We start from the raw sequence: 114,496 nt of genomic DNA, 5'->3' as shown, positions 1-114,496 counted from the left end.
GGTCGAGGTCGCCTCGGTGCCGTTCCTCAAATTCGTCGCCAACAAGGGCCCGCGCGACGAGGCGGCAAACTACTCCTTCGTGCTGCGCGGCTATGTCCGGCATTGGCTGGCCAATGTCTGGAGCGAGTACGACCGCATCAAGCTGACCGACATCGTCGGCTCGACCAAGCCGGCGGCGCCGCGGCCCGCCGGGGAAAAATAGCAGCTCCGTGAATGATGGGGCTTTATCGCAAGCGCATTTGACCTGATATAGGTCGGATGCCCGCGACGCCCGTCTACATCGTCTGCTCCCCCCGGCCGCAGTCCGGGAAGACGCTGCTCGCGCGCGTGCTGAGCGAGTTCCTGCTGCTCAAGAACGGCCAGGTGCTCGCCTTCGACGTCACGCTCCGCGAGCCGTCGCTGCTCGACTTCCTGCCACAGATCACGGAAACCGCGACGATCGAGGACACCTACGGCAAGATCCAGCTGATGGATCGGGTGATCCTCAACGACGGCATCCCGAAGGTGATAGACCTCGGCTACTACTCGTTCGACGAGTTCTTCAAGATGTCCGAACAGATCGGCTTTTTGAAGGAGGCCGCGCGGCGCAACGTGGTCCCGATCGTGCTGTACTGCGCCGAGGGCGACCGGGTGTCGATGCGCGCCTATGACGCCCTGCGCCGGCAGATCCCGAAGCCCCAGCTGATCGTGGTCGAGAACGACCACGTCCTGCGCGAGGAGCTGCCCCAGCTGTACAGCCGCAGCAAGCATCTGAAGATCGCCGCTCTGCCCGCCTTCCTGAAGACCTATATCGAGCGTTACTCGTTCTCCTTCACCGGCTATCTGCGCCAGGAGCGCGACCCCTCGACCGAGCTCTATCAATGGATCCGGCGCAATTATTATGCGTTCCGCGAGATCGAGGTGGAGCTGGTGATGCAGCGCTCCTGACGCCCTGCTTCAGTGTCCATCGAACGCGATCAGCGAGCGCACCGGCACGTCGAGCGCGCGCAGCTTGGCGGCGCCGCCGAGATCCGGCAGGTCGATGATGAAGCAGGCGGCCACAACGGTGGCGCCGATCTGGCGCAGCAGCTTCACCGCGCCCTCGGCCGTGCCGCCGGTGGCGATGAGGTCGTCAACCAGGATGACCCGCTCGCCGGGCTGCACCGCGTCGACATGCATCTCCATCTCGTCGGTGCCGTATTCCAGCGCGTAGGACATGCTGACCGTCTTGTGCGGCAGCTTGCCTTTTTTCCTGATCGGCACGAAGCCGGCCGAAAGCTGGTGCGCGACCGCGCCGCCGAGGATGAAGCCGCGCGCCTCGATGCCCGCGACCTTGTCGATCTTCGAGCCGGCCCAGGGATGCACCAGCTCGTCGACCGCGCGGCGGAACGCGCGGGCGTCCGCCAGCAAGGTCGTGATGTCCCGGAACAGGATGCCGGGCTTGGGATAGTCCGGAATGGTGCGGACCGTGTTCTTGATGTCCAGATCGAACGTCATCGTGCTCTCATCCCACTCTATGTATTGCCGTCATTGCGAGCGAAGCGAAGCAATCCAGGGGCCGCAACAAAGGACTGGATTGCTTCGTCGCTTCGCTCCTCGCAATGAGGGCGTGATCAACTCCCCGGCTGATTGAGCCGGAACGCATTCTCCACGATCCTCAAGCCCACGGCATCGCCGAGCGACATCAGCGATTCCGGATGGAACTGCACGCCGCCGACCGGCAGCGTCTTGTGCTCGATCGCCATCGCCACCCCATCCTCGGTCGCCGCCGTCACCGTCAGCACCTCGGGCATGCTGTCGCGCTCGACGAACAGCGAATGGTAGCGGCCGATCACGATCTCGTTCGGCAGCCCCTGCATCAAGCGTCCGCCGCGCACCTGCACGCGCGACGGCCGGCCATGCGCGGGCTGGGCGAGCTGACCGAGCTGGCCGCCAAAATACTCGCCCATCGCCTGCACGCCCAGGCAGACGCCGAAGATCGGCAGCTTCTTGGCGAGCGCGGCGTCGATGGTCGTGGAGATCTTGAAGTCTTCCGGCCGGCCAGGGCCCGGCGACAGCACGATGAGATCCCAGCTGCGCTCGGCCAGCATGGTCAGCGCATGGACGTAACGCACCACGGTCACGTTGGCGCCGACCTGGCGGAAATAATCCGCAAGCATGTGCACGAACGAGTCGTCGTGATCGATCAGCAGCACGTTCTTGCCCGAGCCGGTGGCATCCGGCGCTGTCGAGGACAGCGGCTTCGGCGGATCGCCCCGCAGCGCCTGAAACAGCGCCGCCGCCTTGACCTGGCACTCGCGATCCTCGGCCGCCGGGTCGCTATCGAACAAACAGGTGGCGCCGACGCGAACCTCGGCGAGCCCGTCCTTCATGCGAATGGTCCGGATGGTCAGCCCGGTATTGATCGAGCCGTCGAAATTCACCGCGCCGATCGCGCCGGCGTACCAGCGCCGCGGCGAGCGCTCATGGTCCTCGACGAACTGCATCGCCCACAGTTTTGGCGCGCCGGTCACTGTGACCGCCCAGGCGTGAGTCAAAAACGCATCGAGCGCGTCAAAGCCCGGCCGCAGCATGCCCTCGACGTGATCGACGGTGTGGAACAGTTTCGAGTAGGTCTCGATCTGCCGGCGCGCCAGCACCTTGATGGTGCCGGGCACGCAAATGCGCGCCTTGTCGTTGCGGTCGACGTCGGTGCACATGTTGAGCTCGAACTCGTCCTTCTCGGAGTTCAGGAGCTGGCGGATCTGCTCGGCGTCGCCGATGGCGTCGCGGCCGCGCGCGATGGTGCCGGAGATCGGACAGGTCTCGACGCGGCGGCCGTCGGAGCGCACGAACATCTCCGGCGACGCGGAAACGAGGAATTCGCCATCGCCGAGATTCATCAGCGCGCCGTAGGGCGACGGGTTGATGCGGCAGAGCCGCTGGAACACCTCGGCCGGCGAACGCTCGCAGGGCTCGGCGAACAGCTGGCCGGGCACCGCCTCGAACAGGTCACCGCGGGCGAACGCCGCGCGGGCCTTGTCCACCGTCGCCTGGTATTCGCCCGGCGCGTGGTCGGCAAAACCCTGGCGGGGTTCCTTCAGATAGACGCTGGCGTCCGTGTCGCGCGGCAGGCCTGATGTCGACTGGCCGTTCCAGGAAAAATCGTAAGACAGAACCACGCCGCGACCAGTGGCGCGGTCGTAGGCCAGCAGGCGATCGGGCACGTAGAGCACGATATCGCGCTGGTCCTTCTCGCGCGGGCGCTTTTGGACGAGGTCCTCGATCTGGAACACGAGATCATAGGCGAAGGCGCCGAACAGGCCGAGCAGCGGATCGTCATTGGCTGCGAGCGTCGCGATCATCGCCCGCACCAGCGACATCACGCTGGCGCGCCGGGTGCGCTGGTCCTCCTCGACCGGCGCGGGCCCGCGGACGATATGGCCGGCGAGCCGCGCTGGCGAGGCTGCGGTGATGACGACGCAGGGCTCGCGCAGGGTGTCCTTCAGGAAGGCGATCAGGACCTCGCCGCGCTTGTTCAGGGCCTGCAGCGTGAAATCGGTCCCCTTCGTCTCCAGCACCAACGGCGGATCGGCGAAGCCGAGGTCGAAACTCTCGTAGCGGCCGGGCACGGTCGTGCCCGAGGACAGCACCACGCCGCGGCGGCGGTCCAGCAGGTCGATCAGGTCGTCGAGCCGGCTGGCGCCGCCGGAAAACTGCTCGACGGCGCGCGTGATCGCGAGCCCGCTCGAGGTGCGGTAGTCGCTGCGGGCCGGAAGGGCGAAAACGGTCCTGTTCATGGGGTCCTCTTGGGCGTCCTCTTACGGAATTTGCCGAGGAAACGCCACACAGGACCAACCGGAAGCCGCCGCTGCGTGGCGGCCCCTCTGCGATCGAATGTCAAATGAATCGCACCGGCCACCTTTTAAAAGGTGCGCCACCAGAGACGGGCTGGGCGGACGACAGTGCTCATCCCGCGGAAATGACCACGGGCGGCGGCCGGGGTCAAGGGCGGCGGGGACACAGGCGGCTGGGCGGGCGCAGCTTCGCTCGGCAACCCGCTGCCCCCAAACGAGGTTCGACCGATTTACACCGGCGTCAGGCCCGCGCAGGCGGGCATCGAGTATTCCAACAGCGCTGCGGCTCATGTCGATGGGCCGCGGCGTACTGGATCCCCGCCTTCGCGGGGATGACGGTTGAGCATGGAGAGGCATTCTCGCGACACACTGCCCGAGTCATGATCTTCAACGCCGCCCTCACCAAGTCGAGGGCGCAGGGAAGGCCGGGCATCGGCTGATGCCCGTGGCCCGCCTGCAGCAAAAAAGCAGGCGGCAGTCACCACAGGTCAGCCGGACGACCGGCCTTCCCTGCGCGATGGTTTGACGGATTATACGCATTCTCCCCGGGGACCGGGCTGTCTTGCCCCCGTGACCAGCGGATCATCATCACCACCGGCGTAGCCTCAGCGTCGGGAGGCCAGGACCATGCGACTTCACCGTGCGCGCCCGCCGTTCGTCCGCACGACATGAGCCATGCTGCGACGTGACGCGCCCACCGCATCTCCACCCCGCGTCTCGTGACGATCGCGATACGCCCCTCGTGCCGGGGTGGGATGCACGCATACAAGCACGAATTCTGAAAAATAGAAACAAAAATTTTTTGCGAAGGACTGAACAGGGCAAATCAGCTTGAGGCGACTGAGGAATTCGCCCCGATCCACACGCACTTTCCCTCGCGTCGCGAGCGGAGGCTACCCCGCGGGCCCTGGCAATCGCAACTCGCTGCGATGCATATCGAGCAAATCGCCACGACACTGCAGGCGCCCCGCTGCGACGAGTGCGCGGGCGCGCGCAAACAATTCGATATCACCGATCTGCATCCCGTCGATCCAGGTTTCGCAGAGTGCCTCGCCGATGATCCTTGCCGTCTTCGTCCATTCGGCGGTGGCGCAGGACACCAGCACGGGATCGAAATGCGTGATCGGGGCTGAGACGAACTCGCCATCGCGGAGGATCCGCAGCGGCGCGTTCTCCGCCTTGAGGCGCGCCCATTGTTCGCGGCAGGCCGCGCGCATGTCCGACGTCAGGTTCTGCCGAACATCCCAGAGATGATTGACGCTGACTGTCTCGGGCGCCAACTCGGCCAAGCTGAACACTCGGTGCCGATTGGGCGCGCCATGATCCCCTGCCCTCGCGACAGCGTCAGCGAGATCGACGATCTCGACCGGCTCATCGCCGAGCCGCCACAGGAATTCGAGGAAACCTGCATATTCCTGGGTCGACCGCCGCGTGAGCCAGGCGATCCTGTCGTGAGCGCATGACAGCGCCTCGTCCCAGAATGAGTTGGCCTGTCCGCCGACCTCATCCCAGCCTGACACTTCCAATTTCTGGTCCACCCAGGCGGTTCGCAACTCCGGATCGGGCGGATCGATCGGGCCGAAGCTCAGGTTATCGCCAAGTCCAATGACGCGGTCGTCGCGGCCGGCTTGCTGGAGCGCCGCGCGCAACGTGCCGGCGGCGGACATGTTGAAAACGACATGAAGGATCGAGCCGGACACCATGCATCCCCTGTCAGGTTCCGCCCCAGTACTCGCGGTCACGACTCTGCCTTGACGCCGCGACCGATCCGCTGCCGGCTTGGCCTCTCGCTAACCTCGCCTTGTTTTCCCTGTTCAAGACGTAACCGATGATCATCGCGAGCGGGTGTGTCACGAAGACGCTGAGGATGTGCCATCGGCTGTAGGTAAAGACAGCCGCGCTGACCTCGGTCAGCTTGCCATGGCTTGCGAGATAATAGTGTCCGCCTCCGCTCCTGCCGCTAATCGCATCGCCACCGAGGGCAATCGCGCCGACAACGAACGCGACAAAATTGAGAACGCAGAGAACACCTATCGCCTTCAGGAATCTAAACGCAAAATCGGACATCCAAGGGACACTCACGGGATGGATCTAGGACGGCATTCTCAGCAGCGCTCGAACATTGGTCACACCAGCACTGCCCTGCGTTCGCTCATTCGACGCTTCTCGGCCGCAGTGCGCTTTACGCCCCCGGCTTCACTAGCCCCAGCTCCTTGAACTTCAGCTCCGTCGCCGCCACCGCGTTCTCATAGACCTCGCCTCGCTCGACGAAATAGTTGAAATAGCCGGCCGGCGTCTCCGGCTGGATCTCGACCAGTTCGACGCTCTTGTATCTGGGGTCGGTGATGACGCCGGCCGCGATCAGGTCGTTGATGCGCTTCAGCGCGTCGACCTCGGCCTTGTAGCCGACCGAGAACCACATCTCGGTGGTCCAGTCCTGCACCTCGAACCAGTTCTGCGGCGCATGCCCTTGCCAGCCATTGGCGAGCGGGCGGACGGCGAAGATGCGGTCGAAGCCGTGCAGCTCGGAGATGATGCTGGCGCGGTGATAGGCGCCGTCCATCTGGCCGCCCGGCAGCTTGGTGAAGCCATACAGCGACAGCCATAGCGCGGCCTTGATCGCCTCCGGCGTGATCGGGCGGATCATGCGCTCGGCGGTGATGTCCGAGGCGTAGCGCAGGTCGCGCTTGGCGGCCGACTGCCGCGCCCGGACGGCATGGGCATTGCGGATCGATTTTTCCGACGGCAGCAGCGCCCGCGCGGCGTCGTTGCCGTAGAGGCTGCCGGTGCCGGTCTCGGGATCGTAGGTGTTGAACACGACGCCGATCGCGCTGCCGTTCAATGTTTCGGCGGCTTGCATGAAGTCGGCCTCGCTCCGCAGCGGGACGTATTGCTGCGCCGGCAGCAGCCGGTCGGCGAGCACGTTGAACGGCCCGTCGCGCCAGTCCGGCCAGGAGGCGATGCGCGCCAGCGCTTCCGCATAGGCCGGCCTGAACACGCCGGGATAGCCGAACAACACCGTGCGCAGCTGCGAGCCGGGATCACGGGCGAGGTCGGAGGAGATCAGCTGGTCACGCAGGTCAAGGCCCTGCAGCCAGGCCGACAACACCAGGACCTGACCCGAGGTGGCTGTGACCAGATCCGGCGTGACGCCCCAGGCCCGGGCGGTGTCGAGGAAGCCGGCGCCATGAGCGTTCAAGCCGCCCAGGCCGGCCAGCGCAAAGGCCACACGCACTGCGCTCTCCGTCAGCAGATCATCGGGAAAAAGACTACCTCAGATTGTTTTGGCAACGCAAACCAGCACGCGCGCTCCGGTTCGCAAGTTGAACGAAAGCGCGCGGAGTCGAACGTGATCTCATCGCGCATAGTCCCGCAAATCTGCGGTGATTCGCAGGCATAAGGCTGCTCCGACGTAGCCAGAATCTGCAGCCGGCAGCTGTGACGTGCGTCACAACCTCATGTTGCGCGCGTGCAGCCAACATTATTTACCTACCGCCAGTTGCCGTGATCCCAAAAAGTTACATAACTTGGCTGGGCTTGCGGGCAACACTGTTGTCTATCTGCAATAGTGTGGCAATGATTGGTTAACCATATTGAATTACCTTGGTTAACATGGCTCGCGGCAAACAGCCTCTTGTGTCGCATGCGCTCCCGAAGCAGCAGACGCTGCTCGATTGCTTCCTCGAGGCGCAGGCGAAAAGGACGAAGCGTCGTCGGCGCTCCGCCGACGCGGCGCCCTCGGTCGACGGCCCGGATCAGCCGGACGGACGGGCCGCCGATGATGCCGAGCCCCTGCCGGACGAAGCCGCCGAGAAGACCGCCCGCGCGGTGTGACGCCGCGCGGTGCGACGGCAAGGGCGACGAGCCGCTCCCCTCACCTCATCCGAGATGCTTGTGGAAGAACGCCGTGGCGCGGCCCCAGGCCAGCTCGGCGGCCGCACGATCATGGACGGTCAGGCGCTGCTCGTTCACGAAGGCATGCTCGGCGTCGTAGCGATACAGCTCGAGCGACTTGCCGGCCGCCTTCATCGCCGCCTCGAAGCCATCCACCAGCGCCGGCGTGCACCAATCGTCCTTATTGGCGAAGTGCGCCTGCAGCGGGATCTTGACGTCGGCGGGCTTCGCCGCCTGCTCCGGCGGAATGCCATAGAACACAACGCCGGCCGCGAGCTCGTCGATCTTGGTGGCGCCGATGATCGTCACGGCGCCGCCGAGGCAGAAGCCGGTCAGGCCGACCTTGGCGCCGTTGCGCGCCAGATATTGCGCGGCGCCGCGCACGGTCTGCGTCGTCGCATCCATGAAGTCGAGCGAGTTCATCTCGCGGCCCGCCGCGTCCGTGTCGTGATACGGCACCACCATGCCCTTGTAGAGGTCGGGCGCCAGGGCGTTGAAGCCGGCCAGCGCGAAGCGGTCGGCCATGCCCTTGATCTGGTCCTGCAGGCCCCACCATTCCTGAATGACGACGACGCCGGGCGCATCGGCCTTGGCCGCCTTGGCGAGATAGCCCTTGGCTTCCTGGCCGTCGGGCCGCTTGAAGCTGACGAGTGTGCCCATGATGATCCTCCGCAGTTTCTGATCGGGACTTGGGACTGCGGTTTAGCGCAAATACATCACAGGCGCGACTGGCCTGGCAGCATGGCGATCGCGTCGTGGGCGAACCCGCGCGCATCGAGATCAAGGCTTGGTGATAACTGCAGACGGCGGCTGATGCAGGCCGCTCGCCGTCAAGAGAAGAACGTGATCCTCTCGGTCAGGCTCATGCGGCGAATGGCCGTGAGCAGATCGGCGGCCGGCCGTCCGTGCCCAACCGCCGTGAACGGCGTCGGACCGAGCGAGGGGTGCAACCGTAATGACGGTTCGGCCGCGCTCTCGCCGTGCGTCGGCGCTGATAACGAGTGGCCGGCGGTCTCACGCGAGGCCGTCTCGGCCTGCGCGACGTCAACCGGATCCGGAACAGCTTCGATCCCGGGACCCGCCTGCGGACCGTCCCGGCCGGCGGCGGCCATGGCTGCCGCAACGGGCTCCACAATCGGTCCAGCGTCGGCGGCGAGCGAGGGCTCGAGACCGCCATCTTCGGCGAGCTCCCTGAGCCGGCGCCGGATCACTTCGAACGATGTCTCCATCGTATCAGGGATACTGATCTTCGAAAGCTGGCGACAGCTCTCCCGGATGGCCTCGACCTGGGCATCGATCGAGTCGCACGTTCGCGCCTCCGAGCCGATCTCCCGCCAACGCCAGGATATCTCTTCCAGGATCCGCACGCCCGAGCGGATGGGTGCGAGCCGCTCGTCGATGGCAAGCCTTGCCGCCGCGGCCGCGGCAACCTCCGCCGCCTCGTCGACGACGGCCATCAGTGCCGTGACCATCTCGTGGAGCCCGGGCGCGATCGCCGCCGGCTGCAGCGCAGCGACGACGCGCTCGAGCCGCGCCACCTCATCGAGTACCATGCGGGTATCGGAGTTGCGGTTGCGCTTGGCGTATTCGCCCAGAAACCAGCGGCCGCGCTCCGTCTCCATGAACGCCTCGCGGATCGCCTCGTAGTCACCCTCGTCGGGACGAGCCGCACGCGCCGAGATCGGCGACAACGCAAACGCTTCATGGGTCATGGACGACTCGTCTGAGGAAGACACCAGGAACTAACTGTCAAGCCACGATCATGATGCGCAATTCAGGCATTATCGTGGAGACGAGGCTTGTTTGTTCCGTACGACGCACATTCCGCCGACATCTATTAGTTCGGCAATTTCATCAGTCGACCTATCATTCCTGCCGGACAGATTTTCCGTGCATGAAAAAATTGCCGATGCACTTTCGATATTCAATCGAACGATAGCGACATATGCACGCATCCGACTACACGACGTCCCCAAATTTTCCGATCGGCCTTTTAAGGCAAGCATCGATTTACGGTCTTTCGCGAAGATAGTTAATTCATTTTGTGCCGACTATCGATCTCGCATGCCAGCTTCATCGCTCACCTGAAATTGGTCCACTTATCTATCACTTACGACGACAAATACGATCCACCGGACGAACTACTCATATCGCGGAGTCGACGCCCGAGACCGCCGGTCACACCGCTCGCACGCGCCACATGCGCGCGACCGGTCGCACTTCGGTCTCATTGTTTGCCACGATTATGTCCTGACCAAGCGTACACATGTTGGAGGTTACGATGAACGGTCCCGCAACCGCTCGATCGCCGGGATACGGCGTTTTCAGATGGATCATCGCAGGCGTACTCGCATGGCTGGGATCGCTGATGATCGCGCCCACGGCGCAAGCCGGCTATTATGGGGATGGCTATTATTACCGACCCAGCTCGTGCGGATATCGCTGCGGCTACAGCTACTCTCCCTATCGATGCTCGCCATGCGGATGCTATCGACGCTGCCATACCTCGCGGTCCGGCCTCATCTACGAGCGCCGCTATCGCTACGTCGAACGCGAATATGTCGAGCGGCGCTACGGCTCGCCGGTTCGCCACTACGGCTGCTCTTATTGCGGCTACCGACGCCATGGCGGTGACTATCCCTATCGCAGCTATCGCTCCTATCCCTGGGGCGATGGCGGAGTCGGACGCCGCTGGCCGACGCCCTACAGCTTCAACGACGAACCTGCGCGCTCCGGATATGAACCGGTGGCCGACCGGTACGACCCACCGCCGCGGCCTCCCGCGCCGGTCTGGGACGGGGGATCGGGCCCAGTCCCCTTCAGCGAGCAGGTTCCTTATGGCGCCTACGGCGCAGTAGACGTCTCGCGGCCACTGCCGCGAGGCCCGCTGGGAATGATCGAGTCCGGGGTGCTGGGCTTTCTCGGCAGTTTCGGCTCACCCTGAGCACGTCATGACCGCCGCCGCATCCCGCCGGCAATCAATCCATGACGGCACTACTTCGTGCCGGCAAGCATGACATAGGCGCCCACCGCGAACCAGAACGCGTAGTTGCTCACGATCGGTATCTCGATGAAGACGCTCAGAACGGCAAGAATGACCGTCAGCAACGACAGCACAAATACGAAGTTCACTGCGTGTCTCTCCTCACGCTGCGGCAAGATCCCAAAAACGCTCGCGCGATCGAGCACGACCAGCAATGCACACATGCCACTCGCGGCTGACGCGCAATGTTCGTGACACCTGGCCCGACACGCGTAGTCCCCCGCGCGCCGCGCGTTACGCCTCGCATTCTGCTGGCGCGGCGGCCTGACAGCCGCCCCGCGCCCTGGCGTCCGCGACTCGCCGTCGCACTTGCCCTTAAAAGGCCGCCTGATTCGGACATTTTTGCGGGGATTAGTTGGAGCGTTCAAGGCCGCGAGGCAGTTTCCATCGCGGACGGCCAGTTGCGGCCTGATTTGCCGGCAGTGGATGCTGACGCGCCAGGTGGCAGCCTGGACCCGGCCCGCTGCCGGTTCGCCAAGATGCGACAAACGGGAAGACAGGACTCCGTAGATCGTCATCAGCTCATGGAAATATCGATGCTGACAGGCGGCGCGAAGCCATCCGGAATTGCCTACTCTTCACAGGCGCACGAGAGTTGCAGACATGGTTAGAAGATCGGTTCGACGACGAACTCACGGCGATACACGACATTTGCATCGCGCCGTCGCGCAGCCCGCGACACGCGACGAAATCCGGACTTTCATTCAAACGATAGACCACCGCGATTGCCCGCCTCCATCATGGCAGCAGCACCACATCCGGAGCGCATCATGCGTCGCCATGTCGTGATACTGGTCGCAGCACTGGCGTGGCTCATCAGCCTCGAGAGGGCTGAGGCCAGGCTCGACATCCTCGTCGACAAGTCGACGCAGCGCATGCTCGTCATCCAGAACGGCTTCATCCGCTACATGTGGCCGGTGTCGACCGGCCGTGACGATCTCGCGACGCCGAGCGGCGTCTATACCCCGCAACGGATGGAACGCAACTGGTTCTCGAGCTCCTACTACAACTCGCCGATGCCCTATGCGATCTTCTTTCACAACGGCTACGCGATTCACGGCAGCTACGCGATCGATCGGCTGGGAGGGCCGGCGTCACATGGGTGCGTGCGGCTGCATCCGCATCATGCCGCGCGGCTGTTCGATCTCGTGTTACAGGAAGGTCCGGAGCACACGACCATCGAGGTCACCGACGCGCCGCGGCCGGACGATCCCACGCCGGGAGCCGAGCTCGCGGCGGGACAGGAGCCGTCGCCCCCTTTGGCGCGACCGGTGCGCTATCGAGAGTCGCCTGAGGGCCAGCCGCCGCCGCAGCCGCGCAGCAACAGGACGATGGCGGCGAGGACTCCACTTCCGCCGAGGGCCCCGCCGCCGGAGCGGCGCATGTCGACCAATATGGTGGCCCAGAACGCGCCGCCGGAACCGGCGCAACCGGCTCAAACGTCGTCGACTCTGTACGGCTTCAAAGTCCTGCCTGCGTCGTGCTGGTCGGGTGGTGCATCGCGATGGCGCTGGTGGACCTCGAGCCAAACCGCGTCCTGCAAATAGCCGCATGCGCGTCGCACAGCGATGATCGTCATCGCGGCCGACAGCCCTTGACGTTCGTTACGAGATCGAAGGTTCGTCGGCTGCGAATGCGGGCGTCATCGCAACATTTCTTCGAATGAGTCGCAGGTCGGCTTGGCCGAGCGGCGCAACCGCAACGCACCTAAACCGGCGTTGTGATGCAGCAGGACGACACCAGCGCCGAAAAGTTGCTCGTTGAGCTTGTTCCACGACGATTTCCTCGTGTGCGCCGCGGAACAGCCCCGTATGAGTACCGACGTCGACATTGATCAGACAAATTCCTCTTGGTTGCCGAACCGAGGCTTCTATAGTCCCGGGCTCCGTGACGGGGGACGACAAAAAGGGGGGCTAGTGATGAGCCAAGGTCATTCGCAGCAACAACGTGATCTCGAACAGGCGGTGATTACGGCCGCCTATTGCGGAGACGTCGACACGGTGATCGCGCAACTGGATCAGGGAGCTGCCTTGAACGCGCGCGACTGTGACGGCGACACCGCGCTCATCCTCGCCGCAGACCGCGGTCACATCGAGGTGGTCGAGGTGCTGCTCGCGCGCGGGGCTGACGTCAACGCAAGAAACCAGAGCGGCGAGACCGCGCTGCTGCGGGCAGCGGGCAATGGCCGGACTGCTGTGGTGAAGCATCTGCTCGAGCACAACGCCGACTGCAATGCAGGGGACATGGTCAAGTGTGCGCCGCTGATGCGGGCCGCGTATCGTGGCCACGTCGACGTCGTGAAGGCTTTGCTGGCCTGCCAGGTCGACCTGACGGCCCGCAACAAGTTCGGAAACACGGCGGCATCTCTTGCCGCTCGTAACGGTCATCGCGAGATCGAGGTCCTGCTGCAGCAGGCGCTCGACGGAGGTACCGTCGAGTTGTCGAGCCTGGGCTCTGCGCGAGCGCGCCGCTGACGGAGTCCTCGGACGCAGCACGGCTTGCTGGGGCGCCTCGGCCGATGACGCCGTAGGCGCCGTCGCGGCCTCGCCGCCGTGTCAGTGCTGCAAACCGCCCCAGAAGCAACCTCCCACGCCGCCGATGCAGGGTCCGGCCTGCCGCGAATCGCGCCGGATCGCCGCGGGGACCATGTCCTCGAAGGCGCGCGGACGGCGCTCGTCGCCGACACTCGGGCAGCGCCGGGACCAGGTCGATGACCCGTCCCGCGCCGCGCCGCACTCCGTCGCGAATCTCGATCGAGCCCCAATCCTCGCATCGCGCCGCGAGGATGAGGCGGGTGGAGAAGCGGGAGCCGCGGGCGCGGGCGGCGAAGGAGCGCGAGCCAGGTCGGCCGGCGCAGGTTCCGTGGGCGCGGGTATCGGCGATGGCGTGGCGGCAGAGGCCGGTGGCGGAGGCGCGGTCGCTGGCGACGACGCGGTCTGAGACGGGGTGACGGCGGGCGAGGCCGGCGGCGCCGGGCCTGCGCCGGACGATGCGCGCCGGGCAGCCGCACCATCGAACAAGCTCGAGACCTGCTGGCCCAGAGTCACGGCACCGCGATAGCCGTAGAACAGCACCAGCCCGAGCACGGCAACGGTGAGAAAGCGAATGGGATGCCGGAGCGGAAACGTGACAATGTCTAAAGCCAAAGTGAGCGCGGTCGGCGGGGTCCGCCCATCAGAATCCATCGCGGCTTCGGCGGACAACTGGGCGGTCCGCTGCCGCAACGCGCTGGCCTCGGCATCGTCCCCAGGTCGGAGTCCGCCACTGACTTCGAGGGCTTCGGCGATCTGAAGAAAGCTCTGGCCTTCCTTGCGGAGCACCCCCCACGTGGCGCGGAAGGCCGAATCCCCGAGGGTGCCCGGCTGATCCATGCGCTTGATCCGGCCGAGAACCGAAGGCGGCAGCAGCAGCCGGCGACGCTGGATCAGTTCCGCAAGCTTCGCGAAGCTCAGTCCGGACGCCTCAAGGATCTGCGCGGCGCGATCCTTGCCGGTCTGCGCCACGGTCGCATCTTCCGAGTCCATCTGGACCATCGCCTGCTTCAGCGAGGCCATGTCATCGATCATCGTCATCGATCAAACTCCCGACGACAGCGGGCATCGGTGCGGCGTCGGGCCGTCACACGCGAGACTTGCTCGAGGCTCAGACTAGCGGACATTGACCGCCGTTTCGAGGATGTCGCACGCACGCGAGCCTCATCGTCCGCCTCGGACCGCCGGCGCGCGCGGCAAAACCTGCCGTCCGCCGAGCGGCACGACACGGCAGACTCGGCGCAACAAAAAAGCCCCCGCAGGGGCTTTTCAGGATCGAAACGAGCTGCGCCGATCAGTGCGCGGCGGCCCAGACGCGCTTCTTGGTGAAGTACATCAGGCCGGCGAAGATGATCAGGAAGATGAAAACCTGGTAGCCGAGGCGCTTGCGGGCCTCCATGTGCGGCTCGGCGGTCCACATCAGGAAGGTCGCGACGTCGTGGGCGTACTGCTTCACGGTCGCCGGCGAGCCGTCCTCGAACGTCACCTGCCCGTCCGACAGCGGCGGCGGCATCTTGATCGCGTTGCCCGGGAAATACTTGTTGTAATAGGAGCCGTCCGGGATGGTCACGCCGTGCGGCGGAGTCTCTTCATAGCCCTGCAGCAGCGCGTTGACGTAGTTGGGGCCCTGCTCCTGGAACTGGGTGAAGAAGTCGATGAGGAACCAGGGGAAGCCGCGCTTGTAGGAGCGCGCCTTGGCAATCAGCGACAGGTCCGGTGGAGCCGCGCCACCATTCGCGGCGCGCGCGGCCTGCTCGTTCGGGAACGGCGCGGGGAAATAATCCGCCGGGCGGCCCGGGCGCTCGAACATCTCGCCCGAATCGTTCGGACCGTCCTTGATCTTGTACTCGGAGGCGAAAGCGGCCGCCTGGGCCGGCGAGTAGCCGGGCCCACCGGGCTCGGCAAGGTTGCGGAACGCCACATAATTGAGCGAGTGGCAGTTCGAGCAGACTTCCTTGTAGATCTTCAGGCCGCGCTGCACGGCACCACGATCGAACTTGCCGAACGGGCCGGCGAACGACCAGCTTTGCGACGGCGGGGTCAGCGTCCCCTCGTTCGCGCGAGCCTCGCCGGTGCCAACCGCGAACAGCGACACGACGGCAACCAGGGCGACCGCGGCGGTGGCGATCGCCTTGCCGGACTTGGCCAGCACGTCGTCGGCGATCGAGTTCGGCAGCGGACGCGGCCTCTCGATGCGTGCGAGCAGCGGCAGCACGATCAGGAAGTAGGCGAAGTACAGCACGGTCAGGATGCGGCCGAGCACGACATAAACGCCCTCCGGCGGCTGCGCGCCGAGATAGCCGAGGCCGACGCAGACGACGAAGAAGATCCAGAAGAACTGCTTGCCGAGCGGGCGGTACTTGTTCGAGCGGGTCTTGGCCGAGTCGAGCCAGGGCAGGAACACCAGCACAATGATCGCCGAGAACATCGCGATGACGCCGGCCAGCTTGTTCGGGACCGAGCGCAGAATCGCGTAGAACGGCAGGTAGTACCATTCGGGGACGATGTGCGCGGGCGTCACGGCGGGATTGGCCGGAATATAGTTGTCAGCGTCGCCGAGATAGTTCGGCATGTAGAAGATGAACCAGGAATAGAAGATCAGGAAGCAGGTGACGCCGAAGAAGTCCTTGATCGTCGCGTACGGCGTGAAGGGCACCATGTCCTTGTCGGTCTTCGGCTCGACGCCGGCCGGGTTGTTCTGACCGGCGACGTGGAGCGCCCAGACGTGCAGCACGACCACGCCGGCGATCAGGAACGGCAGCAGGTAGTGGAGCGCGAAGAAGCGGTTCAGCGTGGGGTTACCGACGGAGTAGCCGCCCCACAGCAGGGTCACGATGCTCTCGCCGAAATACGGCACGGCCGAGAACAGGTTGGTGATGACGGTGGCGCCCCAGAAGCTCATCTGGCCCCACGGCAGCACGTAGCCCATGAAGCCCGTGGCCATCATCAGGAGATAGATAATGACGCCGAGGATCCATAGTACCTCGCGCGGTGCCTTGTATGACCCGTAATAGAGGCCGCGGAACATGTGGATGTAGACGGCGAGGAAGAACATCGACGCGCCGCAGGCGTGCATGTTGCGCAGCAGCCAGCCGTAATTCACGTCGCGGACGATCAATTCGACCGACTTGAAGGCGAGATCGGCATGCGGCGTGTAGTGCATCGCCAGGATCACGCCGGTCACGATCTGGACGCCCAGCATCAGCGACAGGATGGCGCCGAACGTCCACCAGTAGTTCAGGTTCCGCGGCGTCGGATAGGCAACGAAGGACGAGTGGACCAGGCCGATGATGGGGAGTCGTTGCTCGAACCACTTCAAGGCGGGGTGGCTCGGCTGGTAGGTAGAAGGTCCACTCATGATGCGTTCCTGAAAGAATTATCTTGCACGATCGAGCTTGAGCTTGCGGACGTAACGTCCGCTCAGCCGATCTGGATCTTGGTGTCGGAAACGAACTGATAGGGCGGGACGGGCAGGTTCAGCGGCGCGGGTCCCTGGCGGACGCGGCCGGAGGCGTCGTATTGCGAGCCGTGGCAGGGGCAGAAGAAGCCGTCGTAATTGCCTTCATGCGCGATCGGGATGCAGCCGAGATGGGTGCAGATGCCGATCACCACCAGCCACTGCTCGTGACCGTCCTTGGTGCGGGACTGGTCGGTCGCCGGATCCGGCAGGCTCGATACTGGAACCGAGCGAACCTCCTCGACCTGCTTCTTGGTGCGGTGGGAGATGTAGATCGGCTTGCCGCGCCAGAACACCTTGATGTCCTGTCCTTCGGCGACCGGGGTGAGGTCGACCTCGATCGGCGCGCCGGCCGCGATGGTCGAGGCATCCGGATTCATCTGGGAGATGAAGGGCCACAGGGCGGCCACGCCACCGACCGCTGCGGTCGCGCCCGTAGCGACGAAAAGAAAATCCCGGCGTGTCGGATGATCCGCAGTAGACGCTGTCACGATTCCAACCCTTTCTTCGTTGCAGCCGGAGCAACGACCCGCTCGACGTGCCAGATCTCAGCGTGGGAGATCACGTGACCGGGAGGTGCCTGCCGGCGCCCGCGTCCCCCGCGGCGGCAGAAAACGACTCGTGCTACCGCCCCGGTAGGAACGCGCCGTCCAGAATCGTTCTATTGGCACCCTTGCGATACGAGCGCAAGCCCGCTATCGGCCCCGCAGCACGCCATGCACCAATTCCCGCCGGCTCAGCGGACTTTCGGCCTCATCCTTAAGACCAATTCCAAGCCCCGTTTCCTAAGACCTGTTCGCATGCAGATCGCGCTCTATCAGCCCGACATTCCGCAGAACACCGGAACGATTCTGCGCCTGTGCGCCTGTCTCGGCCTCGCCGCCCACATCATCGAGCCGGCGGGCTTTGCCGTCTCCGATCGGCAGTTCCGCCGTGCCGGCATGGACTATCTCGACCATCTCGACTGGCGGCGGCACGATTCCTGGAGCGCGTTCGAGGCGTGGCGGGCCACGCAAGGCTACCGCCTGCTGCTGCTCACCACCAAGGGCGCGACGTCCTACCTGGATATCAGTTACCGCCCGGACGACATCCTGCTGCTCGGGCGCGAGAGCGTCGGCGTGCCCGCGACGGTGGCAGACGCGGCCGATGCACGGCTGCGCATTCCGCTCAAGCCAGGCATGCGCTCGCTGAACGTGGCGATCGCATCGGCCATGGCCGCCGGAGAGGCGCTGCGCCAGGTTGGACATTTCGTCCAATTGCAATCTGCGGAAGGAGCGCGGGAGTGAGCTACGCGGTCAAGGAAATCTTCATGACCCTGCAGGGCGAAGGCGCCCAGGCGGGGCGTGCCGCCGTGTTCTGCCGCTTCGCCGGCTGCAATCTGTGGAGCGGACGCGAGGCCGATCGCGCCACCGCGACGTGCCGGTTCTGCGACACCGATTTCGTCGGTGTCGACGGCACGCTGGGCGGCCGTTATGAAACGGCGGCGGCCTTGGCCGAGGCCATCGCAGGGCAATGGACAGGCGGCGCGGCCGACCGCTATACGATCCTCACCGGCGGCGAGCCGCTGCTGCAGGTCGATGCCGACCTGATCGCGGCGCTCCATGCACAGGGCTTTGCCGTCGGCATCGAGACCAACGGCACGCTCATTCCGCCTGATGGCATCGACTGGATCTGCGTCAGTCCCAAAGCGGGGGCCGAACTGAAGCTGCGGCACGGCCATGAGCTGAAGCTGGTCTATCCGCAAGCGGGCACCGAGCCGGACAAGTTCGAAGGGCTCGCCTTCGAGCGGTTCTCGCTGCAGCCGATGGACGGGCCTGACGCGGCCGCCAACACGGCGCGCGCCATTCACTATTGCCAGCGTCGTCCGCAATGGCGGCTCAGCCTGCAGACGCACAAGATGATCGGCATCAGATAGGGATCGTTGACCAAGCGATGTGGGAATTGACCAAGTCGTTTACCTTCGAGGCCGCGCATGCGCTGGCGCATACGACGCTGGGCGAGGTGAGCCAGGAGATCCACGGCCACTCCTTCCGCGCCGAGGTGACGGTACGCGGCACGCCGGACCCCACGACCGGCATGGTGGTCGATTTCGGCCTGCTGACGCAGCGCCTGGGCGAGATCCAGGCCACGCTCGACCACAAGTTCCTGAACAGGATCGAGGCGATCGGGCTGCCGACCTTGGAAAACCTGTCGCGCTTCATCTATGAGCGCGTCCGCTCCATCGGCCACGTGACCAAGGTGGCCGTCCATCGCGACAGCTGCCGAGAGACCTGCACCTATTTCGGTCCGCACGACTGATCGAGTGTGGTAGGACGTCACCGGTAGAGACAACGACGCTGTCACCCATCGCCGTCATGGCGTCTTGACAAGGGGGGCGGCCAATTTGCCCCGGGGGACGCTATGACCACTGCCGCCATCGAGGATCGCAAGGCTCGCGCCCGTGCCTGGTTCGAGAGCCTGCGCGATCAGATCTGCGCGGCGTTCGAGCGGCTCGAGGAGGAGGCGCCGGCCGACCTGTATCCCCGGGCGTCCGCCCACTTCGTGCGCACGCCGTGGGAGCGCACCGACCATGGCGGCGGCCACGGCGGCGGCGGCGTCATGAGCATGATGCATGGCCGGCTGTTCGAAAAGGTCGGCGTGCACTGCTCGACCGTGCACGGCGAGTTCGCGCCCGAATTCCGCAGCCAGATCCCCGGCGCGTCGGAGGACCCGCGGTTCTGGGCTTCGGGCATCTCGCTGATCGCGCATCTGTGGTCGCCCCACGTGCCGGCGGTGCACATGAACACCCGCTTCGTCGTCACCACCAAGTCCTGGTTCGGCGGCGGCGCCGATCTCACCCCGGTGCTGGACCGACGGCGCAACCAGGAGGACCCGGATACGGTCGCCTTCCATGCCGCGATGAAGGGCGCCTGCGACGCGCATGCGGCTGTGGCGTCCTACGACAAGTACAAGCGCTGGTGCGACGAGTACTTCTACCTGCCGCATCGCAAGGAGCCGCGCGGCATCGGCGGCATCTTTTATGATCATCATGATTCCGGCAACTGGGACGCCGACCTCGCCTTCACCCAGGACGTCGGACGCGCCTTCCTGAAAGTCTATCCCGATCTGGTCCGGCGCAATTTCAGTGCGCCGTGGACGGAGGCCGATCGCGAGGAGCAGCTGATCCGCCGCGGCCGCTACGTCGAATTCAACCTGCTTTATGACCGCGGCACCACATTTGGGCTCAAAACCGGCGGCAATGTCGACAGCATTCTGTCCTCGATGCCCCCCGAGGTGAAATGGCCGTGAAACTCGTTGTCTTGAACCGCGTAGATTGAGTCATGACGGCCGCCCTGCCCCGCGCCATGCTGATCGACATGGATGACACCATCCTGTCGGCCTACGGCCGTCCAGAGATCGCCTGGAACATCGTCGCCACCGAGTTCGCCGACGAGCTCGCGCCGCATACGCCGCAGGACGTCGCCGCCGCGATCCTCGCCTCGGCCCGCAGCTTCTGGTCGGTCGCCGGGGCGGAGTGGCGGATGAAGCTGATCCAGGCGCGGCAGGAGGTGGTGAAGGGCGGCTTCGCGGCGTTGACCCGCGCCGGCCCTGCCCTGCCGGACGAGCTTGCGATCCGCATCGCCGACCACTTCACCCGGTATCGCGACGAGCAGATGTTCGTCTTCCCCGGCGCCCATGAGGCGATCGATGAATTCAAGGCGCGCGGCGTCAAGCTCGCGCTGGTCACCAATGGCGAGGCCGGACAGCAGCGCGCCAAGATCGAGCGCTTCGCGCTGGCGCACCGCTTCGACCACATCCAGATCGAGGGCGAGCACGGCTTCGGCAAGCCCGAGGAGCGCGCCTATTGGCACGCGATGGAGCGGCTCGGCGTCGGCCCGCAGGACACCTGGATGATCGGCGACAATCTGGAATGGGAGATCGAGGCGCCGCAGCGGCTCGGCATCTTCTCGATCTGGATCGACGTCCATGGCGATGGCCTGCCAGAAGGCACCCACGTCAAGCCCGACCGCATCATCCGCTCGCTGACCGAGCTGCTGCCAGGCTGACGCGGCGTCCCATCCGCCCCTGGCGCGGGCGAGTGGCGACCGGCCGCTCACCCATGCGGCGCTCATCGCCGATGATTGTTAGTCCGCGATTCACCGTGCGCAGACACTCCGCCTTAACCAGATTTCGCGCCAGGCTCCCTGTCCGGTGACCTACGGAACCGGCGTAATTGAATCGAAATTGATGGTCATTTCAATCATCGGCGGGCTTGTGGGGGAGTGCGCCGGTCCCTGAGCGCTGCTTCGACCGATGGGCAAGCCGTCAATCGACAGTGGACGTCATGACCCTCCGCCTTTCGCAGAAGTCGCTGAGCGTTTCGATCAAATCGTCACTTCTGACCTCGGTCTTCCTGCTGCTCGTCATCCTCGGCGGCATGTCGATCATGAGCAAGATGCGGCTGTCAGCGTTGCAGGAGACGATCGAGACCGTCGGTCGCGACAGGCTGCCGAAGATCAGGGCGCTCGGAGAGCTCAACGTCGGGGTCGCGCGGATACGCACCGCGGCCGTCCGCATGGCGCTGGCATCCACCACCGACCAACGAGCCGAGGTGGAGACGGTCATCACCCGTCGCGTCGACGATCTGAATCGCAAGATCGAGGCGTTCAGGGACACGATCGAACCGAACTCGCCGATGAAGCTGGTGTTCGATCAGTTCGCCGCCAAATGGGCGCAATACGTCAAGCAGCAGGCCAGGATTCTGGATCCCGAAATCGCCGCGGACCGCGCCACGGCGGCCAATATCGTCAACGTCGAGACGCCCTTGTACTTCCAGGCCGTGGTCGATGCGATCGATGACGGCATCAAGCTCGCCGACCAGGAGGCCGACCACGCCATCGACAACGCGACCGCCGACAGCCACCTGTTCTCGATCGTGCTGTGGAGCGTCAACGCGATCAGCATCCTGATCGGCTTCGCCACGCTGATTTTCGTGATCCGCGACGTGTCGACACCGATCCATCGCATCACCGAGAGCATGGAGCGCATCGCCAAGGGGCATCTTGCCACCGAGATCCCCTATGCCGAGCACGCCAACGAACTCGGAATGATGGCGCGGGCGCTGGCGGTGTTCCGCAAGAGCCTGGTCGAAAACGAACGGCTCAACGCCGCCACGCGCACGCTGTCAGAGCTGAGCGAATGGCTGCAATCGGCCAAGTCCGAGACTGAACTTTACGACATGATCTCCTCGGTGCTCGGGCGCCTGATGCCGGAATGCAAGGGCAGCCTCTACATCTACGCCAATTCGCGCGACGTGCTGGAAGTCGCCGCGCAATGGAACGGCGAGGCGCGCACCACGAGCATGCATCCGGAGGATTGCTGGAGCCTGCGCCGCGGCCACTTCTACGTCCACGGCACCAGCGAAATCGAATTCCATTGCGATCATGTCCACAAGGACATCAACGAGAATTACTGCTGCATTCCGATTCTGGCGCATGGCGATACGGTCGGCCTGCTGCACCTCGAATACACGTTCGACAGCAGCGAGACCGCGGAGGAAGCCAAAGCGCGCTTCGCCGATCGCGTCCGCCTCGGCCTCGCCTGTGCCGAGCATCTGTCGATCGCGATCGCCAACATGAAGCTACGCGAAGGGCTGCGTGACCAGTCTGTTCGCGACGTGCTGACAGGGCTGAACAATCGGCGCTATCTGCTGGAGACCGCGCGGCGTGAACTGCTGCGTGCGGCTCGCCACAAATCGCCGGTCAGCGTGGTGACGCTCGATGTTGATCACTTCAAGACGTTCAACGACAATCACGGTCACGACGCCGGCGACACCGTGCTGCGCCATGTCGGCGAGATCCTGCGAGCGACCTTTGCCGATGACGGCGTGCCCTGCCGCTTCGGCGGCGAGGAATTCGTCGTGCTGCTGCCGGGCGCCACGACCGAGGAAGGCGGGGTCCGCGCCGAGGAGTTGAGGGCGAGAATCGAGTCGATGAAGATCCGCTATGCCGACAGCTATCTGCCGCGGGTCACGATCTCGGCCGGCGTGGCGAGCTATCCCGACGCAGGCGGCAGCTTCATGGACATTCTGCGCGTGGCTGACGATGCGCTGTATCAGGCCAAGCAGAAGGGCCGCAACCGGGTCGAAGTCGCGGCAAGCGGCGAGATGTCGGCCATGATTGTCGAGGAGATGGCGGACAAGGCCGTCGCGACGCTCGAGACGATCGTCCCCCGCGGCGAGAGCAGGCCTGCATCCGATCTCGGCCGGGCGTCGGATCAGAAGGTGGCGTGACGGCGGACGGGCGCCACTGCCGCTTCGACATTCTCGCCGGCCTCAGCGGCGAGCCGCGCGTGCACGCCGGTCGGCGTCAACAGGTGACGCGATCGGATCATACGGCCGGCAGAAGATGCCGCAGCGCCGAGGCGATCATCACGCCGCCGCCGGTGATCACGGCGGCGTCGAGGATCGCGGCGTGGATGTGCACCGGCATGCGCGCGACGAAGGCCTTGGCGAGAAACGCGCCGGGCACGGCAATGGCGCCGATCAGAAGCGCGAAGGCCAGCACCTGCGCGGTGACCACGCCGGCGAGGCCGAACACCGAGATCTTGATCACGCCCGTCACGACCGAGATCATCGCATCGGTGGCGATGACCGCAGCACCTTCGAGCCCCGCCGCCATCAACAGCGACAGCAGGATCACGCCGGAGCCCGAGGTGCCGCCGACCAGCACGCCATAGCCGACCGCGCCGGCGGCGAGCCCGCCATGGCCGATTCTGACGTCGCGGTTGCGCAGGATCCGCCGCAGCGGAACGCTCATGATCAGCATGGTGCCGATGACGAAGGCCGCGCCGGCGTTTGTCAGCCGGGTGTAGCCGTAGGCACCCAGCGCGGTGGTGACCGCGGCGGCGCCGATCACGATGCAGGCGCGGGTGCGGTCGGCATGCTGAATGTAAGCCGCGACGCGGCTGAGATTGGTGAGGATCGCGGAGATCGCGATGATCGGCACCACCGGCTCGGCGCCGACCATCGGCACCAGCACGAGCGGCATCAGCGCGCCGGTGCCGTAGCCGGCGAGACCACCGATGATGGAAGCAAATAAGGCGACGGACGCGACGAGCAGGAGCTGCAGAAGAGAGATGTCGGCAAAGCCGGCCAGAAAAGTCATGAACGTCCGTCGCGGTTGACGCGCGCCGCCGCCTGATCGGCGATCGCGGTCAGCGATGCCTCGTCGAGCGGAAAGTCCGCAGCCAGCCAGGCATCCTCTGCGAGAGTCAGCACATGACCGAGCAGCGGCCCCTCCGCAACCCCGCGCGCGATGAAATCGGCCGCTTTCAGCGGCAATTTCGGCGGGGTGAAGCGCTGCGGCAACAGCGCCAGTTCGCGCCAATGCTGCGCGTCGCGACGACAGCCGCTGCGCGCCCAACCGAGCATCAGGCGATCGCGATAGACCGTCTCGCCGAGGCGATACAGCAGCCGCCGCCCCCGCGCCTCGTCGGCGGACGCGAAGCGCCACCAGCGGTGGCCCATGCCGTCGAGCGCCTTGGTCTCGGCATTGGACAGCTTCAGCCGCGCCCCGAGACGGCGCGCATCCTCCGTGACGGCGACCGCGAGCGCCGCGAGGCGGCGCACGGGGCTCGGCGGCAGCGAAAGCTCGCGCTCGATGTCGATCATTGCCGCAAAGGGGCCGACATAGGCGACGCCGCCGAGGATCGACGTCAGCAGGCCGCCATCGGCCATGGCGGTGACCGCGCCGACTGCGCCCTCGGTCACGAGCAGCTTGAGCATCTCCATGCGCACCCGCTCGGCCGATAGCGTCGCGAGCCCGCCACGTCCGGCGATGCAGGCGAGATAGCCCTCGCGATCGGGCTCGCCATGACCGAACGCCGAGTGAATGCGGAAGAAGCGCAGGATGCGCAAGTAATCCTCAGCGATGCGCTGGGAGGGATCGCCGATGAAGCGCACCCGCCGGGCCTCGATATCTGCGAGCCCGCCGACATGATCGTGCACGACGCCGTCGGCCCCCACCGACAGCGCATTGATGGTGAAGTCGCGGCGGTGCGCGTCGCCGACCCAGTCGCGGCCGAAGGCGACCTTCGCCTTGCGGCCAAATGTCTCGGTGTCCTCGCGCAAGGTGGTGACCTCGAACGGATGACCGTCGAGCACCAGCGTGATGGTGCCGTGGTCGATGCCGGTCGGCACGCTCTTGATCGAGGCGGCCTTGGCGCGGCGGATCACCTCGGGAGGCAGCGCCGTGGTGGCGATGTCGATATCGCCAATCGCAACGCCGAGCAGCGCGTTGCGCACGGCACCGCCGACCACGCGTGCCTCCTCGCCATCGCAATTCAGCAAGGCGAGCACCCGCGCCGCCGGGCCGGACGAGAGCCAGGGCGCGCTCAGCACCCGCGCGCCGGTCATTTCTCGGCTCCCGGAACGAGCCGGCCGTTCTCGATGTGAGCGGGCACATAGGTCGAATGCGGCGGAGCGCCGGACAATTCGGCGACCATGACCAGACTTGCAATCACCAACACCAGCGCCGCCACCGTCAATTTTGCGACCCGATGCAGAGGCCAGTTGGCCGGCACCAGCAACCCCTCCCGGGTCGCGACCAAGAACAGCACATAAACCGCAAAAGGAATGAGGAAGATTCCGATTTCCGTCAACACGGGTCGGATCATGACAGATAGATCCGCTCGTACAACACCCGAAGGATGCCTGCGGTCGCGCCCCAGATGTAGCGCTCGGCGAACGGCATCGCGTAATAGGATCGCTCCATGCCGCGAAATTCCTTGGAATGCAGCTGGTGATTGGCCGGGTCCATCAGGAAGGCGAGCGGCACCTCGAAGGCGTCGTCGACCTCGCCTTTGTTGATCTTGAGCGAAAATCCAGGCCTTACGCGGGCGACCGTCGGCAGGATGCGGAAGCCGAAGGCGGTGCCGTAGACATCGAGATAGCCGATCGGGTCGACGAAGCTGCGGTCGAGGCCGACCTCCTCTTCCGCCTCGCGCAGGGCGGCGTCGAGGGGGGTGGCATCGGTGACGTCGATCTTGCCGCCGGGAAACGCGATCTGCCCGGCATGGCTGGACAAGTTCGGCGAGCGCTGGGTCAGGAGCACCGTCGGCTCGGGATGATCGACCACGGGAATGAGCACGGCAGCCGGCCGGATCGGCTGCTCGCGGGCGATGATCTCCAGCATGCGATCGGTGCCAGAATCGCCGCTGGTCGGAATGACCTCTGGATCGAGCAGCGCGGGCGGCACGTCGAAGCGCAGCCGCTCCCGGCCACGCGCGAAGAATTCGGCCGAACTCACCCGGTCCGTCGCACTCCTCGCCACCATGGGCTCGTTCAAAGCGCCGCCCTCACCTCGTCTGCATTGGCCATGGGGAAGAACGCGCCTGACGACTCCACCCCGAACATGACCTCGCCATCGATCATCCGCTCCTCGCCCATGTCAACAAGCTCATAGTAGAGCGCCCGGGTCACCTTGGCCCAGAGATCGGCCCGGACATGAAGATAGGGCGTGAGGCCACCGCTCTCGCTGCGTTCGAAGCGCAGCCGGTGCTCGGCATCGCAGGCGACCCAATCGTCGACATTGGTGCGAAACTGCAGCCTCACGCCGTGCGCATCGGTCTCCTTCCGCAATTCTACGGCCATGAAGGGCGCATCGTCGACGCGGATGCCGACCTTCTCCACGGGCGTGACGAGGAAATAGCGGTCACCCTCGCGCTTGAGAATGGTGGAGAACAGGCGCACCAGCGCCGGCCGGCCGATTGGCGTGCCCAAGTAGTACCAGCTACCATCACCGGCGATTCGCATGTCTAGATCGCCGCAGAATGGCGGATTCCACAGATGCACCGGCGGCAAGCCGCGGCCTGCGTTGCCGGCCTGTGTTGCGGCCGATGTCAGCCGCTCGAGTCCCTGGTCGGTGCTCTGCCCTTGGTTCGCCATGGTTTGTCCCGAGTTTGCTTGTGCCTTGGCATGATTGGTGCAGGATTTCATCGCGATCGTCTGTGCAAAAGTTCCTGGCGCCGGTGCAGCTGAGGTAAGGTCGCCATAACGTGATGCCGTCAATACCCCGGAATGCCGATAATATGGGGATAGTTTAACTCAACGAATACAGCGCGTTCGCATGGATTGGCAGCCGTATCCTGACAAACTGGAGCGGAACGGCCATCGGCAGGTTGAAGATGCGGGCGAGAAGGAGCGCAGGAATGGCTGAGAATGCCGAGAAGCTCGAGGATGCGATCGTCCGATCTGCCGAACAGGTGTCGGGCGAGATCCGCGCCGCGAAGGAGGCGATCTCCGGCGTTATCTTCGGCCAGGACAAGGTGGTGGAAAACACCCTGGTGACGATCCTGTCCGGCGGTCACGCGCTGCTCATCGGCGTGCCGGGCCTTGCCAAGACCAAGCTGGTCGAAACCCTGGGCGTCACGCTCGGTCTCGACGCCAAGCGCGTCCAATTCACGCCCGACCTGATGCCCTCGGACATTCTCGGCGCCGAGGTGCTCGACGAGAGCACCGTCGGCAAGCGTTCGTTCCGCTTCATCGCCGGCCCTGTGTTCGCGCAGCTCCTGATGGCGGACGAGATCAACCGCGCCAGCCCCCGCACCCAATCCGCGCTGCTGCAAGCCATGCAGGAGCAGCACATCACCGTGGCCGGCGCGCGGCACGATCTGCCCAAGCCGTTCCATGTGCTCGCGACCCAGAATCCGCTGGAGCAGGAGGGAACCTATCCCCTGCCCGAGGCGCAGCTCGACCGCTTCCTGATGGAGATCGACGTCGACTATCCCGACCGCGAGGCCGAGCGCCGCATCCTGTTCGAAACAACTGGCGCCGAAGAGAGCGCCGCGCGCGGCGCCATGACCGCCGATGCGCTGATCGCGGCGCAACGCCTGGTCCGACGGCTCCCGGTCGGCGATTCGGTCGTCGAGGCGATCCTGTCGCTGGTGCGCTCCGCGCGTCCCGGCCCCGAGGCCGGTGACGCCGGCAAGCTCATCGCCTGGGGCCCGGGTCCGCGCGCCAGCCAGTCGCTGATGCTGGCGGTGCGCGCCCGCGCGCTGCTGGACGGCCGTCTGGCGCCGTCGATCGACGACGTGCTCGAGCTCGCCGAACCCGTGCTGAAGCACCGCATGGCGCTGACCTTCCCGGCCCGCGCCGAGGGACGCACCATTCCGGACGTGATCCGGCAGTTGAAGAGCCGGATTGGTTGATGGCCACAGCATCGGGGCACGCCAGCAAGGAGATTCTCGCGATACGGCGTGCCGATGGCGAAAGCCGGACGCTGGCCTCCTCGCTGCCGCGGCTCGTGCTGGAAGCCCGCCAGATCGCGGCCAACGTCATCCACGGCCTGCATGGACGGCGGCGCGCCGGCTCCGGCGAGAGCTTCTGGCAATATCGCCGCTTCGTCTCGGGTGAGCCCTCGCAGCGCGTCGACTGGCGCCGCTCCGCGCGGGATGATCATCTCTACGTCCGCGAGCAGGAATGGGAAGCCGCGCACACAGTCTGGATCTGGCCCGACCGCTCGCCATCGATGGCCTTCGCCTCCAAGGGCGCACGCGACAGCAAGCTCGAACGCGCGCTGATCGTGACCCTCGCACTGGCCGAGCTGCTGGTGGCCGGCGGCGAACGAGTCGGCATTCCCGGCCTCGTCAATCCGACCGCGAGCCGCAACATCATCGATCGCATCGCCCAGGCGATGCTGCACGATGAGACCGTTCGGCCGAGCCTGCCGCCGTCCTTCGTGCCGGCGGCGCTGGCCGAGATCGTGGTTCTGTCGGACTTCTGGTCGCCGATCTCCGAGATCGGCACCGTGCTGGCGGGTCTGTCCGCCTCGGGGGCGCATGGCACGATGGTGCAGGTCGTCGATCCTGCCGAGGAGACGTTCCCCTATTCCGGCCGCGTCGAATTCGTCGAGCCGGAAGGCGGCGAGGTCATCACCGCTGGCCGCGCCGAGAGCTGGGCACAGGATTACGTGGCGCGCGTGGCGCTGCATCGCGACCAGATCCGCGCCGAGACCGGCAAGCTCGACTGGCTGTTCACGACGCATACGACCAGCCGCTCGGCGGCCGAGCTCCTGCTGTTCCTGCACGCCGGCATGACAACAGGCAAGCTCGGCGCACGCGGCAACGTCAAGGTGGGCGCTGGCCCCAGAGGGATCGGCGCATGATGGGTCTGCCGCTATCGTTCGCCGAACCGCTGCTGCTGACCGGCCTCATCAGCCTGCCCGTGCTGTGGTGGCTGCTGAGGGTGATGCCGCCGCGTCCGCGGCGCATCGAATTCCCGCCGACGCGCCTGCTGTTCGACATCACGCCGAAGGAGGAGACGCCGTCGCGCTCGCCGTGGTGGCTGACCCTGCTGCGCCTCGTCGCCGCGGCGCTGGTGATCTTCGCGGCCGCCGGCCCGATCTGGAATCCGCGCACCGAAGCGGCCGGCAGCAAGGCGCCGCTGGTGCTGCTGCTGGACGATAGCTGGAGCGCGGCAGCGAGCTGGGAGACGCGCATCAAGGCGGCCGACGAGATGATCGCGAATGCCGATGCGGATCGCCGCGGCGTCGCGCTCGTGCCGCTCTCCGAGTCCACCCGCGACATCACGCTGATGCCTGCGGGCGCCGCGCGCGTCGCGCTGCGTCAGATCGCACCGAAGCCCTACACCACCGAGCGCGCCGATGCGTTGCCGCAGCTCGACCGCTTTCTGAAGGCGACCGGCGACGCCGAGATCCTGTGGTTCTCCGACGGCGTCGATCCCGGTCGCGGCAGCGAGTTCGTCACCGGCCTTGCCAAGACGATCGGGGACCGCAGCCTGACCGTGTTCGAAGGCGGCACGCCGTCGCCGCTGGCCCTGGCGGGAGCGGAGAACGCGGCGGCGAAGATGACGGTGAAGGTGCTGCGTGCCGATCTGTCAGTCCCTGGCGGCACCGTGCGCGCGCTCGATGCGAAGGGCTCGCCGCTCGGCGAGGCGCCATTCAGCTTCGGCCTTGGCGCCTACGATACCGAGGCCAGCTTCGACCTTCCGGTCGAGCTGCGCAACGACATCACGCGGCTCGAGATTGCGGGCGAGCGCTCCGCCGGCGCCGTGCAATTGCTCGACAAGCGCTGGCGCCGCCGCGCCGTCGGCATCGTCTCCGGCGCCACCAGCGACACCGCGCAGCCGCTGCTCGCGCCGACCTTCTATCTGACCCGCGCGCTGGCGCCGTTCGCCGATCTCCGGCTCGGCGATCGCGGCGCGCCGCAGCAGATCATCACGCAATTCCTCGACCAGAAGGTGCCGATGGTCATCATGGCCGATGTCGGCACGCTGTCGCCGGAGCTGCGCGACCGCCTCAACGGCTGGATCGAGAATGGCGGCGTGCTGGTGCGCTTCGCAGGTCCCAGGCTGGCGCAAGGCGACGACGATCTCGTGCCGGTGAAGCTGCGCCGCGGTGGCCGCACGCTCGGCGGCAGCCTGACCTGGGAGAAGCCGCAGCGACTGGCGGCGTTCTCCGCTGACGGCCCGTTCGCCGGGGTCACCGTTCCGAAGGACGTCACCGTCAGCCGCCAGGTGCTGGCCGAGCCCGACGCCGTGCTCGCGACCAAGAGCTGGGCCTCGCTGGAGGACGGCACGCCGCTCGTCACCGGCGAGCATCGCGGCAAGGGCATCCTCGCGCTGTTTCATGTCAGCGCCGACACGCGCTGGTCGGACCTGCCGATGTCCGGCGCGATGGTCGAGATGCTCCGCCGCATCGTCGACATGTCCGGCTACACGACGACGCCGGGCGCCGGACCGGCGGGCGAGACCGCCAAGGTGACGCTGGCGCCGCTGCACATCCTCGACGGCTTCGGCGCCTTCGGTCCGCCATCGTCCGCGGCCAAGCCGCTGCCCACCGATTTCAACGACAGGGCTTCCCTGGATCATCCACCCGGCTTCTACGGCCCTGCCGAGGGACCCACCGCAGTGAACACGCTCAGCCCTGCCGATCGCATTCTGCAGCTCGACACCTCCGCGCTGCGCGCCAAACGCGCCAGCTACACCACGGCGGAGCCGCGCGATCTTCGTGGGATCCTGCTGTCGACAGCGCTGCTGCTGTTCCTGATCGATGCGATCATCGTGGCGTTGCTCGGCGGTGTGCTCGCTTCGCTGATCCGAAGGCGGCGCGCGGCGCCGGCGGCCATCGCGATGGTCCTTCTCGTCACCGGCGCCCTTCTCGCGGTGGCCATCCCCGCCACCGCGCGCGCCGATGCCGCCAGTGACGAATTCGCCATGCGCGCGGTGTCGCAGACGCGGCTCGCTTATGTCGTGACCGGCAATGCCGACGTCGACTCCATCGTCAAGGCGGGCCTGACCGGACTCACTCTGTTCCTGGCCCAGCGAACCGCGCTGGAGGCCGGTGATCCCGTCGGCGTAGATCCCGCGCGCGACGAGCTAGCCTTCTTCCCGCTGATCTACTGGCCGATCGTGCCGGGCGCGCCGCGACCGCCGCAGGACGCGCTCAACAAGATCGATGCCTACATGAAGCAGGGTGGCACGGTGCTGTTCGACACCCGCGACGCGATCGAGGCCCCGCCGGGCGCCAACGGCGCCCAGCAGACGCCGGGCATGCAGTCGCTGCGCGATATCCTGTCCTCTCTCGACGTGCCGGAGCTCGAGCCGGTGCCGCGCGAGCACGTGCTGACCAAGACCTTCTATCTGTTGCGCGACTTTCCCGGCCGCTTCACCTCGGGACAGACCTGGGTCGAGACCCTGCCGAAGGACGACGATGAGGATAGTGCCTCGCGCCCGGCCCGCGGCGGCGACGGCGTCTCGCCCATTATCATCACCTCGAACGATCTCGCCGGCGCCTGGGCGCTCCGCGCCGACAGCCAATACATGTTGCCCGTCGAGCAGCGCCAACGCGAGTTCGCCTTCCGCGCCGGCGTCAACATCGTGATGTACACGCTCACCGGCAACTACAAGGCCGACCAGGTGCACGCGCCGGCGCTGATCGAACGGCTCGGGCAGTGAAATTAGCTGTGCGCGCAGGCCGCGCCAAGACCACAGCCGTCATGCCCGGGCTTGACCCGGGCATCCACGTCCATCCTTTGACGCGGCTCGACGTGGATGGCCGGGACAAGCCCGGCCATGACGAAATCCGAGGATTTGCCTCATGAACTACGGCATCGCGTTCACACCTCTGGTTCCGACGATCGTGCTGTGGCTCGCGATCGGCGCGATCGTCATCATCGCCGCGCTACTCCTGATCGGCCGCTCACGCTCGGCATGGATCCGCGTCACTGCGCTGGCCTTGATTGCGCTTGCGCTTGCCAATCCCCAGTTCACCCGCGAGGACCGCGAGCCCCTGAGCTCGGTCGCCGCCGTGGTCGTCGACAAGAGCCCGAGCCAGAATTTCGGCGAACGCACCAAGCAGACGCTGGCGGCGCAGGAGGCGCTGGTCGACGGGCTGAAGAAGATCAAGGGGCTCGAGGTGCGCGTGGTCGAGGCCGGCCAGGCTGACGGCGAGACCGACGGCACGCATCTGTTCGGCGCATTGACGTCGGCGCTGTCGGACGTGCCCGTGGACCGTGTCGCCGGCGCGTTCCTGATCACCGATGGGCGCGTGCACGACATCCCCGGCAATGCCGCCGCGCTCGGTTTCCAGGCGCCCCTGCAGGCGCTGATCACCGGGCAGAAGGCGGAGCGCGACCGTCGCGTGGCGATCACCGCCGCGCCGCGCTTCGGCATCGTCGGCCAGCCGCAGACGATCAGCTTTCGGCTGGACGATCAGGGGGTCACGGGCTCAAGCGCCAAGGTCGTGATCCGCCGCGACGGCGAGGTCATCAGCGAGCGCACGATGACCAGCGGCCAGGCCGCCAATGTCGACGTCGATGTCAAGCATGAGGGCCAGAACATCGTCGAGATCGAGGCCTCGCCGCTCGACAACGAGTTGACGCTGGTCAACAACCGCGCCGTCGTCTCGATCGATGGCGTGCGCGACAAGCTGCGTGTGCTGCTGGTGTCGGGCGAGCCGCATTCCGGCGAGCGCACCTGGCGCAACCTGTTGAAGTCGGACGCCAGCATCGACCTCGTCCACTTCACCATTTTGAGGCCGCCGGAGAAGCAGGACGGCACGCCGATCAACGAGCTGTCGCTGATCGCGTTTCCGACCCGCGAGCTGTTCCAGCAGAAGATCAATGAATTCCAGCTGATCATCTTCGACCGCTACGCCCGCCAGGGCGTACTGCCGATCGCCTATTTCGACAACATCGCGCGCTATGTCAGGAACGGTGGCGCGGTGCTGGTCTCGGCCGGGCCGGACTATGCGTCGAATACCAGCATCTGGCGCACGCCGCTCGACTCCGTGCTCCCCGCAGAACCGGTCGGCGTCACCGAGAAGCCGTTCTATGCGCATCTGTCGGATGCCGGCAAACGCCATCCCGTCACGCGCGGCCTTGAAGGTTCGGCCTCCGAGCCGCCGCACTGGAGCCGCTTCTTCCGCACGGTGGAGACGCGCAATGCGGTCAGCCCGCCGGTCATGACCGGCGCCGACGGCAAGCCGCTGCTGCTGTTGTCGCGCTTCGGCGCCGGCCGCGTCGCGCTGCTGCTGTCCGACCACATCTGGCTGTGGGCGCGCGGTTATGAAGGCGGCGGTCCGCATCTCGATCTGCTCAGGCGGATGTCGCACTGGCTGATGCAGCAGCCTGACCTGGATGAGGAAGCGCTGCGGCTTCAGGTGCAGGGCAAGGATCTCGCGGTCATCCGCCAGACCATGGGGGACACCGTCCCGCCTGTGACCGTGACGTCACCGTCAGGCCAGACGCGCGAGCTCACGCTGACACAGGGCGAGCCGGGCGAATGGCGGGCGACTTTGCCTGCCAGTGAGCTCGGCCTGTGGCAGGCCACCGACGGCACGTTGAAGGCACTGATTAATGTCGGCCCGACCAATCCGAAGGAGTTCTCCGAGGTCACCTCGACCAGCGAGACCTTGAAGCCATTGGCGCAGGCCACCGGCGGCGACGCCCGCCGCATCGGCGACGGCTCCGGCATCGACATGCCGCGCATCGTCCCGGTCCGTTCGTCGACGCTGTTCAGCGGCGACGGCTGGATGGGCGTACGGATGCGCGATGCCAGCGTGGTCAAGGGCGTCGGCGTGCTGCCGATGTTCGCCGGCGTCATCGGCCTGCTGCTGCTGCTCGGTGCGCTCGCCGCCACCTGGGTGCGCGAGGGGCGCTGAGCGCAAAGCTCTGCTCGCCTCCGCCTCCGGCATCGCACAGGCAACGTGGCGCGAAGGGCACAATGGCTGCGATTCCGCGCAGCCGAAATGACACTCGGATTGACGCCGGCAGTCCCCTAGGCGATGTTATATTGTAACAGCTGCTGAGCCTCTCAGCTGAACGGGGTGACATGAGCCAACGCTGGTCATGAGCTGGTTTCGCGCGAACATCAAGGATGTGTCGCGGCTGGCGCTGTTCGCGCTGCTGCTGCAGTTCGCGCTCGCCTTCGGCCATGTTCACTGGCTCGCCGGACAGGCTGCGGGCAACGGTCTTGTCACGACCGCGCAAGCCTCCACTGGTTCTCCTCCCTCGAACCAAGACCCCGACCAGCAGCCGGCCTCCGACGGCTGCGCGATCTGCGCCGTCATGGCGATGGCGCACTCGATCCTGCTGTCGCCGACACCTGTTCTCACGCTTCCCGATGCGATCGCATTTCAACTCCCGGACGCGATCGCTGCGACCGACGCCGCCGTCCTCATCGACGCCGCGTTCCAAGCGCGCGCCCCTCCTCTCGTCTGATCTGAGCCGCTCGAATCGCCGCGACCGGTGCGCGTATGCGTCCGGTGGCGCGTGCACTCTTGGGTCCGTCGCGAGCCGACGGCAGGCGCATCCCCAACAACACTGACGATTGCGGGACCGCCTGATCAAGATCAGGAATGAGACAGATGTTGCCGAGAGCCTTGATGTCGGGCTGCAGCGCCGCAGCCATATTATGCATTTTGAGCGCGCCTGCACGCGCCGACGATCCGAAGCAGGCAACCGAGCTGCCGGAGGTCAACGTTACGGCGCCGAGCCCGATCCGCGCGCGCAAGCCGGTGGTGCCGCGGCCCAATGCCGGAGCACGCGTGGCCCGGAGCGGCACGCGCGCCCGGGCGCCCGCGCAAACGGCGCAGAGCGCGCCGCCTCCGCCGCAACAGGGCGTGACCCCTGTTGTCACCGACCAGTTCGCTACCGTCACCGTGGTGCCGAACGAGGAGCTGCGCCGCTCGGGCGCCGCCACGCTCGGCGATCTGCTGAACTCCAAGCCCGGCATCACCGGATCGAGCTTCGCGCCGGGCGCGTCGAGCCGGCCGATCATCCGCGGCCTCGATGTCAACCGCGTCGGCATTGTCGAGAACGGCATCGGCGGCGGCGGCGCGTCGGATCTCGGTGAGGACCATTTCGTGCCGATCGATCCGCTCACCAGCGACCAGATCGAGGTGGTCCGCGGCCCAGCCGCGCTGCGCTACGGCTCGACCTCGATCGGCGGCGTCGTCAGCGCCACCAACAACCGCATTCCGAGCGCGCTGCCGACCTGCTCGACCGCGCCGTTCCAGACCTATGGTCTGCCCGCGAGCGCGCCGGTCGCGGGTAGCGCGCCATGCGTCACTGCGGAGACCCGCACCTCGGTCAGCTCGGTAGATCGCGGCGTCGAAGGCGGCGTGTTGCTCGATGCCGGCAGTGGCAATTTTGCGCTTCACGCCGACGCCTTTGGCCGCAAGACCGGTGACTATGCGATCCCCGGCTATCCCTACCGGTTCGATCAGACTCGTCCGGTGAACGGCCGGCAGCCGAACTCGGCCGTGCAGAATGACGGCGTCTCGATCGGCGGCAGCTACTTCTTCACCGGCGGCTTCATTGGCGCGGCGATCCAGCAGACCGACGCGCTCTACCACATCCCCGGAATCGACGGCGCCGACAGCCGGACCCGCATCGATGCGCATCAGACCAAGATCACGGCTAAAGGCGAATACCGGCCGGATTCGGCCGCGATCGACGCCATCCGCTTCTGGGCCGGCGCGACCGACTATCGGCACAATGAAATCGGCCTCGCCGACCCCGCTGATCCGACCACCGACGGCGTGCGTCAGACCTTCACCAACCGCGAGCAGGAAGCCCGCGTCGAGATGCAGATGATGCCCGTCAATCTGCGCTTCGCGACGTTGACGACCGCCTACGGCGTGCAGGCCGGCCACCAGGAGCTCAATGCCCCGAGCCCCGACAATCCCGGCTCGGTGTTCAACGGCCTGTTTGGTCCCAACACCAACAACCGCGTCGCCGGCTACGTGTTCAACGAGCTCGCGTTTACGCCCTCGACCAGGGCGCAGATCGCCGGCCGCATCGAGCATGTGTCGCTGAACGGTTCGACGCCGAACTTCCCGGTCGACTATCTGCCTGACGGCACGCCGCAGGCCAATATCGCCCGCAACCCGTCGTACACGCCGAAGAGCGCGAGCGTCGGCGTGCTACAGAACCTGCCGGGTGACCTGGTCGCCAGCATCACCGCCCAATATGTCGAGCGCGCGCCGAAGGCGGCCGAGCTTTTCTCCCGCGGCGGCCACGATGCGACGGCGACGTTCGACATCGGCAATCCGAACCTCGGAATAGAGACTGCCAAGACCATCGAGGCGGGCTTGCGCAAGGCAACCGGTCCGTTCCGCTTCGAGGCGACGGCCTACTACACGCAGTTCAGCAATTTCATCTATCGCCGGCTGACCGGCGTGATGTGCGACAACGATTTCGCCTCCTGCGGCACCACCGGCACTGCGCTGAACCAGGCCGTCTACTCGCAGCGCAACGCGCTGTTCCGTGGCGCCGAGTTTCAGAGCCAGTTCGACGTCGCGCAGCTCGGCGGCGGCATCTGGGGCATCGAAAACCAGTTCGACGTCGTCCGTGCCACCTTCCCCGACGGCACCAATGTGCCGCGGATCCCGCCGATGCGCGTCGGCGGCGGCCTGTTCTGGCGCGATGCCAACTGGCTGACGCGGATCAACCTGCTGCACGCCTTCGCGCAGAACGACGTCGCTGCCATCGCGGAGACGCCGACGCCGGGCTACAACCTGCTCAAGGCCGAGGTCAGCTACCGCACCAAGCTCGATCCGAACATGTTCGGCGCGCGCGAGATGCTGGTCGGCCTGGTCGGCAACAACCTGCTCAACGAGAAGATCCGCAACTCCGTGTCCTACACCAAGGATGAGGTGCTGCTGCCCGGCATCGGCGTGCGGATCTTTGCCAATCTGAAGTTTTGAGCGACGATCTCACCTCTCCTCGTGAAGAACGAGGAGAGGGAGAACGGCTGCGTAGCCCGGATGAGCGCAGCGACATCCGGGTTCAACGAGACACCGCGTGAGACCCCGGATATCGCTACGCTCATCCGGGCTACAGGATGTCAGCGCGCATAATCCCAATCGGGCCGGATCGCGCCTTCGACGCCGTCGAACGCGCCCTCGACCAGTTCGTTCACCAGCAGCCGGTTGTAGTCGACCGGGCCCGGCATGATCGCCCGGCCCTTCGGTACCGGCTTGAAGCCGACGCGGGTGTAGTAGGCGGCGTCGCCGACCAGCAGGATGAAGCGGTGGCCCTGCGTCCGCGCATCCGCGATCGAGCGCTCCATCAGCATGCGGCCGATGCCGTGCTTGCGGAACGGCGGCTCGACGGTCAGCGGCCCGAGCATCAAGGCCTTGGCATCGCCGACGCAGATCGGCAGCTGGCGCACCGAGCCGACCAGCAAGGTGCCGATATGAGCGGTGAACGACAGTTCGAGCAGGTGGTCGACATGCTCGCGCAGGCGGTAGGCGCTCAGCACGAAGCGGCCGGGGCCGAAGGTACGTTCATGCAGCCGCTCGATGGCTTGCGCATCGCCCAGCTTTTCGGCGGAGATCGTAATGGACAGGTCACTCATGTGGGGTGGCGGGATAGCATCCCCGGGCGGCGCGGTCCATCACTCCCTCCCTCCGTCAAAACCCGGCGGCCGCCGGGTTCCGGCCGAGCCTCACGCCGCCGGCATCGTCTTCTCGACCAGCCGCACCCAGTACGACGCGCCGTGGCCAAGGATGTTGTCGTTGAAGCGATAGGCCGGATGATGGCAGTCCTTGCCGTCGCCCATGCCGAGGAAGACGAAGGCGCCCGGGCGGGCCTGCAGCATGAAGGCGAAATCCTCGGCGCCCATCAGCGGCGGGGCGTTGTCGACGACGCGCTCGGCGCCGACCACGTCGCGGGCGACATCGGCGGCCACGCCGGTTTCGCGCGCATGGTTCATGGTGATCGGATAGAGCCGCGTGTATTTCGTCGTCGCCGTGCCGCCATAGGTGCGCGCAATACCGTCGGCGACCTCGGCGATGCGACGCTCGACCAGGTCCTGCACCTCGGGATCGAGCGTGCGCACGGTGCCCTTCAGCTCGACCGTCTCGGGGATCACGTTCATTGCCTTGCCGGCCTCGACCATGCAGATCGAAATGACCGCGGATTTGATCGGATCGACATTGCGCGACACGATCGACTGCAGCGCAGTGATGATGTGCGCGGCGATCAGCACGCTGTCGACCGCCTTGTGCACGCCGGCACCGGCATGGCCGCCCTTGCCATGCACGGTGATCTCGAGTTGATCCGACGAGGCCAGCATCGGGCCCGGGCGCAGCGCGAACACGCCCTCGGGCACGCCGGGCGCGTTGTGCAGGCCGTAGACCTCCTGGATGCCCCAGCGCGTCATCAGGCCGTCGTCGACCATCGCCTTGCCGCCCGCACCGCCCTCCTCGGCCGGCTGGAAGATCACGATCGCGGTGCCGTCGAAATTGCGGGTGTCGGCGAGATGTTTGGCGGCACCGAGCAGCATCGCGGTGTGGCCGTCATGGCCGCAGGCATGCATCAGGCCGGGCGTCTTCGAGGCATAGGGCACGCCCGAGGCTTCCTCGATCGGTAGCGCGTCCATGTCGGCGCGCAGGCCGATGGTGCGGCCCGAATCTGTTTTGCGGCCGCGGATGACCCCGACCACGCCGGTGCGTCCGATCCCCGTCACGACCTCGTCGCAGCCAAATTCGCGCAGGCGCTCGGCGACGATGCCGGCGGTGCGGTGCACCTCGTACATCAGCTCCGGATGTTCATGAAAATCGTGGCGCCAGGCCGCCATGTCGTCGGTGAGCGCGGCGATGCTGTTCAGGATGGGCATGGTGGCGGCTTCTCGTTCAAGGCTTCTCGGTCAACGCGGGAGCCAGGACCATGGCCGGAACGACCGGCGGACACAAGCTTTGAACGGGCGATGGCTGCATCTCGAACCGCAGGTCAGCCTCCGACCGGTGATTGCGACAGATAGGCCAGCAGCTTCATTTCCCGCCGCCCTCGCGTCACGGTATCCAGCACCAGGCCCGACGAAGCCGACAGCAGCGCCATGATCATCAGGCCCATCGACAGCACCGCGGTCGGCAGCCGCGGCACCAGCCCGGTCTCGATGAAGGTGACGAAGATCGGAATAGCGAAGCCGATCGAGACCAGCGCGAGGAAGATGCCGATCGCGGTGAAAAAGCGCAGCGGCTTCTCCGAGCGGTACAGCTTCAGGATGGTGTTGAGGATACGGAAGCCATCGCGCCAGGTGTTGAGCTTGGAGACCGAGCCTTCGGGCCGGGCGTAGTACGGCGTTGCGATCTCCGCGACCGGCAGCGCCAGCTCCAGCGCATGCACGGTGAGCTCGGTCTCGATCTCGAAGCCGTCGGACAGCACGGGAAAGGATTTGACGAAGCGGCGCGAGAACACGCGGTAGCCGGACAGAATGTCCTTGAAGGCCTGGCCGAACACCTCGGCCAAGAAGCTGGTCAGCATCCAGTTGCCGGTGCGATGGCCCATGCGATAGGCGGCCTGCTCTTGGTCGACGCGCAGGCCCACGACCATGTCGAGCCGCTCGTTCACGAGCCGCTCGATCATGCCGGGCGCGCTCGGCGCGTCATAGGTGGCATCGCCGTCGACCAGCACGTAGATGTCGGCATCGACGTCGGCGAACATGCGCCGCACGACGTGGCCCTTGCCCTGCCGCCGCTCGCTCCGGACCTCGGCGCCGGCCGCGCGCGCCACCTCGACCGTGCGATCCCTCGAATTGTTGTCGTAGACGTAGACAGTCGCCGTCGGCAGCGCCTGCTTGAAGTCGCGGACCACGGTCGCGACCGCCGCTTCCTCATTGTAGCAGGGCACCAGCACGGCGATCCGCATCGGTTGAGAACTCATGAACCCGTCTCCCATGGCCGGGAGAGTGCCGCCTTTCGGTGCAGAAATTCATAATGGTCCGGCCGGGTCGGGCCGCCATGTGGGAATGATCTTAACGCCATCCAGCACCTCGCGCAGGCGGGACAGCGTGCCGAGCGTCGTGCCCTCCGGCAGCGCGTCGCGGGCGAAGAAGCCGGTCTCGACGATCTCGCGGTTGGGCTCCGGCGGCCGGTCCTGCGTAAACCCCTTGATAACGAAGACGGCGACGTGGTCGCGCGGCGAGACGTGGCTGTTGAGGAAGATGCCGTGCAGCTCGGGCTCGCCCGCAAGCGCGATCCGCCCCTCCTCGAACAGCTCCCGCTCGAGCGCCTGCAGGAACGTCTCGCCGACCTCGACGCCGCCACCCGGCAGGTGCCAGCCGGCGACATAGCCGTGCCGGACCAGGAACACCCGGTTTTCGGCATCCAGCACGACGCCGCGGACGCCGAGCGTCATGCCGCGGGCAAACCGCCAATAGAGGTGGAAGCCGCGCCGAAGCACCGGCTCGAAGCGGATCCGCCACCTGCTGAGCTGTGTTGTCGTCAAAGCTCGTCGTCCCTGTTGGTCTTGCGCTGAAGGGCGGGGCTTGCGATGAGAGCCCCTGACATGAGGGATAGCACGACATGATGGCTGGACGCGCCCGCATCCGACATCGGCGCAGAGACGCGTGATGGCCGCCTTCACGCTCGCCCATCTGTCCGACCCGCACCTCGCGCCCCAGCACCGGCCGCGCCTGTCCGAGCTCGCCGGCAAGCGGGCGCTCGGCTATCTCAACTGGACGCGCAACCGCTATAAATATCACCGCCTCGATATCCTCGATCTGCTGATCTCCGATCTGCACGCGCAGATGCCGGACCAGATCGCGGTGACCGGCGATCTCGTCAACTTCGCCCTCGAGTCCGAATTCCCCGTCGCCCAGGCCTGGCTCCGCACCGTGGGTCCGCCGGACAAGGTCACGGCGATTCCCGGCAATCACGACGCCTATGTGCGCTCGACGCGGCTGCGCTTCGCCGAGAGCTTTGCCGCCTATTTCGGCGGCGACGCCGAGGGACCGGCGACCTTCCCGTCGTTGCGCCGGCGCGGGCCGCTGGCGCTGATCAGCCTGTCCTCCGCGGTCCCGTCGGCGCCGTTCATGGCCACCGGCCGCATCGGCAGCGCCCAGCTCGCTGCCTTGGAGCAACTGCTCCAATCCATCGCGCATGAGCCCTTGTTCCGCGTGCTGCTGGTGCATCATCCGCTGCGCTCGGCCAACCGGATGAAGCGGCTCATCGATTCCAAGGAGCTCATCGCGCTGCTCGCCCGCCATGGCGTCGAGCTGGTGCTGCACGGCCATGACCACGTGCATTCGACGATCTGGATCGACGGCCCCGAGCGCAAGATCCCCGTCGTCGGGGTGCCCTCCGCATCCTCGCTGGCGCACGGGCACACGCCGGCTGCGGCCTACAACATCTTCGCCATCGCGGCCGAGGGCAATCATTGGCGCTGCGACATGACCGTGCGCTCCGTGAACGACGCCCGGCGCGTGCGCGAAATCCGCCAGATCCGGCTGCTGTGATCGCGTCAGAAACTGACCGGCTTCAGGCTCTCGTAGAGCGCGAAGCCGAACAGCGACACTGCGCCAAGAACGAAGCCGATCACGAACGGCCAAACTCGGCTCCGCGTGGTCGGCGCGACACTGGGCTGGCCCTGCTCGCGCGCCACGCTGAAGGCCCGCTCGCGCTCGACCATGCGGCGGGCGACGTAGTCCGTCGCCGCCTTCACGATCACGCCGATGTCGTGCGACTCCGCAAGCACGATGCGGCCGTTGCGGGTGTCCTGGACGAAGCGGTACTGCCGCTTGTCCCGTCCCATCACGATATGAGCGACCACGTCGATCCACAGCCGCGGCGTCTCCCCCTGGCTGATGCCGCGATCGAACAGATCGATCTGGTTCGGGATCTCGGCGAACAGCGGATCGAGCGCGTCGTTGAGGATCTCCAGCCGCGCCACCTCGGCATCGCGCAGATCGACCACGACGCCCGTCCGGTCCGCGGCCTCGAGCCGGGCCTGGCGCAGCGCTTCGCGCAGGCGCACGGGACGGGGTTCGGTGCTGCTGTCGGGAGCCTCGGACATCGCTCACGCTTTCACGGTTCGGCCCTGGTTTCGCCAGGATTTCTCCCGTTAACCTATCAGTAACCGAGTATTCCGCAAACCCCATTTGCCTTCAAAGGGTTATACGCACGCTGAGATAATCAGCCGCGCAACGAGGCGCCCAAAACGGACGTGGGCGGCCTCTTCCGGTGTGACCCGGCTGAGACCGCCCCGTCCTTGGGCTCTTCCTTGAGCTTTATTCAGATACCCGGCAATGCCTCGATTGCCTGACCGCCTCAAGCGGCCGGAGCGCGCTGCGGCTCCTCGACGATTGAGAAGCGGACACCGGCCTTGTGGCGGTTCTCCTCGGAGACCTCGCGCCAGCAATCCTCGGCTTCCTTGCGCGACTTGAACGGGCCCTTCACCTGGGCCGAGCCTTCCACCAGCTTGTGGAAATTCATCGAGCCGAACTCGCCGCCGATCACCCAGAAATTGCTGGTCATGAGACCCTCCATCGTCCGTCACAACTTTGACAGTGCATTGCGATTTGCGTGACCAGAGATAAACGCGAAACCGGCAGCTTCGTATAGAGGCCTTGTTTCCGAATGGTGATGTCATGTAACATCATCACTTGTAACAAATGTCATTTTGTAAATTTTGTCAAAAATCCTGGGCCGAGCGGCCCGTTGGAGGTTGCGATGCCCGGTGAATCGGGAAAGAAGCTGTTCGTCGGGCCGCGCTTCCGCCGCATCCGCCAGCAGCTCGGGCTGTCCCAGACCCAGCTTGCCGAGGGTCTCGGCATCTCGCCGAGCTACGTCAACCTGATCGAGCGCAACCAGCGCCCGGTGTCCGCCCAGATCCTGCTGCGGCTGGCGGAGGTCTACGACCTCGATTTGCGCGACCTCGCCACCGCCGACGAGGACCGCTTCTTCGCCGAGCTCAACGAGATCTTCTCCGATCCCTTGTTCCGCCAGATCGAGCTGCCCAAGCAGGAGCTGCGCGACCTCGCCGAGCTCTGCCCCGGCGTCACCCACGCGCTGCAGCGGCTGTACGCGGCTTATGCCGAGGCGCGGCGCGGCGAGACGCTGGTGGCGGCGCAGATGGCCGACCGCAATGCCGGCGGCCATTTCGAGGCCAACCCGATCGAGCGGGTACGCGACCTGATCGAGGCCAACCGCAACTACTTTCCCGAGCTCGAGCAGCAGGCCGAAGCCCTGCGCGACGCGCTCGACGTGCCTGCCGAGGGACTGTACGCCGCGCTCGCCACGCGGCTGCGCGAAAAACATTCGGTGCAGACCCGGGTGATGCCGGTCGACGTGATGCGCGAGACCTTGCGGCGTTACGACCGCCATCGTCGTCAGTTGCTGATCTCCGAACTCGTCGACGGTCCCGGCCGCACCTTCCAACTTGCCGTGCAGCTCGGCATGGCCGAGTGCCTGCCGCAGTTCGAGATCATCATCGGCCGCGCCGGGGCGATCGACGACACCTCGCGCCGGCTCTACCGCATGACGCTGGCGAGCTACTACGCCGCCGCCGTCATGATGCCCTACGCGCCGTTCCTCACTGCTGCGGAAGCGCTGAGCTACGACATCAACGTTCTGGCGCAGCGCTTCAGCACCGGCTTCGAGCAGGTCTGTCACCGCCTCACCACCTTGTCGCGGCCGAACGCGCGCGGCATTCCGTTCTTCATGCTGCGCGTCGACAATGCCGGCAACGTCTCCAAGCGCTTTTCCTCGGGCACCTTCCCGTTCTCCAAGTTCGGCGGCACCTGCCCGCTGTGGAACGTGCATTCGACCTTCGACACGCCCGATCGGCTGTTGAAGCAGATCATCGAGCTGCCGGACGGCTCGCGCTATTTCTCGATCGCCCAGATGGTTCGCCGCCCCGTGGCGCCGCATCCGCTGCCGCAGCCGCGCTTCGCCATTGGCCTCGGTTGCGAGATCCGCCACGCCTCGCGCCTGGTCTACGCCGCCGGCATGGACCTGGAGAAAACCGAGGGCACCCCGATCGGCGTCAACTGCCGGCTCTGCGAGCGCGAAAACTGCGCCCAGCGCGCCGAGCCGCCGATCACGCGCACGCTGATCCTGGACGAGACCACGCGCCGCGTCAGCTCGTTCGCGTTCAGCAATGCAAGGGAGTTGTGAGGCCGCCACCGTGTCCTCCGTCGTTCCGGGGCGCGCGAAAGCGCGAGCCCGGACTCCATTTGGCGACGACACCTGCGGCCCGATGGATTCCGGGCTCGCGCTACGCGCGCCCCGGGATGACACCGAATGTGTGGCACCGCCTTATGCGTAGCCCGGATGAGCGCAGCGACATCCGGGTTCTCCGGTACAGCGCGTTGGACCCCGGATGTCGCTGCGCTCATCCGGGCTACGGCAGCGCTGTATCGCTTAGACATGCAGTCAACTCCTCGCGGCGCATCTGCGCCCGAGCTTTGCTGTTCGTTTGCCCCCGAGAACAGAGGGCGCAGGGAAGACCGGGAGCGCGCCGCCCCCATGGCCCCCGTGCGTGAGAAATGCACGGGGTAGGAACCACAGGATCGGCTGGGACATCCCGGCCTTCCCTGCGCGATGGCTTTACGGCTTGCTCCGCGCTCTCCCCAGGGACCGGCTGTTTGACCCTGTCATCCGCGCCGTCGCCGGCACAGACTTGATCTCGGCACCGGGAGATCAGAACCACACGGCTTGACCGTGCGCACCGCGCTGTTCGTCCGCACGATCGCTCGCGCTGCAGCCCGACACGCCCATCGCATCCCGCATCAACGTTCGTGACGACCGCGATACGCCCCTCAGATCGAGACGGGATGATCATATACAATCATGATTTCCGTAAAACAGCACCTTTTTCTTATATACGGATGCCGTTCTTTTCACTGTCCCTTGACCTGCCTGTCTTTCTTCCTGCGTACCGCAGCAAGACTGCGCAATACAGTGCCCTCTCCCCTTGTGGGAGAGGGCATCACCGGCCCATCCGAATACGCGGTCGGGTGAGGGGTCCCTCTCGGCGAGCAGCATTGGTGGAGAGAGACCCCTCACTCAACCGAGCTTGCCGCTCTGTCCTACATGCCCTCTCCCACAAGGGGAGAGGGCGCGGTAACTGGCAGCGCGCGAGGCTTGCTATCTTCATACGTCCCATGTGTTAGCTGGTCCGTCTCCAGCCGCGAGAAGCGGAAGTTGCAGTGGCTGGCGCCGCCGGCGAGCGTCTGCGTCCGCTCAAGGCGGATGCCGCGGGTCGCATAGGCGTCGACGTCCAGACCGCAGAGGTTCGGAAGGACGTCCTTGTCGCCATATCGAGCTGCGAATTTGCAGAAGCCGCAGGCTGTGTAGTTGATGCCGAAAGCGAAGGTGTCACCTGGTCCGGGCTCGACGACGTCGTAAATGAAGTCGTCGGGACATTCTTGCCGATGGGCCTCCGACGTGCTCAACGCCGCCTGGTCGCGCAAAAAGCTCCGGTTCTCGGGCGAAATGAAGCGGCGGCCCGCTTCGAGGCGCTGTGCTTCGGGCTCCGTGAGCAGTTGCGCCTTGTGGACCTCGCGCGCGATGTCGCCGATCACGGCGGGCGGCAACCCGCGCCGCCGGAGCACGCGTCCCATTGCCATGAAGCCGATGAGCTGCATGAAGAACGCGGTCATCCGGCTTGCGGTGCCTCCGACATAGGGCAGCTGACTGAGCACGATGTCGAACTCGTCGATGACCTCTTGCCTGACGGCAGCGATGTTGCTCAGCTCGACGCGTTGGCACAACAAAGGAGCGGCAAGGTCTAGGCACTGGTGCATGACAGCTAGCATCGCGCTGCGGTGCGACTGGTAGAAGGGATGTGTCTCGGGCATCGAAGCCTCCTTGCTGGCTGCGGCGCCAAACCAGCGCTCGAGCAGGCAGAGCCTAGCCGGGACCACCCGCGCGCCTCAAAGCAGAGTTTCTTCGGCTCAGCGATAGAAAATCTATTGCAGCCGCCTGGCCGAGCCATGCCAGAGTGCGTGACGATGACCTACAGCCTCCCTCCCCTCAACGCCCTGCGTGCCTTCGAAGCGGCGGCGCGGCATCTCAGCTTCAAGCTGGCCGCGCATGAGCTGCACGTGACGCCGGCCGCGATCGGCCAGCACGTCAAGGCCCTTGAACTACGCCTCGGGGTGCGGCTCTTCGAGCGTCTGCATAAGCAACTCGTCCTCACCGAAGAGGGGCAAGACTATTTGATCGGGATCTCCGAGGGCTTTCGCCGCATCGCTGACGCGACCCTGCACCTCAGGCCTCGCTGTGCGGTGCTGCTGCAGCTGGGCGTCCACGACAAGTTCGATCTGCGCTGTCTGGACCTGGAGACATTCCGGCGCACACATGCGGAGATCGGCTTGCGCGTGCTGCAGCCGGCCGGCTTGCACGAACTGATCGAAGGAAAGATCGACGTGCTGATCAGCCGCGGCCTTGGCCATCATCCAGGCTATCGCTCGGACAGGATCGGTGATGGCAGCGGCCTGGGACACTGGCTGATGGCGTCGGAGGGCACGGCAGACTGCCCCGAACTCGTCAGCCTCCGCGACTGGCTGCGACGGCGATCAGCGGAGCCCCGGGCCGTGAGCCGCTCCCGCCAGCATGCAGAGTGAAGCGCCCCGGGAAAACATCCGGGGGCTACCAATGTGCGCGATGAGCCGTAGAGCTTGTGAGCCAATTTGAGTTCAGGGCTGAGTTTGCGACGAGGGGGCTGTCGCCGCGGGATAGCCGTTGTGGGCGGCTCTGTGCGGCGGATTGTCCCGGAGGATCCCTCGGATGCCGCTCCCGGCGACTATGATGCTGCTTTTTGACAGGCGATGAGGTGCAATCCTTGCAGAAGGTTGTTGGTGAACGCGTACCAGCTCACGACGGCGCGAACCTTGTCGATGCCGCGTACCGTCACTTGCCGGAGGTCCCAGTTGCGCCAGCGGGCGTGGATGCATTCGCACAGCGAGCGGAGCTGATACTGAGCCTTGCCGGCTTCGCTCGCCATGCGCGCTCGCCAGGCCGCCACACCAGGGCCATCGGTATCTCGGGGCAGATAAGGATCAACACCGCTTTTTTGCGAGCGCGGCGGACAGTAGATCTCGATGTTCTGGCCATGCGCCCATTCGATGTCGTCGCCACGGCAGTATCCGCCATCGACGAGGTAGCGCCTGGGCAGGCGTTGCAGCTTGTCGCGCAGCCGCTCCAGCATCGGTCGCATCAGGCCGCCGTCTGATCCGTTGTTGTCGATGTCGATTGCGACCACGATCATCGCAGCTGCAGCGCTGACGACCTGCACGTTGTAGGCGGGACGGAAGCCGGCATCGGCCATCTTCATCCGCCGCGCCTGCGGATCGGTGGTGGAGGCCCGAGGCTCCTTCGGCTTCTTGCCGTTACCGCCTTTTTCCTCGAGCTTCTGGCGCTTGCGCTTGATCTCCTCCAGCGCCGCCTGCGCCGCTTCGACCTTCTGTTTATGCTCGCGTGCGGCGCGCTCACGCGCCGCGCGGATGCGCCGGTTGCTGGCTTCTGGATCTGCATCGACTTCCCGCTTGAGCTCTTCCACCACCTCCGTTGCTTCCGCCAGCTTCTGCTGCAGCCTCGCTTCGCGCCGGAACGAGCTGGCCCCCGCATTGGCGCGGATCCGCACCCCGTCCTGTGCCAGCGTATCGAGATCGACCAGCCCGGCCTCGCTCAACGCCGCCAGATGTTCGCTCATCAGGCGGTCGAGCACATCGGCACAGCCGACGCGGAAGTCCGATAGCGTGTGATAGTTCAGCGATACCCCGCCACACAGCCAGCGATAGGCATCATGGCTCTCGCACAGGCGATCCAGCGCCCGAGCACTGCCGACGCCGTCGCTGGTGGCATAGAGCCAGAGCGCCAGCAAAAGGCGTGGCGACGGTGCCGGATGACCAGGCCTGTTCTCCCGCGCCTTCACTCGGTCTTCCAACTCGCTCAGGTCGAGCGTCTCGACATAGGTCCAGATCATCCGCGCCGGATGATCCTGCCCGATCAGGCTGTCGATATCGACCGCGCGCAGCTCGACCTGGTTGCGCTCCGGAACCCGCAGACGAGGCGCACCCTTCGGAAGCTCCCGCGCTTTGGGACCCGACTGCTCCGGCAATCCATCGAAAAGCTCGTCCTTAGCCATCATGACCTCCAGCAAACCGCTCCGCTCAGAGAATCATAGTCAGCGAGAATAGGCATCGAAAGATTCACAGCCTCGTAGGGTGGGCAAAGCAGCCGCCCGGAGGGCGGATGCGTGCCCACCGTCCGTCCACGACACGTAGACGTCATGGTGGGCACGGCGCGCGAGAGAGCGCAGCAAAATTGCGGACCGTGTCGCCGCGCCTTTGCCCACCCTACGGACCGTCACTGCCGAAAGAGCCGACGACGATATTATCATGCTCGTGCGCTGGCTGCCGTCGCTCACACGCCGTTCATGGCGCCGGCTGCATGCTGCGCATCCCATATCAATTGAAATGGAACCGCAGGGCTGCAGAAATGTTGCTCCGGCGTTCATTCAGCAAAGCGAGATGAAGTTGAATCGCCGTCAGTTCATGCAATCTGCGGCTGCGATCCCGATTGCCGCCTCGTTCGCGCGAGGCGCATCGGCCGCGGCGCCGGCGGCGCAGCCGTTCAGCGCGGCCATGGTGCGCGATCTCGCGCGCGCGCTCGCGGCCAAGCCCTATTCCGCGCCGGAAGACAAGCTGCCGGACGCGCTGGCCAAGCTCAACTACGATGCCTATCGCTCGATCCGGTTTCTGCCGGAGCACGCGCTGTGGCGTGACGACAAGCTGCCGTTCCAGGCGCAATTCTTTCATCGCGGGTTCATCTACAAGGATCGCGTCGACATCTACGAGGTCTCGGACGGCCAGGCCAGGCCAGTGACATATCGTCCCGAGGATTTCGCGTTCGGGCCGCAGGTGCCGGCGTTTCCGGCGGCCGATCTCGGCTTTGCCGGCTTCCGCCTGCATGCGCCGATGAACCGGCCGGACTATTACGACGAGGTCTGCGTGTTTCTCGGCGCGAGCTATTTTCGCGCGGTGGCGAAGGGCGAGATCTACGGGCTGTCGGCACGCGGCCTGTCGATCGACACCGGCGAGGCCAAGGGCGAGGAGTTTCCGGTCTTCAAGACGTTCTGGCTGGAGAAGCCGACGCCGGGCGCGACCGCGATGGTGGTGCATGCGCTGCTCGACAGCAAGAGCGCCACCGGCTCCTACCGCTTCACCATCCGCCCCGGCGACACCACCGTGTTCGACGTCGAGGCTTCGCTGTATCCGCGGGTCGAGATCGCGCATGCGGGGCTGGCGCCGATGACCAGCATGTTCCTGTTCGGGCCCAACGACCGCAGCGACAGCGACGATTTCCGTCCCGCCGTGCACGATTCCGACGGGCTCGCGATGTTCAACGGCAAGGGCGAGCAGCTGTGGCGGCCGCTGAGCAATCCGCGCGACCTGCAGGTCAGCGTGTTCAACGATCTCAATCCGCGCGGCTTCGGCCTGATGCAGCGCGAGCGCAGCTACGCCGCCTATCAGGACCTCGAATCGCATTTCGAAAAGCGGCCGAGCCTGTGGATCGAGCCGATCGGCGACTGGGGCGAAGGCGCGGTGGTGCTGTTCGAGATTCCGACCAAGGAGGAGATCCACGACAACATCGCCGCGTTCTGGCGGCCGAAGACGGCGCTCGCCGCCAAGGGCGAGCACAACATGACCTATCGCCTGCACTGGGGTCAGGACACGCCGAAACCGCACGCGCTGGCGCGCTTCACCCGGACCGGCGTGGCCGCGCAGGGAGAGGGCCGGCTGTTCGTGCTCGAGCTCGCAGGCGATGTCCTGAAGGGACTCGATCCCGCCACGGTGAAGGCCGTCGTCAATGCCGAGAAGACCGAGGTGGCCAATATCGTCGCCCAGCCCAATCCCGAGACCGGCGGCTGGCGCCTGAGCTTCCAGTGCGCCGCCAAGGACGCGCCCGTCGAGCTGCGCGTGGAGCTGTATGCGAGCGACAAGCTCGCCTCAGAGACATGGATCTATCGATGGACGCCGTGAGCGCACGCACGCCGCGCCCGTTGCGGATTGACGATGCGGGCGTGGATTTTCTTCCCGCCGAGGCGCCGCGCGACATGGTGCCGTCACCGCTGTCGCGCGCCGCAGCTGAGCGGACACCGATGCGCGATGGAGCGGGGATCGCGCTTCGCCGCGGCCTCGTGCTCGCCGGCACCGCGGCGCTGACGCTGGCCGGCTGCATCAAGATGTACGAGGTCGTCGAGGTCGGCGGCGTGACCGTGCTGGAAGGCATGGTGCTCGTGCTGTTCGGCATCCTCGTTGCATGGATCTCGTTCGCCTTCGTCACCGCGCTGGCCGGCTTCGTCGTGATGCTGCTGCGGCCGCGCGAGACGATCGCGATCCCCACGGACGGTCCGCTGCCCGCGCTTTCGACCCGTACCGCGATGCTGCTGCCGACCTACAATGAGGACCCGGATGCCGTGATGGTCCGGCTGCGCGCCATGATTGACTCGATCGCCGCGACCGGTGAGGCCGCGCATTTCGACTGGTTCCTGCTCAGCGACACCACCGATCCCGACATCTGGATCGGCGAGGAGGCCGCGTATCTGGCGTTGCGCCAGGCCTGCGGCACGGCGCGCATCTACTACCGTCATCGCGCCGACAACGTCGCGCGCAAGTCCGGCAATATCGCCGAATGGGTACGGCGCTTTGGCGCGGCCTACGACCAGATGATCATCCTCGATGCCGACAGCCTGATGAGCGGCGAGACCATCGTGCGGCTGGCCCATGCAATGGAGGAGACACCGCAGGCCGCGTTGATCCAGACTCTGCCCGTGATCGTCAACGGCAGCAGCCTGTTCGCGCGGCTGCAGCAGTTCGCCGGCCGTCTCTACGGTCCCGTCATCGCCTCGGGCAACGCCTGGTGGTACGGCGCCGAAAGCAATTACTGGGGCCACAACGCGATCATCCGCGTCGAAGCCTTCGCACGCGATGCCGCGTTGCCGGAACTGCGCGGGCGAAAACCGTTCGGCGGGCATATCCTCAGCCATGACTTCATCGAGGCCGCTTTGATGCGCCGCGCCGGCTGGGGGATCTACATGACAGTCGATCTCGGCGGCAGCTATGAGGAGGTGCCGCCCTCGCTGATCGACTACGCCGCGCGCGACCGGCGCTGGTGCCAGGGCAATCTGCAGCATCTGGCGGTGCTGCCGGCGCGCGGGCTGCACTGGGTGTCGCGGCTGCATCTGTTGATCGGCATCGGCGCCTATGTCACCGCGCCGTTATGGCTCGCCTTCCTCGTGCTCGGCATCCTGATCTCGCTGCAGGCCAATTTCGTCCGGCCGGAATACTTTCCCAAGGGCTTCGCCCTGTTTCCATCCTGGCCGGCGCAGGATCCAATTCTCGCCGCGCAGGTGTTTGCCGCGACGCTCGGCCTGTTGTTCGTGCCGAAGCTGCTGGCCTGCCTCGCCACGCTGCTGACGGCGCAAAGGCGCCGCGGCTTCGGCGGCGGGCTGCGTCTCTGTGTCGCGGTTCTCGCGGAAACGGTGCTGGCGGCGCTGATCGCGCCGTCGATGATGATCTTCCAGTCGGTCGCCGTGATCGAGATCCTGCTGGGGCGCGACGCCGGCTGGCAGGTGCAGCGGCGCAGCGATGGCGGCGTGAGCCGGCAGGAGATTGTCCGCAAATTCGCGCTGCCGACCGTGTGCGGCCTCGCCATGGCCGCGAGCGCCACGGCGGTGTCGCTGCCGCTGCTGGCGTGGATGTCGCCGGTCATCGCCGGCCTGGTGCTTGCAATTCCGATCGGCCTGCTGACGGCCCGTCGCGGTCTCGGCAGGCGCCTGTTCACGACGCCGGAGGAGATCGCCCCACCGCCGGTACTCGTCCGGGCGCGTGCGCTTGCGGACCTGCCACAACCCGTCCACACATCCGCGCTGGCCGAACTGCGGCAGGACCACGAGCTTCGCCGGCGGCACATCGCCACGCTGTCGGCGCGCCGGCCGCGCGCGCCGGGAGACATCGACGTCGACCTTGCCACAGCGAGAGCGCGGATCGCCGATGCTGACACGTTCACGCAAGCGCTCGGCTTCCTGTCGCGCCGCGAGACGCTCGCCGTGCTGAATGACAGCACGACGCTGCAGGAGCTGGTCGCGCTGCCAGACTAGAGCGGCGTGCTACTTCGTCAGATGCGCCGAGGCGATCGCCTGCTGGAACAGCGCGGTCAGCGCCGAGCCGATGCTGCCGCTGGAATCGACCTCGTAGTAGTAGCCGGGGCTGGCGCAGGATTTCATTATGGTGCCGATCGAATCGCGCCAGGGCTTGACCCAGGTGTTGTAATAGCCGTTGCTGGTGATGGCGAGATAGGTTGTGTACAGCACGGCGATCTTGATACCGCGAGCCTTCAACGCAGTGCAGGTGGTCGTCGTGAGCGGCTCCACGCAACGTCCCCCAGACTGGGTGGTCTTGCTGCATGTCGTCGGGTAGGCATAGTCGGCAACACCGTCGGACACGAAGAACAGCCATTTCTGCGGATTCGTCGACGAACCGTCGCCCTGCGTGGGGATGACGCCGCTCATGGCCGACATGGTGCCGTCGAAATCGGTGCACATGTCGTTGTTGTAGCCGCTGTAGGGAATGGTCATCAGGTCCAGCGCACCGACCGACGATTTCACCGAGGACATGCTCGACGAGAGGCTGGCGACCGTAGTCAGCCCGAGCGAGCCGCAATCGGCCCCCATGCTGTAGACCGCCATCCGATACTGGTTGCTGACGATCTGGCTGGAGGTCGCCGTGTCCGTGAGCGACTGGGTTGCCGACCGGACGACGTCGATCCGCATCGTCACGCCGAGCTTCTTCGCCTTGTCATAGTAGCTGTTGGTCTGCAGCGTCTTCTTCGAGCTCGACGTATAGGTGTCGTGGCAGGCGAAGGCGCACGTGTCGGTCGTCGCGTTCTGCAGCGTCGTCATGTCGGCCGTGGTGGCGCCGAGTCCCTGCGACGGCGAGTTGTCGACCAGGACGTAGAAGTCCATGTAGGTCGGGAACGAGGCAGACGCCGACGAGGACGCCGAGACCGTCATGGTCGGATAGCCGAACATGTACATGAAGGAGGTCTTCACCACCACCGTCGCGCTACCCGTCACGGTCCGTGCACTGACGCTGTCGGTGATGTCGATGCTGAGCGAGTTCGACGTCAGCTTGTGCGCCGACATCTGGCCGTTGAACATGTTGGTCGCGGCCGTCTTGGCGTCCGATGAACTCCCGCGCATGGCGGTATAGCCGGTCGCCGCCAGCAGCGCGGCGTCGATCGAGGCCGACAGCTTGGCCTTGGCCCGCACCGCCATCGAATAGTCGATCGCCGAGCCGATGAAGGCCAGGATCGGCAGCAGCGCGATCGCGAAGATGACGGCGATATTACCGCTGTCGTTGCGGCGGAACCGCGACAACAGGCTGAGGTACTCACATGCGGGCGGCACAGCCTGACTCCAACAAACAAGATGCGTTCGCAGGTCATGTTGCTGAGCAACAGTTGCATTGGAATTGATGGAATTGCAGAGAAACGGTTACATCGCGTTTCTGATTGTCATAAACGGTGCCGACACACCGTCAATGCGCCGCATGACCGTCATGCAGATCTCCTGCTTCACGCCGGGAACGATGGCGCGCCGCGCGGACCCGCGCCGCCCAAGGCCAGCTCCCCTCCTCTGATACCCCGATTGCAAAGTGGCGGCGCGAATAGCATAGTCCGCGCGTTTTCCGGCGCAGGGGCGCTGATTCTTGAGGGGTTTCGGGGACGACGATGGCGGATGCCGATCTTGATGCCGTGATCCGGCAACTGGCCAAGCAGCAGAACAAGGCCATCCTGGCGGCGGCGAAGAAGCGCAAGAACCGCTTCAACGGCATGGCTGCCAAGGCCAGGGACAAGGACGCCAAGGAGCGCTTCAAGCTGCTCGCCCGCGAGGTGGTCGAGCAGGCCAGTGCCGCGGCGCGCCGGCTGCTGATCTCCGCCGACAACGTCGCCGACAGCTACGCCCGCGCGATGCGGCAAGCCGCCGCGGTGGAACTGCCGAAGAAGGTCGAAGCCAAGAAGGCCGAGCCCGGCAAGGACGCCAACGCTTCGGTGAAGACAGGCGGCAGGCCGGCCAAGAAGGCGGCCGTGAAGTCCAAAAAGGCGGCCTAGCGCAGCAGAACCTGCATCGGCTCCGGCCTGAAGGGACGCAGGAGCGCTACGCGCGTTCGCCGTTCGCGACAGCCTGAAGTTGACGCAGGTCAATGCCCGTCGTGCTGCGCGGGGCTTCGCTGCTTCCCTCGAGCTGGCATCGAGTTCCCCATGCATCGGGCCTCGTGAGCCGCCGCATCAGCGAAGGAGGTCACCCATGACGAGGTTCAAGCCTGTCGTCCTGCTCTGCTCCGCAATGCCTATCGCCGGCCTCGTCTCGGCCGCGCATGCCGAGGTGCTCGCGCACTACGAATGCAGCGTCATCGGACCGTCGAGTCCTGAGCCGATCGGCGATCGCCCCGGCCACGCTCTCAACACGGTGCAGTTCTCCTGCTTCGCGGTCGAGGGCGTGATGAAGGACGCGATCTACACGGCGGTCAATGTCTCGGAATGGGATGGCCTCAAAGTAGCCTATCAGTTCGCCGGCGGGGTCCATCGGATCGCCGGCGGCTTCGCCGTGACGCAGATGAGCGAAGGCAGCGCCGTCGTCCTGGTCAAGGATGGTCAGCCGGCGGGCACGGCGGGCAGCGGCAAGGCCGTGATCAAATACGCGGTGGGCACGTTGGCGCAGCTCAACGGCAAGACGGTGTCGTTCACGACCAAGAGCACGAGTCTCGGCCGGTTCAATCTCGACTTCACCGACTGAGCGTCGCAACTGCGAGCAGCGAGCTCAAAAACGAGCTTTTCGCTAGCAACCATCCGACACCTTCTGACTTTCTTCCCGGACATTCTCCCGGAGGATTGCATGAAGGCGCTGGTCTGGCATGGCAAAGAGGACATCCGCTGCGACACAGTCAGCGATCCCGAGATCGAGCACAGCAGGGACGCGATCATCAAGGTGACGAGCTGCGCGATCTGCGGCTCGGACCTGCATCTGTTCCACAACTACATTCCCGCGATGATGCCCGGCGACATCATGGGCCACGAGACGATGGGCGAGGTCGTCGAGGTCGGTTCCGGCGTCAACGGCAAGCTGAAGAAGGGCGACCGCATCGTCGTGCCCTTCACCATCATCTGCGGCGAATGCGACCAGTGCAGGCGCGGCAATTTCTCGGTGTGCGAGACGACCAACCGCAACAAGCACATGGCCGAGAAGGTGTTCGGCCACAGCACCGCGGGCCTGTTCGGCTACACGCATCTGACCGGTGGCTATCCGGGCGGCCAGGCCGAATATCTGCGCGTGCCGTACGCCGACGCCACCCACATCAAGGTGCCCGATGGCATGAGCGACGAGCAGGCGCTGTTCCTCAGCGACATCTTCCCGACCGGATGGCAGGGCGCGGCGCAATGCGACATCGAGCCGGACGACACCGTCGCTGTGTGGGGCTGCGGCCCGGTCGGCCAGATGGCGATCCGCAGCGCCATCCTGCTCGGCGCCAAGCAGGTGGTCGCGATCGACCGCATCCCGGAGCGGCTGGCGATGGCCGAGGCCGGCGGCGCGATCACCATCAATTTCGACAGGGAGAGCGTGGTCGAAAGGCTCAACGAGCTGACCGACAACAAGGGCCCGGAGAAGTGCATCGACTGCGTCGGCTTCGAGAGCCATATCAGCATGGCGCAGCCCGACAGCGTGCTCGACCGCGCCAAGCAGATGTTCATGATCGAGAACGACCGGCCGCACGCGCTGCGCGAGATCATCTATGTCTGCCGGCCCGGCGGCATCGTCTCGATCCCCGGCGTTTATTCGGGCTTTTCCGACATGGTGCCGATGGGCGCGCTGATGAACAAGGGCCTGACGATCAGGACCGGCCAGACCCACGTCAACCGCTGGACCGACGACCTCAAGCACCGCATCCAGGACGGCCAGATCGATCCGTCCTTCGTCATCACCCACACCGTGCCGCTCGCGCAGGGGCCGGAGATGTATCGCGCGTTCCGTGACAAGCAGGACAGCTGCGTCAAGGTCGTGTTGAAGCCGTAAGGAAAGCGCACATCATGTTTCATTTTTCGAATCTGGTCCGCTCCAAGGGCGATCCCAAGATCATCTCCACCGGCCCGAGCTCGCTGACATCGGCCGACCGGCTGGCGCGCGGGCTCGGCTGGTTCTCGATCGCGCTCGGCACGCTCGAGCTGCTGGCGCCGCATCGCGTGACCAACGCGCTCGGCATGCAAGGCCGCGAGGGACTGGTGCGCGCCTATGGCGTGCGCGAGCTGCTCGCCGGCGTGATGACGCTGTCGGTGGAAAAGAGGGCCGGGCTGTGGAGCCGTGTCGCCGGCGACGGGCTGGACATGGTGACGCTGCTCGGCGAGGTCAGGCCGAGCAATCCGCGCGCCGGCACCGTGATGGCGGCGCTGGTGATGGTGGGCGGCATCACCATGCTCGACTACATCGCCGCGAAAGACGTGGCGGCGCAGCATGATCCGAAGCGCGGCCGCAAGCGGCTCTACAGCGACCGCAGCGGCTATCCGAAGGGTATCGCGGCGGTCAGGGGCGCGGCGCTGGCGCCGCCGGCAAAGAGTCCCGTCACGACCTGACGAGTAGTAGCGGCTACGCGAGTCAGGGCTTGAGCGCGACCGAGAACAGGCGGAAGCCGGCGATTTTCGGAAACGCTTCGGCGGCCTCGGGCGAGGCCAATGCAACGACGGCTGCGCTCACCTCGCCGCTGCTCAGACGGGTGATCGCAGTCGCCTGCCCTTCCAGAAGCAGCACCTCGGCCGCGCCGGCCGCGTTCATGGCGGCCGTGATCTTGGCGTTGGATTTGGCATAGCGCTCGTCGATCGCGATCACCTTGCCGCTGAGATCGCTGAGCGCGCGCACGTTGGGACGCGCCAGCAACACGGCCACGAGACGATTGTCCGCCGGTCCTTCGGGCACGCGCAGCGCGGTCATCCGCTCGGCCAGTTCGGCCGCAACCTTGACCGCGGCGACCATGACCTCGCTCTGAACCTTGGCGGAGGTCGCCGGCGCATCCTTCACCGCAGGATCCTTTGCCGTGGAATTCTTTGCCGTGGGATCCTTCGACATCGAATCCTTGGACGGGGCATTTTGGGCCGGACTGTCTTTCGCCGAAATTGGCGGTTGGGCGACCGGCGCCGATGCTCCGTCGGTTGGAGGTGTGGGATTGGCCGGCACTGCCCGCTGCGGCTTCTCCGCCGGCTTTTCAGCCGGTTTCTCAACGGGCTTGTCGAGAGGCTTGGCGACGGCGACGCCGCTGGCTGCTCGCCGCTTGGCGGCGCGGATGTGCTTGCGGTGAAGGGCCGCGCGCCGCGACACGGCATGCGCCTGACGGCTCGCCTTGACGGGCTCGGATGGTGTCGGCGAAGCCGGCTGACCGGCGGCCGGAGTTTCCGCGCAGGACTGGCCGCTCAGATCGACACAGGGCGCCGCGACCTGCGGCATGACCGGACGGCTGCAGCCCGCCAGCGCCAGGGCTGATACGAAGGCCAACGCGCCGAGACATAGCGCTCTCACTTTTCCGCTCCTGACGACTCTCCTGCGCGCAAGATGCGCGTCTGCTTTGGTCTGCTATTTCTCGCGTGATGCGTTAAACCCACGCTTATTTCCCGTGGCCGAGCGGCGTCTCAACGCGGCGTGGTTAATCTCCCACCACCAAGCCGGCAGCGCTGGCCGCCCGCGGGGCGGTCAGTCGGGCCGCGAAAAAATAATGGCCGGCGCAGCGAAGCCTTCCCGACCACGATTTATGGTAGTGTCCGCGACCAAGACTAACGCGGGGGCGAGCAAATGCGTTTTTTCAGCACGGCATCCGCTGTGTGCGCTGCCATATGCGTTGCGGCCAGCCTTGTGGCAGATGCCGGGCTCGGCAGCGCCAACGCCGATATCATCGCGCGCTACGACTGCACGATCGTCGGCACGATGGGCCTCGAGCCCATCGGCGATCGTCCCGGTCACATGCTGGTCAGCTTTCAGTACTCCTGCTTCGCGACCGACGGCCTGATGAAGGGGGCGACCTACGCGGCCAGCGTCGCCTCGGAATGGGAGAACCAGAAGGGAACCTATCTGTACGGCGCCGGCATTCATCGAAGTCCGGAAGGCTATGCGGTGGCGGTGCTGACCGAAGGGACAGGTTCGGCGGTCATGAAGAATGGTGCGCCGACCATTTCCGAGGCCACCGGCAAGGTCGCGTTCAAGCGCGCCTCCGGTCGATTCGCAGCGCTGGAGGGCCGGACCGCGAATTTCACGGCCCGGCTCATCGGCCCGGGCCATCTTGTCTACGAGCTGATGGACTGAACCGAGCGGATTGGCCCGCAACAGGCGAACGAAATTCGTTGATCGGATCAGCGGCCGCCGCCATGTTGGCGGTCGAGATCGCCCTCTTGCCGCACGCATGGCCGGGCGGAACGAAGCGGCTCTGCCGATGTTTTTCGAACTTGCGAAGGATGCTCCATGGCCAAGACAGACCCCGCTGCCGGCAAGCCGATCGCCAATGCCGCGCTCGCCAACATTCCGCGGCTGATCACGGCCTATTATGCGCTGAAGCCCGATCCGCATGAGCCGACCCAGCGGGTCGCGTTCGGCACCTCGGGCCATCGCGGCTCATCGCTGAAGACCGGCTTCAACGAGAACCACATTCTGGCCACCACGCAGGCGCTGTGCGACTACCGCCGCCAGCAGGGCCTCGATGGCCCGCTGTTCGTCGGCATCGACACCCATGCGCTAGCCGAGCCGGCGCTCGCCAGCGCGCTCGAAGTGTTCGGCGCCAACGGCGTCGAGGTGATGGTCGACAAGGACGGCGGCTACACGCCGACGCCGGTGATCTCGCACGCCATCATCTCCTACAACAAGGGCCGCACGGCGCATCTTGCCGATGGCGTCGTCATCACGCCGTCACACAATCCGCCGGAGGATGGCGGCTACAAATACAATCCGCCGCATGGCGGCCCGGCCGACACCGACGCGACCGCCGAGATCGAGCGGCAGGCCAATGTCTATCTCGCCAACGACCTCGATGGCGTGTCGCGCATCAGCTACGCCCAGGCCAAGCAGCGCGGCTCGGTGCATCCTCACGACTACATCACGCCCTATGTGGCCGATCTCGCCAACACCGTCGATCTCGACGCGGTAAAGTCCGCCGGGATCAAGATCGGCATCGATCCGCTCGGCGGCGCCGCGATCGCCTACTGGGCGCCGATCATCGAGCGCTACGGTCTCAGCGCCACGATCGTCAACGACCTGGTCGACCCGACCTTCCGCTTCATGACCGCCGACTGGGACGGCAAGATCCGGATGGACTGCTCCTCGCCCTACGCGATGGCCAGCCTGATCGGCATGCGCGAGCGCTTCGACGTCGCCTTTGCCAACGACACCGACGCGGATCGCCATGGCATCGTCACCCGCTCGGGCGGGCTGATGAATCCGAACCATTATCTCGCGACCGCGATCGCCTATCTGTTCGCGCACAGGCCGGACTGGCGCAGTGACGCCGCCATCGGCAAGACAATCGTCTCGAGCTCGCTGATCGACCGTGTCGCGCAGAAGCTCGGTCGCAAGCTGGTGGAGACGCCGGTCGGCTTCAAATGGTTCGTCGAAGGGCTCGGCTCGGGCAGCTTCGGCTTCGCCGGCGAGGAGAGCGCGGGCGCCTCGTTTCTCAAGCGCGACGGCACCGTGTGGACCACCGACAAGGACGGCCTGATCCTCGGCCTGCTCGCCGCCGAGATCATGGCCAAGCGCGGCCGCGATCCGAGCGAGCTCTACAAGGAGCTCGCCTCGGAGCTCGGCGCTCCCGTCTATGAGCGCATCGACGTTCCGGCCTCGCCGCCGCAGAAGGCGGCGCTCAAGGCGCTGACGCCGGAAAAGCTCGGCCTCAAGGAACTCGCCGGCGATCCCGTCCGCGTCATCCACACCAAGGCGCCCGGCAACGGCCAATCTTTCGGGGGCATCAAGGTCGAGACCGAGTATGGCTGGTTCGCGGCGCGCCCCTCGGGCACCGAGGACGTGAACAAGCTCTATGCCGAGAGTTTCCGCGACGCCGAGCATCTCAAGCGAATCCAGAGCGAGGCGCAGGCGGCACTGGCGAAGGTAGCGTAGCGTCGCGTGCGCGCTGAGATTCGACGCGGGTGTGATCACCTGCACATACGCGTCGGGCCGGCCGGACTACATCCCTGACATGGACTGCATCGGGCAGCCATGACAGCAGGGGTGACAACCATGATCCGTTCCTACGTCCTCTCAGCCGCCGCTCTCGCAGGCGGCATGCTCATCGCGTCCGCCGCGCCGTCGGCGGCCCTCGATCTCAGCTGGCTCAACAACACCGGCTATGTGAACTGCCTGCGCAACAGCCACACCGTCGTGATGACCTATCCGCCCGCTCAACGCGCCGCGATGGACGACAAGCTTCGACGTGCCTGCAACCGCGGCTACTTTCCGAACCACCCCGGCTACCAGTACTGATGCCGGCGAAGTCGCCTGCCTCGCCCGCGCGGTCAGCACCACGCGGGCTTTTTGATGCGCTGCGGCACCGTCGTTCAATGACCACGCGCGTCCCGTCGAGGGATCTGGCCGTTGTGCTCGGCCTCGCCGCCGGAAGCCGCATCGACAGCTGTCACGACGGCCGTTTCCCTTTTCGCCGCAGTTCGGATATCGATGGAGGCACAAGGGATTAGACAGCGATCGGTGAGACCGGATGCGAACCTCTTCGACTGCCTTGCGCGTGACCTTCAGCGCGCTCGCAACCTCGTTCATGCTGGTTGTCAGCGCGTCGGCGCAAATGGCGCCGGAGCCCGCCGCTCCGCGACCGAAGCAGGCGCCGTCGATGCGCGCCGCGGCCTGCCATAACGGCCAGAATTTCGATCGCTTTCTGGCCGAGCTGAAGCAACGCGCCGTCGCCGAGGGCGTGTCGCAGCGCGCGATCGCCGCCGCCTCGCCCTACCTCACTTACGACCAGGGCATCGTCAACCGCGACCGCGGCCAGCGCGTGTTCGGCCAGCTGTTCACCGAGTTCGCCGGCCGCATGGCGGCGGTGTACCGGATGCAGAACGGCCAGCAGCACATCAAGGCGCATGCGGCGGCGTTCGCGCGGGCCGAGAAGGAATATGGCGTGCCGCCGGCGGTGATCGCCGCGTTCTGGGGCCTGGAGAGCGATTTCGGCTCCAACATGGGCAATCTGCCGGTGCTGCCGTCGCTGGTCTCGCTGGCCTATGACTGCCGCCGCAGCGAGCGCTTCCAGAACGAGACGATCGCCGCGCTGAAGGTCATCGACCGCGGCGACCTCACGCCCACCGAGATGATCGGCTCCTGGGCCGGCGAGCTCGGCCAGACGCAATTCCTGCCGACGCACTACGTCACCTACGGCGTCGACTACGACGGCGATGGCCGGCGCGACCTCTTGCGCAGCGCGCCCGACGTGATCGGCTCGACAGCCAACTACATCGCGACCGGATTGAAATGGCGTCGCGGCGAGCCGTGGCTGGAGGAGATCCGCGTGCCCCAGACCTTCCCCTGGGAGCAGGCCGATCTCACCGTCAAAGCGCCACGCAGCAAATGGGCCGGGCTCGGCGTCACCTATGCCGATGGCCGGCCGCTGCCGAACGATGCGCTGGAGGCCTCGGTGCTGCTGCCGATGGGGCGTAACGGCCCGGCGTTTTTGGCCTACGCCAATTTCGCCGCCTACACCGAATGGAACAACTCGCTGATTTATTCGACCACCGCGGCCTATCTCGCCACCCGCATCGCCGGCGCCGCGCCGATGCGCAAAGCCAGCGGCCCCGTCGCTCAGCTGCCCTTCAACGAGATCAAGGAGCTGCAGCAATTGCTGGTGAAGGCCGGCTTCGACGTCGGCAAGGTCGACGGCGTGCTCGGCCAGCAGAGCCGCACGGCTGTCAAGACGATGCAGCTGCGGCTCGGGCTGCCGGCGGATTCCTGGCCGACCGCCGAGCTCCTCGCGCGGATGCGCGGCAACACCCCGCGCGCGCAGGCCGCGCCGGCTGCGGCCACCGCCACGCGCTGATCCAACAACCGCCAGAGGACAACGGCCATGCCCCACGTCATCGTCAAGCTCTATCCCGGCAGGTCCGAGCAGCAGAAGCAGGCGCTCGCGAAGGCCCTCACCGAAGCGGTGATGCACACGCTCAACTCCGCCGAGGACTCCGTCTCCGTCGGCATCGAGGATGTCGCCGCGAACGACTGGACGGCCAAGGTGTACGGGCCCGACATCGTCGACAAGGCCGCCACGATCTACAAGAAGCCCGGCTACGAACCGCAATGAGCTGATGGTGCCATGACCGGCTGCTGCGCGTTGTGATCGGCCGCCGCGACCGGCTCGGCGCGGCGGCCATCCCGCACCCTGACACATTCAAAGGATCAACGCATGGCGATCGTCTTCATCACCGGCAGCACCGACGGACTCGGACGCGCCGCCGCGCAATCGCTGCTCGATCGAGGGCATCGCGTGGTGCTGCACGCCCGCACTGCCGATCGCGCGGCCGCGCTCGGCGAACTCGGCTCACGGGCGGCCGGGATCGCGCTGGGCAATCTCGGCAGCGCCACGGAGACGCGCCGCATCGCCGAGCAGGTCAACGCGATGGGGCGCATGGACGCCATCATCCACAACGCCGGCGTCTATTCGCAGCCGGATCGCGGTGCGACTCCGGAAGGGCACGCCATCACTTTCGCCGTCAACACGCTCGCGCCCTACATGCTCACGGCCTTGATCAAGCGCCCGGTGCGGCTGGTGTATCTCAGCAGCGGGCTGCATCGCGGCGGCGAAGGCTCGCTCGCCGATCTCGACTGGACGAAGCGGCCCTGGGATTCGGGGAAGGCCTATGCCGAGACCAAGCTGCACGTCGTGGCCCTGGCCTTCGCGCTGGCGCGGCGCTGGCCAGGCGTGTTGAGCAATGCCGTCGACCCCGGCTGGGTGCGCACACGCATGGGCGGAGCCGGCGCCCCCGTCGACATCGATACCGGACAGCAAACCCAGAGCTGGCTCGCCGTGAGCGACGATCCCGAGGCCCTGCTCAGCGGCCGCTACTGGCACCAGCTCCGGCAACAGGAGCCGGCGCGCGAAGCCACCGAGCCGGCGTTCCAGGACGCGCTGATCGCCAGACTGGCCGACTTGACCGGAGTGGCGCTGCCGTAGCGCGCTCGACCCCAACGGTCATGCCCGCGAAGGCGGGCATCCAGTGCGCAGCGGCCTCTCGGCTGATGACGACTGCCGGCGATTACTGGATCCCCGCCTTCGCGGGGATGACAGTGGTGGGCGCGGCGGCATCGCGGATCTCACAGCCATGTACCATGGAGAGCGCCGCGAGACAGCCGAAAGATGCAGTTGCATTTTCCTCGGCACCGCCCCATCTCGGGACACGCAAACATTGCGCCGTCTCCTCCTTCAGCGAGAGCATCATGTCCTTTTACGATTCGACAGTGCCAGCCTACCTCCAGATGCTCGGCAGCCTCTCGGGCCTGCTCAGCAAGGCGGAAGCCTATTGCGAGGCCAAGAAGATCGCCCCCGAGGTGCTGCTCGGAGCGCGGCTTTATCCGGACATGCTGCCGCTCTCCCGGCAGGTCCAGCTCGCCTGCGACTTCGCCGCGAAGGGCTGCGCGCGGCTGACCCACAGCGAGGTCCCCAGCACGCCCGACACCGAGACGAGCTTTGCCGAACTGCGCCAGCGGCTCACCAAGACGGCGGATTACCTGAAGACGTTCACGCCCGCGCAGTTCGAGGGTGCAGACGGCCGCGACGTCACCTTTCCGAGTGGACCGAACACCTCCGTCACCTTGAAGGGGCAGGATTTCGTCAACCGTATCTCGTTTCCGAACTTCTACTTCCACGCGGCCATCGCGCACGGCATTCTCCGCCACAACGGCGTCGAGATCGGCAAGCGGGACTTCCTGGGCGTCGCCTGAACTGGGTTCGCGCTTCAGCGGATGCCTACGCATATGAACGTGGTGTTCAGTCGAACGAACTACCAGTTAGTTGCTCCGTCATGCTCGGACCTGTCCCAGGCATCCACGTCGTTCTCAGCATGCTGGACAACGTGGATGGCCGGTACAAGCCCGGCCACGACAGCGTGGAGGCGGACGGGCTAGGCAGCTCCGACAACCGAATGTGACAGCTCCTGCCGCAGCGGGCGACCCGCTGCGGCTCGTGGCGACTCGTCTGCCTCAGACAAGATTTCCTGAAATCGTGCCGTTCGCGGCGACATGGGCCATTCAAGACATTCACCGCTCCCGCTTCGTCCCGCCGGCCGCCGTGATCACCGCGACGATGATCAGCCCGGTCAGCAGCAGGCGGACGCCGGCGCTGACGCCGAAGGTGTTGAGCATGGTCAGCAGCAGCACCAGGAACATCGCGGCGCCGAACAGGCCGGGAATGTTGGCCTTGCCGCCCGCGACCGAGGTGCCGCCGATCACGACGACGGCGATCGAGGCGAGCAGATACTCGTTGCCGATGTCGACATTGGCGCCGCGGAAGTAGCCGGCCAGCAGCGCACCGTTGATGCCGCCGAGCGTGCCGCACAGCACGTAGGTGGCGAAGCGCACCCGGTTGACGGCGATGCCGGCCAGCCGCGCGGCGCGCATGTTCTGCCCGATCGCCAGCACCGACCGGCCGAACACCGTCCGCTGCAGCACCACATGCGCGCCGATCATGAACAGCACGGTCAGCACGGCGAGCAGCGGGATACCGAACAGCTGGATGTTGGTGAAATCGGCGAAGCCCGGCGGCGGCTTGATCTGCAGCCCGCGGCCATAGCTGATGTCGATCGACTGGATGACGAAGCTCGCCGAGAGCGTGGCGATGATCGGCGGGATCCGCAACGCCCAGATCAGGAGATAGTTGGCCGTGCCGATCGCGGCGCCGCAGGCGAGCGCGGCAAGCAGCCCAAACGCAATGCGCTGGTCGTCGCCGGCCATGACCGTCATCGCCACCGCGCTGGCCAGCCCGATATTGGCCGGCAACGACAGGTCGACGTTGCCGGGACCGAGCGTGATCACGAACATCTGGCCGACGCCTACCACGACCGTGAACACCGCGAGCGACAGCGCCGCCGTCAACATGCCGCCGGCGCCGGTGCCGCCGGTGAAGGTGATGGCGGCCAGCCACACCGCGAGCGCGCCGATGAACGACCATATCCACGGCCGGGCGAGAACGCCGGCGAGCGTGCCCTTCATGGCTGCGCATCCTTCATGGCTGCGCATCCTTGCGGCTGATCAGCACGCGCGCGGCGAGCACGACGATCAGGATGGCGCCGTTGGCGGCGACCTGCCAGTCCGGCGGAATCCGCATGAAGGTCAACAGCGGCGACGCCGCCAGCGCCAGGGTCAGCGCGCCGATGACGGCGCCGATCGGCGATACGCGGCCGCCGATGAACTCGCCGCCGCCGAGGATGACGCCGGCGATCGACAGCATGGTGTAGCCGTTGCCGATATTCGCATCGGCCGAGGTCGTGGTGCCGATCAGCGCGAGGCCCGACAGTACGCCGAACAGGCCGGCACAGGCGAACAGGGTCATCTTGGCCTTCAACAGCGACCAGCCGGCCCGGCTGATCGCCACCGCGTTGCCGCCGGAGCCGCGCAGGATGGCGCCGTAGGACGTGCGCATCAGGCCGACATAGGCGACCGCGGCGATCACGACCGCGGCAACGATCGGGAACGGCACGAGCGGCGGCTTGAGGCGCATGATCTCCAGCAGCCAGTCCGGCGCCTTGCCGCCGGGCTTCGGCAGCATCAGGACGGCGAGTCCCTGCCAGACGAAGCTCATGCCGAGCGTGACCACGATCGATGGCAGGTTGCGCAGATGGATCAGGGCGCCGAGCGCGGCGTAGACGGCGATGCAGCCGAGCAGCGTGACGATTCCGAGCAGCGGGACGTCGCGCAGCCAGGTCGCGGTGACGCAACCGACGAAGCCGACGAACGCGCCGATCGACAGATCCAGGTCGTTTCCGGCGATGACGAACATCTGCGCGATCGTCGCCAGCGCGATCGGCACGGCGAGATTAAGCATCAGCGTAAAGCCAAAATAGCTGATGGCGCGCGGATTGAGCCAGGCGATGCCGATCAGCACGAGCGCGAGCGACAGCGCCGGCAGCAGCGCACGCAGCAGCCGCGGCACGTTCGGAGTTCCGATCAGGGGAAGGCCGCGCCTGTCCGGCGCGCTCAGCGAGGCCATGGCGTCAGCCCGCTTCGGCGAAGGAGGACTGGATGACCTTTTGCTCGGTCAGCTCGTCGCGGGTCAGGTCGGCAACGATCACATCGTTGCGGAACACATAGACGTGGTCGCATTGCTTCAACTCGTCGAACTCCGTGGTGTACCACAGGAAGGTGCGGCCGCTGTCGGCCTCCGCGCGGATCAGCTCATAGACTTCGAGCTTGGTCCCGACGTCGACGCCGCGCATCGGATCGTCCATCAGCACGATGCGCGCATCCGAGCCGAGCGCGCGGGCAAACAGCGCCTTCTGCTGATTGCCGCCCGACAATGAGAGGATGTTGTTGTCGATGTCGGGCGTGCGGATGCGGATCTTGTCGCGCCAATGCGCGGCCAGCTCATGCTCGCGCCGGCGCGATATCAGCAGGCCGTGGCGCAGGCTGTGCAGCGAGCGGACGCCGATGTTCTCCGCGATCGACCACAGCGGAAAGATGCCGTCGGCCTGACGGTCACCGGCGACCAGGGCGACGCTGGCCGTGACCTCCATGCCTGTCGTCGCGCGTGTCGCGGCGGCGAAGATCGACAGCAGCAGGCTGGTCTGGCCGTGGCCGGCGAGCCCGGCGAGCCCGATGATCTCGCCCTCATGCGCGACCAGCTCCCCGGCTCCGCTCTGGCGCGCCGCCCGGGCGCGGACACGCAACGGCGATTGGCCCCGAAGGCGTCCCTGGCCGGCCTTGACGTCGCGGGCGTGGAGCTCGACGTCGCCCATCGCCGCGACCAGCCGGTCGCGGTCGAACGCCGTCGCCGGCGCGTCGGCGACCGTCGTGCCGTCGCGCATCACCACGATCCGATCGCAATTGGCGAGCACCTCGCCGAGCAGGTGTGAGATGAAGATGCAGCTGATCCCTTCGCCGACCGCGCGGCGCACGAAGCTCAGCAGCTGGCCGGCGGTGTGGGCGTCGAGCGAGGAGGTCGGCTCGTCGAGGATGACGAGCCGGACCGGCTCGTCGGTGACGGTGAAGGCGCGCGCCACCTCCACCATCTGGCGCCGGCCGATCGGAAGATCCTGCACAAGATCGGACGCCGCGATGCCATGGCCCGGGAAGATCGCGTCGAGCTTGTCGAGGATCAGCCGGGCGGCTCGTCGCCGCCATGTGAAGCCGGTGAGCGAGGGATGAAAGACGCGGGTGTTCTCGGCCACCGTCAGGTTGGGACAGAGCGAGAGCTCCTGGAATACGCAGCGAACGCCGAGCTGCTTGGCCGTCCCCGGCGCGTAGTTCGCCGGCACCGCGCCGGCGATCGCGAGCTGTCCGCGATCGGCCGTGGCGGTGCCGGCGAGGATGTGCATCAGCGTCGACTTGCCGGCGCCGTTGTGGCCGACGAGCCCGAGGCATTCGCCCTCTGCGAGCGCCAGATCGACGCCGCCGAGCGCGCGGACGGCGCCGAAGTATTTCTCGACGCCGCTCAGCCTCACAAGTTCAGACCGTGTGGCGGTCATCCGGCCCCTGTGCTCGCAAACAGCACGCGCGTTCAGCCGTCACTTCATGTTGGCCTTGATCGCAGCGACCGCTTCGGCCTGGGTGTATTCGTGGCTCGCCACGCCGCCCTTGGGGATGTTGGGCAGCTCGGTTTCGAAATTGTCCTGAGTGAAGGCGAGATAGGGCACCAGCAGGTCGTGCGGAATCGACTTGTTGCCGTCCAGCACCTGCTGCGCGACCCAGAACGCCAAGGTCGAGACGCCCGGCGCGATCGAGGCGGACCACGTCTTGTAGCCGTCCTTGGCCTTCTGCTCCTTCCACCACTGCAACTCGTCCTGGCGATTGCCCATGATGATGGTGGGCCGCGGCTTGCCGGCGGCGGCGAAGGCCTGCGCCGCGCCATAGCCGTCGCCGCCCTGGTCGACGACGCCGACGATGTCGGGCAGCGACGGCAGCACGGTGGCGACCGCCTTCTGCGCCGTGGTCTGGTCCCAGTCGCCGGTCACCGAGCCGACGATCTTGAATTCGGGATGCGCCTTCACGCCTTCGAGGATGCCGGCATGAATGGCTTCGTCGATCGAAGTGCCGGCCAGGCCGCGAATCTCGAGCAGATTGCCGCCCTTCGGCTGGAACTTGGCCATCTCCTCGACCTCCTGCCGGCCCATCGCCTTGAAGTCGACGACGACGCGATAGGCGCAGGGTTCGGTGACGATGCCGTCGAACGACACCACGACGATGCCGGCATCGCAGGCCTGCTTCACGGCGCCGTTCAAGGCGTCCGGCGAGGAAGCGTTGATGACGATCGCATCGTAGCCCTGCAGGATCAGGTTCTGAATCTGCGCCGCCTGGGTCGGCACCTCCTTGTCGGCTGTGGTGAAGATGTCAGCCGCGGCGACGACCTTGTCGGCGACCGCCTTCTTGGTGACGATCTCGTAGCTCTTGAGCATCGCCTGGCGCCAGGAATTGCCGGCGTAGTTGTTGGAAAACGCGATCTTCTTTCCGCTGGTGTCGGCCAGCGCCGAGTTGGCGATGATGGTGCTGCTGAGGGCGGCGCAGACGGCCGCGATGGCGATGCCGGACTTCATGGATTCACCCTCCCCTGCGGCCGTCATGCGGTCCGCATTGTTTTTTCAAAGCGTCTGAGTAGCGCACCTCAAGATACCGTTGCGGCCCTGGTTCCACAAGCTGCGCGTACCGGCGCAATGTTCCGTCAGTCTCATTCTGTCGACTTCGGCGCCAGCCGCAGCGCCATCGGCGAAAGGCCCTGCGCGGCTTGCGCGGAACCCACCCGCAATTTTGAATGGTTCGGGGCATTGTGCCGTCTGCGGCAATGCACAATTCACCCTCACCTGTCCCCTCAAGGAAAGCGCAGATGAGCACATCGAAACTGTTCGAGCCCACCAAGCTCGGTCCGATCACCCTGGCCAATCGCGTCGTGATGGCACCGCTGACGCGCAACCGCGCCGTCGAGGGCCTCGCCCCGGGTCCGCTGACAGCCACCTACTACGCGCAGCGCGCCAGCGCCGGGCTCCTGATCTCCGAGGCCAGCCAAGTGTCGCAGCAGGGCCAGGGCTATCAGGACACGCCCGGCATCTATTCCAAGGCGCAGATCGCCGGCTGGCGCAAGGTCACCGACGCGGTGCACGCCAAGGGCGGCCGCATCTTCATCCAGCTCTGGCATGTCGGCCGCATCTCGCATGTCTCGTTGCAGCCCGATGGCGGCGCGCCGGTGGCGCCCTCGGCGATCGCCGCCAAGACCAAGACCTTCGTGGGGGGCACCTTCGCCGATGTCTCGACGCCGCGCGCGCTCGAGCTCGCCGAGATCCCCGGCATCGTCGAGGCGTTCAAGCAGGCCGCGCTGAATGCGATCGAGGCCGGCTTCGACGGCATCGAGATCCACGGCGCCAATGGCTATCTGCTCGACCAGTTCGCCAAGGACGGCGCCAACAAGCGCACCGACGCCTATGGCGGCTCGATCGAGAACCGCGCCCGGCTGATGATCGAGGTCGCGAAGGCCGTGTCCGGCGCTATTGGCGCCGACAGGACCGGCATCCGCCTGTCGCCGGTGACGCCGGCCAACGACGTCAGCGATTCCAATCCGCAGGCGCTGTTCGACTATATCGTCGATCAGCTCAACGCGCTGAAGCTCGTCTACATCCACGTCATCGAGGGCGCCACCGGCGGGCCGCGCGACGTCGCGCCGTTCGACTATGCCTCGCTGCGCAAGCGCTTCAGCGGGACCTACATCGCCAACAACGGCTACGACCTCGCGCTCGCCACCAAGCAGCTCGACGCCGGCGCCGCCGACCTGATCGCGTTCGGCCGTCCGTTCATCGCCAATCCCGATCTGGTCGAGCGGCTCAAGGCCGACGCCCCGCTCAACGAGCTCGACCGCGCCACGCTCTATGGCGGCGGCGAGAAGGGCTACACGGACTACCCGACGCTTGGGTCCGCGCAAGCTGCGGAGTGATCTCGTAGGGTGGGCAAAGCGCCGCCGCCAGGCGGCGTGTGTCCACCATGCATCGGTGCGCGCGGTGGGAATGGTGGGCACGGCGCGCGAGGCAGCTCGGGTAACACGCTGGTTCTTTGGCGCGCCTTTGCCCACCCTACGCTCGGACGATGCGCCGGGCACGACCAGCGGAAGACAGACGAAAGGCCGGGATTTCTCCCGGCCTTCTTGCCACGGCGGGGGCTTTCCGTGGCGCGGCGCCGACGCGCCTTTGATCGGCTGGCTCAGAACTTCGCGCGGATGCCCGCATAGGCGGCGAGCGGCATGCCCGGCACGACGCTGCGCGGATCGTTGAAGGCAAAGGCGTTGCCGCCGCCGGCAGTGTTGAAGCCGCCCGTATTGAACACCGTGCCGGACGAGTAGTAGCGCTGGTTGAACAGGTTCTGGATCAGCCCGAACACCTCGACATTCTTGGTGACCTGGTACGACGTGTTCACGTTCACGACCCAGTAGGACGGGACCTTCGGATAGACGTTGGTCTCGTCATGCAGCAGATACTGGCTGCCGACATAGTTGAAGCTGGCGCCGACCTTCCAGTCATCGGTCACGGCATAGTCGGCCCCGAGCTTCAGGCGGTGCGCCGGGATGCCGGGAATGTGGTTGCCCGAGACAACTCCGACAGGAGCCTGCAGGAACGGATCATTGACGTCGAAGGCACTGCGGAAGGTCGCATCGATGAAGGTGTAGTTGGCGTAGGCAGTCCAGCGGTTCCAGGTCAGGTCGAGCTTGGCCTCGACGCCCTGGCGCAGCGTGGTGCCGGCGTTCTTGAAATAGCCGCGTACGGGGTTGGCCGGATCGACAACCTGGATGATGTCGTCGGAATTCTCGGTGCGGAACAGGCTGAGGCCCCAGCGCAGCTTCCAGCCGTCATCGACCGACACCGCCTTGATCGGTGCCTTGCGATAGGGCGGCGGCGCCGCGGCAAAGGCGGACGCGCCGCCGGAGATCTCGCCGCGCAGGCCGCCTTCGATGGTGCGCGACACCACCTGCTTCAGCGGCGGATCGGCGATTAGGAAGTTGTCGATCAGGCAGGGATTGTTCGGGTCCGAGCAGCCGAGCTCGAGCGGGGTCGGCGCGCGGTTGGCCTCGGAGTAGCCGGCATATCCGGTGATGTTCGGCGTGAACTTGTAGGTGAAGCCGGCGACCGGATTGAAGCGCTGGAAGTTGTTGTTGCTGTTCAGCAGCGGCAGGTTTCCGCCCTGGTCCCGCAGATTGATCTGGGCCCAGTTGAAGCGGCCGCCGGCCGTGAAGGCGAGCTGCGAGGTGATGTCGAAGGTGTTGGTCGCGTAGATGCCGAGATAGGTGTTCTTGGCGTTCAGATTGACCGGCGCAAGGCCGGCGTTGGGCTGGTCGACGAACACACCGAGGCCGGTCACAAACAGATTGTTGTCGATGGTGCCGAGCTCGGAGGTTGCCGCAAAGTTGGTGTTGCCATGATCCACGCTGGCGCCGACGACGAAATGGTTGTCATGGCCGAACAGCTGCGTCGTCGAGGTCGCCTGCAGCGAGCCGCCATAGCTGTCGGTCTTGACGCTGTTGCGGTCGATCTGGCCGAGCGCCGTATCGCCGGCCAACGTATTGAACGTCGGCACGTTCTGGTTCAACGGAGTCTGACCATCCCCGATGCAGAATTGATTGTCGAGGCCGATTCCCAGGTCGCAGGCCTGCGCATCCGTGCCGTTGCCGTCCACGCGCGCCGACTTGTAGTTGCGATAGTAGCCGTTGGCCTGCAAGGTCCAGGTCTCGTTGGGCGTCCATTTGGCGCTGGCCTGCACCATCTGCATCTGAAGATGCAGCGACTGCGGCCAGGTGTAGACGCTGGACCAGCGGTTGTTCAGCATCTCGATCGGCGTCGCCGCGACTGAGCCGAGCCTGTTGTCGGCGCCGGTGAAGGAGAGATGGAATTCGGTGGTGTCGCCGCGCGCGCCGAAATCAGCGTACATGCGCCGGATCTGCGAGGCCGATGAGAAGTCGCGCCAGCCGCGGTCATAGGCGCCTTCGGCCGCGATATAGGCCGAGTACGTGCCGTTGTTCCAGCCATACTGCGCGCCCGACTGGATGCGGCCGAACGAGCCGCCGAACAGCTGCGCTTCGCCGCCCTGATAGGTGAAGCCGTTCTTCATCTCGATCGACAGCGCGCCGCCGGTGGCGTTGAGGCCGAACAACGGATTGTTCGGCATCAGCGTCATGCGCGCGATCGCCATCTCCGGGATCAGGTCCCAGTTGACGACGTCGCCGAACGCCTCGTTGATGCGGGTGCCGTTCTGGTAGACGGCGATACCCTGCGGCGTGCCGAGCACCGGCGAGGCGGTCTGGCCGCGATAATCCAGATTGCGCTGGAACGTATTGCCGGACTGATCACTCAAGGAGACGCCGGGCACCGATTGCAGGATATTGTCGAGCAGCGACGGGGCACGGCTATGATCCAGCTCGCGCGTCCCGATGGTCTCGACATTGGAGGGGATCTTGTCTTTCGCCATCTCGCTGCCCTGCACCGGCGAGACGCCGACGACCTCGATGGTCTGCAGGGTCTGCTGTGCGAAGACAGCGGTCGGCAGCAACGCGCACGTCGCAAGTAGAGCACTTTTCAGTGCCGAGAGCCTGGTCAAGACGTCCCCCAGTTTCTTGTCGACCGGCCCGGAGCCAGCTCACGCCCCTGAGCCCCGCCCGCTTCAGATCCGGTCCATTCCCGCACAATACGAACGGTAACATTCGTAGACAGCGGCCAATACTGTCGCAATGGGGATTATTCTTCCCGAGATAGGGACATTTTTCCCGAATCCGGAAACTTGTGACGATCTTGCCAAGGTCTCTTCCCGGCTCGGCCGCACTGTCGCACTCGGTTCTGGTTTGCAACGGAACCTGTTTGATAGAACATAGCGGTGCTCACGGCGCCAAAGGGGCGAGACGTTATCGGATGTATCGTGTTCTGCTCGTCGATGACCACCCGGTCGTGATCACCGCCTGCCGCTGGCTCCTGAACGAGGCCGGGATCGGCACCCTGACCGAGGCGCACGACGCGGAGAGCGCCTATGCCGCCTATGTGCGCGAACAGCCGGATGCCGCTATCGTCGACCTGCGGCTTCGCGGCGAGGACCTCGGCGGAATCGGCCTGATCGAGCGGATGCGGTCGCACGACCCGCAGGCCCGGATCCTGGTCTTCAGCATGCTCGGCGACCCGCGCATCGTCCGCTCCGCGATCGACGCCGGCGCCAGCGGCTATCTGCTAAAGGACGCCCCGCCGCAGGAGCTGCCGAAAGCGCTCGAGCAGGTGCGGACGGGCGGAACCTATCTCGACCCCCAGCTCGCCATGCGGATCGCGATGCTGCGCCAGGACGCCGACGGGGCCGCGCAGACGTCGCTGACCCCGCGCGAACGTCAGGCGCTTGCGCTGCTCGCACAAGCGAAATCCTATCAGGCGATCGCCGACCAGCTCGGGATCAGCTACAAGACGGTCATCAACCTGACCTACCGCCTGCGGCAGAAGCTCGGGGCGCGCAGCCTGCCCGACCTCGTGCGCCTGGCCGTCGAGATGTCACGGCCAAGCTTGTGAGATGCCAGTGCGAGCGCGAGCGGCATGTCGCGCTTGGAGAGGTTGTCCTTCAAACCGAAAGGCCCGCAGCGATCTCTCGCCGCGGGCCTCTGTCGGCCGGATCGGTCCAAGGCGGACCGGGTGTTACTTCAGCAACTTGGCGACCTTCTTCAACTCCTTGGAGTCGAGCGTGCCGTCATTGTCCGGATCGGCAGCCTTGAAGCGGCTCTCGACGAGCGCGAGATACTCGTCCTTGGTCAAGGTGCCGTCATTGTCGGGATCCGCGGCCTTGAGGTCCTTGGCCGAGACACGGCCACGCAGCTCCTTGGCATCGAGCGTGCCGTCGTGATCGCGATCGAGCTTGTCGAACAGCGCGCCCGCGGCGGCGCGGACCTCGCTGAGGTCGGCGGTGCCGTCCTTGTCGGGATCGATCGACGTCAGCAGCTTGGAAGAAGCCGGAGCGCTCGTCGCCATCGTCGACGTGCCGACGATCGCGACCATGCCGACAGCGGCCGCCGTCATGATCAGTTTCCAATTCATCGATTTGATCCTTTGTCTCCGCCGTCCGATCGGGGGCGGCGATGAATGGTGCGGGCAAACAACGCGCGCGTCCGTTGCAGGTTTCGAGGTCAATAAGACGCGCCGGGCTTCACCTAGGTCAGGCTGCACGATTTCGCAAGTGCAAGACGGCCAGCGACCGGGAATTTGCCGACCGAACGATCGGGATCAGAACCTCGGTCCATGCAGGAAGTAGGTCCCGGGCCGGTCGCGGCGAGGAGCCACGTCGGGGTCGGCTGTGCCGGCTCGGCGGGCCTCGGCGTGAGCCTCGTTGACGGCACCACGTCCACGTTTCGCGACGCGGCGTCTGGTCTCGTGGGATGCGCTCGTCTTCGTCGCGCCGCTGCCTGCCTGGGTCTGATTCCACCAGGTCTCGAAGTCCTGCCGCAGCGACCGCTCGCGTGCGAATGCGCCATCGTTCGATAGCAGCAGGACAGCAAGCCCGCATACGACGAGCACGGGCCGCCGCAGCGGTCGGACGGACGAGCGACAACGAGAGTTGGTTGATTGAAGCACGGGCGCGTCCATTCTTCGGCTGATGTTGCAGCGCATGTTTTCTTCGCTCTGTGACGGCAATGTGTTTGCAACCCGCCACATTCATCGCGGCGATGAGATTCATTCGCGAATCGGCAGCCATAATCTGTCGGTCAAAAACTCCCGTTCGACTTGCCAAAACGTCCCTATCGTCGCCGAAGCGCAGGCTCAGCCGGGGGAATGCGGCAATCAGCAAATGATCGTTTCCCAATCGCGTCACCTTTCAGCCGAGACCGCCGCATGTTTTCGCCGCGCCGCGTCGCTAGCTGATCTGATTAGGGAGTGCGGGGACAATGCCGTCGACAGAGCACACACGGGCGAGACGATGGGGCTGCAGTGCGATCGCCGGCGCCGCGCTGCTGTCGCCGTTCACGGCCGTTGCCGAAGAGATCCAGGGCAATGATCCTGCCTCGCCGGGGCATTTCCAGGTCGAGCAACGTTTCGGCTACGTCACCACCTTCAATCCGCCGCAGCAGAACGGCGGCCAGCGCGTGCCGCAGCGCGCCGTCACGGGTGAGACCGAGATCGGCTACTCGCCAACGGAATGGTACGAGATCGCGCTGACGTCGCCCTACGCTTTTGCGCGCACCAACGTTCCGATGGCGCTCGGCAACGTCATGGACAATGGCGTGCCCGGCTACTCATTCCAGTCCGGCGGCGTCACCATTCGCCAGACCTTCATCCAGGGCGACCGGCTCGAGCGCACGGTGTTCGTCGGCCTGGTGTCGCGAACGATCCTCGCACCGCAAGGCGGGCTCACGCCGGATCTCTGGGTGGCGAACAAGGCCGGCGCCCGCCAGCCCGGCGCGCCCCGCTTCGTGCAGGAGGCCAATCCGCGGGTCGCGCAGATGTTCACGCCGATCGTCGGCGTCAACCTTCCCAACGACTATCAGTTGATCTTCAACGCCAACATGACTTTCGGCATCGACGGCGCCGGCTCGGCCTTCGAGCCGTCGGTGCGTTTCGTCAAGCGTCTCAGCGACCGCTGGACCGTCGGCATTGAGCATTTCTCCAATCTTGGACCATTCGGACACATTCTTCCCTGGCACCAGCAGATGCAGACGCTCTATGCGGTGGCCGATACGAAGTTCAAAGGCTTCGAGTTCAGCTTCGGCGTCGGCTACGGCCTGACCAACGCCTCGCGCGGCCTCGCGCTCAAGACCAGCATCGGCAAGGATTTCTGATCCAGCGCCCCTCAACCCGTGCTCAATCATCACAAGAGGACACTTGTCATGCGTCGCCTCGTCACCGCCTGCGCCCTTCTCACATTGGCCGGCTCTGCCGCCTCGGCGGAGGACGGCCCGCGCTTCCTCAATCGCACCGGCCAGACCATCGTGAAGATGTACCTCGCCGCCGCCGGCACCAAGAGCTGGAGCGCGGACCAGTGCAAGAACGACGACGAGGGCGAGGTCGACCACAATGAGCGCATGACATTGGTCGGCGTGAAGTCCGGCCGCTACGACATCAAGCTGTCGGAAAAAGGCGGCCGCACCTGCGTCGCCAAGAACATCGAGCTCAAGGAAGGCGCGCAGTTCGTCGTGCGCGATACCGATCTGACCGAGTGCTCGAAATAGGCGACGCGCGCGGGCGGGACGCGGCGCTCAACGCTGACGCAGATGTAGCGGAACGTTGAGCGCTTCTTGCGCCTGCCGCATCACCGGGGGAAAGCGCGGGAACGGTGCGGCGCGCTCCACGATCGACAGTGCCGCTCGATCAAGCGCGGGCGAGCCGGAGCTGCCGGCAAGGCGCCGTGACAGCAGTCGACCATTGCGGTCGATCACGACCGTCACGGTCGCCGTGCCGCTCGCACCGTTGCCGTCGGATGGATAGCTCGCGGCGCGGGCAATGCTCGCTCGCACCTGGCTGTTCCAGTTCGCCTGCCCCTCGCGCGAACCTTCGCTATCCTCGCCTGCATTGGGCGCCAGCGCGACACGCGAAGGCCGGCTCGCCGGAGCCGCAACCGGCTTCGGCGGCGGAGGCTTCCTCTCGGCCTTCTCCTTGGTTTCCTTCTTCTCCACCGGCTTGTGTTCGACACGTTCGGGACTGGGAGCCGGCTTCGGCTCCGGCGGCTTCGCTTCGATCGGCTTCGGCGATGGCGGCGGCACGACGTCGTCGGCACGCGGCGGCTCAGGAGCCAACGCGACCTGCGGCTCGGCTTGCGGGACCGCCTCCGGCTGTGCCGTCACCTGCGGCTCGGGCTCAGGCTGCACTTGCGGCACCGGCTCCGCGATGGCCTCGCGCGCGACCGGTTCGTCCTTCGCCGGCTCCTCCTTCGGAGGCTCGGTTGGCGGCGCCGATTCGGCGGGCGTCTCCTGCGCTATCGGCGCCGGCTCGTTCACGACGGCCGGCGTGAAAACGACATCGAAGGCATCAGCCTGCGCGCGCCCCTGCGGCGCGGGACGCAGCAACAAATAGCCGACCGCGAGCCCGACATGCAGTGACCCCACCGCGATCGCGGCGATCGTCCATAACGTCCGCTCGCGGCGCTCCTCGTGGTCGAACGGATCGAGCGCCAGGACGCTCACGGCGCGCTCCGGTCTTCCAGCGCGACCAGCGCCACCTTGGTGTAGCCGGCCCGGCGCAGCGCATTCATCAGCGCCATGACCTCGCCATAGGGCAGCGTCTGATCGGCGCGCAGCAGCACGCGCTGGCCGTGATCGGACTTGGTGGCGGCGTCGAGCGAAGCGGCGATGTCGCCCTGCGCAACGCTCTGGTCGCCGACGGCAAGCGTGCGATCGGCCTTAAAGGTCACGAAGACGGGCGTTTCCGCGCGCGGCTGAGGGTCGGCCGAAATAGCCGGCAGGTTGACCGGGATGTCGACGGTGGCGAGCGGTGCGGCCACCATGAAGATGATCAGCAGCACCAGCATGACGTCGATGAACGGCGTCACGTTGATGTCGTGCGTCTCCTCGAACTCATCGCTACGCCGGGCGAGCTTGACGGCCATGCCTCACTCCGCCGGATTGACGATCGACATCAGCGGCGCATCGACCGCGCGAATGGCGCTGCGCCGGGCCTCGGCAGGACCGGCATGCTGCCGGTCGAGATCGCGGCTGAGCAGACGCATCACGGCCACCGACGCATCGGCGATGACGGCGCGATAGCCCGACGTGGCGCGCGCGAACAAATTGTAGATCACGACGGCCGGGATGGCCGCGGCGAGGCCGAAGGCGGTGGCGAGCAGCGCCTCGGCGATGCCCGGCGCCACGACCGCGAGGTTCGTCGTATGCGCGTGCGAGATGCCGATGAAGCTGTTCATGATGCCCCAGACCGTGCCGAACAGGCCGACGAACGGTCCGACGGCGCCGACGGTGGCGAGAATGCCGATGCCGCGGCCGATGCGTGCGACTGCAGCCGCCTCGATCCGCTCGAACTGCCAGGAGACGCGCTCCTTGATCCCGTCAGCCGGCAGGCCGCGCGATTTGTCGATCTCGTCCTCGGCCACGGCCAGCAGCCGGCCGACGACGCCGCCGTCGGCGGACACGCCGCCCGTCGCATCCAGCAGAGACCGCGCCACGGTTGCCGCGCCCAGAGCGCGCCGGGCGGTCCGCAACGCGGAGCGGAGCTGGATCGCTTTCACCACCAGCACGGTCCAGGTCGCCACAGACGAAAGCGCGAGCCCGATCATGACCGCCTTCACGACGATGTCGGCTTGCATGAACATGGACCAGGGCGACAACGCGTCCGGAAGCGTGCTCGCAAGGCTGGCGATATGCGCCTGATCCATGGCCGTACTCCCTCGATGGCCTCGTCGATTGGTGATCACGATCTCCGCGCAGATCGCATCGCGCGACGTCGGAGCGTGTCGAGGCCTTGTTGTTTCGCGTCGTTGGGGCGAAGTCGCGGCGAAGATCGCGACAATCGCCGAAGAAAAGAGTGCCGCCTGTCCCGATCGGCTTCAAGGCGTTTGCGGCGTGGAAGTTGTCCCCAGTGAACCGGGAAGAATTCCCGGATGGAACGAGAGCTGATCGCATTGCCACAAAAGAAAAGGCCGGGATTGCTCCCGGCCTCAAGGAGGGGACCGCCCGGCCGAGCCGGGCGATCATTGTGAAACCGCTTACTTGGCTTCGGCGCGCTTGGGCGGGGTCGCCGGCCACGACTTGATCAGCGTGTCGTAGTCGATCGTCTCGCCCTTCGGCTTCTCGTTCGCGAGCTTGCGCTGCGGAGCGATGTTGCCGTCCTTCGCCGACTTGTTGAACCAGAACTCGGCCGATTCCTTCTTGTTCAGCTTCGGACCGCAGTCACCCTGGACCTTGGACTTCTCGAGACGCTCGAGGACGGAGTCCTGAGCGGCCGCGAGCGCGTCCATCGCAGCCTGCGGGGTCTTCGCACCGGACGACGCATCGCCGATGTTCTGCCACCACAGCTGCGCGAGCTTCGGATAGTCGGGCACGTTGTTGCCGGTCGGGGTCCACTGCACGCGCGCGGGCGAGCGGTAGAACTCGATCAGGCCGCCGAGCTTCGGCGCACGCTCGGTGAACGACTTGTCCCAGATGTCGGATTCACGAATGAAGGTGAGACCGACATGGCTCTTCTTCAAGCTCACCGACTTGGAGACGATGAACTGCAGGTACAGCCAGGCGGCCTTGCGGCGATCCGGCGGGGTCGACTTCAGGAGCGTCAGCGAGCCGGCGTCCTGATAGCCGAGCTTCATGCCGTCCTTCCAGTAGGCGCCGTGCGGCGACGGAGCCATGCGCCACTTCGGCGTGCCGTCCGCGTTCACCACCGGCAGGCCGGGCTTCACCATGTCGGCGGTGAAGGCGGTGTACCAGAAGATCTGCTGGGCGACGTTGCCCTGCGCCGGGACCGGGCCGGCCTCGGAGAAGGTCATGCCCTGCGCCTGCGGCGGCGCGTACTTCTTCATCCAGTCGAGATACTTGGTGATCGAGTAGACGGCGGCGGGGCCGTTGGTGTCGCCACCACGCTCGACCGAGGAGCCGACCGGACGGCAGCCTTCCATGCGGATGCCCCATTCGTCGACCGGCAGGCCGTTCGGGATGCCCTTGTCGCCGTTGCCGGCCATCGACAGCCAGGCGTCGGTGAAGCGCCAGCCGAGCGAGGGATCCTTCTTGCCGTAGTCCATGTGGCCATAGACCTTGACGCCGTTGATCTCCTTGATGTCGTTCGTGAAGAACTCGGCGATGTCCTCGTAGGCCGACCAGTTCACCGGCACGCCGAGGTCATAGCCGTACTTGGCCTTGAACTTGGCCTTGTAGTCCGGGTTGGTGAACCAGTCGTAGCGGAACCAATAGAGGTTCGCGAACTGCTGGTCGGGCAGCTGATAGAGCTTGCCGTCCGGCGCGGTCGTGAACGACTTGCCGATGAAGTCGTTGACGTCGAGATACGGATCGGTGACGTCCTTGCCCTCGCCCTTCATGTAGTCCGAGAGCGCGATGGTCTGGCCGTAGCGGAAGTGGGTGCCGATCAGGTCGGAGTCGTTGATCCAGCCGTCATAGACGTTCTTGCCGGACTGCATTTGGGTCTGCAGCTTCTCGACGACGTCACCTTCCTGGATGATGTCGTGCTTGAGCTTGATGCCGGTGATCTCGGTGAAGGCCTTGGCGAGGGTCTTCGACTCGTATTCGTGAGTCGTGATGGTCTCGGAGACGACGTTGATCTCCATGCCCTTGAAGGGCTCGGCGGCCTTGGCGAACCATTGCAGCTCCTTGAGCTGCTCTTCCTTCGACAAGGTCGACGGCTGGAATTCGCTGTCGATCCACTTCTGGATCGTGGCGTCGTCCGAACGCGCCGGCAGGGACAACGTCATGGTCGCGGCGAACAGCGCGACCGCGCTGGTCATCGCCAGATACCCGGCCTTGCTCGGGTGATGCTTCCTACGTTTCAAGTGTCGCATGGTTTCCTCCTTGCAGCGACAGACGTACCCCAGGTCCGGGTTTGTCCCGGATCTGCCCTTCAATCGCTTGGGTCAGACGGTGCGAAAGATCGCAACGGCTGACGCAAGCGAAATTGCGGTCGCGAGCCACAGGCTCGAGACCTCAAACCCTTCCTCGCCGAGCGGCAAGGTCGCAATCGTATCGGTCCCGACCAAGCCGATCCAGGCCAGATGGATCACGGCGGCCAGGATCAGCGAGATGAACAGCCGGTCGCCGCGCGTTGTCGGAATCCGCAACACGCCGACCCGCTCGGCCTCCGGATAGCGCGCGGCAAGCAGGGTCATGACGGCGAGCGTGCAGGCCAGAGCGGCGAAGAAGATCGCCGTCGGCAGCGTCCAGGCCATCCATGCAATGCTGTCCATGGCTAGTCACTCCAGGCGGTGATGTGCTCCCTCCCCCGCCTGCGGGGGAGGGTCGGGGTGCGGGCGCCACGAGTCGGACTGCCCGCGAAGATAGAGCCCCCCACCCGCATCGCATCTGACGATGCGATACAACCTCCCCCGCAAGCGGGAGAGGTGGAGCGGGAGCTGCGGCGGCATGACATCATCATCACACCCGCCCCAGCGCGAAGCCGCGCGCGATGTAGTTGCGGACGAACCAGATGACGAGCGCGCCGGGGATGATGGTCAGCACGCCGGCGGCGGCCAGAAGCCCCCAATCCATACCCGCGGCCGACACCGTGCGGGTCATCACCGCCGAGATCGGCTTGGCGTTGACGGAGGTCAGCGTGCGCGCGAGCAGGAGCTCGACCCAGGAGAACATGAAACAGAAGAACGCGGCGACGCCGATACCGCTCGCGATTAGCGGCACCAGAATCTTCACGAAGAAGCGCGGGAACGAATAGCCGTCGAGGAATGCCGTCTCGTCGATCTCGCGCGGCACCGACGACACGAAGCCTTCCAGAATCCACACCGCGAGTGGAATGTTGAAGATGCAATGCGCCAGCGCCACCGCCCAGGGCGTATCGAACAGGCCGATCGCCGAATACAGGTTGAAGAACGGCAGCGCATAGACCGCGGCTGGCGCCATGCGGTTGGACAAGAGCCAGAAGAACAGGTGCTTGTCGCCGAGGAAGCGGTAGCGCGAGAACGCGTAGGCCGCCGGCAGCGCCACCAGAATCGAGATCACCGTGTTGATGACGACATATTTCAACGAATTGATGTAGCCGGAATACCAGCTCTCGTCGGTAAAGATGCGCATGTAGTTGGCCAGCGTCGGCTGATGCGGCCAGAGCGTCATCGTCGTGACGATCTCGTTGTTCGTCTTGAAGCTCATGTTGACGAGCCAGTAGATCGGCAACAGCAGGAAGACCAGGAACAGCGATATGATGACCCGGCGGCCCGGAATAGTGTTCATCACGCGCCCCCTTCCACCGGCCGGCGCTCGGCGCCGGCATTGGTCATGATAGTGTAGAACACCCAGCAGACGATCAGGATGATCAGATTGTAGACCAGCGACAACGCCGCTGCCTTGCCGAGATCGAACTGGCCGAGCGCGATCTTGACCAGCTCGATCGAGATGAAGGTCGTCGAATTGCCCGGGCCGCCCCCAGTCACGACAAACGGCTCGGTGTAGATCATGAAGCTGTCCATGAAGCGCAGCAGCACGGCGATGAGGAGCACGCGGTGCATCTTCGGCAGCTGGATCGCGGTGAACACCGCCCAGCGCGAGGCGCCATCGATCTGCGCCGCCTGATAGTAGGCGTCGGGAATCGACTTCAGGCCGGCATAGCACAGCAGCGCCACTAGGCTGGTCCAATGCCAGACATCCATGACGATGACGGTGAACCAGGCATCGGCGTCGTTGGAGACGTAGTTGTAGTCGACCCCGACGGCGTTGAGCACGTAGCCGAGCAGGCCGATGTCGGAACGGCCGAAGATCTGCCAGATGGTACCTACCACATTCCATGGAATGAGCAGCGGCAGCGCCAGCACGACGAGGCAGAACGCCACCGTCCATCCGGCCCGCGGCATCGACAGCGCGACGACGATGCCGAGCGGCACCTCGATGGCGAGGATCGCGAGCGAGAAGATCAGGTTGCGACCGAGCGAGGCCAGGAAGCGGCCGCCGAGATCGGTCGAGGGATCGAGCAGCTCCTTGAACCAGCCGACGCCGTTCCAGAAGAACTGGTTGTTGCCGAAGGTGTCCTGCATCGAATAGTTCACCACCGTCATCAACGGCAGAATCGCCGAGAACGCGACTAGCAGGAACACCGGCAGCACCAGGAACCAGGCCTTGTTGTTGATGGTCTTGTCCATCACTCAGGCTCCCTCGACCAGACGGCTGTCGGCATAGACGTGGACATTGGCCGGGTTGAACCTCAACCCGACGGCCGAGCCTGCTGGCGAGAAGCCGGCCGGCAGGCGCGCGGCGAACTTGGCGTCGCCGACGCGGACGCGCGCGAAGCGGATGCGGCCGAGATCGTCGACCCGCTCGATGTTGGCGTCGAGCAGGCCCGGGCCGGGCTGCGCGATATCGACGAATTCCGGCCGTACGCCGATCTCGATTCGGGCGCCGGCGGGCAGCGCATCGTAGCTGCGCGCGAGCGAAAGGGTGTGGCCGGCGATGCGGGCCTCGCGCCCTTTGACCTCGGCAGAGAGGATGTTCATGCCGGGCGAGCCGATGAAGTAGCCAACGAAGGTGTGCGCCGGCTTGTCGAACAATTCGGCCGGCGTGCCGCTCTGCACGACGCGGCCGTCATGCATGACGACGACGGTGTCGGCGAAGGTCAGCGCCTCGGTCTGGTCGTGGGTGACGTAGATCATCGTGAGGTCGAGCTCGCGATGCAGCGCCTTCAGCTTCGAGCGCAGCTGCCATTTCAGCTCGGGATCGATCACCGTCAGCGGCTCGTCGAACAAGACGGCGGCGACGTCGGAGCGCACCAGGCCGCGGCCGAGCGAGATCTTCTGCTTGGCGTCGGCCGTGAGCCTGGTCGCCTTGCGATTGAGGTCCGGCGTGAGATCCAGGAGACGTGCGATCTCGGCGACGCGCTTGTCGATCTCGGCCTTGGGCACGCCGCGGTTCTTCAGCGGAAACGCGAGATTTTCGCCCACCGTCATCGTGTCGTAGATGACGGGGAATTGGAACACCTGGGCGATGTTGCGCTCGCGCGTCGAGCGCTGCGTGATATCGGTGCCGTCGAACAGGATCTTGCCGCGCGACGGCGTCAGAATCCCGGAGATCAGGTTGAGCAGCGTGGTCTTGCCGCAGCCGGACGGGCCGAGCAGCGCGTAGGCGCCGCCCTGTCGCCAGGTCATCGTCACCGGCTTCAGCGCGAAGCTTTCGATGTCGGCGTCGTTGCCGTGGTAGGACTGGGCGAGGTCGACGAGGTCAATGCGGGCCATGCGGCATCTCCCTCTATAGGCCGGCGGGTGCCGCGACCAGACGGTCGCCGGCATCGAAGACGAAGACATTGGCGGGATCGAGCACGGCCTCGAGACTGTCGCCGGGCTCATAGTCGTGGACACCGTGCAGCACCGCGACCCAGTTCATGCCGTCGCGGGTCAGATGCACGAAGCTCTCGGACCCCGTGATCTCGGTGACCGACACGGTGGCCGCAAAGGCGTGGCTGCCATGGTTGCTGTCGGCCTTGTTGCCGTCAGCTTTGGCAAGACCCAGCTGGTGCGGCCGGAAGCCGACGCGATAGCTGCCATCGGGCAGATCGGCATAGAGCCCGACGGCCGCCGCCTCCACGCCACCGGCATAATGCACGCTGTTGCCGCGCTTCTGGATCTCGACCGTGTTCATCGGGGGATCCGAGAACACCTGGCCGACACGCAACGTATCAGGGCGCCGGTACACCGCCGTAGTGTCGCCCACCTGCAGCGCCTGCCCTTCCCACATGCAGATCGTGCGGCCGCCGAGCAGCAGGGCTTCCGACGGCTCCGTCGTGGCGTAGACGAAGATCGCGCCGGAGGCTTCGAAGATGCGCGGCAGCTCGGCGCGCAATTCCTCGCGCAGCTTGTAGTCGAGATTGGCCAAGGGCTCGTCGAGCAGCACGAGATCGGCGCCCTTCACCAGCGCCCGCGCGATCGCGGTGCGCTGCTGCTGGCCGCCGGAAAGCTGCAGCGGCGTGCGCTTCAGATACGGCTCGAGCCGGAGCAGCCTGGCGGCCTCCGCCACGCGCTTCTCGATCTCGTCGCGCGGCTTGCCCTGCACGCGCAGCGGCGAGGCGATGTTCTCATAGACCGAGAGCGAGGGGTAGTTGATGAACTGCTGATAGACCATCGCGACCGAGCGCTGCCGCACATCGGCGCCGGTGACATCCTTGCCGTCGACCAGCACGCGGCCGGTGGTCGGCTTGTCGAGGCCGGCGAGCAGCCGCATGATCGAGGTCTTGCCTGACAAGGTCGGGCCGAGCAGCACGCTCAGCGTGCCGCGCTGCAAAGTCAGCGAGACGTCGCGAATCGTGGTGACGCCGTCGACGATTCGCGAGACGTGATCGAGCGTGACGCTCATGCGCGTCCTCCCGCTTCGCGCGCCATCACGGTGGAGCGCTCGCGGTTGGCCGTGATCCACGCATCGAGCGCGGCGATCTCAGCCGCCGACATCCGCAACCCCAGCTTCGATCGCCGCCACACAATGTCCTCGGCCGTCAACGCCCACTCGTTCGTCATCAGGTACCTGACTTCGCGCTCCGTCAAGGTGCCACCAAAATCCTGGCCGAGATCGGCCGAAGATGTCGCACCCGCGAGCATGGCCTTCGCCCGCGTGCCATAGGCATGTGCGATGCGCTTCGCATGTGCATCTGATAGAAACGGACAGGTCCTGCGGAGATCAGTGATGAGAGCGTCGATCGCCTGCACATTCATGTCGCCGCCGGGCAGCGACGATTTGCCGGTCCAGCCCTCCTCCGCCTGCGTCCCTTTCAGATAGGGCGCGAGGCGCTCCAAGGCCTCCTCCGACAGCCGCCGATAGGTGGTGATCTTGCCGCCATAGATCGACAGCAGCGGCAGGCCGCCGGGCGTATCGAGCTCGAACACGTAATCGCGCGTAGCCGCCTTGGCCTCGCTGGCGCCGTCGTCATAGAGCGGCCGCACGCCGGAATAGCTCCACACCACGTCGGCCGGCGTGACCGGCTTGGCGATATATTCGCCGAGCGCGGCGCAGAGATAGGCGATCTCCTCGTCGGTCGCCTTCACCTTGGCCGGATCGCCCTGGTAGTCGCGATCGGTGGTGCCGATCAGCGTGAAATCCTGCTGATAGGGGATCGCAAAGATGATGCGGCCATCGGCGTTCTGGAAGATGTAGGCGCGGTCGTGGTCGTAGAGCTTGCGCACCACGATGTGCGAGCCCTGCACCAGCCGCACCTTCGCCTTCGCATTGACGCCGGCGCCGGTCGACAGCACCTGCTCGACCCAGGGACCGGCGGCATTGACCAGCGCGCGCGCCTTGATGGTCTCGCGCTCGCCGTTCTGGATATTCTCCGTCGTGACCAGCCAGACGCTGCCGTCCTGGCGGATCTCGGTGGCGCGGGTGCGCGTGCGGATCACTGCGCCGCGGTCGGCGGCATCGCGCGCGGTCAGCACCACGAGGCGCGCATCATCGACGAAGCAATCGGAATATTCGAATCCGCTGCTGTAGCGCCCGGCGATCAGGGGCCGGCCGACCTCGTCGCTGCGCAGATTGACCGAGCGTGTCGGCGGCAGCAGCTTGCGGCCGCCGAGATGGTCATACAGGAACAGGCCCAAGCGGAGCAGCCAAGCCGGCCGCAATCCGGAATGATGCGGCAAGACGAAGCGCAAGGGACGGATGATGTGGGGCGCGATCTGCCACAGGATCTCGCGCTCGATCAGCGCCTCGCGAACCAGCCGGAACTCGTAATATTCGAGATAGCGCAGGCCGCCGTGAACGAGCTTCGTCGACCATGACGAGGTTCCGCTCGCAAGATCGTTCATTTCGCAGAGAAAAACGGAATTTCCGCGTCCGGCCGCATCGCGCGCGATGCCGCAGCCGTTCACGCCGCCTCCGACAATGGCGAGATCGTAGATCCGCTCCACCCGACGCTTCCCCCGACAATCGCCTTCCGATCGGCGATTTCACTTTCGGTTTCGAGTTAAACACAAACGAAAGCGAAAGCAAATCGAATTTCGCAGGATGGCCCCAGATTGGGCAAAACCTGCCCAAACCGGGATCAAACAGCCTGCAGGGATGGCGAGCGGTCAGGCGCGGCGGAGCACGGAGGGCGAGGCGCTTTCGTTTGCCTCGGCGACCTCCTCCGCCTCGTCGGCGGGCATTGCCGAGACAACTTCGATGCCCCGGCTCTCGCACAGGCTGGCGAGGCCGTCAGGCAGCGGCCGGTCGGTGACGAAGGTCTGGATCTGGCTGAGATGGGCGATGCGGACCGGCGCGCTGCGGTGGAGCTTGGTGGAATCGGCCACCAGCATCACGCTGCGGGCATTGGCGATGATCGCCTGGGCGACCTGCACCTCGCGATAGTCGAAGTCGAGCAGCGCGCCCTCCTCGTCGATCGCCGAGGCGCCGATGATCGCGTAGTCGACCTTGAACTGGCCGATCAGTTGCGTCGCCGTCGAGCCGACCACGCCGCCGTCCGAGCGCCGCACCGTGCCGCCGGCCACGATCACCTCGATTCGCGGATGCGGATAGAGCAGCATCGCGACGTTGAGATTGTTGGTGATGACGAGCAGATCCTGGTGCGATGTCAGCGCGCTGGCCACTTCCTCGGTGGTCGTGCCGATGTTGATGAAGAGCGAAGACCCGTTCGGAATCCGCGCCGCCGCGATCGCCCCGATCGCCTTCTTCTCGTCGGCGGCGACGAAGCGCCGCGCCTCGTAAGCGAGGTTCTCGACGCCCGAGGCGATGATGGCGCCGCCATGGATGCGCGTCAGCGCGCGCTGCTCGCAGAGGTCATTGAGATCCTTGCGGATCGTCTGCGCCGACACTTCGAACCGGCGCGCCAGATCCTCCACCATGACGCGGCCGGAGGCGCGGGCGATGTTGAGGATGTCGGTCTGACGTTGAGAGAGAACGGCCATGGGCAAGCTTTCGAAACGAGCTGCACCATGGTGATGCTGATCACGTCAACGGTCAATCAGCGGACACGGAGCGCAGTGCAGCAATCACCTGGTTTGCGCTTGCACGGCTCCGCATGCGTCCGCCGGCGAATGGCGGACATGGCCAACAGATTAAGCCGCGGCCTTCAACTCGCTGGATACGATTCGCAGCGCCGCCCGCTCGGCCTCGCGGGCGTTGCGAAACACCTGGCCCTCGAGGGCATTGAAGCGGTGCGATGCCGCGAAGAAGCGGAAGCCGCCGCGGTCGCGAACCACGATCCCCGCCGCCTGCGAGCCGACTTCGATGATATAGGTGTCGGACATTGCGAATCCCGTCGTTTATTCCGGGGCTTATAACCGCACTCCATGACGATTGTTCCGGGTCAGGAGCCGCAGCCAATCCGATGCGCAGTCGCCATGGCAACAGTAAATTGTGCTGATGTTATGTTGGCTGCAGCGCACGCGCGGACGGCCCCGCGACCATCGCCGAATCAACCTGGCCGGCCGTACGCGACACACGCTCCGTTCGCTGAGGACTCGTTAACCTTGTCTCAAGCGACGTCGCCGTCAGTCACGTCGTGATCGCGCCGTCGCGCTTGATCGGCTGCGGTCGTCCGTCATCGTCGATCGAGACGTAGGTGAAGTTGCCGTCGGTGACCAGGATCGGCTGCTCCTCGCGCCGGCGCACCACCCATGCCTCGAGGCGCACGGTCATCGAGGTGCGGCCGATGCGCACGAGATGCGCGTAAACCGAGACGAGATCGCCGACATAGACCGCCTTGCGGAAGTTCATCGCCTCGATCGCGACCGTCACCGTGCGCGACTTGGCGACCTTGGCCGCGAAGACGCCGCCGCCGACGTCCATCTGGCTCAGCAGCCAGCCGCCGAAGATATCGCCATTGGCATTGGTGTCGGCCGGCATCGCCAAGGTGCGGATGCAGAGATCGCCGCGCGGCTCGGTCGGCGCGGCAGGGGCGGTCGTTTCGCTCACGTCAGGTGGTCTCCATGAAGCCGGCTGGGCCGTCGCGATGATCGGCGGTCAGTCCGGCCTGATCATCTCGAACATGTCTTCGGCCTTGATCTCGAAATAGTCGCCGCGGCGGCCGGCGCGAACGATCGGGTGCGCCAGCGCGGTCTGATAGACGCCATCCTTGATCAGCGTCTTGTCGATATGCACGGCGACGACCTCGCCGAGCGTCAGCCAGGCCTGCGCCTTCCTGCCGTCGGCGCCCTGCAGCTGGATGATCTGCGTGACCTTGCATTCGAACGCTACCGGGCTTTCACCGACGCGCGGCACGTTGACGTGCTTGCAGGGCACCGGCGTGACACCGGCGAGCTTGAACTCGTCGACATCGCGCGCGACATGCGCGGCGGTCGCGTTCATCTGGGTCGCGAGGTCGCGGGTCACCAGGTTCCAGACGAACTCTCCGGTGTCCTTGATGTTGGCGGCCGAGTCCTTCCACTGCGTGGAGGAGAAACCGATGATCGGCGGCGTGTAGTTGAAGGCGTTGAAGAAGCTGTAGGGCGCGAGATTGACGTGGCCGTCCGGATCGCGCGACGAGATCCAGCCGATCGGACGCGGCGCGATGATGGCGTTGAAGGGATCGTGCTTGAGGCCGTGGCCGTTCTTCGGTTCGTAGAAGTGCAGGTCGCGTTCGGTCACGCCGTGGTCCCCCTGGGTACAGTCATTCCGGAGCGCCTCGCGCGACAAAATGGCGGAGCCATTTTGTTCGAGAGAGGCGAACCCGGAATATCGAGATTCCGGGCTCGATGCTTCGCATCACCCCGGAATGACTGCAACCTAGACCGTGCCGCCCCGGGAACCAAGCCCCGCCAGAACGAAATCGATCATCTCGCCCACGGTCGGGCCAGGCTTGGTCGCGCATTGCGCGATCATCTGCGGATGGAAGAAGCGCATCATCGCCGTCGTTGCGCATTTCGTGGCCAGCACGATGTCACTGACAGCGAACTCGCCGGACGCGGCGCCCTGCCCGATCACGCGGCCGATGATCTCGGTGATCAGCATCATGTGCGCCTCGCAGACCTCCCAGCTCTCCTCCATCGCGACGGCGACCATCTCGTGAAGCTTGTTGTCGCCGACATAGCGCTCGGTGTTCATGCGATGGATGGTGCCGAGCAGCTCGCGCAGCCGCGGCACGGCCGGGCCGCCGCGCTCGGCGATCGCGATCGCCGCCGCCTCGACCTGGCCCATCAGCTCGCGGGCGACGCCCTGGTGGATCGCCTTCTTCGACTCGAAGAACCGGTAGACGTTCGCCGGGCTCATGCGGAGCTCCTTGGCGATGTCGGCCACGGTGGTCTTCTGGTAGCCGATCTGCCGAAACAGACGCTCCGCGACGACGAGGATGCGTTCGCGCGTATCAGGTTCGATGTGTTCGGAGACCAGCGTCATCATGCCTGCGATCTTGTTCGCCCTTCATTCGGCGGCCTCGGCGAGCGGAAGGGCCGGTGCCGGTCCATCAACGTGCTGCGCTGCAGAATGATCCTGCGCAGCTGCCCCGCGTTCATCCAGGCTCTTGCGGAACCATAGGGCATACAATCCCGGCAAGTACAGCAGCGTCAGGAAGGTTGCAACAAACAAACCGCCCATGATGGTGATCGCCATCGGCCCCCAGAACGCCGAGCGCGACAGCGGGATCATGGCCAGGATCGCCGCCAGCGCCGTCAGCACCACCGGTCTTGCGCGGCGCACCGTGGCCTCGATGATGGCTTCGCGCCGGGTCAGGCCGGAGGCGACATCGTGCTCGATCTGATCGACCAGGATCACCGTGTTGCGCATGATCATGCCGGCGAGCGCGATCAGTCCGAGCAGCGCCACGAAGCCGAACGGCGCATTGGCGACGTTGAGGCCGAGCGAGGCGCCGATGATGCCGAGCGGCGCCGTCAGGAACACCAGCAACAGCCGCGAGAAGCTCTGCAGCTGGATCATCAGCAAGGTCAGCATCACGATCGCCATCAGCGGGAACAGCGCGAAGATCGAGGCATTGCCCTTGGCCGATTCCTCGATCGCGCCGCCCATTTCGATGCGGTAGGCCGGATCGAGCTTCGCCTTGATGTCGGCGAGCTTCGGCAGGATCTGGTTGGTGACGTCGGGGGCCTGCACGCCGTCTGCCACGTCGGCGCGCACGGTGATCGCCATGTCGCGGTTGCGCCGCCACAGGATCGGCTCCTCATGGGCATATTCGATCTTGGCGATCTGCTGCAGCGGCACGGCGACGCCGTTGCGCGAGGTGATGGTGAGGTCGCCGACCCCCGCGAGATCGAGCCGCTCGGATGGCACCGCACGGGCGATGACGCCGACCTTCTCGATGCCGTCGCGGATCGTCGTCACCTGCACGCCGGAGATCAGCATGGCCAGCGACTGCGAGACGTCCTGCGGGGTCAGGCCGAGCGCGCGGGCGCGGTCCTGGTCGACGACGAGCTTGAGGTAAGGCGACTGCTCGTTCCAGTCGAGCTGCGGGTCCCTGACGTTCGGGTTCTGGCGAACGATGTCGCGGACCTGGCGCGCGATCTCGCGCACCTGAGCTGTATCGGGGCCGATCACGCGAAACTGCACGGGGAAGCCGACCGGCGGGCCGAAATTGAAGCGGTCGACACGCACCCGCGCCTCGTTGATCTCGCCATTGGCGGCCGCCGTCTCGATCCGCGCCTTGATGCGCTCGCGCGCGGCGACGTCCTTGGCGACGATGACGATCTCGGCGAACGCCTCGTTCGGCAGCTGGGGCGACAGGCCGAGCCAGAACCGCGGCGAGCCCTGGCCGACATAGGAGGTGAAGGTCTCGATGTCCTTGTCGTCCTTGAGCAGCGCCTCGGCCTTGCGCGCAGCCTTCTCGGTGACGTTGAAGGCGGTGCCCTCCGGCAGACGCAACTGCAGGAACAGCTCCGGCCGCTCCGACAGCGGGAAGAACTGCTGCTGGACATGACCGAAGGCGACGATCGAGGCCGCGAACACGCCGACGGTCGCGGCCACCGTGGTAATGCGATGCGTCACGCACCAGCGCACCACGGCGCGCAGGCCGCGATACATCCGCGTGTTGTAGACGGCGTGCTCGTCATGGCCGTGCTGCACTTTGATGTCTGGCAAGAGCTTCACGCCGATATAGGGTGTGAAGATCACGGCGACGAACCAGGACGCGACCAGAGCGATGGCGACGATCCAGAAGATGCTGCCGGTGTATTCGCCGACCGCCGAATTGGCGAAGCCGATCGGCAGAAAGCCCGCCGCGGTGACCAGCGTGCCGGTCAGCATCGGAAACGCGGTCGACTCCCAGGCATAGGACGCCGCGCGGACGCGGTCCCAGCCCTGCTCCATCTTCACCACCATCATCTCGACGGCGATGATCGCATCGTCGACCAGCAGGCCAAGCGCGATGATGAGCGCGCCAAGAGAAATACGATGCAGGTCAACGCCCAGCGCGCTCATCGCGATGAAGACGATGCCGAGCACCAGCGGCACCGACAGCGCCACCACGATACCTGTGCGCCAGCCCAACGCCAGGAACGACACGAACAGCACGATGACCAGCGCCTCGACGAAGGAGTGCACGAACTCGCCGACGGCGCGCTCGACCACCTTGGGCTGGTCGGCGATCTGGGTCAGCTCGATGCCCTGCGGCACGGCCTTCATGAAATCATCCGAGGCGGCGTGAACGTCCTTGCCGAGCTCGAGGATGTTGGCGCCCTTGGCGGTGACCACGCCGATGCCGAGCGCCGGCTTGCCCTCCTGATGCACCTTGTAGGTCGGCGGATCGACGAAGCCATGGGTAACGGTGGCGATATCGCCGAGCCGGAACACGCGGCCATTGCTCTCGACCGGCGTCTCCGCCACCGCCTTGGCGCCATCCAGCGCGCCGGTGACGCGCAACGGAACGCGCTGCGACGAGGTCTCGACTGTGCCGGCCGGCGTCACATTGTTCTGCTTGGCGAGCGAGTCGAACAGCGCCTGCGGCGTGATGCCGAGCGTCGCCAGCTTGGCATGGCTGAACTCGACATAGATGCGCTCGTCCTGTGTGCCGTAGAGGTTGACCTTGGTGACGCCGTTGACCTTCAACAGGCGCTGGCGCAGGCCTTCGGCCACCTTCTTCAGCTGCGCATAGTCTGCACCGTCGCCGGTCATCATGAACAGGATGGAATCGACGTCGGAGAACTCGTCATTGACGAACGGCCCGAGCACGCCCGAGGGCAGCGAGGGCTGCGCGTCCGCGAGCTTCTTGCGCAGGAGATAGAACAGATACGGCACGTCCTTCGGCGGGGTAGAGTCGCGGAAGGTCACCTGCATCGCAGTGAAGGCGGGCTTCGAATAGGTCTGCACCTTCTCGAAGAAGGGCAGCTCCTGCAATTTCTTTTCCAGGGGATCGGCGACCTGGCTCTGCATCTCCTGCGAGGTGGCGCCGGGCCACATCACCGACACGTTGACAACCTTGACCGTGAAGAACGGATCCTCGGCGCGCCCGAGCCGCTCATAGGAGATGAACCCGAACAGGCCGAGAGCTACGATCAGGAACAGCACCAGCGGCGGATGACTGACCGCCCAGGCCGACAGATTGAACCGCTTCATGGCACGCTCCCCGATGAGGACCCAGTCGCTTCAGGCTTCGGTGACCTCATCCTGCGAGACGGTTCGCGTCTCGCTCGGGATGAGGGTCTTATTTCTCGTCATGAGCGCGCGGCTCATGTTCAGTTCAGCGTTCAGTTCAGCGCCGCCCTCAGCCTTTGACCCTCATGGTGAGGAGCGCCGCCTCTTGCGGCGCTTCTCGAACCATGAGCCCACATTCGGGCCTCGCCCTTCGAGACGACCGCCTGCGGCGGGCTCCTCAGGGTGAGGGTTGAAAGTCCGCCAGGCCGTTAAAGCCCCAAGACATCAAACCTTGAGACCCTCAGAACGTCAGCGCGGAGACCACGCGCACCTTCTGCGCGGGGTCGATCTTCTGCACGCCGAGGGCGACCACCTTCTCGCCCTCGTCGACGCCTGAGACGATCAGCACGTCCTTGCTGTCATAGGCCTTCACCTTGACCGGCTTCAGCGTCACCTCGCCCTTGTCGTTGACGACGTAGAGCGAGGGATCGCGGCCGTCGTTGAACAGCGCCGACAGCGGCAGCCGCGCGACGCGCATGGTCGCCGGATCGGACAAGGTGAGCGTCGCGGTCATGCCGAGCGAGACGCTGTCATTCGCATCCGGCAGCGAGAACTTTGCGAGATAGGTGCGCGTCGCCGGATCGGCGGCCGGAGCGATCTCGCGCAGCCGCGCCGTGTAGGTCTTGCCCGCCTCCGACCACAGCGACACCGTCGCTGAGCCGTTCTTGGCACGATCGAGCAAGGTCTCGGGGATGGCGACCACCGCCTCCTTTTCAGCGAAGCGCGCGACGCGGATGGCGGCCTGGCCGGCGGCGACGACGACGCCGGGCTCGATCATGCTCGCCGTGACGACGCCGCGCGCGTCCGACACCAGCGTCGCGTAGGACAACGAATTGCGCGTCAGCTCGACCGAGCGCTCGGCGCGATTGAGCCGCGCGCGGGCCTCGTCGGCGGAGGCCTTGGCCTGATCCATCTGCGCGTCGGTGGTCCAGCCCTTGGCACGCAATTCCTTGGCGCGGGTCTCGGCGGCGGAGGCCTGCGCGAGCACGCCAGTGGCGGCGCGGAATTCCGCCTCGGCCTGCTCGGCCTGCAGCTTCAGGTCGACCTCATCCAGGGTGGCGAGCGGCTGGCCGACCTCGATGGTCTGGCCGACCTCGACGAGGCGCTTGGCCACCTTGCCGGCGACGCGGAAGCCGATGTCCGCCTCGATGCGCGGCCGGATCGTGCCAACGAAGCTGCGCTCCGGCGTCTCGGCCTCGTAATGAACGGATGCGACCAGAACCGGCCGGACCGGCTCGACCTTTTGGGCGACTGTTTCGTTGCAACCGGCCAGGGCGGCAGCCATGGTCGCCAGCGCGATGCCGGTCAAAAGCTTGGAATAGCTCGCGAAAATCAGGCGGATCAACATGGGACACCCCTCGCTGCGATTGCGAGAGAGTGTCGATTGTCGACTGACGATTGTCAATAATCGTCAGCGATCATGACTTCGTGAGCGTTAAGACAAGTTGCCGCAGGGGTCGGGGAGAAGCAGGGATTCTCTCGGCGCGCGGCAGTCCGCCCGCCCCACGCTGTCATTCCGGGGCGACCGCGCCAGCGGTCGAACCCGAAATTCCGAGCTTGGTTGGCGCCGGCGTACCTCATCTCGAGATTCCGGGTTAGCTCGCTGGTGCGACCGCCCCGGAATGACATGAGCAGGTCCAGCAACCACGCTGGGCACCGCAACTGCGGATCACCGCGCTCACTCCGCCGGTGCCTGGCCGGCGAACTCCGCCTTGCTCTCATGGCCGCCGAAGAACACCAGGAGACCCGCGATCAGCGGCAGCACCGACAGCGCGAGCAGGCCGTGCGTGGTGGAGCCGGTCGTATCCTTGATCCAGCCGACCAGATAGGGCCCGCCGAAGCCGGCGAGATTGCCGATCGAGTTGATCAGCGCGATGGCACCGGCGGCGGCCGTGCCGGACAGCCACGCCGTCGGCAACGTCCAGAACACGCCGAACACGCAGAACACGCCGATCGCCGCGAATGTCAGCGCCACCATCGTCAAGGTCGGATCGCCGATCTGGCTCGACGCAGCAAGCGCCACCGCGATCAGGATCAGCGGCGCGCCGACATGCACGACGCGCTCGCGCGTCGCATCGGAATGCCGCGCCCACAGGATCATCGCGACGGTGCCGAACGCATAGGGAATCGCGGTGACGAAGCCGGTCTGGGTGTTGCTGAGGCCGAACGCCTTGACGATCTGCGGCAGCCAGAACTGCATGCCATAGAGCGCGCCGACGAAGCCGAAATAGATCAGGCTGAGCACGATCACCTTCGGCGACGACAGCGCCTCGCCGAGCGTCATGTGTCCCGCGGCCTGCTTCGCCGCGGTCTCGGCCTCGAGCTTGGCGGCGAGCCAGGCCTTCTGCTCTGGCGCGAGCCAGGTCGCATGCTCCGGCCGGTCGGTCAGATAGAACCAGGTGACGACGCCCAGGATGATCGAGGGGATGCCCTCGATGATGAACAGCCACTGCCAGCCCTGCAGCCCCATCAGGCCGTGCATGCCGAGCAGCAGGCCTGAGACCGGCGCGCCGATCACGGTGGAGATCGGCACCGCCACCGCGAAGGCGGCGAGAAAGCGCGCGCGATACTGCGCCGGATACCAATAGGTCAGATAGAGGATGATGCCGGGAAAGAAACCGGCCTCGGCGACACCGAGCAGGAAGCGCAGCGCGTAGAAGCTCCACGGCCCCGACACCAGCGCCATCAACGCCGAGATGATGCCCCAGGTCACCATGATGCGCGCGATCCAGCGGCTGGCGCCGAACTTCTCCAGGGCAAGATTGCTCGGCACCTCGAAGATGAAATAGCCGATGAAGAAAATGCCGGCGCCCCAGGCGAACACAAGCGGCGAGAATTTCAGCTCGGCGTTCATCGTCAGCGCGGCGAAGCCGAGATTGACGCGGTCGAGATAGGAGAAGAAATAGGCAAGCACCAGAAACGGAATCAGCCGCCAGGAGATGGCGCGGATGGTTGCAGCCTCGATGTCGGAGCGGCCAGGCGCGGCCGGAACGGTGGTGGACGGACTCATTGATCTCCTCCCGGGGAGCATTGCAGGATTGGTAGTTGAGGCGGGTGTTGAGCATCGGTGATGGCAAGTCAATCGGAAAACCCGACATCCCACAGTTCGTCCGCGCAACGCCGGGGCGCGGCATGCGCATGACGCCTCATGGCCCGATTGTTTGAGCCGCCCCGACGCATTCGTCCCGGCGAACGCCGGGACCCATACCCCCAGGGAGGGGTTCGAGGCACTCTGGTGATTAGCTTTGTCGCAACTCACATCGGCCGCGGCGTAGGGGTCCGGATCGGCGCCGCGCGCGTGCGCGTGTCACAGCTTGTCCGGGAAGAGAACGGAGAATGAGACGCTTTGAAACCGATAAATTCCGCTGCCGTCCCGGCTTTGAGCCGCGACGCATGCTCACAGGGATGAGTTGAGGCAAGTGGTCCTTGGCGTGTGGCCCATGACGACGGGACTGAGTAGGCGCCGCCGCGCCGCGCCGGCGCTCGTAGCGGCGCTGACCGTGATCGCACTCGGGCTCGCGTTGCGCTTCTACGGCCTGAGCCTCGGCCTCTCCGCCTTCATTGTGAAATATGGCGGTTCCGCGCTTTGGGCAACCATGGTGTACATGCTGCTGGTGGCGCTGCTGCCGCTGCTGTCCTGGCGGCGGATCGGCGGGCTCGCGCTCGCCGTTGCCGTCGCGGTCGAAGCCTCAAGGCTGATCCACACGCCCTGGCTGGACAGCTTCCGCCTCACGCTGGCCGGCGCGCTGCTGCTCGGGCGGATCTTCTCGCTGTGGAACATCGTGGCCTATGCGGTCGGCATCTTGGTCGGCATGGCGATCGATCGGATTGCGCTTCGGCTTCCCCCGAAGTAGCCGCACGATCGCATCGAGACGCGGAGTCCTGAGGGCCTCAGTGCTGCCATTTGTGACTCCGTCATGGCCGGGCTTTTCCTGGCTTGTCCCGGGCATCCATGTCCGTCTCAGCATGCCGGATGACGTGGATGGCCGGGACAAGCCCGGCCATGACGACGTGGAAATAGACAGGCGCAAACTGCAATGCGTCAGCGCTGCATGGGATAAGCTGCCTGACACAAGACGCGATGTCGTCTGAGACATCAGATCGACACGGCACTCACGCGGCTGAAGAACGCCAGCAACTCCTCCGCCAGAACGGCCGGCTGCTCCTCCGGAATGTAGTGCCCGCACGCGGCGATGGTGAGGCCCTCGACGTGATCGGCGACCTCCCTGAGCGGCGCGGCCATGTCGACGACCGATCCCTGGTCGGCACCGATGGCCAGCACCGGCCGCTTCAACTTGCCCTTTTCCTTCCTCTCGCGGTTCTGACGTGCCGACTGGGCCGCAGCACGATAATAAGCGAGCCCGGCGCGCAGACCGCCGGCCTTGGTCAGCACGCGGGCATATTCATCGAGATCGCTTTCGGAGAAGACGTCGGGGTTGGCGCTCTTCCGGCGCAGGAACCAGGCGATATAGTCGCGTTCGCGGCCCTGAAGCAGCATCTCCGGAAGATCCGCGACGGCGTGGAAGGCGAAATGCCAGGTGCGCCACGCCCGGTCCGGCGTGAACGGCAGCGTCTCCGGCAGGGTGACACCGGGAATTCCCGCGTCGAGCAACGCAAGGCTTAGGACCTCGTCGCCGAACAGCGCGGCATGAGGATAGGCCACCCACGCACCGATGTCGTGGCCAACCAGATGATAGCGGGTGATGTCGAGCTGCTGCAGCAGGCGATGTACGGCCGTTGCCAGCGTCTGGGTGTCGTAGCCGTCCGCCGGCCGGTCCGAGTCGCCCTGGCCGGGGAACTCGGCCGCAATGATCCGATAGCGCTTCGCGAGCAGCGGCATGACCTTGCGCCAGGCAAACCAGCTCTGGGGAAAGCCGGCGAGCAGCACCACGACCTCGCCATCCGCGGGGCCGCTGCTAACATAGTGCAGCCGAACGCCGTCCACCGTCGCGAAGCGATGGGTGAGTCCGGTTTGCGATAGATCGGCGCGACCGAACCGCTCCGCCGCGACCAGCTGCGACGGCGTTTGGTCATAGAGGGTGTCCGTCAACTCGCTCATGGTTCATTCTCCAAATTATAGAACATTCGTTTCCTATTTTGACACGGCGTCACGTGAACATGGACGCGGCTTGCTTCGAGATGCTTGTCATCTCGCTCTTTGGCCGCCCCGTTTTCCCGACCACCCGCAAGCCCTGGATGATGCAGAAAAGAGCGCCCGCGACGGCGTCGGGGTCCAGCTCTTTGCGGATCGATCCGTCGGCCTGGCCCAGCCTGAGCAGGTCGCGCAGCAGGGTCTCGACCCGGCGCAACGCCGCGCGTACCTTGGCTGCGGCCTCCGCATCCAGGGTAGCGAGCTCGGTCGCGCTGGTGACCACGAGGCAGCCGCGCCGGCCTTCGCTGTCGCTGGCGGATTCGGCGTAGAACTGCAGCAGCGCCTCCAGCTTGGAGCGGCCGCTCGCCTGCGCGTCGAGCCGCTCGCGCAACTGCCGGTCGCGGCGGGCGATGTAGTAATCGAGCGTCGCCAGGAAGATCGCGCGCTTGTCCGCGAACGCCTTGTAGAGACTGCCGGTGGCAAGCTTCATGGCGGCGCGCAATTCAGCCAGGGACGCCGCGTGATAACCACGCTCGCTGAAGACCACCAGCGCCTTGCCCAGGGCGGTGTCCATATCGAACTCGCGCGGACGGCCCGGCCCGCGCCGCTCGGATAGATTTGTTTGCGACTTCATCATGTGATCTATTTAGGAAATGATCGTTTCCAAATCAAGAGGTGCTGTATGAATCTTCTGACCTGTCAGTCGCCGAGCTGAAACCGCTGGAACCGGTGCAGCTCGTCCTCGATGATCCGCTTCAGCGCCTTGCGCTGATCGCCGCGTGCCGCCTTGCCCGGACCGACCCAGCTCCATTTCTGCATCAGCAGCTTGCCGTTCTGCCGGTCGGTCTTCAGATCGATCGCCGCGACGATCTCCTCGCCGACCAGCACGGGCAGCGCGAAATAGCCGAACAGTCGCTTGTCCTTCGGCACATAGGCCTCGAACCGATGGTCATAGCCGAAGATCGCCTGCGTCCGCTTGCGCTGGATGATGAGGGGATCGAACGGCGACAGGATATGCACCCGCTCCGGGCTGATCTCGATCCGCTCGTCCAATGCCGCTGGCGTGGCCCAATGCTCCTGCTTGGCCGCGCCCTCCAGCGCCACCGGCCGCAACTCGCCGCGCCGGACCCGGGCTTCGATCACCTTCCGCACGTCGGCCTTTCGCGGCGCATTGAGATGGCACAGCGAGTCGAGGCTGACGACGCCTTGCGCGCGCAAGCCCCGGTCGAGCAGATAGGCGGCGATCTCGCGCTCGGTGGCGCCCTTCGGCAGTCTGTCCCAGCCGAAATGCCGGGTCGTGAGATCGTAGGTCTTGAGCATGCCGTCGCGGCCGGCGACTGTGAGGACGCCCTCGTAGAACCCAAGCTGAAGCGCGCGCTTCGACGGCTTGCGGCTGGCCCAGGCATGGTCCTTCTCGCGCAGCTCGTCATCGTCGATGTCGCGGATCGTGAGCGCGCCGCCCTGGCGGATCAGCCGCATCACCTTGCGGGTGTCCTCAGGCTTCACCGTCGTGAGCCAGCGATGTCCTACGCGGCGATAGCGGCGCATCGCCGGCACGAAATAGCGGAAGTCCTGCACAGGCACGTAGGACAGCGCGTGCGTCCAATATTCGAAGACGGTCTTGTCCGCGCTCTGCGCCTGCCTGAGATCGGCGCGGCGATAGGCCGGGATGCGGCTGAACAGGATGTGATGATGGCAGCGCTCGATCACGTTGATGGTGTCGATCTGCACATAGCCGAGATGCGCGACCGCTGCGGTGACGGCCTCGGAGCCGGCCCCGAACGGCGCTTCGCCGTCGAGGCGCTGGGCGCGCAGCCACAGGCGGATTGCTTCGGTCTTGGACAGGGCGAGGGGAGCGGCGGACATGGCCGCGAGATGGTGCGAGATTCGACCAGCCTCCCGCAACGGCAATCGCTGTGCGAGATCCCGGTATGGAACCTATTGTTTCGCCCTCTCCGGGATGCTGCCGGTGGCGATCTCCGACTTGCAGCTGGCGCGGCCGGCGTCCGGCGCACGGCACTTGTAGACGCGACCGGTCAGCCGATCGACCAGCCATGCCGTATCCTCGGACGGGCTTTCCAGCCCGACATAGCGGTTGCCCACGGCGCCGATCAGCGTCGACAGCAGGATGGACGCCGCAATGATCCCCGCTCCGATCAGGGTTGACATGGAACCGGAGGATCCCGAGTGATCCTGACTTCCCGCCCGATGAGAGGGGTAGTCCCGCCTGGGTGATGAGTTGAACACGGCTGTGCTTTTCTGTTGGCGTTTCTTGACTTAAATCGTTTGTTGCCCGCCTCGCTCCCCCCGGGTTTGCGATTTTTTTCCGGCCAGGGATATCCGGTAGAACCGCATCTGGCCGATTTGTTGTTCGCAGACCGGCCGCGCGTCGGGGCCTTTGCGACGACCTTGCAGCGGCTCCGCTCACGCCGCGGTGCGCCGAGCCGCGAAAGACGTGACTTCCATCACATTCCAAGGGTTTGAACCGGTTCTATCGTCCAAGCATCCAATGGCCATGAGCCATGACGACCGAGGACCACGACGATGACCCCATATTTTGAACGTTTTGCAGTCCGGGCGGCGGCGTTTTCCGCCGTGCTGATGATGAGCGCAGGCGCGGCTTTCGCCGGCGAGGCCGTGACTGCGGACCAGATCCTGAACGCGCTGAAGCCCAAGTCGGTCACGCGCGGCATCACCGTCGGACCGCAGACGGCCCAGCCGGTCGATGCCGCGGCGCAGGCCAAGCAGGCCGCGCTGCTCGACAGCGTCCGGAACCGCAAGACGCGCTCGCTGTCGCTCGGCGAGCGCGAGCAAATCGCGGAACTGGCCGCAAGCAAGCCGAAGATCGATCTCGAGATCCAGTTCGACTACAACTCCGCCGAGATCAGCAAGGGCTCGATGCAGGCTGTTCAGGAGCTTGGCAAGGCGCTGTCGGATCCGAACCTGAAGGGCTCGACCTTCGTCGTCGCCGGCCACACCGACGGTATCGGCAGCGACGGCTTCAACCAGGATCTTTCCGAGCGGCGCGCCGACACCATCAAGCGCTATCTGGTCGAGAAGTACGGCCTCGTCGGCCAGGACCTCGTCGCCGTCGGCTACGGCAAGACCAAGCTGAAGGACGCCGCCAATCCGGCCGATCCGCTTAACCGCCGCGTCCAGGTCGTCAACATGGATACCAAGACCGCGGCTTCGAAGTAGGCGTCGGTCATGATGCGCCGCCACGGCAGCGCATCATGATCCGACTGTTTTCGTGCGCATGATGCGTCCGGAAAACCGGCGTCTCCTTTTCCGGAGCGTGCTCTACGGCGCGTCCAGCACCTCGCGGATCTTGCTGCTCAGCATCGTTCGGCTGAGCGGCTTCTGCAGCAGCGCAACGCCGGGATCCAGCCGTCCCTGATGGACGATAGCGTTGCGCGAATAGCCGGTCATGAACAGCACCTTGAGCTTCGGACGGCTGTTGCGCAGATCATCGGCGAGCTGGCGACCGTTCATGCCGGGCATGACGATGTCGGTGAGCAGGAGATCGACATCGAGTGATTCGCGCGAGAGCAGCGCCAGCGCCGCCGGCCCGTCGGGCGCCTCACGCACGGCATAGCCCAGTTCGGACAGCGTCTCGGCGATATAGCTGCGCACCTCCGGCTCGTCCTCGACGATGAGCACGGTCTCGCTGCCGCGGCTGCCGACCACGGCGCTCCGGCTCTCCGGCGCATCGGCTGTGGCCTGATGCGCGCGCGGCAGATAAATCTTCACGGTCGTGCCCTCTCCGACTTCGCTGTAGATGTTCACATGGCCGCCGGACTGCTTGACGAAGCCATAGACCTGGCTCAGTCCCAGGCCCGTTCCCTGCCCCGGCTCCTTCGTGGTGAAGAACGGATCGAACGCCTTCTCAACGACGTCGCGCGACATGCCGACACCGGTGTCGGTGATCGCGATCAGGACGTATTGGCCGACCCGGACGTCGGCGTGCTGCCGCGCATAGCCCTCGTCGATGAAGCTGTTCGATGTCTCGATCGTCAGCTTGCCCTGCCCCTGCATGGCGTCCTTGGCGTTGACGACGAGATTGAGAATCGCGGCCTCCATCTGGCTCGGATCGACCTCGACTTGCCAGAGCCCCGCAGCCTCGACCACCTCGACGCTGATCGTCTCTCCCAAGGTTCTGCGGAAGAAGTCGGACATGCCCGAGAGCAGCTTGTTGACATTGGTCAGCCGCGGATCGAGCGGCTGGCGGCGCGCGAAGGCGAGCAGACGCTGGGTCAGCGTCGCCGCGCGCTGCGCGCCGCTGGCGGCCTGCGCGATCGCCCGCGTCAGGCGGTCGCGCGCGGCCTCGCCCTGCGCGCGCAGGCTGCGCTCGGCGATCTCGAGATTGCCGCTGATGATGGTCAGCAGATTGTTGAAGTCATGCGCCACGCCGCCGGTCAGCTGACCGACGGCTTCCATCTTCTGAGCGTGGCGCAGCATGTCCTCGGCCTCGCGGCGTTGCCGGCTCTCGACAACGAGCGCGGCCTCCGCCGCCCGCAATTGTGCGGGTGACGGGATCGCCAGGATCTTCGGCAGCAGCGGCCAGAGAATGCCCGCGGTCAGGATCGACGCCAGCGCGGTCGCCGCCTTGACCAGGCCTTCGATGCCATAGATCGGAACCCACAACGTGACGATCGACAGCACATGGGTGACGCCGCAGGCCATGATGAAGATCGCAAAGGCCCAGAACAGGAACCCGAAGTCAACTTCCCGCCGCTTGGAGACGAACAGCGTGAGCACCACAGGGATGGAGAAATAGGCTGCCGCGATCACGGCGTCGGAGGCGACATGGAGCCAGATCAGCTCGGGTTCCCACAACAGACAGATGCCGTGCGGAGACAAGGTCGACGAATCGAGCAGCCGCTCAAACCATCCCAACATCGAGTCGTGCTCCCCCAACTTCGTTTCGAAGCGAGGCGAAACTGGCGGCGAGCGATCCTCTCGTCAAGCAACAGACAAATGGAACCTCAGGGAACTCACGGGTGGCTGGAACTCAGATCCAGCTCTGGAACAGCATCAGCCGGCTGAACGTGCTCATGGTGGTGCCGATGAAGGCGGCGCTCACCGGAAGCATCACCACGAAGCCCAGCGCAGCGACGGCGACATAGGCCCACAGCGCCCAGCGTGGAAGCCGCAGCAGCGCGTGGACCAGCGCCAGGCTCGCGAGCGTCGCCGACGGCAGATAGTAGTAGAGAAAGCTCAGCGCGCGCGGCAGCAGCGCCCAGGGCAGATAGCAGCCGAGATAGAACGCGAGGATCAGGAACGCCGTCGCGCGGCGTCTGGCGAGCAAATCCCACGCACAGACCGCGAGCGCGATCACGGCCGGCCACAGCACCAGCGGATTGCCGAGCAGCACGATCGCCGCGATGTCGCCGTCGCTCGCCTTGTCGAACAGGAACCACACCGGGCGGACAAGCAACGGCCAGGTCGGCCACGAGCTCATATAAGTGTGGCCGGCGATCGCCGTGGTGATGCTGTCGGCGAAGATGCGGCGCTGCGCCTCGGCGATCCCTGTGACGGAGAGCCCGTGCAGCGGAATGAACGTCGCGAGATAGACCAGCGCCGGGAGCAGACCGAGACAAAGCAGGATATGTGGCCAACGGAGCGCCGGCCATTGCTCCGGCTGATACCAGTCCGTCGGCTCGGCATCCCCGAAAGAGGTCTGCCAGTGCTGCAGCAGCTTGATCAGGCCGACGATGAGAAGCGCAGTCAGCCATGGAAACAATCCGCTCCATTTGCATGCGACCGCCAGGCCGAACAGCGCGCCGGCGAGCGCAAGCAGGAGCTGCGGCCGGCGCTGCCGATACGCGAACAGGAACGCCGCGATCGCAAGCAGGCTGAAGGCGAGCGCGCCGATGTCGAGCATCGCGATGCGCGCCTGCACGAACAGCATCTGGTTGACCAAGGCGAGCAGCGCGGCGGCGATCGCCGGTCCCTGTGCCGCAAACAGGGCGAGGCCGCACAGATAGATCGCAGCGATCGCAAGTCCGCCGAGCACGGTGCTCGGATAACGCCAGGCGAATGAATTGTCGCCGAACGTCCTGATGGACAGCGCGATCAGCTCCTTGGCCAGCGGCGGATGCATCGGGTTGAGCTGTGGGCTCGCCGGCGCAAGACCCAGCATCTGGCGGGCCGCCGGCACGTAGTGCACCTCGTCGAAGACGAATTTGGGCGGCGCGGCGAGCCCGACCATCAGCACGACATGGGCGACAAAGAAGATCAACAGGACGCTCAGCAGCGGGCGGCGGGCCGACAGGCCGGCCTCCGGCGCGGCATCGCCGGCATCGTCGTCATCGTCGCGGCGAGCAGCGGATACCTTCATGGGCCTACGCATTGAACTGATCTGGCTGTGGCGGCAACTAACCACCGAACGCGCATCGGGGCAAACTTGTGTCCATTTTACAACAACCTTGTGGACCGTCTAACGCCGACAATAGGCAACCAGGGCTGGTTCGAATATGGCGGCCGGCTCGGCTTCCGGCTCCAGAAGGGCTGGATCGCCGACCTCTTCGTGAACGGCACGCTCGGCCCGCAGCCGGTCGGCAACACCATCCACGGCGGCGTCGGCCTGCGCATCCATTACTAGACGGGCCTGCCCGCTCAAGAAATCATGATCGGTCTGCGCTCCCCCCGCCTTGACCGCCGCCCTCCGGCAGCTCTATTGAATGATGATCGTCATTCAAATCGACGAGCTCGCGAGGGCTGCGCGGAGGCACGATGGACGTATCGACCGAGGCCACCCGCGCCAGGCGTGCTGCGAGTCCGCCGCCCGCGCCGGCTCCGCCGCCGGCCGACCCGTCCCGTGCCAAGGCCGCGGCGACGCGCGCGGCCCTGCTGTCCGGCCCGATCCTGCCCACCCTGGTCCGGCTGGCGCTGCCGACCATGTCGGTGCTGGTGGCGCAGACCGCGGTCAACGTCGCCGAGGCCTATTATGTCGGGCTGCTCGGCACCGATGCGCTCGCCGGTGCCGCGCTGGTGTTCCCGATCTTCATGCTGATGACGATGATGTCGAACGGCGGCATCGGCAGCGGCGTCTCCTCGGCGGTCGCACGCGCGATCGGCGCGGGCCGCAACGCCGACGCCGATGCCGTCGCCTTCCATGCCATCGTGCTCGCCGTCATCGCCGGCGCCCTGTTCACGCTGGCCACCGCGCTGTTCGGCCCGGCGCTCTATCATGCGCTCGGCGGCCGCGCCGGGGCGCTGGAGGCGGGCGTGCGCTATTCCAACTATCTGTTCGCCGGCGCCGTTCCGGTGTGGATCGTCAATCTGCAGGCGGCGGCGCTGCGCGGCGCCGGCAATGTGCGGGTGCCTGCGCTGGTCACGCTGGTCGGCGCCGTCATCATGATCCCCGCCTCGCCGCTTCTGATCTTCGGCCTCGGGCCGCTGCCGGGCCTCGGCATCGCCGGCGCCGGCATTGCCTTCGGGCTGTACTATTGCGGCGCCATGCTGGTGCTGGTCCGCTATATGGCCTCCGGCCGCTCCACCCTGCATGTCCGACTCGCGCCGCTGCAGATGAGGCTGTTCGCAGACATCCTCAAGGTCGGCCTGCCGACCGCGCTCAACGCCGTCCTTGTCAACCTCACCGTGATCCTGGTGACCGCGCTGGCCGGTCGTTTCGGCACCTCGGAGCTCGCCGCCTACGGCATCGCATCGCGGCTCGATTACATCATGATCCCGCTGCTGTTCGGCCTGTGCACGGCCACCCTGACCATGGTCGGGATCAATGTCGGCGGTGGCCAGGGCGCCCGCGCCCGCCGCATCGCCTGGGTCAGCGCGGTCAGCGGCGCCACGCTGGTCGGCGGCATCGGCCTCGTCGTGGCGCTGCATCCGCCGCTCTGGCTTACGCTGTTCAGCCATGACCCGGACGTGCTGCGCGAGGGCGCGATCTATCTGCGCATCGTGGCGCCCGCCTATGCCGCGCTCGGCTTCGGCTTCGTGCTGGCCTTTGCCGGCCAGGGCGCCGGCCACGTGCTATGGCCGTTCATCGGCTCGTTTCTGCGCATCCTGGTCGCCGCTGGCGGCGGCATGATCGTGATCGTCGTGCTCGGTGGCGGCATGACATCGCTGGCGACGATGGTGGCGCTGTCGCTGGTCGCTTACGCGCTGGTCTGCAGCCTCGTGCTGCTGTCGGATCGGATCTGGCGCACGTCCTCGCGTGAGCCGCGCATCGACGAACGAGAGAAAGCTGCCTGATTACAACTAATAAGTAGCGCAAGCTCCACCATCTCACACAAGTAATTTGCACGATCACCAACTGCGGGCGGTGTCATGAGGGCTTTCTCGGCCTTCGTCAAAACAGACTGATAACCCTGAGTTCCCGCCACCCGCGTGAGAGTTCCCTTTCCGGAACCGAATTCAGTTTGCGGTAATATTTGCGGCTCATCTCCTGCTGCGAGGGGCCCTGCTTTGCCGGCGCGGAGCCCTGGTCCGCCCGCAGCAGGAAGCGCCTGACATGACCGCATCGATTTCCTCCGAACGTCTTCGCAGCCGATCGCGCCGCTTCTGGCGGGCGCAGGACGGCCAGATCAGCATGATCTTCGCCATCGCCATCATTCCGATCGTGATCGCGATCGGCACGGCAGTCGACTTCTCCAAGTCGAGCGACACCAGGACACAGCTGCAGAAGGCGGTCGACTCCGCGGTGCTGGCCGGCGTCGTTCAGCCGAGCGGCCAGCAGGTCTCGACGGCGAACGCCATTTTCAGGGGCGATTTCGGCGGTCGCTTCGGCACCGCCGCCTCCGCGAGCTTCACCGCGAACAGCGACGGCTCGCTCACCGGCTCGGCGAGCGCGACGGTGAACACCTCGTTCCTGACAGTGATGGGTACCTCGTCGCTGGGGATCTCGGCCTCCGCGACCGCGAAACCCGGCGCGCAGAGCAAGTCGCCGGTGTGCATCCTGCTCGTCAGCACGCTGAACTCGCAATCGCTGCTGGTCAACTCAGGCGCGCAACTCAACGCGCCGACCTGCGAGGTGCATGTGCTGTCGACACAAAATCCGGCGGCGCTCTTCAACGCGACCTTGAACGTCAAGCGCATCTGCATCAAGGGATCGACGATCATCAAGAACGGCGGCGTCACCCCGCCGGCCGAAACCAGTTGCGCCGCGATCTCCGATCCATTCGCCGGCTCGTTGCCGACGGTGACGGTCGGATCGTGCACCACCAACAACAAGGTCTACGATCCCGGCTCGGTCACGCTCAGCCCCGGCGTCTATTGCGGCTCGACCAATTTCAACGGTTCGGGAACGCTGACGCTCAATCCGGGACTCTACATCATCAAGGGGACGATGACCTTCAACTCGGGCTGGACGGTGACAGGCAACGGCGTCACCTTCTATCTCGTCGACCAGAACGCCACGCTCACCTTCAACGGCAACGTCAACGCCACGCTGGCGGCGCCGACCACCGGCACCTATGCGAACATCCTGATGTACGAGCCGACCGGGCTGTCGACCACCAATTTGCCGATCAACGGCACCAGCGGCTCGTCTTTTACAGGGCTCATGTATCTGCCGAGCCGCAACGTCACCATCAACTCGGTGTCCAACGTCAGCAGCAACAGCGTGACGATGGTGTTCAACACGCTGATCCTGAACGCCACCAACTGGACCATCGCGCCCGGCGCGCTGTCGATGTCGGTGTCGAACGGACCAGCGGGGACTGCGTATCTCTCGAAGTAGCAGCCGTCGAGACACGGCGGCTGCGACCATTCAACGACATCTGGCCGTCGCGGCGGCGACGCCACGTCCCTCTCCCCGTTCGTGGCGGCCGCTAGAACGGGCGAGAGAGGGCGGCCCGGCCCCGTAACGGTCGTCCCTGTCCGCGTTGCCAAGGTTCGCATGCCCTTGACACCTCCAAATCTTTCAGATTACGTTATGTTATAACATTACTTATTCGAAAAGGCCAAATGTCCTCTCGCCGCCGCCAGCTGCCCCTCAAGAGACTGTTCGATCTGGATGCACAGACGCCTCGGCACGGATCGGTACGGCTTCCGTACGACTGGGACGACTGCTTCGCAGCAGCGCATCCTCAACAATCGTCAACCGCGGATGGCAACCTGACCGCCATGGACGTTCTGAAAGGTCCCAACTGATCGTCGGAGATATCAAGACCCCGACACGCGCGCGACAGTCGCCCCTGCTCCGCGCGTGAGGGAGCGGTACAGCCGCTCCTGCCCGGCGGGACCATCGCGAGATGGTCCCGCCACTGGGCCTCGAGACTTTAAGATTTCGTCTCGGCCGGATCCCGGTGCACCGGATCGACCCACAGCACCGTCTCCGGCTTTTCGACCGGCTCGATATCGATGTTGATCGCGACCGCCTCGCCGTCGCTGCGCACCAGCACGCATTCCAGCACCTCGTCGGGGCTGGCGTTGATCTCCTGATGGGGCACATAAGGCGGCACGAAGATGAAGTCGCCGGGGCCGGCTTCGGCGGTGAACTGCAACTGCTCGCCCCAGCGCATCCGCGCCTTCCCCTTCACCACGTAGATCACGCTTTCGAGATGGCCATGATGATGCGCGCCGGTCTTTGCGTCAGGCTTGATCGTGACCGTGCCGGCCCACAGCTTCTGCGCGCCGACGCGCGCGAAGTTGATCGCCGCCTTGCGATCCATGCCCGGCGTCGACGGTACGTTGCCGTCGAGCTGATTGCCGGGAACGACGCGGACACCGTCGTGTTTCCAGCGCTGGTCGCCGTGATCATGAGAGTGGCCGTGCGCGTGGTCGTGAGAGCCTGACATTTTCTTCTTCTCGAATGCGTGATGGTCAGCAGGAACCGGCGCATCCTAGTCGAAATGCCGCGTCAGCGCCATTGCGGTTCCATCAGAACCTTTCCGCATCGCCCGCGTTGATCCCGCGCAGTTCACACAGACAACGGAGAGCAACTATGGGTTCGACCATGGACAAGATCAAAGGCGCGACCAACGAAGCAATCGGCAAGGCCAAGCAGGGCATCGGCGAGGCCACTGGCAACGACCGTCTGCAAGGCGAAGGCGCCGTTCAGGAAGTGAAGGGCAAGGGCCAGCAGGCGCTCGGCGATGCCAAGCAGGCGACCAAGGACGCAGTCAACACTGCCGCCGGCGCTGCGAACAAGAACCTCTGAGCGATAAGTGCCTCGCTGCGGCAACGCAGCTGATCGGGCAACCCCGAGATCACGAAGCCGGCTCCTCGCGGAGCCGGCTTTGCTCGCATGTTAGCTGAGAGTTTGTTGCGGGTTTTGGGGTGAGCGTTGTGAGCTGTAGGGTGGGCAAAGGCGCGAACAATGGTCTCTCGATCCCGCTCATCTGTGACGCGCCGTGCCCACCATTCCAACCGCTCGCGCGGATCCACGGTGGGCACGCATCCGCCCTTGCGGGCGTCTGCTTTGCCCACCCTACGGAGCGGCGCAAGATCGAACGATCAACTGCCAGATGCAGCGCCCTCTCCCCCAAGGCGAAGCGGAGCTTCGCCAGGGTGGGAGAGGGCGCATTCATTGGCACCGCGCTATCTGCTGATTCAACAGCAACAGCGGCGACTGGAGCCCCTTACTTCACCCCCAGCAATTCCACATCGAACAGCAAGGTCGCATTCGGCGGGATCACGCCGCCGGCGCCGCGGGCGCCGTAGCCGAGCTCCGGCGGGATGATGAGGGTGCGCTTGCCGCCGACCTTCATCGTGGCGACGCCCTCGTCCCAGCCGGCGATCACGCGCTTCATGCCGATCGGGAATTCGAACGGCTCGTTGCGATCGACGGAGGAGTCGAATTTCTTGCCCTTCTGGCCGTTCTCATAGAGCCAGCCCGTGTAGTGCATCACGCAGGTCTGACCGCGGGCAGGCGTCGCGCCGGTACCTTCCTTGGTGTCGATGATCTGCAGTCCGGAGGGAGTGGTCATGGTCTTTCCTGTCGGTTTGGCTGAACTGGTCTGTGCCGAAGTTGCATGAGAGCCCAGCACGGCGCCGGCCGCGGCGCTCGCCGCCACCAGGATCGCTTGTCTTCTGTTCATCGGACGCCGCATGCTTCAGACCGCCTCTGCTCGTTCACGGGGGGAGACGCGGTTTAGCGCATGCAGACGCGGCTGACCAGCCTGCGGGGCTGCGGCAGCGGACCGCCTTATGCCTTCCGTTAAAAATAATTTCCTTGCTATTTATCGGAAATCATGATTATCTCCGCGGCATCCCGCCTCACTGCGAGGGGCGTTGCGCGCGATCGTCACGACACGCGAGGCGGGGATGCGGTGGCCGCGAGAGATCGCAGCGTCCTCTTCATGGGGGTGCCGATGAACGATCGCTCGCGGACGTGAAGTCGCAGCGTCCCGACACCCCGAAGCTGGTGTCATCCGCGCAATGCGCGTCAGCGCATTGTCGCAAACGCGACGAGGCTTCGCTTCGCGCGGAGGTGGCCAACAAGCCGGCGCACCAGGGAGACTGCGTATAAGCGTGAAGACCATCGCGCAGGGAATGCCGGCGTGGTTCGGCTGCACCTGTGGTACCTGCCGCCTGCATTCTTGTTCGCAGGCGGGCCATGGGTGAGGCCGTCACCCGGCATTCCCTGCGCCCTCTGCCTGATCGCGAGGGACGGACGGACCGAATAGCTCGGGCGCAAGGCGCCGCGAGGCCGGAAAGGCATGTCCGCGGTCACTCACCTTGGCTGTTTGAATCGTGAATTCGCCCCACCCACCGCCCTCGTCCCGACAAGCCGCGACGCGCGCAGCGCGGCACGGCGCCGATCCGGGACCCATAAGCCGCAGCAGAGGTGAGGCGAGAAAAAGCCAATGACCAGCCTGCCTCGAACCACTCCCTGGGGGTATGGGTCCCGGCTCGAGGCCGGGACGACAGCGGAAAGTGGGGCTGCCGTAGGGAGGGCAAAGCGGACGACCGCAGGGCGGCTGCGTGCCCACCGTCTTTCAGCGAGCGCGGAGTGCGGACGGTGGGCACGGCGCGGGAGAGAACATGCCACACCCGATAGATCGTGGCGCGCCTTTGCCCACCGTACGGGTCGGCGCGTGACGACATACGCGCCCGCCTCAATACCCCAGCGCGCAGCCGTCCTTGCGCGGGTCGGAGCCGCCGGTGAGCGTGCCCTTGTCCCAGTCGATCCAGATCGCCTGGCCGCCGCCAAGCGGCGAGACCACCTTGGTGGTCTTGTGGCCGATCTTCTGCAGGCCTTCGACGACCTCGGCCGGCACACCGTCCTCGAGCTGATAGACGCCTTCATAGTGCAGACCGCGCGCCATATCGATCGCTTCCTGCACGTCGCAGCCATAGTCGAGGATGTTGGTCAGCACATGGGTCTGTCCGACCGGCTGATACTGGCCGCCCATGACGCCGAACGACATCTGTGCGCGGCCAGCCTTGGTGGCCAGCGCCGGGATGATGGTGTGCAGCGGGCGCTTGCCCGGACCGATGCAGTTCGGATGGCCGGGCTGGATGCGGAAGCCGCCGGCGCGGTTCTGCAGCAGCACGCCGGTCTCGTTGGAGACGATCGCCGAGCCGAACGAATGCGCGATCGAGTTGATGAAGGAGCAGACGTTGCGGTCGCGGTCCACCACCGTGATGTACACCGTCTCCGGGTTCATCGGCGGCGCGACGTTCGGCAGGTCCAGCAGCTTGTCGAGGCTGATCTGCGAAATGTACTCGTCGGCGAACTCCTTGGCGAGGATGCTCGCGACCTCGGTGGTCATGTGCTGGGGATCGCCGATGTGCTGCTCGCGCATCATGTAGGCGATGCGCGCGGCCTCCGCTTCGAGATGAAAGCGCTCGATGCTGAGCGGCGCGATGCGGGTCAGATCGAAGCGCGAGAGGATGTTCAGCATGACCAGCATGGTGATGCCCGGGCCGTTCGGAGGGCACTGCCAGACGTCGTAGTCCTTGTAGGTGGTGCCGATCGGCGAGGTCACCTCGGTCTGATGGTTGGCGAAGTCCTCCAAAGTATGCAGACCGCCGATGCTGCGCAGCGTCTGCACCATGTCCTCGGCGACCGCGCCGGTATAAAAGCCCTTCGGACCTTCCTTGGCGATGACGCGCAAGGTCTGCGCCAGCTCCGGCTGACGGATCACGTCGCCCGCGACGGCGGCCTTGCCGTGCGGCAGGAAGTAGCGCGCGGTATTGGTGCCGTTCTTGAGCTTCTCGAACTGGTTGTTCCAGTCGAAGGCGACGCGCGGCGCCACCACATAGCCATCCTCGGCGGCGCGGATCGCCGGCTGCAGCAGCCGGTCGAGGCCGAGGCGGCCATGGTCGTGCAGGATGCGCGCCCAGGCATCGATCGCGCCGGGCACGGAGACGGCATGCGCCGAGGTCAGCGGCACCGAATGGATCTTGCGCTCGAGGTACCAGTCGACGGTCGCCGCGGCCGGCGCCCGGCCGGAGCCGTTATAGGCCAGGATCCGGCCCTCGCCCTTCGGCTGCACCAGCGCGAAGCAGTCGCCGCCGATGCCGGTCGACTGCGGCTCGATCACGCCGAGCAGCGCGCAGGCGGCCACCGCCGCGTCGGCCGCGGTGCCGCCGGCGCGCAGCACCTCGATTCCGGCCAGCGCCGCCTGCGGATGCGAGGTGGCAATCATTCCGTTCTGGGCGTGGACCGTGGACCTGCCGGGGAAATGGAAGCTTCTCATCGTGGCTCGCTGGGTGCTCTCGTTGGGGCCGGACGGCCCGTGCTGGCCGGCTACATGGCACATTCCTTCCGGCCTCGGCAATGCCCGCGGATACCAGCTTTTCTATGGTCAGGTCTGCTGCTAAACGGCCGCATGTCCCTGACGGTCGCCGCCCTCTATCAGTTTGTAGCATTGCCGGATTTTCGCGACCTGCGCGCCCCGCTGCAGGCGGTCTGCGCAACACGCGGTATCAAGGGGAGCATCCTGCTCGCGGAAGAAGGCATCAACGGCACGGTCGCCGGGACCAGCGAGGCGATCGCGTCCTTGGTGGAGGAGCTTCGCCACGGTGCGCTGTTCGCCGGCCGCCTGGACAATCTGGAGCTGAAGTTTTCCAGCGCCGCGTCCATGCCGTTCCAGCGCCTCAAGATCCGGCTGAAGCGGGAGATCGTGACACTGGGCGATCCCCTGGCCGATCCGACCCGGCAGGTCGGGACCTATGTCAGTCCCGCGGATTGGAACGCGCTGATCGCCGCGCCGGACACGCTCCTGCTCGATACACGCAACGCGTTCGAGGTCGCGATGGGGACGTTCGAAGGCGCCGTCGATCCGGGATTGCACAGCTTCGGCGAGTTCAAGGAGTTCGCTGCTCGCGCGCTCGATCCTGCGAGGCACAAGCGGATCGCGATGTTCTGCACCGGCGGCATCCGCTGCGAGAAGGCAAGCGCGCTGCTGCTGGCGCGCGGCTTTCCCAAGGTCTACCACCTCAAGGGCGGCATCCTGAGATATCTCGAGGAGATTCCGGAGGCCGAGAGCCGCTGGCGCGGCGGCTGCTTCGTGTTCGACGAGCGGGTGGCGCTCGGCCACGGGCTGCGCCAGCATGCCGCCCCAGTCAGCCAGGGCAAGGCGGAGGGCACGGGCGATGAGCAACTCTGAGCTGTCGGACCAGGAACTTATCGAGCGAATCGACCGGCTCGAGATGCGCCTGACCTTCCAGGACGACACGATCGAGACGCTCAACCAGACCATCACCGCGCAATGGCGTGAGATCGACGCGCTGAAGCGGCAGATCGCGCTGCTCGTCGAGCGGCTCGAGGAGGCCCAGAGCAATACCGAGGGGCCGCGGAATGAGCCGCCACCGCACTACTGAGCGCGCGACGATCTCAAGCTGGCACGGTGGCCGGCGCCTTGCTGGACGGCAGCTCCACGACCTCGCCCGCCATGACCATGCGGTCGCGCCCACCGTCCTTGGCGACATAGAGCGCGCGGTCGGCCGCCTCGATCAGCGAGGCCGGACCCGCCGAACGTTCCAGGCCTGGACGGCAGACGGCGCCGCCGAGGCTGGCCGTCACGATGCCCGGCGGATTGTGCGCATGGACGAGCGCGGCGGCATGCAGCGCCCGCCGGATCCGCTCGCCGAGCCGCGCG

At 65.7% G+C, this 114,496-nt stretch carries 106 protein-coding genes (2 of these 106 cut by a window edge); 46 read left to right on the top strand and 60 right to left on the bottom strand.

All coding sequences use genetic code 11. The annotated features are described in order from the left end of the window. On the top strand, positions 1-202 hold the end of the coding sequence (locus BRADO_RS09370; RefSeq protein ID WP_041756285.1) for a hypothetical protein. Its footprint begins 560 nt before the window's first position; the window shows 202 of its 762 coding nt (coding positions 561-762); the start codon falls outside the window, past its left edge; its stop codon occupies positions 200-202. Between the two features lie 56 nt (positions 203-258). Continuing rightward, on the top strand, positions 259-927 hold the full coding sequence (locus tag BRADO_RS09365) for a hypothetical protein (protein WP_011925074.1): 669 nt from the start codon (positions 259-261) through the stop codon (positions 925-927). Positions 928-936: 9 nt separating this feature from the next. Here BRADO_RS09365 and BRADO_RS09360 read toward each other — a convergent pair whose 3' ends face one another. From BRADO_RS09360 to BRADO_RS09340, 5 genes are all read right to left on the bottom strand, one after another. Then, positions 937-1,476 (bottom strand): adenine phosphoribosyltransferase, encoded by a 540-nt coding sequence (locus BRADO_RS09360; protein ID WP_011925073.1) that lies wholly within the window; start codon positions 1,474-1,476, stop codon positions 937-939. A 116-nt stretch (positions 1,477-1,592) separates the two neighbouring features. Further along, positions 1,593-3,758: an anthranilate synthase component I gene (locus BRADO_RS09355; protein ID WP_011925072.1), complete on the bottom strand. Its 2,166-nt coding sequence runs from the start codon at positions 3,756-3,758 to the stop codon at positions 1,593-1,595. Positions 3,759-4,708: 950 nt separating this feature from the next. Beyond that, positions 4,709-5,518 (bottom strand): DUF3658 domain-containing protein, encoded by an 810-nt coding sequence (locus BRADO_RS09350; protein ID WP_157872537.1) that lies wholly within the window; start codon positions 5,516-5,518, stop codon positions 4,709-4,711. Between the two features lie 10 nt (positions 5,519-5,528). Further along, positions 5,529-5,882, bottom strand: coding sequence for a hypothetical protein (locus BRADO_RS09345; RefSeq protein ID WP_050780973.1), 354 nt, complete (start codon positions 5,880-5,882; stop codon positions 5,529-5,531). Positions 5,883-5,997: 115 nt separating this feature from the next. After that, positions 5,998-7,050, bottom strand: a complete 1,053-nt coding sequence (locus BRADO_RS09340) for a hypothetical protein (protein ID WP_011925070.1) — start codon at positions 7,048-7,050, stop codon at positions 5,998-6,000. Positions 7,051-7,451: 401 nt separating this feature from the next. Between BRADO_RS09340 and BRADO_RS09335 the strand changes: the two genes are divergently transcribed. After that, entirely contained in the window at positions 7,452-7,649 is a 198-nt protein-coding gene (locus BRADO_RS09335) for a hypothetical protein (protein WP_244422999.1), read from the top strand. 45 nt (positions 7,650-7,694) lie between these two features. Here BRADO_RS09335 and BRADO_RS09330 read toward each other — a convergent pair whose 3' ends face one another. Both BRADO_RS09330 and BRADO_RS09325 read right to left on the bottom strand, forming a co-directional pair. Further along, positions 7,695-8,369 (bottom strand): dienelactone hydrolase family protein, encoded by a 675-nt coding sequence (locus tag BRADO_RS09330; RefSeq protein WP_011925069.1) that lies wholly within the window; start codon positions 8,367-8,369, stop codon positions 7,695-7,697. Positions 8,370-8,539: 170 nt separating this feature from the next. Then, entirely contained in the window at positions 8,540-9,331 is a 792-nt protein-coding gene (locus tag BRADO_RS09325; protein ID WP_244422998.1) for a hypothetical protein, read from the bottom strand. 659 nt (positions 9,332-9,990) lie between these two features. On the opposite strand from BRADO_RS09325, the gene BRADO_RS09320 reads away from it, so the two are divergent. Beyond that, the gene (locus BRADO_RS09320) at positions 9,991-10,653 is read left to right on the top strand and encodes a hypothetical protein (protein WP_244422997.1); all 663 of its coding nucleotides are present in this window, start codon (positions 9,991-9,993) and stop codon (positions 10,651-10,653) included. 50 nt (positions 10,654-10,703) lie between these two features. On the opposite strand, the gene BRADO_RS09315 is transcribed toward BRADO_RS09320, so the two are convergent. Next, positions 10,704-10,841 carry a hypothetical protein gene (locus BRADO_RS09315; RefSeq protein WP_157872536.1) on the bottom strand — a complete coding sequence of 46 codons (138 nt, stop codon included), beginning with the start codon at positions 10,839-10,841 and terminating at the stop codon, positions 10,704-10,706. A gap of 681 nt (positions 10,842-11,522) precedes the next feature. Between BRADO_RS09315 and BRADO_RS33270 the strand changes: the two genes are divergently transcribed. Together BRADO_RS33270 and BRADO_RS09305 are read left to right on the top strand one after the other, a co-directional pair. Next, positions 11,523-12,299: a L,D-transpeptidase gene (locus BRADO_RS33270; RefSeq protein WP_050780972.1), complete on the top strand. Its 777-nt coding sequence runs from the start codon at positions 11,523-11,525 to the stop codon at positions 12,297-12,299. Positions 12,300-12,671: 372 nt separating this feature from the next. Next, the gene (locus tag BRADO_RS09305; RefSeq protein WP_244422996.1) at positions 12,672-13,226 is read left to right on the top strand and encodes an ankyrin repeat domain-containing protein; all 555 of its coding nucleotides are present in this window, start codon (positions 12,672-12,674) and stop codon (positions 13,224-13,226) included. 81 nt (positions 13,227-13,307) lie between these two features. Here BRADO_RS09305 and BRADO_RS09300 read toward each other — a convergent pair whose 3' ends face one another. From BRADO_RS09300 to petA, 3 genes are all read right to left on the bottom strand, one after another. After that, entirely contained in the window at positions 13,308-14,324 is a 1,017-nt protein-coding gene (locus BRADO_RS09300) for a hypothetical protein (protein ID WP_011925064.1), read from the bottom strand. Positions 14,325-14,577: 253 nt separating this feature from the next. Then, positions 14,578-16,641, bottom strand: coding sequence for a cytochrome c1 (locus tag BRADO_RS09295; RefSeq protein ID WP_011925063.1), 2,064 nt, complete (start codon positions 16,639-16,641; stop codon positions 14,578-14,580). A gap of 62 nt (positions 16,642-16,703) precedes the next feature. Further along, complete coding sequence (gene petA / locus BRADO_RS09290) at positions 16,704-17,234, bottom strand: ubiquinol-cytochrome c reductase iron-sulfur subunit (RefSeq protein WP_085972786.1); 531 nt, start codon at positions 17,232-17,234, stop codon at positions 16,704-16,706. 306 nt (positions 17,235-17,540) lie between these two features. On the opposite strand from petA, the gene BRADO_RS09285 reads away from it, so the two are divergent. The 6 genes from BRADO_RS09285 to BRADO_RS09260 all read left to right on the top strand — a co-directional run bounded on the left by BRADO_RS09285 (position 17,541) and on the right by BRADO_RS09260 (position 23,011). Beyond that, complete coding sequence (locus tag BRADO_RS09285) at positions 17,541-18,026, top strand: tRNA (cytidine(34)-2'-O)-methyltransferase (protein WP_011925061.1); 486 nt, start codon at positions 17,541-17,543, stop codon at positions 18,024-18,026. Then, positions 18,023-18,655: a 7-carboxy-7-deazaguanine synthase gene (gene queE / locus BRADO_RS09280; protein ID WP_011925060.1), complete on the top strand. Its 633-nt coding sequence runs from the start codon at positions 18,023-18,025 to the stop codon at positions 18,653-18,655. The genes BRADO_RS09285 and queE overlap by 4 nt, the downstream gene beginning before the upstream one ends. 17 nt (positions 18,656-18,672) lie before the next feature. Next, the gene (locus BRADO_RS09275) at positions 18,673-19,038 is read left to right on the top strand and encodes a 6-carboxytetrahydropterin synthase (protein ID WP_041756280.1); all 366 of its coding nucleotides are present in this window, start codon (positions 18,673-18,675) and stop codon (positions 19,036-19,038) included. Positions 19,039-19,140: 102 nt separating this feature from the next. Further along, entirely contained in the window at positions 19,141-20,028 is an 888-nt protein-coding gene (gene hemF / locus BRADO_RS09270) for an oxygen-dependent coproporphyrinogen oxidase (protein WP_011925058.1), read from the top strand. A 32-nt stretch (positions 20,029-20,060) separates the two neighbouring features. Next, entirely contained in the window at positions 20,061-20,786 is a 726-nt protein-coding gene (locus BRADO_RS09265; protein ID WP_011925057.1) for an HAD family hydrolase, read from the top strand. Positions 20,787-21,064: 278 nt separating this feature from the next. Beyond that, positions 21,065-23,011 (top strand): diguanylate cyclase, encoded by a 1,947-nt coding sequence (locus BRADO_RS09260; protein WP_011925056.1) that lies wholly within the window; start codon positions 21,065-21,067, stop codon positions 23,009-23,011. Positions 23,012-23,108: 97 nt separating this feature from the next. Here BRADO_RS09260 and BRADO_RS09255 read toward each other — a convergent pair whose 3' ends face one another. The 5 genes from BRADO_RS09255 to BRADO_RS09235 are packed head-to-tail and all read right to left on the bottom strand — an operon-like array spanning position 23,109 to position 26,665. Further along, complete coding sequence (locus BRADO_RS09255) at positions 23,109-23,885, bottom strand: TSUP family transporter (RefSeq protein ID WP_011925055.1); 777 nt, start codon at positions 23,883-23,885, stop codon at positions 23,109-23,111. Further along, positions 23,882-25,135 (bottom strand): CCA tRNA nucleotidyltransferase, encoded by a 1,254-nt coding sequence (locus BRADO_RS09250; RefSeq protein WP_011925054.1) that lies wholly within the window; start codon positions 25,133-25,135, stop codon positions 23,882-23,884. The genes BRADO_RS09255 and BRADO_RS09250 overlap by 4 nt, the downstream gene beginning before the upstream one ends. Beyond that, on the bottom strand, positions 25,132-25,395 hold the full coding sequence (locus tag BRADO_RS09245; protein WP_011925053.1) for a DUF6111 family protein: 264 nt from the start codon (positions 25,393-25,395) through the stop codon (positions 25,132-25,134). Before BRADO_RS09245 ends, BRADO_RS09250 begins: the two co-directional genes overlap by 4 nt. Beyond that, positions 25,392-26,054, bottom strand: a complete 663-nt coding sequence (locus BRADO_RS09240; RefSeq protein ID WP_371259352.1) for a CoA pyrophosphatase — start codon at positions 26,052-26,054, stop codon at positions 25,392-25,394. Before BRADO_RS09240 ends, BRADO_RS09245 begins: the two co-directional genes overlap by 4 nt. Positions 26,055-26,062: 8 nt before the next feature. Continuing rightward, a complete protein-coding gene (locus BRADO_RS09235) occupies positions 26,063-26,665 on the bottom strand; it encodes a DUF1285 domain-containing protein (protein ID WP_041757392.1) in 603 nt (200 codons plus the stop codon). A 263-nt stretch (positions 26,666-26,928) separates the two neighbouring features. On the opposite strand from BRADO_RS09235, the gene BRADO_RS09230 reads away from it, so the two are divergent. From BRADO_RS09230 to BRADO_RS09205, 6 genes are all read left to right on the top strand, one after another. Then, positions 26,929-27,927 carry a MoxR family ATPase gene (locus tag BRADO_RS09230; RefSeq protein WP_011925050.1) on the top strand — a complete coding sequence of 333 codons (999 nt, stop codon included), beginning with the start codon at positions 26,929-26,931 and terminating at the stop codon, positions 27,925-27,927. After that, positions 27,927-28,883 (top strand): DUF58 domain-containing protein, encoded by a 957-nt coding sequence (locus BRADO_RS09225; protein ID WP_041756278.1) that lies wholly within the window; start codon positions 27,927-27,929, stop codon positions 28,881-28,883. Before BRADO_RS09230 ends, BRADO_RS09225 begins: the two co-directional genes overlap by 1 nt. Continuing rightward, positions 28,880-31,693: a DUF4159 domain-containing protein gene (locus BRADO_RS09220; RefSeq protein WP_011925048.1), complete on the top strand. Its 2,814-nt coding sequence runs from the start codon at positions 28,880-28,882 to the stop codon at positions 31,691-31,693. Before BRADO_RS09225 ends, BRADO_RS09220 begins: the two co-directional genes overlap by 4 nt. A 142-nt stretch (positions 31,694-31,835) precedes the next feature. After that, positions 31,836-33,899, top strand: coding sequence for a membrane protein (locus tag BRADO_RS09215; protein ID WP_011925047.1), 2,064 nt, complete (start codon positions 31,836-31,838; stop codon positions 33,897-33,899). Positions 33,900-34,086: 187 nt separating this feature from the next. Next, complete coding sequence (locus BRADO_RS09210) at positions 34,087-34,458, top strand: DUF2946 family protein (protein WP_011925046.1); 372 nt, start codon at positions 34,087-34,089, stop codon at positions 34,456-34,458. A gap of 164 nt (positions 34,459-34,622) precedes the next feature. Beyond that, on the top strand, positions 34,623-36,947 hold the full coding sequence (locus tag BRADO_RS09205; protein ID WP_041756277.1) for a TonB-dependent receptor domain-containing protein: 2,325 nt from the start codon (positions 34,623-34,625) through the stop codon (positions 36,945-36,947). Between the two features lie 140 nt (positions 36,948-37,087). On the opposite strand, the gene BRADO_RS09200 is transcribed toward BRADO_RS09205, so the two are convergent. The 4 genes from BRADO_RS09200 to BRADO_RS09185 all read right to left on the bottom strand — a co-directional run bounded on the left by BRADO_RS09200 (position 37,088) and on the right by BRADO_RS09185 (position 40,473). Continuing rightward, positions 37,088-37,600 (bottom strand): GNAT family N-acetyltransferase, encoded by a 513-nt coding sequence (locus BRADO_RS09200; protein WP_011925044.1) that lies wholly within the window; start codon positions 37,598-37,600, stop codon positions 37,088-37,090. 90 nt (positions 37,601-37,690) lie between these two features. Next, positions 37,691-38,863 carry a M20 aminoacylase family protein gene (locus BRADO_RS09195; RefSeq protein ID WP_011925043.1) on the bottom strand — a complete coding sequence of 391 codons (1,173 nt, stop codon included), beginning with the start codon at positions 38,861-38,863 and terminating at the stop codon, positions 37,691-37,693. Between the two features lie 113 nt (positions 38,864-38,976). Then, positions 38,977-39,909, bottom strand: coding sequence for a glycosyltransferase family 2 protein (locus BRADO_RS09190; protein ID WP_173363496.1), 933 nt, complete (start codon positions 39,907-39,909; stop codon positions 38,977-38,979). 48 nt (positions 39,910-39,957) lie between these two features. Next, positions 39,958-40,473, bottom strand: coding sequence for an NUDIX domain-containing protein (locus BRADO_RS09185; RefSeq protein ID WP_197535377.1), 516 nt, complete (start codon positions 40,471-40,473; stop codon positions 39,958-39,960). Between the two features lie 124 nt (positions 40,474-40,597). Here BRADO_RS09185 and BRADO_RS09180 point away from each other — a divergent pair, with 124 nt between their 5' ends. Beyond that, a complete protein-coding gene (locus BRADO_RS09180) occupies positions 40,598-41,482 on the top strand; it encodes a metallophosphoesterase (protein ID WP_041756276.1) in 885 nt (294 codons plus the stop codon). 5 nt (positions 41,483-41,487) lie between these two features. Here the strand turns inward: BRADO_RS09180 and BRADO_RS09175 are convergent, their stop codons facing one another. Then, complete coding sequence (locus tag BRADO_RS09175; protein WP_041756275.1) at positions 41,488-42,039, bottom strand: hypothetical protein; 552 nt, start codon at positions 42,037-42,039, stop codon at positions 41,488-41,490. A 254-nt stretch (positions 42,040-42,293) separates the two neighbouring features. Next, the gene (locus tag BRADO_RS09170) at positions 42,294-42,500 is read right to left on the bottom strand and encodes a hypothetical protein (RefSeq protein WP_006612464.1); all 207 of its coding nucleotides are present in this window, start codon (positions 42,498-42,500) and stop codon (positions 42,294-42,296) included. Positions 42,501-42,695: 195 nt separating this feature from the next. On the opposite strand from BRADO_RS09170, the gene BRADO_RS09165 reads away from it, so the two are divergent. Then, positions 42,696-44,141: a short-chain fatty acyl-CoA regulator family protein gene (locus BRADO_RS09165; RefSeq protein ID WP_011925038.1), complete on the top strand. Its 1,446-nt coding sequence runs from the start codon at positions 42,696-42,698 to the stop codon at positions 44,139-44,141. 914 nt (positions 44,142-45,055) lie between these two features. Here BRADO_RS09165 and BRADO_RS09160 read toward each other — a convergent pair. Then, a complete protein-coding gene (locus BRADO_RS09160; protein WP_083795036.1) occupies positions 45,056-45,826 on the bottom strand; it encodes an L-2-amino-thiazoline-4-carboxylic acid hydrolase in 771 nt (256 codons plus the stop codon). Between the two features lie 153 nt (positions 45,827-45,979). Between BRADO_RS09160 and BRADO_RS09155 the strand changes: the two genes are divergently transcribed. Next, on the top strand, positions 45,980-46,594 hold the full coding sequence (locus tag BRADO_RS09155) for a LysR family transcriptional regulator (protein ID WP_041757388.1): 615 nt from the start codon (positions 45,980-45,982) through the stop codon (positions 46,592-46,594). 179 nt (positions 46,595-46,773) lie between these two features. Here BRADO_RS09155 and BRADO_RS09150 read toward each other — a convergent pair whose 3' ends face one another. Continuing rightward, positions 46,774-48,120, bottom strand: coding sequence for an IS1182-like element ISBrsp2 family transposase (locus tag BRADO_RS09150; protein ID WP_050781079.1), 1,347 nt, complete (start codon positions 48,118-48,120; stop codon positions 46,774-46,776). Positions 48,121-48,526: 406 nt separating this feature from the next. On the opposite strand from BRADO_RS09150, the gene BRADO_RS09145 reads away from it, so the two are divergent. Both BRADO_RS09145 and mdoH read left to right on the top strand, forming a co-directional pair. Then, positions 48,527-50,014: a glucan biosynthesis protein G gene (locus BRADO_RS09145; protein ID WP_011925035.1), complete on the top strand. Its 1,488-nt coding sequence runs from the start codon at positions 48,527-48,529 to the stop codon at positions 50,012-50,014. Beyond that, positions 50,002-52,134, top strand: coding sequence for a glucans biosynthesis glucosyltransferase MdoH (gene mdoH, locus BRADO_RS09140; protein ID WP_041756274.1), 2,133 nt, complete (start codon positions 50,002-50,004; stop codon positions 52,132-52,134). The genes BRADO_RS09145 and mdoH overlap by 13 nt, the downstream gene beginning before the upstream one ends. Positions 52,135-52,143: 9 nt before the next feature. Here mdoH and BRADO_RS09135 read toward each other — a convergent pair whose 3' ends face one another. Then, entirely contained in the window at positions 52,144-53,442 is a 1,299-nt protein-coding gene (locus BRADO_RS09135; RefSeq protein ID WP_011925033.1) for a TadE/TadG family type IV pilus assembly protein, read from the bottom strand. A gap of 323 nt (positions 53,443-53,765) precedes the next feature. Here BRADO_RS09135 and BRADO_RS09130 point away from each other — a divergent pair, with 323 nt between their 5' ends. From BRADO_RS09130 to BRADO_RS09115, 4 genes are all read left to right on the top strand, one after another. After that, complete coding sequence (locus BRADO_RS09130) at positions 53,766-54,146, top strand: hypothetical protein (RefSeq protein WP_011925032.1); 381 nt, start codon at positions 53,766-53,768, stop codon at positions 54,144-54,146. A 196-nt stretch (positions 54,147-54,342) separates the two neighbouring features. Then, positions 54,343-54,831, top strand: coding sequence for a hypothetical protein (locus tag BRADO_RS09125; RefSeq protein ID WP_157872535.1), 489 nt, complete (start codon positions 54,343-54,345; stop codon positions 54,829-54,831). Between the two features lie 99 nt (positions 54,832-54,930). Next, on the top strand, positions 54,931-56,106 hold the full coding sequence (locus tag BRADO_RS09120) for a zinc-dependent alcohol dehydrogenase (protein WP_011925030.1): 1,176 nt from the start codon (positions 54,931-54,933) through the stop codon (positions 56,104-56,106). 14 nt (positions 56,107-56,120) lie between these two features. Further along, positions 56,121-56,660: a hypothetical protein gene (locus BRADO_RS09115; RefSeq protein WP_011925029.1), complete on the top strand. Its 540-nt coding sequence runs from the start codon at positions 56,121-56,123 to the stop codon at positions 56,658-56,660. A 22-nt stretch (positions 56,661-56,682) separates the two neighbouring features. Here BRADO_RS09115 and BRADO_RS09110 read toward each other — a convergent pair whose 3' ends face one another. Further along, the gene (locus BRADO_RS09110; RefSeq protein WP_011925028.1) at positions 56,683-57,597 is read right to left on the bottom strand and encodes a hypothetical protein; all 915 of its coding nucleotides are present in this window, start codon (positions 57,595-57,597) and stop codon (positions 56,683-56,685) included. 330 nt (positions 57,598-57,927) lie between these two features. On the opposite strand from BRADO_RS09110, the gene BRADO_RS09105 reads away from it, so the two are divergent. The 7 genes from BRADO_RS09105 to BRADO_RS09070 all read left to right on the top strand — a co-directional run bounded on the left by BRADO_RS09105 (position 57,928) and on the right by BRADO_RS09070 (position 63,984). Next, entirely contained in the window at positions 57,928-58,374 is a 447-nt protein-coding gene (locus BRADO_RS09105; protein WP_011925027.1) for a hypothetical protein, read from the top strand. A 156-nt stretch (positions 58,375-58,530) separates the two neighbouring features. Beyond that, positions 58,531-60,171 carry a phosphoglucomutase (alpha-D-glucose-1,6-bisphosphate-dependent) gene (pgm, locus tag BRADO_RS09100; protein WP_011925026.1) on the top strand — a complete coding sequence of 547 codons (1,641 nt, stop codon included), beginning with the start codon at positions 58,531-58,533 and terminating at the stop codon, positions 60,169-60,171. Between the two features lie 120 nt (positions 60,172-60,291). Continuing rightward, the gene (locus tag BRADO_RS09095; RefSeq protein ID WP_041756273.1) at positions 60,292-60,534 is read left to right on the top strand and encodes a hypothetical protein; all 243 of its coding nucleotides are present in this window, start codon (positions 60,292-60,294) and stop codon (positions 60,532-60,534) included. A 316-nt stretch (positions 60,535-60,850) separates the two neighbouring features. Further along, entirely contained in the window at positions 60,851-62,089 is a 1,239-nt protein-coding gene (locus BRADO_RS09090; RefSeq protein ID WP_011925024.1) for a lytic murein transglycosylase, read from the top strand. A gap of 27 nt (positions 62,090-62,116) precedes the next feature. Beyond that, positions 62,117-62,347, top strand: a complete 231-nt coding sequence (locus BRADO_RS09085) for a tautomerase family protein (protein ID WP_011925023.1) — start codon at positions 62,117-62,119, stop codon at positions 62,345-62,347. Between the two features lie 102 nt (positions 62,348-62,449). Continuing rightward, positions 62,450-63,217 carry an SDR family NAD(P)-dependent oxidoreductase gene (locus tag BRADO_RS09080; protein WP_011925022.1) on the top strand — a complete coding sequence of 256 codons (768 nt, stop codon included), beginning with the start codon at positions 62,450-62,452 and terminating at the stop codon, positions 63,215-63,217. Between the two features lie 263 nt (positions 63,218-63,480). Beyond that, positions 63,481-63,984, top strand: a complete 504-nt coding sequence (locus BRADO_RS09070) for a DUF1993 family protein (protein ID WP_041756271.1) — start codon at positions 63,481-63,483, stop codon at positions 63,982-63,984. A gap of 315 nt (positions 63,985-64,299) precedes the next feature. Here BRADO_RS09070 and BRADO_RS09065 read toward each other — a convergent pair whose 3' ends face one another. The 4 genes from BRADO_RS09065 to BRADO_RS09050 are packed head-to-tail and all read right to left on the bottom strand — an operon-like array spanning position 64,300 to position 68,786. Then, the gene (locus BRADO_RS09065) at positions 64,300-65,250 is read right to left on the bottom strand and encodes an ABC transporter permease (protein ID WP_041756270.1); all 951 of its coding nucleotides are present in this window, start codon (positions 65,248-65,250) and stop codon (positions 64,300-64,302) included. A gap of 13 nt (positions 65,251-65,263) precedes the next feature. Beyond that, complete coding sequence (locus BRADO_RS09060) at positions 65,264-66,247, bottom strand: ABC transporter permease (protein WP_011925019.1); 984 nt, start codon at positions 66,245-66,247, stop codon at positions 65,264-65,266. Between the two features lie 4 nt (positions 66,248-66,251). Further along, positions 66,252-67,721 (bottom strand): sugar ABC transporter ATP-binding protein, encoded by a 1,470-nt coding sequence (locus BRADO_RS09055; RefSeq protein ID WP_011925018.1) that lies wholly within the window; start codon positions 67,719-67,721, stop codon positions 66,252-66,254. A gap of 39 nt (positions 67,722-67,760) precedes the next feature. Further along, positions 67,761-68,786 (bottom strand): substrate-binding domain-containing protein, encoded by a 1,026-nt coding sequence (locus BRADO_RS09050; protein ID WP_008964298.1) that lies wholly within the window; start codon positions 68,784-68,786, stop codon positions 67,761-67,763. 287 nt (positions 68,787-69,073) lie between these two features. Between BRADO_RS09050 and BRADO_RS09045 the strand changes: the two genes are divergently transcribed. After that, positions 69,074-70,171 carry an alkene reductase gene (locus BRADO_RS09045; RefSeq protein WP_011925017.1) on the top strand — a complete coding sequence of 366 codons (1,098 nt, stop codon included), beginning with the start codon at positions 69,074-69,076 and terminating at the stop codon, positions 70,169-70,171. A 263-nt stretch (positions 70,172-70,434) separates the two neighbouring features. On the opposite strand, the gene BRADO_RS09040 is transcribed toward BRADO_RS09045, so the two are convergent. Further along, the gene (locus tag BRADO_RS09040; protein WP_011925016.1) at positions 70,435-72,819 is read right to left on the bottom strand and encodes a TonB-dependent receptor; all 2,385 of its coding nucleotides are present in this window, start codon (positions 72,817-72,819) and stop codon (positions 70,435-70,437) included. Between the two features lie 308 nt (positions 72,820-73,127). Between BRADO_RS09040 and BRADO_RS09035 the strand changes: the two genes are divergently transcribed. Then, on the top strand, positions 73,128-73,763 hold the full coding sequence (locus BRADO_RS09035) for a response regulator transcription factor (RefSeq protein WP_011925015.1): 636 nt from the start codon (positions 73,128-73,130) through the stop codon (positions 73,761-73,763). 123 nt (positions 73,764-73,886) lie between these two features. Here BRADO_RS09035 and BRADO_RS09030 read toward each other — a convergent pair whose 3' ends face one another. Beyond that, positions 73,887-74,243 (bottom strand): EF-hand domain-containing protein, encoded by a 357-nt coding sequence (locus BRADO_RS09030; protein WP_011925014.1) that lies wholly within the window; start codon positions 74,241-74,243, stop codon positions 73,887-73,889. 884 nt (positions 74,244-75,127) lie between these two features. On the opposite strand from BRADO_RS09030, the gene BRADO_RS09025 reads away from it, so the two are divergent. Together BRADO_RS09025 and BRADO_RS09020 are read left to right on the top strand one after the other, a co-directional pair. Beyond that, on the top strand, positions 75,128-76,018 hold the full coding sequence (locus tag BRADO_RS09025; protein ID WP_011925013.1) for a hypothetical protein: 891 nt from the start codon (positions 75,128-75,130) through the stop codon (positions 76,016-76,018). 48 nt (positions 76,019-76,066) lie between these two features. Then, the gene (locus BRADO_RS09020; RefSeq protein ID WP_041756268.1) at positions 76,067-76,408 is read left to right on the top strand and encodes a hypothetical protein; all 342 of its coding nucleotides are present in this window, start codon (positions 76,067-76,069) and stop codon (positions 76,406-76,408) included. A 27-nt stretch (positions 76,409-76,435) separates the two neighbouring features. On the opposite strand, the gene BRADO_RS09015 is transcribed toward BRADO_RS09020, so the two are convergent. From BRADO_RS09015 to BRADO_RS08930, 18 genes are all read right to left on the bottom strand, one after another. Then, the gene (locus BRADO_RS09015; protein WP_011925011.1) at positions 76,436-77,359 is read right to left on the bottom strand and encodes a TonB family protein; all 924 of its coding nucleotides are present in this window, start codon (positions 77,357-77,359) and stop codon (positions 76,436-76,438) included. Then, positions 77,356-77,781, bottom strand: a complete 426-nt coding sequence (gene exbD / locus BRADO_RS09010) for a TonB system transport protein ExbD (RefSeq protein WP_011925010.1) — start codon at positions 77,779-77,781, stop codon at positions 77,356-77,358. The genes BRADO_RS09015 and exbD overlap by 4 nt, the downstream gene beginning before the upstream one ends. A 3-nt stretch (positions 77,782-77,784) precedes the next feature. Then, a complete protein-coding gene (gene exbB / locus BRADO_RS09005) occupies positions 77,785-78,561 on the bottom strand; it encodes a tonB-system energizer ExbB (protein WP_083794843.1) in 777 nt (258 codons plus the stop codon). Positions 78,562-78,891: 330 nt separating this feature from the next. Then, positions 78,892-80,634 (bottom strand): ABC transporter substrate-binding protein, encoded by a 1,743-nt coding sequence (locus BRADO_RS09000; protein ID WP_011925008.1) that lies wholly within the window; start codon positions 80,632-80,634, stop codon positions 78,892-78,894. Between the two features lie 126 nt (positions 80,635-80,760). Beyond that, the gene (locus tag BRADO_RS08995) at positions 80,761-81,090 is read right to left on the bottom strand and encodes a DUF2160 domain-containing protein (RefSeq protein WP_011925007.1); all 330 of its coding nucleotides are present in this window, start codon (positions 81,088-81,090) and stop codon (positions 80,761-80,763) included. 187 nt (positions 81,091-81,277) lie between these two features. Beyond that, on the bottom strand, positions 81,278-82,084 hold the full coding sequence (locus BRADO_RS08990) for a carbohydrate ABC transporter permease (protein ID WP_011925006.1): 807 nt from the start codon (positions 82,082-82,084) through the stop codon (positions 81,278-81,280). Continuing rightward, positions 82,084-82,986 carry a carbohydrate ABC transporter permease gene (locus BRADO_RS08985; protein ID WP_041756267.1) on the bottom strand — a complete coding sequence of 301 codons (903 nt, stop codon included), beginning with the start codon at positions 82,984-82,986 and terminating at the stop codon, positions 82,084-82,086. The genes BRADO_RS08990 and BRADO_RS08985 overlap by 1 nt, the downstream gene beginning before the upstream one ends. A gap of 3 nt (positions 82,987-82,989) precedes the next feature. Next, entirely contained in the window at positions 82,990-84,072 is a 1,083-nt protein-coding gene (locus tag BRADO_RS08980; protein WP_011925004.1) for an ABC transporter ATP-binding protein, read from the bottom strand. Positions 84,073-84,085: 13 nt separating this feature from the next. After that, positions 84,086-85,186: an ABC transporter ATP-binding protein gene (locus BRADO_RS08975; RefSeq protein ID WP_011925003.1), complete on the bottom strand. Its 1,101-nt coding sequence runs from the start codon at positions 85,184-85,186 to the stop codon at positions 84,086-84,088. Continuing rightward, complete coding sequence (gene glpD / locus BRADO_RS08970) at positions 85,183-86,727, bottom strand: glycerol-3-phosphate dehydrogenase (RefSeq protein ID WP_011925002.1); 1,545 nt, start codon at positions 86,725-86,727, stop codon at positions 85,183-85,185. The genes BRADO_RS08975 and glpD overlap by 4 nt, the downstream gene beginning before the upstream one ends. A 162-nt stretch (positions 86,728-86,889) precedes the next feature. Further along, complete coding sequence (locus BRADO_RS08965; protein ID WP_011925001.1) at positions 86,890-87,723, bottom strand: DeoR/GlpR family DNA-binding transcription regulator; 834 nt, start codon at positions 87,721-87,723, stop codon at positions 86,890-86,892. A gap of 150 nt (positions 87,724-87,873) precedes the next feature. Continuing rightward, positions 87,874-88,065 (bottom strand): hypothetical protein, encoded by a 192-nt coding sequence (locus BRADO_RS08960; protein WP_011925000.1) that lies wholly within the window; start codon positions 88,063-88,065, stop codon positions 87,874-87,876. Positions 88,066-88,312: 247 nt separating this feature from the next. After that, positions 88,313-88,732 (bottom strand): acyl-CoA thioesterase, encoded by a 420-nt coding sequence (locus BRADO_RS08955; protein WP_011924999.1) that lies wholly within the window; start codon positions 88,730-88,732, stop codon positions 88,313-88,315. A gap of 48 nt (positions 88,733-88,780) precedes the next feature. Further along, positions 88,781-89,404: a flavin reductase family protein gene (locus BRADO_RS08950; RefSeq protein WP_011924998.1), complete on the bottom strand. Its 624-nt coding sequence runs from the start codon at positions 89,402-89,404 to the stop codon at positions 88,781-88,783. Positions 89,405-89,542: 138 nt separating this feature from the next. Then, on the bottom strand, positions 89,543-90,151 hold the full coding sequence (locus tag BRADO_RS08945) for a TetR/AcrR family transcriptional regulator (protein WP_041757384.1): 609 nt from the start codon (positions 90,149-90,151) through the stop codon (positions 89,543-89,545). 24 nt (positions 90,152-90,175) lie between these two features. Next, the gene (locus BRADO_RS08940) at positions 90,176-93,316 is read right to left on the bottom strand and encodes an efflux RND transporter permease subunit (RefSeq protein WP_011924996.1); all 3,141 of its coding nucleotides are present in this window, start codon (positions 93,314-93,316) and stop codon (positions 90,176-90,178) included. A 319-nt stretch (positions 93,317-93,635) separates the two neighbouring features. Further along, the gene (locus tag BRADO_RS08935; protein WP_041756266.1) at positions 93,636-94,742 is read right to left on the bottom strand and encodes an efflux RND transporter periplasmic adaptor subunit; all 1,107 of its coding nucleotides are present in this window, start codon (positions 94,740-94,742) and stop codon (positions 93,636-93,638) included. A gap of 330 nt (positions 94,743-95,072) precedes the next feature. Next, the gene (locus tag BRADO_RS08930; protein WP_011924994.1) at positions 95,073-96,404 is read right to left on the bottom strand and encodes an MFS transporter; all 1,332 of its coding nucleotides are present in this window, start codon (positions 96,402-96,404) and stop codon (positions 95,073-95,075) included. A 430-nt stretch (positions 96,405-96,834) separates the two neighbouring features. On the opposite strand from BRADO_RS08930, the gene BRADO_RS08925 reads away from it, so the two are divergent. Then, positions 96,835-97,248, top strand: a complete 414-nt coding sequence (locus tag BRADO_RS08925) for a DUF2809 domain-containing protein (protein ID WP_011924993.1) — start codon at positions 96,835-96,837, stop codon at positions 97,246-97,248. Between the two features lie 242 nt (positions 97,249-97,490). Here the strand turns inward: BRADO_RS08925 and BRADO_RS08920 are convergent, their stop codons facing one another. The 4 genes from BRADO_RS08920 to BRADO_RS08905 all read right to left on the bottom strand — a co-directional run bounded on the left by BRADO_RS08920 (position 97,491) and on the right by BRADO_RS08905 (position 100,655). Further along, complete coding sequence (locus BRADO_RS08920) at positions 97,491-98,453, bottom strand: alpha/beta fold hydrolase (protein WP_011924992.1); 963 nt, start codon at positions 98,451-98,453, stop codon at positions 97,491-97,493. Between the two features lie 49 nt (positions 98,454-98,502). Next, positions 98,503-99,060 carry a TetR/AcrR family transcriptional regulator gene (locus BRADO_RS08915; RefSeq protein ID WP_011924991.1) on the bottom strand — a complete coding sequence of 186 codons (558 nt, stop codon included), beginning with the start codon at positions 99,058-99,060 and terminating at the stop codon, positions 98,503-98,505. Positions 99,061-99,185: 125 nt separating this feature from the next. Beyond that, positions 99,186-100,352 (bottom strand): winged helix-turn-helix domain-containing protein, encoded by a 1,167-nt coding sequence (locus BRADO_RS08910; RefSeq protein ID WP_041756264.1) that lies wholly within the window; start codon positions 100,350-100,352, stop codon positions 99,186-99,188. A 72-nt stretch (positions 100,353-100,424) separates the two neighbouring features. Continuing rightward, positions 100,425-100,655 (bottom strand): hypothetical protein, encoded by a 231-nt coding sequence (locus BRADO_RS08905; RefSeq protein WP_011924989.1) that lies wholly within the window; start codon positions 100,653-100,655, stop codon positions 100,425-100,427. 375 nt (positions 100,656-101,030) lie between these two features. On the opposite strand from BRADO_RS08905, the gene BRADO_RS08900 reads away from it, so the two are divergent. Then, the gene (locus tag BRADO_RS08900) at positions 101,031-101,684 is read left to right on the top strand and encodes an OmpA family protein (RefSeq protein WP_041756263.1); all 654 of its coding nucleotides are present in this window, start codon (positions 101,031-101,033) and stop codon (positions 101,682-101,684) included. 102 nt (positions 101,685-101,786) lie between these two features. On the opposite strand, the gene BRADO_RS08895 is transcribed toward BRADO_RS08900, so the two are convergent. Next, complete coding sequence (locus BRADO_RS08895; protein WP_011924987.1) at positions 101,787-103,385, bottom strand: response regulator; 1,599 nt, start codon at positions 103,383-103,385, stop codon at positions 101,787-101,789. A 112-nt stretch (positions 103,386-103,497) separates the two neighbouring features. Further along, positions 103,498-104,826 (bottom strand): phospholipid carrier-dependent glycosyltransferase, encoded by a 1,329-nt coding sequence (locus tag BRADO_RS08890; RefSeq protein ID WP_083794842.1) that lies wholly within the window; start codon positions 104,824-104,826, stop codon positions 103,498-103,500. A 90-nt stretch (positions 104,827-104,916) separates the two neighbouring features. On the opposite strand from BRADO_RS08890, the gene BRADO_RS34695 reads away from it, so the two are divergent. The 3 genes from BRADO_RS34695 to BRADO_RS08880 all read left to right on the top strand — a co-directional run bounded on the left by BRADO_RS34695 (position 104,917) and on the right by BRADO_RS08880 (position 108,183). Then, the gene (locus BRADO_RS34695) at positions 104,917-105,090 is read left to right on the top strand and encodes a hypothetical protein (RefSeq protein WP_011924985.1); all 174 of its coding nucleotides are present in this window, start codon (positions 104,917-104,919) and stop codon (positions 105,088-105,090) included. A 131-nt stretch (positions 105,091-105,221) separates the two neighbouring features. Beyond that, positions 105,222-106,697 (top strand): MATE family efflux transporter, encoded by a 1,476-nt coding sequence (locus tag BRADO_RS08885; protein WP_011924984.1) that lies wholly within the window; start codon positions 105,222-105,224, stop codon positions 106,695-106,697. Between the two features lie 259 nt (positions 106,698-106,956). Further along, positions 106,957-108,183 carry a pilus assembly protein TadG-related protein gene (locus BRADO_RS08880; RefSeq protein ID WP_011924983.1) on the top strand — a complete coding sequence of 409 codons (1,227 nt, stop codon included), beginning with the start codon at positions 106,957-106,959 and terminating at the stop codon, positions 108,181-108,183. A gap of 541 nt (positions 108,184-108,724) precedes the next feature. On the opposite strand, the gene BRADO_RS08875 is transcribed toward BRADO_RS08880, so the two are convergent. Beyond that, positions 108,725-109,243 carry a cupin domain-containing protein gene (locus BRADO_RS08875; RefSeq protein WP_011924982.1) on the bottom strand — a complete coding sequence of 173 codons (519 nt, stop codon included), beginning with the start codon at positions 109,241-109,243 and terminating at the stop codon, positions 108,725-108,727. Between the two features lie 146 nt (positions 109,244-109,389). On the opposite strand from BRADO_RS08875, the gene BRADO_RS08870 reads away from it, so the two are divergent. After that, positions 109,390-109,605, top strand: a complete 216-nt coding sequence (locus tag BRADO_RS08870; protein WP_170323310.1) for a CsbD family protein — start codon at positions 109,390-109,392, stop codon at positions 109,603-109,605. Positions 109,606-110,026: 421 nt separating this feature from the next. Here the strand turns inward: BRADO_RS08870 and BRADO_RS08865 are convergent, their stop codons facing one another. Together BRADO_RS08865 and ggt are read right to left on the bottom strand one after the other, a co-directional pair. After that, positions 110,027-110,485 (bottom strand): FKBP-type peptidyl-prolyl cis-trans isomerase, encoded by a 459-nt coding sequence (locus tag BRADO_RS08865; protein ID WP_244422995.1) that lies wholly within the window; start codon positions 110,483-110,485, stop codon positions 110,027-110,029. Between the two features lie 1,020 nt (positions 110,486-111,505). Then, positions 111,506-113,092: a gamma-glutamyltransferase gene (gene ggt, locus BRADO_RS08860; RefSeq protein WP_041756262.1), complete on the bottom strand. Its 1,587-nt coding sequence runs from the start codon at positions 113,090-113,092 to the stop codon at positions 111,506-111,508. A 132-nt stretch (positions 113,093-113,224) separates the two neighbouring features. Here ggt and BRADO_RS08855 point away from each other — a divergent pair, with 132 nt between their 5' ends. Together BRADO_RS08855 and BRADO_RS08850 are read left to right on the top strand one after the other, a co-directional pair. Next, positions 113,225-114,004, top strand: a complete 780-nt coding sequence (locus tag BRADO_RS08855) for a rhodanese-related sulfurtransferase (protein ID WP_011924978.1) — start codon at positions 113,225-113,227, stop codon at positions 114,002-114,004. Continuing rightward, positions 113,991-114,218, top strand: coding sequence for a SlyX family protein (locus BRADO_RS08850; protein WP_011924977.1), 228 nt, complete (start codon positions 113,991-113,993; stop codon positions 114,216-114,218). The genes BRADO_RS08855 and BRADO_RS08850 overlap by 14 nt, the downstream gene beginning before the upstream one ends. A 13-nt stretch (positions 114,219-114,231) precedes the next feature. Here BRADO_RS08850 and BRADO_RS08845 read toward each other — a convergent pair whose 3' ends face one another. After that, positions 114,232-114,496 carry the end of a diguanylate cyclase gene (locus tag BRADO_RS08845; protein WP_011924976.1) on the bottom strand. It continues 1,646 nt past the right edge of the window, so the window shows 265 of its 1,911 coding nt (coding positions 1,647-1,911); its start codon lies beyond the right edge, outside the window; it ends in the stop codon at positions 114,232-114,234.

Source organism: Bradyrhizobium sp. ORS 278 (assembly GCF_000026145.1).
Lineage (GTDB): Bacteria > Pseudomonadota > Alphaproteobacteria > Rhizobiales > Xanthobacteraceae > Bradyrhizobium.
The sequence above is the reverse complement of the archived record's forward strand: the minus strand, read 5'-3'. Positions and strand labels throughout refer to the sequence as shown.

Coding starts and splice junctions, on each gene's coding strand:
- BRADO_RS08965 (WP_011925001.1), bottom strand. CDS start 87,723: ATGGCCGTTCTCTCTCAACGTCAGACCGACATCCTCAACATCGCCCGC.
- BRADO_RS08960 (WP_011925000.1), bottom strand. CDS start 88,065: ATGTCCGACACCTATATCATCGAAGTCGGCTCGCAGGCGGCGGGGATC.
- ggt (WP_041756262.1), bottom strand. CDS start 113,092: ATGAGAAGCTTCCATTTCCCCGGCAGGTCCACGGTCCACGCCCAGAAC.
- BRADO_RS09200 (WP_011925044.1), bottom strand. CDS start 37,600: ATGAGTGACCTGTCCATTACGATCTCCGCCGAAAAGCTGGGCGATGCG.
- BRADO_RS09150 (WP_050781079.1), bottom strand. CDS start 48,120: ATGATGGCTAAGGACGAGCTTTTCGATGGATTGCCGGAGCAGTCGGGT.
- BRADO_RS08935 (WP_041756266.1), bottom strand. CDS start 94,742: ATGTTGATCCGCCTGATTTTCGCGAGCTATTCCAAGCTTTTGACCGGC.
- BRADO_RS09160 (WP_083795036.1), bottom strand. CDS start 45,826: ATGCCCGAGACACATCCCTTCTACCAGTCGCACCGCAGCGCGATGCTA.
- BRADO_RS08895 (WP_011924987.1), bottom strand. CDS start 103,385: ATGTTGGGATGGTTTGAGCGGCTGCTCGATTCGTCGACCTTGTCTCCG.
- BRADO_RS09020 (WP_041756268.1), top strand. CDS start 76,067: ATGCGTCGCCTCGTCACCGCCTGCGCCCTTCTCACATTGGCCGGCTCT.
- BRADO_RS09080 (WP_011925022.1), top strand. CDS start 62,450: ATGGCGATCGTCTTCATCACCGGCAGCACCGACGGACTCGGACGCGCC.
- BRADO_RS09190 (WP_173363496.1), bottom strand. CDS start 39,909: ATGAGTTCTCAACCGATGCGGATCGCCGTGCTGGTGCCCTGCTACAAT.
- BRADO_RS09325 (WP_244422998.1), bottom strand. CDS start 9,331: ATGGAGACGGAGCGCGGCCGCTGGTTTCTGGGCGAATACGCCAAGCGC.
- BRADO_RS09245 (WP_011925053.1), bottom strand. CDS start 25,395: ATGATCCGACCCGTGTTGACGGAAATCGGAATCTTCCTCATTCCTTTT.
- BRADO_RS08985 (WP_041756267.1), bottom strand. CDS start 82,986: ATGGACAAGACCATCAACAACAAGGCCTGGTTCCTGGTGCTGCCGGTG.
- BRADO_RS09090 (WP_011925024.1), top strand. CDS start 60,851: ATGGCGCCGGAGCCCGCCGCTCCGCGACCGAAGCAGGCGCCGTCGATG.
- BRADO_RS09045 (WP_011925017.1), top strand. CDS start 69,074: ATGAGCACATCGAAACTGTTCGAGCCCACCAAGCTCGGTCCGATCACC.
- BRADO_RS08975 (WP_011925003.1), bottom strand. CDS start 85,186: ATGAGCGTCACGCTCGATCACGTCTCGCGAATCGTCGACGGCGTCACC.
- BRADO_RS08880 (WP_011924983.1), top strand. CDS start 106,957: ATGACCGCATCGATTTCCTCCGAACGTCTTCGCAGCCGATCGCGCCGC.
- BRADO_RS09095 (WP_041756273.1), top strand. CDS start 60,292: ATGATCCGTTCCTACGTCCTCTCAGCCGCCGCTCTCGCAGGCGGCATG.
- BRADO_RS09285 (WP_011925061.1), top strand. CDS start 17,541: ATGCAGATCGCGCTCTATCAGCCCGACATTCCGCAGAACACCGGAACG.
- BRADO_RS09115 (WP_011925029.1), top strand. CDS start 56,121: ATGTTTCATTTTTCGAATCTGGTCCGCTCCAAGGGCGATCCCAAGATC.
- BRADO_RS09180 (WP_041756276.1), top strand. CDS start 40,598: ATGGCCGCCTTCACGCTCGCCCATCTGTCCGACCCGCACCTCGCGCCC.
- exbD (WP_011925010.1), bottom strand. CDS start 77,781: ATGGCCGTCAAGCTCGCCCGGCGTAGCGATGAGTTCGAGGAGACGCAC.
- BRADO_RS08980 (WP_011925004.1), bottom strand. CDS start 84,072: ATGGCCCGCATTGACCTCGTCGACCTCGCCCAGTCCTACCACGGCAAC.
- BRADO_RS08990 (WP_011925006.1), bottom strand. CDS start 82,084: ATGAACACTATTCCGGGCCGCCGGGTCATCATATCGCTGTTCCTGGTC.
- BRADO_RS09260 (WP_011925056.1), top strand. CDS start 21,065: ATGACCCTCCGCCTTTCGCAGAAGTCGCTGAGCGTTTCGATCAAATCG.
- BRADO_RS09065 (WP_041756270.1), bottom strand. CDS start 65,250: ATGAAGGGCACGCTCGCCGGCGTTCTCGCCCGGCCGTGGATATGGTCG.
- BRADO_RS09365 (WP_011925074.1), top strand. CDS start 259: ATGCCCGCGACGCCCGTCTACATCGTCTGCTCCCCCCGGCCGCAGTCC.
- BRADO_RS08995 (WP_011925007.1), bottom strand. CDS start 81,090: ATGGACAGCATTGCATGGATGGCCTGGACGCTGCCGACGGCGATCTTC.
- exbB (WP_083794843.1), bottom strand. CDS start 78,561: ATGGATCAGGCGCATATCGCCAGCCTTGCGAGCACGCTTCCGGACGCG.
- BRADO_RS09030 (WP_011925014.1), bottom strand. CDS start 74,243: ATGGTCGCGATCGTCGGCACGTCGACGATGGCGACGAGCGCTCCGGCT.
- BRADO_RS09250 (WP_011925054.1), bottom strand. CDS start 25,135: ATGACCGGCGCGCGGGTGCTGAGCGCGCCCTGGCTCTCGTCCGGCCCG.
- BRADO_RS09255 (WP_011925055.1), bottom strand. CDS start 23,885: ATGACTTTTCTGGCCGGCTTTGCCGACATCTCTCTTCTGCAGCTCCTG.
- BRADO_RS09205 (WP_041756277.1), top strand. CDS start 34,623: ATGTCGGGCTGCAGCGCCGCAGCCATATTATGCATTTTGAGCGCGCCT.
- BRADO_RS09025 (WP_011925013.1), top strand. CDS start 75,128: ATGCCGTCGACAGAGCACACACGGGCGAGACGATGGGGCTGCAGTGCG.
- BRADO_RS09220 (WP_011925048.1), top strand. CDS start 28,880: ATGATGGGTCTGCCGCTATCGTTCGCCGAACCGCTGCTGCTGACCGGC.
- BRADO_RS09070 (WP_041756271.1), top strand. CDS start 63,481: ATGTCCTTTTACGATTCGACAGTGCCAGCCTACCTCCAGATGCTCGGC.
- BRADO_RS09320 (WP_244422997.1), top strand. CDS start 9,991: ATGAACGGTCCCGCAACCGCTCGATCGCCGGGATACGGCGTTTTCAGA.
- hemF (WP_011925058.1), top strand. CDS start 19,141: ATGACCACTGCCGCCATCGAGGATCGCAAGGCTCGCGCCCGTGCCTGG.
- BRADO_RS09035 (WP_011925015.1), top strand. CDS start 73,128: ATGTATCGTGTTCTGCTCGTCGATGACCACCCGGTCGTGATCACCGCC.
- BRADO_RS09355 (WP_011925072.1), bottom strand. CDS start 3,758: ATGAACAGGACCGTTTTCGCCCTTCCGGCCCGCAGCGACTACCGCACC.
- BRADO_RS09240 (WP_371259352.1), bottom strand. CDS start 26,054: ATGGTGGCGAGGAGTGCGACGGACCGGGTGAGTTCGGCCGAATTCTTC.
- BRADO_RS09170 (WP_006612464.1), bottom strand. CDS start 42,500: ATGACCAGCAATTTCTGGGTGATCGGCGGCGAGTTCGGCTCGATGAAT.
- BRADO_RS08885 (WP_011924984.1), top strand. CDS start 105,222: ATGGACGTATCGACCGAGGCCACCCGCGCCAGGCGTGCTGCGAGTCCG.
- BRADO_RS09225 (WP_041756278.1), top strand. CDS start 27,927: ATGGCCACAGCATCGGGGCACGCCAGCAAGGAGATTCTCGCGATACGG.
- BRADO_RS08890 (WP_083794842.1), bottom strand. CDS start 104,826: ATGAAGGTATCCGCTGCTCGCCGCGACGATGACGACGATGCCGGCGAT.
- BRADO_RS09345 (WP_050780973.1), bottom strand. CDS start 5,882: ATGTCCGATTTTGCGTTTAGATTCCTGAAGGCGATAGGTGTTCTCTGC.
- BRADO_RS09125 (WP_157872535.1), top strand. CDS start 54,343: ATGACGAGGTTCAAGCCTGTCGTCCTGCTCTGCTCCGCAATGCCTATC.
- BRADO_RS09000 (WP_011925008.1), bottom strand. CDS start 80,634: ATGACCAGCGCGGTCGCGCTGTTCGCCGCGACCATGACGTTGTCCCTG.
- BRADO_RS09235 (WP_041757392.1), bottom strand. CDS start 26,665: ATGGCGAACCAAGGGCAGAGCACCGACCAGGGACTCGAGCGGCTGACA.
- BRADO_RS09275 (WP_041756280.1), top strand. CDS start 18,673: ATGTGGGAATTGACCAAGTCGTTTACCTTCGAGGCCGCGCATGCGCTG.
- BRADO_RS08940 (WP_011924996.1), bottom strand. CDS start 93,316: ATGAAGCGGTTCAATCTGTCGGCCTGGGCGGTCAGTCATCCGCCGCTG.
- BRADO_RS09085 (WP_011925023.1), top strand. CDS start 62,117: ATGCCCCACGTCATCGTCAAGCTCTATCCCGGCAGGTCCGAGCAGCAG.
- BRADO_RS09120 (WP_011925030.1), top strand. CDS start 54,931: ATGAAGGCGCTGGTCTGGCATGGCAAAGAGGACATCCGCTGCGACACA.
- BRADO_RS08920 (WP_011924992.1), bottom strand. CDS start 98,453: ATGAGCGAGTTGACGGACACCCTCTATGACCAAACGCCGTCGCAGCTG.
- BRADO_RS09265 (WP_011925057.1), top strand. CDS start 20,061: ATGACGGCCGCCCTGCCCCGCGCCATGCTGATCGACATGGATGACACC.
- BRADO_RS09210 (WP_011925046.1), top strand. CDS start 34,087: ATGAGCTGGTTTCGCGCGAACATCAAGGATGTGTCGCGGCTGGCGCTG.
- BRADO_RS09050 (WP_008964298.1), bottom strand. CDS start 68,786: ATGAAGTCCGGCATCGCCATCGCGGCCGTCTGCGCCGCCCTCAGCAGC.
- BRADO_RS08915 (WP_011924991.1), bottom strand. CDS start 99,060: ATGGACACCGCCCTGGGCAAGGCGCTGGTGGTCTTCAGCGAGCGTGGT.
- BRADO_RS09165 (WP_011925038.1), top strand. CDS start 42,696: ATGCCCGGTGAATCGGGAAAGAAGCTGTTCGTCGGGCCGCGCTTCCGC.
- BRADO_RS09175 (WP_041756275.1), bottom strand. CDS start 42,039: ATGTCCGAGGCTCCCGACAGCAGCACCGAACCCCGTCCCGTGCGCCTG.
- BRADO_RS09230 (WP_011925050.1), top strand. CDS start 26,929: ATGGCTGAGAATGCCGAGAAGCTCGAGGATGCGATCGTCCGATCTGCC.
- BRADO_RS09330 (WP_011925069.1), bottom strand. CDS start 8,369: ATGGGCACACTCGTCAGCTTCAAGCGGCCCGACGGCCAGGAAGCCAAG.
- mdoH (WP_041756274.1), top strand. CDS start 50,002: ATGGACGCCGTGAGCGCACGCACGCCGCGCCCGTTGCGGATTGACGAT.
- BRADO_RS08925 (WP_011924993.1), top strand. CDS start 96,835: ATGACGACGGGACTGAGTAGGCGCCGCCGCGCCGCGCCGGCGCTCGTA.
- BRADO_RS08850 (WP_011924977.1), top strand. CDS start 113,991: ATGAGCAACTCTGAGCTGTCGGACCAGGAACTTATCGAGCGAATCGAC.
- BRADO_RS09130 (WP_011925032.1), top strand. CDS start 53,766: ATGGCGGATGCCGATCTTGATGCCGTGATCCGGCAACTGGCCAAGCAG.
- BRADO_RS08865 (WP_244422995.1), bottom strand. CDS start 110,485: ATGAACAGAAGACAAGCGATCCTGGTGGCGGCGAGCGCCGCGGCCGGC.
- BRADO_RS09055 (WP_011925018.1), bottom strand. CDS start 67,721: ATGACCGCCACACGGTCTGAACTTGTGAGGCTGAGCGGCGTCGAGAAA.
- BRADO_RS09300 (WP_011925064.1), bottom strand. CDS start 14,324: ATGACGATGATCGATGACATGGCCTCGCTGAAGCAGGCGATGGTCCAG.
- BRADO_RS33270 (WP_050780972.1), top strand. CDS start 11,523: ATGCGTCGCCATGTCGTGATACTGGTCGCAGCACTGGCGTGGCTCATC.
- BRADO_RS09360 (WP_011925073.1), bottom strand. CDS start 1,476: ATGACGTTCGATCTGGACATCAAGAACACGGTCCGCACCATTCCGGAC.
- BRADO_RS09195 (WP_011925043.1), bottom strand. CDS start 38,863: ATGCCCATCCTGAACAGCATCGCCGCGCTCACCGACGACATGGCGGCC.
- BRADO_RS09145 (WP_011925035.1), top strand. CDS start 48,527: ATGCAATCTGCGGCTGCGATCCCGATTGCCGCCTCGTTCGCGCGAGGC.
- BRADO_RS09305 (WP_244422996.1), top strand. CDS start 12,672: ATGAGCCAAGGTCATTCGCAGCAACAACGTGATCTCGAACAGGCGGTG.
- BRADO_RS08855 (WP_011924978.1), top strand. CDS start 113,225: ATGTCCCTGACGGTCGCCGCCCTCTATCAGTTTGTAGCATTGCCGGAT.
- BRADO_RS09215 (WP_011925047.1), top strand. CDS start 31,836: ATGAACTACGGCATCGCGTTCACACCTCTGGTTCCGACGATCGTGCTG.
- pgm (WP_011925026.1), top strand. CDS start 58,531: ATGGCCAAGACAGACCCCGCTGCCGGCAAGCCGATCGCCAATGCCGCG.
- BRADO_RS09155 (WP_041757388.1), top strand. CDS start 45,980: ATGACCTACAGCCTCCCTCCCCTCAACGCCCTGCGTGCCTTCGAAGCG.
- BRADO_RS09350 (WP_157872537.1), bottom strand. CDS start 5,518: ATGGTGTCCGGCTCGATCCTTCATGTCGTTTTCAACATGTCCGCCGCC.
- BRADO_RS08905 (WP_011924989.1), bottom strand. CDS start 100,655: ATGTCAACCCTGATCGGAGCGGGGATCATTGCGGCGTCCATCCTGCTG.
- BRADO_RS08945 (WP_041757384.1), bottom strand. CDS start 90,151: ATGACGCTGGTCTCCGAACACATCGAACCTGATACGCGCGAACGCATC.
- BRADO_RS08875 (WP_011924982.1), bottom strand. CDS start 109,243: ATGTCAGGCTCTCACGACCACGCGCACGGCCACTCTCATGATCACGGC.
- BRADO_RS08930 (WP_011924994.1), bottom strand. CDS start 96,404: ATGAGTCCGTCCACCACCGTTCCGGCCGCGCCTGGCCGCTCCGACATC.
- BRADO_RS08870 (WP_170323310.1), top strand. CDS start 109,390: ATGGGTTCGACCATGGACAAGATCAAAGGCGCGACCAACGAAGCAATC.
- BRADO_RS08910 (WP_041756264.1), bottom strand. CDS start 100,352: ATGTCCGCCGCTCCCCTCGCCCTGTCCAAGACCGAAGCAATCCGCCTG.
- BRADO_RS08900 (WP_041756263.1), top strand. CDS start 101,031: ATGACCCCATATTTTGAACGTTTTGCAGTCCGGGCGGCGGCGTTTTCC.
- BRADO_RS09295 (WP_011925063.1), bottom strand. CDS start 16,641: ATGAGTGGACCTTCTACCTACCAGCCGAGCCACCCCGCCTTGAAGTGG.
- BRADO_RS09060 (WP_011925019.1), bottom strand. CDS start 66,247: ATGGCCTCGCTGAGCGCGCCGGACAGGCGCGGCCTTCCCCTGATCGGA.